The sequence below is a fragment of the Vibrio natriegens NBRC 15636 = ATCC 14048 = DSM 759 genome, from assembly GCF_035621455.1.
Lineage (GTDB): Bacteria > Pseudomonadota > Gammaproteobacteria > Enterobacterales > Vibrionaceae > Vibrio > Vibrio natriegens.
Genome location: NZ_CP141822.1, coordinates 57672 through 173014, shown reverse-complemented (window position 1 = coordinate 173014; position 115343 = coordinate 57672). Strand labels below are relative to the sequence as shown.

Below are 115343 nucleotides of genomic sequence, written 5' to 3'. Positions count from 1 at the left end.
GCTGACGAAACTGGCAGAAAGTAAAGAGCTACCGTCAACTCAAGAGCTAGAAGCATTCTGGCACACTATTCTTCAACAAGTTGTCGTATCTGGTGATACATCTACAACACAAGCAACCGTTGTTTACGGTGAAGGTAAAGAAGCCGTTCGCGACGTAACACTAGTAGGTGAGTTCAACGCAATTGCAGATGGCAAATACGTTATTTACGTACCTCAAACTGGCAAGTTTGAAGAACTATCACGTCAGCCAAGCAAAAACATCACAAGCCAAGTGGCTGGTTTCGAATCAGCAGAAGGCACATATGAGCCGCTGTTCCTTGACCCGTCTCGTGGCGTAATCCTATCGCTATTGGTACAGAGCCCGACCGTTCAGGAACGTATTGACCAAGGTGGTATCGTTGGTTACGTCATCCTGGCAATGGGTGCTGTCGGTGTCATCATTGCACTGTTCTGCTTCCTACGCCTTCAGGTTATCGGTGGCAAGATGCGTAAACAGGCGAAATCTGACACGGTTATCCCTGGCAACCCACTGGGTGAAGTTATCCAAGCTTACCAAGAGCACAAAGGCGACAACCTTGAAGATCTTGAAGCGAAACTGGACGAAATCATCTTACGCAATGCGCCAAGCATCGAACGCTTTGTTAGCTCAATCAAACTGTTTGCTTCAGTTGCACCGCTACTAGGTCTATTGGGTACAGTAATGGGTATGATCGGTACCTTCCAGGCAATCACGCTATTTGGTACAGGCGATCCGAAACTAATGGCAGGCGGTATTTCTGAAGCATTGGTAACCACCATGCTAGGTCTGGTTGTCGCAATTCCTCTACTGTTCCTTTACACCATCGTACACAGTAAAGGTCGTCGTTTGGTTCAAACTCTTGAAGAACAGAGTGCAGGTTTCATCGCTCGCTATCAGGAAAAACTACATAAAGCCGAAAGCTAAGGAGGCGTTATGTGGTGGTTAGTTGGAGAACTTGAATCAATTAGGCGCTTCTTGGGAATGGGTGGCGATGTACTCGTCGCCATCTTCATCCTCAGCTTCATGTTGTGGGCAGTGCTGCTAGAACGCTGGTTCTACTTTGCCGCCGTCGCTCCGAGAGCCGCGAAAAAAGCCGTGACTCTTTGGAGTGAGCGTTCAGAACATCAAAGCTGGAACGCAAAGATGATCCGACAAGAAATCGTTTCTCGTCAGGATATTGAGAATAAAAAGGGTCTGCCAATCGTGAAAGTATTGATTGCGCTTTGTCCCCTACTCGGTCTGCTCGGCACCGTTGTCGGCATGATCCAGGTATTCGACATCTTAGCGGTAACAGGAACAGGAAGCCCTCGAGCAATGGCCTCGGGGATCTCAAAGGCAACAATCCCAACGTTAGCCGGGATGGTGGCTTCTCTGTCAGGACTGTTCTTTAGTTCACGTCTTGATCATTTAGCCAAAGTCACAACGCAAAAGCTGGAAGATAAGCTTAAGCATATTGCCTGAGTAAATGGAATTAGAGGTATAGGTCATGAAAAGACGCTATAGCAGTGATAGCAGTGATGAAACCGCTATCGATATGACACCGATGCTCGACATCGTATTCATCATGTTGATCTTCTTTATCGTAACAACATCGTTCGTTAAAGAAGCTGGTATTGAAGTAAACCGCCCAACGGCAAGCTCAGCACAAACCGTGAAGAAAGGTAACATCATGGTTGCCGTTGGTGCAGCTGGTGATGTTTGGGTTGATAAACGACGCATTGAAGTCGACGCCGTTCGCGCCAACATCGAGCGTCTTCGCGCAGAAAGCCCTGATGGTGCAGTTGTTATCCAGGCGGATACAGAAGCCAACGCAGGCGTAGTCGTGAAGGTTATGGACCAGATCAAGATGGCAGGTGTAGAAAGCATCTCCATTGCCGCAACCGGTAAGGATTAAGCTTATGCGGTATCTGGCCTCAATTGCACTGGCGCTCATTGTCTCCCTCGGACTGTTCTGGGGGATGGACAAGCTGGTAAACAAAGAGCGCCACGAGCTAGTGTCGAATGATGATCAGCGTATGGTCGATTTCATTCGCATTAAACCAGACGAAAAAGTACAGGAGAAAAAACGCGAACTCCCGAAACCACCACCACCTAAGCGTCCGCCGCCACCACCAGAAATGAAGGTGACGTCGACGGTGAAACCGGTGATGGATCAAGTTCCAATGAACATGCCTAATCTAGACCTTCCAGTTAACGTAACGGGTGGTTCAGTACTGGGTCACTACACACAAGGTGGTGGTGCTCAGGTCATTGGCGGCGGAGGCCCGGTTCCTCTGGCCACGTTCCAACCGCAGATGCCTCGTAAAGCGGCACGCTCGGGACTTGAGAAAGGTATCGTACTTGTAGAGTTTACCGTTAACGAACGCGGTGGCGTCGAAGATGTAAAAGTCTTAAAAGAAACACCACGTAAGTTAGGCTTGGGTAAAGCAGCGAAAACAACCGTAGCTAAATGGACCTTCAAACCTAAGATGGTCGATGGTAAAGCCGTGAGTTCTCGTCTTTCTCAAGAAATCGAGTTCTCTACCAACTAAGGAGTCGCAATCATGAAATCATACACAAAATTGTTGGCTTCTCTGGTGTTCATTGCAGGCGCGTACGGCGCGCCTGCTTTCTCCAGCACTCCTGAGTTGTCTGACAGAACATTCAGAACCGTCAATAAAGTTCAGGAACTGATCGCAACGGAAAAGTATTCGGAAGCGATTTCGAAACTGAACTCAGCGTTAAGTAGCAGCAAACGTGAATACGACCGCGCCGTGTTATTGCAACAAATGGGCTTCTTGTACTCGTTGCAAGATAACTATCCCAAAGCGGTCAAATACTTTGCTGATGCATTGAGTTTGAACGCGCTGCCTGTCCCTGTTGCTCAACAGGTTCGCTACAGCGTGGCTCAGCTTTATCTTGCTGAAGGTCAGTTTAAAAAGTCCGTCTCTACTATGAAAGAGTGGTTCAAAATTGCCGAGACAACGGAAGAAAAACCGCAAGCTCATGCCTACATCACGCTAGCGAGTGCTTATATTCAGCTAGAAGATTACAAAAATGCGATTCCGCCGACTAAACAGGCCATCGCAATGAGTAAAGACCCTAGCGAATCCTGGTACCAGCTGCTGATGTCTGCGCATTATGAACTCAAACAGTTCAAGAGCGTGGCCGGTGTTCTGAAGATTTTAACCACCAAGTACCCGAAAAATAAGCGTTACTGGACGCAATTGTCTGGTATCTACATGGAGTTAAACCAAGAGCGTAATGCCCTTTCTACTCTGGAGATGGCCTATAAATTAGGTCTTCTGGAAGATGAAAAAGAGTACCTGCGCTTAGTGAACTTCCAGGCTTATCAAGGCGTACCATTCCGAGCAGCAAAAACGCTTCAAACGGCCTTTGACGAAGGTCATGTAGAGCGTAACGCGGAGAATCTAGAAAAGCAGGGGGCATTCTGGCAGCAAGCGCAAGAGCTTGGACGTGCAATAGACGTCTACCAACAAGCTTATAACTTGGCTCCAAAGGCAAAAACTCAAATCAAAATCGCTCGTCTGATGATTTTAGACAAGCAATATTCAGAAGCGACGAAGTTTACTCAAAACGCCGCTCCTGATGCCAAGCGCGATCAAAAAGGCGAATTAGCCTACATTCGTGGCATGGCATATTTTGAGCTGAACCAGCCAGACAGTGCTCTTAAAGCAATGCAAAGTGCCGCTCAGTCTCCTGACTTGAAAGCCGTTGCGAACCCTTGGATCACTTTCTTAGAAAGCCAGGGCTAAGCTCAGACAAGTCAATAAACTTAAAAATTAAGTGTGAGTCAGTCGCACGCCTGGGGAAGTGAAAGCTTCCCCTTTTTTCCGTCTATTTAGAACCCGAGTCCGAATAAGTCACATCAGCATAAATTGCTCTTTTATTAACAGTGAGTACAGATAGAAAGATCAACTGGCAACAATATAGAGATCATGATACTCTTCGCCTCCATTTTTCTGGCGGGATTATCACCAATATCCATCCCTTTGGTGGTTAATTCAACAACGCCAGTGCTATCGTTATAAGACTGTCGCGACTTTCCGTCGGCACTCAATCAATCCAATCAATAGTGGAACAGTACAATGGGCAAAGGTACTCTCTATATCGTATCTGCACCTAGCGGCGCAGGTAAATCTAGCTTGATCTCAGCAATGTTGGAGCGCAATCCGACATACGCAATGAAAGTGTCTGTGTCTCACACCACTCGCGACATGCGCCCTGGTGAAGAAAACGGTATCCACTACCACTTCGTCGCAAAAGAAGAGTTTGAAGCTCTCATTGCGAAAGGTGACTTTTTGGAATACGCCGAAGTATTCGGTAACTACTATGGCACTTCCCGCGTCTGGATTGAAGAAACGCTAAACAAAGGTATCGACGTATTTTTGGATATCGACTGGCAGGGTGCACGACAAATTCGTGAGCAAATGCCTGAAGCAAAAAGCATCTTCATTCTTCCACCATCAAATGGTGAGCTAGAGCGTCGCCTGAACACTCGAGGCCAAGACAGCGATGAAGTCATTGCCAAGCGCATGGCAGAAGCCAAGTCAGAAATCTCGCATTACAACGAGTACGATTACGTGATTGTAAACGACGATTTCGATACAGCGCTGATGGACTTTAAAGCGATTCTTCGAGCTGAAAGATTGAAGGAAGAAAAGCAAGCTGCTAAATATAAAGGTATGCTTGACGCGTTGTTAGCAGAGTAACTTCAATATAAAGTCACGCTGTAAAACATAAAGAATTCTTGCTTCTTTGCTCTTAATTTTCCGTAGCAAAGAGCAGACAATAAAACACCGGAGAAAGTCCGCTTACAGTGGCACGTCTAATCGCTAGTAAATAAAGCAGTTAGACTGTATACTTTCTCGTCATTCTAATATTTTAGTTAACTATTTGGAGTCCTCATGGCACGCGTAACTGTTCAAGACGCTGTTGAAAAAGTTGGCAACCGTTTCGACCTAGTACTGATTGCGGCTCGCCGCGCTCGTCAAATGCAAACTGGCGGTAAAGATGCACTAGTGCCAGAAGAGAACGATAAGCCAACGGTTATCGCACTTCGCGAAATCGAAGAAGGTTTAATCACGAAAGAAGTTCTGGACGCTCGTGAACGTCAAGAACAACAAGAGCAAGAAGCGGCAGAGCTAGCGGCAGTAAGCAGCATCGCTCACAACCGTTAATTCTGACTCGAGAATTCAACAACCTCCCGGGCCTATAATTTGTATCTATTCGATAGCCTCAAAGACGTTGCCCAAGAATACCTAACAGAGCCTCAGATTGAGGCTCTGCGTCAATCTTATGTGGTAGCGCGAGATGCCCATGAAGGGCAAACCCGTTCTAGCGGTGAACCATACATCATCCACCCTGTCGCTGTGTCTCGAATCCTGGCAGAAATGCGTCTGGATATCGAAACCCTCCAAGCTGCTCTATTGCATGACGTCATTGAAGATTGTGATGTCAGTAAAGAAGATCTCGAAGAGCAATTCGGTAATACCGTAGCTGAGCTGGTTGATGGTGTATCTAAACTGGACAAACTCAAATTCCGTGACAGGAAAGAGGCTCAGGCTGAGAACTTTCGTAAGATGGTTCTGGCTATGGTGCAAGACATCCGCGTAATTCTGATCAAACTGGCTGACCGAACGCACAACATGCGCACGCTTGGCGCACTTCGACCAGACAAAAAACGCCGTATCGCTCGTGAAACTCTAGAGATTTATGCGCCACTCGCCCACCGTCTTGGTATTCACAATATCAAAACCGAGCTGGAAGAGTTGGGCTTTGAAGCGCTTTACCCAAACCGTTATCGCGTTCTAAAAGAAGTCGTGAAAACGGCACGTGGTAATCGTAAAGAGATGATCCAACGTATCCACAGCGAGATCGAAGGCCGCCTGCAAGATGTTGGTCTGAGTTCACGCGTTGTTGGTCGTGAGAAGAATCTGTTCTCTATCTATAACAAGATGAAAACCAAAGAACAGCGCTTTCACACCATCATGGACATCTATGCATTCCGAGTGGTTGTTGATACTGCAGATACGTGTTATCGCGTTCTGGGCCAGGTGCACAGCTTATACAAGCCACGCCCGGGCCGCATGAAAGATTACATCGCGGTTCCAAAAGCCAACGGCTACCAATCGCTGCATACTTCGATGGTCGGCCCTCATGGTGTTCCGGTAGAAGTACAGATCCGTACTGAAGATATGGATCAAATGGCGGATAAAGGTGTTGCTGCGCATTGGTCTTACAAAGACAAAGGCGATACCTCTGGCACAACAGCGCAAGTGAAAGCTCAACGCTGGATGCAAAGCCTGCTTGAACTGCAGCAAAGCGCGGGTAACTCGTTCGAATTCATTGAAAACGTAAAATCGGATCTGTTCCCAGACGAAATTTACGTCTTCACACCAAAAGGTCGAATCGTCGAATTGCCACTTGGCGCGACAGCGGTCGACTTCGCCTACGCGGTGCATACTGATGTCGGCAACTCTTGTGTTGGTGCCCGTGTTGATCGTAACCCTTACCCACTGAGTAAGGCACTGAAAAACGGTCAAACGGTCGAGATCATCAGCGCACCAGGCGCTCGTCCAAACGCGGCATGGCTGAATTATGTCGTGACTTCACGTGCACGCACCAAGATTCGCCAGGTACTGAAAACCATGCGTCGTGAAGAGTCAATCACACTTGGTCGCCGCTTGCTGAATCACGCACTTGGTCGCCACTCTATTGACTCTATTTACCCAGATAACGTCCAGGAAGTCCTGACTGACCTTCGTTTGGAAAGTACCGATGACCTGTTGGCTGCAATTGGTTTGGGTGAGTTAATGAGTATCGTCATTGCGCGTCGTCTGCTAGGTGATACCGAAGAGCTGACCACAACCAGTTCGATTCCTGGCGATTCGAAGAAGAAGCTGCCAATTCGTGGCGCGGAAGGTTTACTGCTGACGTTTGCAAACTGTTGTCACCCAATTCCGGATGATCACATTATTGCGCACGTATCACCGGGCCGTGGATTAGTTGTTCACCGCGAAACCTGTCCAAACGTACGTGGTTACCAGAAAGAACCGGATCGCTACATGGCGGTTGCCTGGTCTGACGATTACGATAAAGAGTTCATCGCTGAACTTAAAGTCGACATGCTCAACCATCAGGGTGCGCTCGCTGAGCTAACCAACGTAATTTCGAAGACAGGCTCGAACATCCATGGCTTGTCAACGGAAGAACGTGATGGTCGCCTGTATACCGTCACCGTTCTGCTGACCACCAAAGATCGTGTTCACCTTGCTGGCATCATGAGAAAAATCAAAGCGATGCCACACGCGACTCGAGTCCGACGCAGAAGAAGATAATAACAATCATCGCCACCTACTCCGCTAGGTGGCGATTTTTTATATCCCTATTTATTTACTATGAACCTAGAACGCTACCACCGTATCCACCAAGTCCTGAAAGCACGCCAGACCGACCTAACGTTATGCCTTGAAGAAGTTCACAAGCCGAATAACGTCTCAGCGGTTATCCGCACAGCCGATGCAACTGGCTTACACAAAGTCCACGCCATTTGGCCAAATAAAATGCGTACCCTGAGCCACACATCAGCGGGCGCACGCAACTGGGTAGAAGTGGACACTCACGATTCAATCGAAGACGCCGTGACCGAGTTAAAAGCGCAAGGCATGCAGGTGCTGGTGACTAACCTATCGGAAACAGCTGTCGACTTTCGAGACATCGACTACACAAAACCAACCGCCATCATTTTAGGCAGTGAGAAAACAGGCGCTTCAGAACAAGCCAAACAGCTCGCTGATCAAGACATCATCATCCCGATGATTGGTATGGTGCAGTCGCTCAATGTTTCTGTCGCAAGTGCGGTGATTTTGTATGAAGCCCAGCGTCAACGTGAAGCCGCTGGTATGTACGAGCGTGAAGAAAGCGCTCTGCCGAAAGAGACGATTAACCGAATCCTGTTTGAACGTGGTCACCCGGTTTTGGCTAAAGTTGCGAAACGTAAAGGTCTCGCTTATCCGCCACTCGACGATGAGGGTCAAATCATCGCCGACGAGGCGTGGTGGAAAGAGATGCAGCAGAAATAATAGCGAGACTAGGATCCTAGTTCCTGGTCGCTCCTCTTATTTTTTCCTGTACAAAAACACAGCTCCATGGTTAACATATTGCAATGTTAACTATTTTTTTGAGCCTTCTATGTCTGCCCAACTGCTATCTGCTGTTCCATTAACTTCCCTTTCAGGGGTTGGCGCGAAAGTCGCAGAAAAACTAGCCAAAGTTGGCTTACATTCGGTTCAGGATTTACTGTTTCACCTGCCACTTCGTTACGAAGATCGTACCCGTATTTATCCTATTGCTAAGCTCCATGCAGGGCTGTGGGCGGCGGTACAAGGCAAGGTGATGGCCGTGGATACCATTTTCGGTAAACGCAAAATGCTCACGGTAAAAATCAGTGATGGTAACGGCACCATTACGCTGCGTTTTTTCAATTTTACCGCGGCGATGAAGAACAACTTTTCTCAAGGTAAGTTAGTACACGCTTACGGGGAAATAAAACGTGGTGGAATGGGTTTGGAAATCGTCCACCCAGATTACAAGTTCTATATCAGCGAACAAAAGCCAGATGTAGAACAAAGCCTGACGCCCGTTTATCCAACCACAGATGGCCTAAGACAAATCACCCTGCGTAACCTGACCGAGCAGGCGCTAGCGTTATTGGATAAAGCCGCCGTACAAGAGTTACTGCCAGCGGGTTTATACGATCACCAAATCACCATGTCTCAGGCGCTGCACACCATTCACCGACCGCCCCCAACGATCAACTTAGATGAGTTTGATGAAGGTAAACATCCGGCACAAATCCGTCTGATCATGGAAGAGCTGTTGGCTCAGAACCTCTCTATGTTGGCGGTGCGCAGTAAAGGACAACAAGATATTGCCCTGCCACTTGCTCCTTGTGAAAAACTGAAGAACCAACTGCTGGCGCAACTGCCGTTCTCACCAACCAACGCTCAGGCACGAGTGGTAAAAGAGATTGAAGCCGATCTGGAGAAGCCTCACCCGATGATGCGCCTTGTTCAGGGCGATGTTGGGTCAGGCAAAACATTAGTGGCAGCACTGGCCGCTGTTCGTGCGATTGAGCACGGTTATCAGGTTGCACTAATGGCACCAACTGAGCTGCTAGCCGAACAGCATGCCATCAACTTTGCCAACTGGTTTGAATCTATGGGAATCCAAGTAGGCTGGCTGGCAGGTAAGTTAAAGGGTAAAGCTAAAGAAGCAGAACTCGCACGCATTGCCAGCGGTGAAGCACAAATGGTAGTGGGTACTCACGCCTTGTTTCAGGAACATGTTGAATTCCATCATCTGGCGCTGGTTATTATTGATGAACAGCACCGCTTTGGCGTCCACCAGCGATTAGAATTACGTGAGAAAGGAGCCAAGCAAGGCGCTTACCCACATCAGCTCATCATGACCGCAACCCCTATCCCACGTACCTTAGCGATGACTGCTTACGCCGATTTGGAAACCTCAGTAATTGACGAATTACCGCCGGGCCGAACTCCGATTCAAACCGTCGCGATTCCCGATACAAAACGCAACGACATCGTGGAACGAGTTCGCCATGCCTGTCTCAACGAAGGTAAGCAAGCCTACTGGGTGTGTACACTGATTGATGAGTCTGAGGTATTGGAGGCACAAGCTGCCGCTGATACTGCAGAGGACCTGCAGCGCAAGCTGCCTGATGTGAAAATTGGCTTAGTTCATGGCCGCATGAAGCCGGCGGAAAAACAAGCCGTGATGCAGGATTTCAAAGACAACAAGCTGCATCTGCTCGTCGCCACAACCGTGATAGAAGTCGGCGTAGACGTACCAAATTCAAGCCTGATGATCATCGAAAACCCGGAGCGACTCGGTTTAGCGCAGTTACACCAGCTGAGAGGCCGTGTTGGACGAGGATCTGTCGCCAGTCATTGTGTTCTACTTTATCACTCACCACTATCAAAAACCGCACAAAAGCGCCTCGGCGTTCTGCGTGAAAGCAACGACGGCTTTGTCATTGCGCAGAAAGATTTGGAGATCCGTGGTCCTGGTGAGTTATTAGGTACCAAGCAAACCGGTCTGGCAGATTTTAAAATTGCGGACTTGGTTCGTGATCAGCGCTTAATACCCGAAGTTCAACGCATAGCTCGCCATATTCACGACAATTATCCTATTAATGCCACGGCGATTATCGATCGTTGGCTAGGCGAACGGGATATTTACTCCAAAGCTTAAGCTTAAAATAGTCCGAATAATTGATTATCAACGCCTCATGGCAATCGTTTGCTTTTTAAATAAATCACTCTATAATCGCGCACAAAATTAGGGTATTTACCCCAACCAATCTGAGTTGACACTGATTAACAGCAATCACAGATCAAAACGTCAGCTCCTCCCAGTACTCCCATTCAGCGAGCGCTGGGTAATAAATATTGCGACAAGCGAGACAAACCATGACAACTTCAAACCGATCTTCGGAACTGGTCTATCAATTAAACGATCGCCCACCACTGCCACAAACGATTTTCGCCGCCATTCAGCACTTGTTAGCGATGTTCGTTGCGGTGATTACCCCTTCGTTGATCATTTGCCAATCCTTAGGCGTACCAGCCGATCAGACAAACACGATTATCAGCATGTCTCTATTTGCTTCTGGTGTGTCGTCATTTATTCAGATTCGTACCTTTGGCCCGATAGGCTCTGGCCTGTTATCAGTGCAAGGCACCAGCTTTAACTTTTTAGGCCCAATCATTGGTGCCGGCTTGTCATTGAAAGCGGGCGGTGCTGACATTAGCACAATGATGGCCGCGATTTTCGGCACGATTCTGGTCGCTTCATTCGCGGAAATTCTACTGTCTCGAGTGCTTGAGCACGCTCGCCGCATCATCACTCCGCTGGTTTCAGGTATTGTGGTAACTCTGATTGGTCTGACATTGATTCAAGTTGGATTAGTTTCGATGGGCGGTGGCTATGCTGCGATGGGTGACGGCACGTTCGGTAGCCTGGACAAGTTGGCACTGGCTGGCACTGTACTGGGTCTGATCGTTATTTTGAACCGCTCAAACAACCCTTACATTCGCGTAGCTTCGATTGTCATTGCAATGCTGGTTGGCTATATCATGGCCTACTTTATGGGTATGGTTGACACTTCACAGCTAAGCGAGACCAACCTGGTTGCGCTGCCAATCCCGATGCAATACGGCCTAGCGTTTGACTGGTCGCTATTTATTCCTCTAGTACTGATTTTCTTTATTACTGCGCTAGAAGCCATCGGCGATATTACCGCAACTTCTGAAGTGTCCGGTGAGCCAGTAAAAGGTCCGGTTTACATGAAGCGCATCAAAGGTGGCGTGTTGGCTGACGGTTTAAACTCAGCGATCGCTGCAGTCTTTAACAGCTTCCCGAACTCTACGTTCAGCCAAAACAACGGCATTATCATGCTGACTGGTGTCGCAAGCCGTTACGTAGGTTACTTCATCTCCGCTATGCTGGTTTTACTTGGTTTATTCCCTGGTGTGGCGAGCTTCGTTCAGCTGATTCCTGAACCTGTGCTTGGCGGCGCAACCATCGTGATGTTTGGTACGATTGCCGCGGCAGGTGTGCGTATTATCTCTCGTGTTGATCTCGACCGTCGTGCGATTCTGATCATGGCGCTGTCATTCTCGATGGGCCTTGGTATTGCTCAGAAACCTGAAATTCTGCAATTCATGCCAGAGTTTATTAAGAGCATCTTCTCGACGGGTGTTGCTGCGGGCGGTATTACTGCAATCATCTTGAACCTGTTATTGCCAGAAAAACTGGAAGATGAAGAGTCTCAAACTGAAGAGATTAAAGAATCCTAAACTGATCAATAGGATAATAAAAAAGCCCAACTTAGGTTCTAAGCTGGGCTTTTATTTTGCTCGTCGATGATGCTTTAGCTGTTGGGTTACTTAGTCGGGAAGCTGATTTGGGCGATTAAGCCACCTTCACTACGATTACGCATCACAACCGAGCCTGAATGCTGGCTGACAATGCGCTTAACGATCGCCAGACCAAGTCCGGTACCTTCACTGCCTCGTGCCGTATCTCCACGCGTAAACGGTTCAAACAACTTACCGACCTGATCAGGTTCAATACCGGGGCCGTTGTCTTCCACTGTGACCCAAACCAGTTGGTTATCTGCGGTCATACCCGTCGACACTTTGACCCAGCCATTGCCATAGCGAACCGCATTGACCACTAAGTTAGTCACTGCGCGTTTAATCGCAATCGAATTACCCAGAGCGGGTTTGATAGACCCTTCAATTTTGGTCTCAATTTCCCGCTCATCACTGCCTTCTGAGCTCGCGACATCACATACTATGTCGTTCAGAGACACCGCCTCAAACGTCTGGTTATTCACCGGCTTAAGGTAATCCATAAACTGGCTGATGATTTCATTACACTCTTCCGTATCGCTGATGATGCCTTCAGCGAGATAGCTTTCCTCTGGTGACATCATTTCTGTCGCGAGACGAATTCGGGTTAACGGTGTTCGTAAATCGTGACTGATCCCCGCCATCAACAAGGCGCGGTCTTCTTCCAGCTCCTGAATACCTTTCGACATCTGATTAAAAGCACGGGTCACCGCGCGAATTTCTAACGCGCCTTTCTCTGGTATCGGCGGCGGTATCTCACCACGACCAACCCCCTTGGCTGCTTTTTCTAACGCCAGTAACGGGCGGTTTTGAAAACGAATAAAGAGCCAGCCACCAGCGATAATCAGCAGTGCCATGATCAGGCTGTTACGAAATAGCGGCGCAAAATCCTCTTCTTGCAGCTCTGAAAGCGGGATACGAATAAGCGAGTTGGGTAGCTTGTCGATGTGCATCCACAAGATGTAACTCTCCTCGCCCAACATCAAACGTACTTCAGTCGGAGAATCCAGTTCTTGAGTCATTTCTTCCGACATCAATTCAATCGACATCGCGTGATTAAACTCGTCCGCTCTTTCACTATCAATACTGTGAACCGTTACGCCCAGCCTTTCTAATAACTGACGCCTTATTGGTGCCTCATACTGAAGCTCTCCGTCGGCATCAAGCACTAGGTTGAGCTCATGAGCGAGAATTTTATTGAACTGCTGCAGGCTCGGCATCAACGCATAGTTGAAAACGGCGTAATAAGAGAAGACTTGGCTAGCGAGAAGCAAAGAAATGAACAGCAGAATAGATTGAGTGAGAGAGCTTCGGATTCGCATGGACAGTTCCTGGTGATCCTAACAGAGTGTTGCTAAAAGAATGTGCCTAATCGCGATTTTCCGCCCTCATACAGGAGATGCAAGAGGACGGAATGTACAGACAAATATCGGAGTGCAGTTACGCGAATTAGACTTCTTTGCCGTCTGGGACAAATACGTAGCCCAAGCCCCATACCGTCTGAATGTAACGTGGTTTGCTCGGGTCATCTTCCAACATGCGACGAAGACGAGAAATTTGTACGTCAATAGAACGTTCCATTGCCGAATATTCACGGCCACGGGCCATATTCATCAGTTTGTCTCGCGACATTGGCTCACGTGCGTTGGTGACTAAGGCTTTTAGTACGGCAAACTCACCAGATGTTAACGGCATCGATTCTTCGCCACGGAACATTTCACGCGTTCCAAGGTTTAAACGGAACTCGCCAAATTCCACCACTTTTTCTTCCGTGCTTGGTGCGCCCGGCAGTTCGATGGTTTGACGGCGTAATACCGCTTTAATGCGAGCCAACAACTCACGCGGGTTAAACGGTTTTGGCAGGTAATCGTCTGCCCCGACTTCTAAGCCAACAATACGATCAACTTCGTCCCCTTTTGCGGTCAGCATCAGGATAGGTAACATGTTGTTCGCGTTACGTAAGCGGCGACAGATAGATAAACCGTCTTCACCTGGCAACATCAAATCGAGCACCATTAAGTGAAAGTTTTCACGCGTCAGTAAGCGATCCATTTGTTCGCCATTGGCAACGCTACGAACCTGAAAACCTTGCTCAGAAAGGTAACGCTCCAATAGAGCACGTAAACGAGCATCGTCATCAACCACTAAAATTTTATGATTTTCCTGCATTGAAACATCCTTTCAGAAGCATGTATTGTCGAAAATGTATCACTGTTTTTTCAAACGTGCTTGTGCAAATTGTTACTCTTTTTATCTTAGCCGCTCTTTTGACACATTATTTCGAAGATACAGCGCTAATATTGAGCGAAGTGATTGCTCAGATTAGCAAAAATATCGCCTATCAACCGGAGGTTACTGGCTCAGTTCCCACTCTGTTTCGCTGCTGGCTTGCAACTTTTCCTTTTGAGTACTTTTTTCAATTTCTGCATGTAATTTCTGGCGTTGCTCCTCTCGAATACACTCACTTTGTACCGAAGCTAACGCACGTTCGAGCCCTTCAATATGCTGCTCTTTACCTTGCACTTTGGCGTATTCAAGCTGCTGCTCGACAGCAAACTCTTTTGCATCACACCCTTTTAGTTCTTCTTGGGAAAACGCAGAAAATGAACATCCTACGGTTAATACGGTGCCACTAATCACTGCTCTCATCATTTATGTGCTCCTATAAAAGCGCTCAATGCCTTTTCTTCTCAGGATGAAGAGGATGTCGGTTAAACATGGTCGGAACATTCACTCACCGACCAGTCACCCTAGCTAGGGTTTGTCGCATCTGGGCTGGATAGGTTGTACTCAATCGAGTTAATGAACCATTCTTTATCGCCATCGGGCGTCCTAACCGTAAACTCTTCATCGACTTGTTTTTTAAGCATCGCGCGTGCCATGGGTGAGTCGATAGAGATATAGCCTTTCGCATCGCCATAGATCTCTTCCGGCCCGACAATACGAAACTTCTTCACGTCACCCGCTTCATTTTCGATCTCGACCCAAGCTCCGAAGAAGACCTTACCTTCTTGCTGAGGTGAGTAATCCACGATGGTCACTTCAGGTAAAAACTTTCTGAGAAAACGAACGCGACGATCGATTTGACGCAATAATCGTTTATTGAAGGTGTAATCTGCATTTTCAGAGCGATCGCCCAGACTGGCGGCCCAGGTGACTATCTTGGTGATCTCAGGTCGCTTTTCGTTCCAGAGGTAATCGTGCTCTTGTTTGAGTTTGTTATAGCCTTCACGCGTAATCAGCTTAGTTTTCAATTTTTCTCCTTGGGAGACGGGTGATTTTCGTTTGGTTTATGCCCCGGCTCTAATTCTGAGATTATACCAATCACAGTACGTAAAACACGGGGCGAAGTTGGCGTTCAGCCTACAAATTGACTGAGTTTTTACTTTTTGACATCCGATTTTTTCGTCACGATGTAATTGGTATCACTCGACACCACCACACCATGCTTCAAAAAGTTTTTACCCAAAATCATGCTGTACTTAAAACGCTCTCTGTCCTGAAGGTTGACCTCTATTTTCTTCTCCAGATCGCCCAGTTTCACGTGCATTTTAACCACCGGCCTGACGTTGGTTTTCTCGCCCTTCTTCGCGGTAATGTGCATCACATTGACCACTTCACGAGTCAGCTGTTTTTTCACGCCATAATCGTTTTCATAAGTGAAGCTCACCATGTCTTTGCCGTCTTTCTGAAATTGCTTGATATCAGTAGCGCTGATTGAGCTGACGTCAGCCCCCGTATCCAGTTTCACCGGGAACAACATGCCTTCCACTTCAGCCACTTCAATATGACCAGCCCGGAATAACGGTTTGGCATCCAAGAGGTGATCCGCACGCGTATTCAGCAGCACACCACCTTTTGCCATATCATGGCCAAACACGAAAAACGGTTGAGTTTCTTCGTTCTCCAACACATCAATGGCAAATTCGATGCTCTTCTCTGTGTTCCCAATCACAAAATCCCCTTCAACCACGGGGCGCACCATATCGCCCACTCTTAGCTTTTTCACAACGGGTTTGGTGATTTTTTCCTCTTTGCCCTGTTCATTGGTTAAGTAATAGGTCGCCACTTCATCTTTGCCTTTTTCGCTGAGCTCAAAGCCATGCACGCGAAGAAGCGGAGTTTTGACAGTAAACGTTGGGTAGGCTGGTACGGAGTAGCCATCAATATTGAGAGTCTCCTCAGGAGAAATCACCAGAGGTTTGGCTTTCAGAGCACTCTTAAAGGTCTTTTCAACACCACCAAGCAGGTTTTCTTTATCGGTATCGACCACAAAGTGCTGGCTAACCACATCATTGCCTAAGCGCAGCTGTGAGCTAAAATTGCTGCGATCACGCAAATACACCAACCAGTGCTGAGTTTCGCTTTCCGACACTTTCACAGGTAAATATACCAGTGGTCGCTCACCTTTCGTCGTTTTAAGCATACGAATCAGCGGCAGTGTCATCGGGTGTCGCTTACCGTTTTCGCCCTCTAAGGTGAAGGACACTTGCTTGGCCTTCTTATCTACTTTGATGTCCAGAGCATGCGCATTGGTGTAGCGACTGCTGGTCGAAATACTCACCTTGTAAGGAACGCCTTCTACAGAGACAAGCTCTTGCTTACCAATCATTTTGGCCTTGGGCTGCTGCTGCAGGTAGTCATATCCGGCAAACACCCACGCGTTATCTTTCAGATAGGTTTTTCCAATCAGAATTGGTGCAGAAAACTGCTTACGTGCGGTTAAGTTCACAACGGTATCAACGGTATGACCCGCTATCGTCATCGGCATTTTTACGTTTGGACGCAATATCGGTTTTGTACTGGTACGGCTGCGAATCGCACTGATACGTTCCAGATCATCGGTGACTGTGATCTGTTTGCCCGTGTAAGGGTGCTGAATGGTAAAGCTCACTTTGACTTGATACGGCTCGAAAGTCCCATCATCCCACTTGGCTTTTGTACCACCCAAATCATCGATGATCGCCCAAAGTAACTCGTTATCTTTCAGGTTAGAGAACTCTGGGTTCGAGCTGGTGACGTGAATATTCTCGGCATGCATCGAGGTGGTATCGGCACCTGTATCAATCTTACCCATGAACGGCACGTCACTTAGCTCTGGAATCTCGCTGTAATAGACATTTTCAACCCGGCCTAACACCAGTTTGTCATCGAGTTGGTAAATTGGATCTTGAGTGGTTGCGGAAAGAGATTGCGCCCAGCTAAATGGCGCAACAAGTAAGGCACTGGTAAGCGCCAAAGCCAAAGACATTTTTTTCATCATGATTATCCCTATGAGCTAAGGTATGTACTTTAGTTGATAATCGAGGATATAAGTTCTCAATTTAATTAAAGTTTTGACACAAACCTGACTGATGTCCACCAGCGCCCGGTAAATTTTTGCACTGCTCGCGGAAAACATTGCAAATTCATCGAATGACCCCAATGTTTATACCTAACGAAACTCAACTGAATAAAAAGAGAATACACGGATGAGCCAAGCTATCTGTCGCATGATTGCTCAAGAGCTGAATGTTCGCCCAGAGCAAGTCAACGCTGCTGTCACCCTGATTGATGACGGTAACACCGTTCCTTTTATCGCACGTTACCGTAAAGAGGTGACGGGTGGCCTTGATGACACCCAACTGCGTACGCTGGACAGTCGCCTGTCTTACCTTCGTGAACTGGACGACCGTCGTCAAACCATTCTGAAGTCTATTCAGGAGCAAGGTAAGCTGACGCCTGAACTGGAAACAGAAATCACTCAGGCAGACAGTAAAACTCGTCTGGAAGATCTTTACCTGCCTTACAAACCAAAGCGTCGTACTAAAGGCCAAATCGCAATTGAAGCAGGTTTAGAGCCACTCGCTGACGCCCTGTGGAATCATCCGCAAACTGAACCAGAAAGCGAAGCAAGTAAGTACCTTGACGCAGACAAAGGTATCGCGGATACCAAAGCGGCACTGGATGGCGCGCGTGCCATCATCATGGAGCGCATCGCCGAAGACGCCAACTTACTAGAAAAGATTCGTACGCATCTGAACCGCAATGCAGAGTTCGTTGCCCGTGTTGTCGAAGGCAAAGAGAACGAAGGCGAGAAATTTAAAGATTACTTCAGCCACAATGAGCCACTCAGCAAAGTGCCATCTCACCGTGCCCTTGCGATGCTCCGTGGCCGTAACGAGGGTTTCCTAACCTTGGCGATGAATGCCGACCCAGAACAGGAAGAAGGCGTTCGTCAGTCTTACTGTGAAACCATCATTGCAGACCATTATGGCGTGACACTTAGCAATGCACCCGCAGATACGTGGCGTAAACAGGTAATCAGCTGGGCATGGCGCATCAAAGTGTCAATGCACATGGAAACCGAGCTAATGGGTGCGATGAAAGAGCGCGCAGAAATCGAAGCGATTGATGTGTTCGCCACCAACCTGAAAGATTTGTTGATGGCGGCTCCAGCTGGCCCTCGTGCCACGCTGGGCCTCGATCCTGGTCTGCGTACTGGTTCAAAAATCGCAGTAGTCGACTCCACAGGTAAAGTACTGACGACCGAGACCATCTACCCTCACCCGCCGCAAAAACAATACGATAAATCGGCTCAGATTGTGGACCAACTGGTACGCAAGTTTAACGTTGACTTGATCGCCATTGGTAACGGTACGGCTTCTCGTGAGACAGACAGTTTTGTTGCTGACGTCATTAAGCGCGGCAACCTGAAAGTACAAAAAATCATGGTCAGTGAAGCCGGAGCTTCGGTTTACTCAGCATCAGAGCTGGCAGCGAAAGAGTTCCCGAATATGGACGTTTCGCTGCGTGGCGCTGTTTCTATTGCCCGTCGTTTGCAAGATCCTCTGGCGGAGCTGGTGAAAATCGATCCTAAATCGATCGGTGTGGGTCAATACCAGCATGATGTCAGCCAATCGATGCTGGCAAAACGTCTAGACGCAGTGGTAGAAGACTGTGTAAACGCCGTAGGTGTGGACGTTAACACTGCATCTGCCGCACTGCTGACTCGCGTGGCTGGCCTCTCCAGTACCATCGCGCAAAACATCGTTGACTTCCGTGATGAAAACGGCCGCTTTGATGCGCGTACGACACTGAAAAAAGTGCCTCGCTTAGGGCCAAAAGCCTTTGAACAGTGTGCCGGTTTCCTGCGGATCATGGATGGAAAAAACCCGCTGGACGCCTCTTCGGTTCACCCGGAAGCCTACCCAGTGGTCAAAAGTATCGCAGCGAAAAACAGCAAAGACGTTAAAGCACTCATCGGCGATACCACTTTCCTGAAAAGCTTGCATGCTGTGGATTACACTGACGACAACTTTGGTGTTCCAACAGTGACTGACATCATCAAAGAGCTGGATAAACCGGGCCGAGACCCTCGTCCTGAGTTTAAAACCGCAACCTTTGCTGACGGCGTAAATACCGTGGCAGACCTTGAACCCGGCATGATTCTGGAAGGTGTGGTATCGAACGTCGCAAACTTTGGTGCATTCGTTGATATCGGTGTCCATCAAGATGGTCTCGTACACATCTCAGCACTGACGGATCGCTTTGTCTCTGACCCGCGTGAAGTGGTCAAAGCGGGTGACATCGTCAAAGTCAAAGTGATGGAAGTGGATGTTCAGCGTAAACGTATCGCTCTGTCGATGCGTCTGAACGATGAACCGGGCCAAGACAATCGCAGCCAGCGTTCTGATGCGCCACGTCGAAATGATCAGCAACGTCGTCAACCACGTCGTGATAATTCCTCATCAAATAATGCATTAGGAAATAACGCAATGGGTGGCGCTTTTGCCGCAGCTTTTGCCAAGGCGAAAAAGTAAATTCCGTTAAAAACAAAAAAGAAAACGCTCCAGTCAGTTAGCTCTGACTGGAGCGTTTTTATTTGAGTAGAGTGTTGAGTTATTACAATACTGCTATCACGTCTGACGGCGTATGAGGCGCGACCGAATGACCATAATGAAACTTGATCACTTTCCTGCGCCTTTCCATCAATCCTTGATAGATCGCAGCATCCAGAATGCGTTTAGGTAAGCGAAAGCGTATCGTATAGCCTTTCCCCTGTTCTTCACTGTACGACTTGAGTGCGAGTAATCCGAAAAGCCGTTCTAACGTATCGGCTGGTTCTTCAGAGTAACGAGCGTCAACTTCAGGCTCCCTTTCATAACTGGGATGCTCAGAAGGATCCCAAGCAGACTGGCGTCGCCGCTTGTCATCTCCTTTTACTTTGCGCTCTGCACTAGTTTTAACCAATGCTGTCGTTGGCGTCACAGGCTCTCGGACTTTGTTATCACGAGCCGCTTGCTCCGTTTGCACATTCACGGACGGGGCGATCAATGGCACACTTACGTTGGTCGGTGACACAATCATTGCGAACCCTCCTCGGAGTCGCCACTCGTCTATGCCGCTAGCAAATACAGCCTAGCTCAAACCTTTATCGACCACTTTTTAAACAACTTGAGTTTTTTGCGCCGCGAACCGTTAGCGAACAGCAAATTCTCGAACTTGCGCACAAAACGCGTCATGTTCAGTCATAAACGGCGCATGGGAAGACTGGCTAAAGATGCCATGCTCAGTGTGTGGCAGCTGCTCATTGAGATCGCTGGCGACCTTAATCGGTACCAGTCCGTCTAGTCGTCCATACAAACGTAACATCGGCATGGTCAGCGACGTAAGCGCATCGCGCAGATCAACGTCCGCTAAGATATTTAAACCCACCAGCAGTGAGTCTGGATTCGGCTGAGGGCGAGAGAGCACCGCTTGCTTAAGCAGTTTTACGTCTTTACGCGCTGATGGGCTGCCCATTGCTTGCAGCGCCATAAAACGCTCGATTGTGAGTGAAAAATCTTCCAGCAACTGCTCGGTAAAAGCACTCAAAACCTTAGGCTGAATGCCACGCCATGTTTTCTCTGCCGCAAATTTAGGAGAGCTCGCCACAGTGATGAGTTTATTCACGCGCTCTGGTGCGTTAAGCGCAATATGAGTCGCCACCAAACCGCCTAATGACCAGCCCAGCCAAACCGCTTTTTCTGGCGCGTCTTCAAGCACCATCTGAGCAATATGAGCTAAATCTTCGCCATGATGTTCAGCGCTGTGGCCGTATCCTGGAAGATCAACCACGTGCACCCGAAAACTGCACTGAAGGGACTCGATGGTTTGTTGCCAAACCGCGCCATTCATTCCCCAGCCATGCAGTAACACCAAATCTGGTCCCTGACCAAACGACTGCCAGTGTAAATTCGTGCTCATGCTCTCAATCTCTCCCACTTAACTTATTCCTTACGCTTACATCCCGGCGTTAGTCTGTGCAAAACCTCTACCTGAATAAGTTGTATGTTATCTCATCACTGGCAAAACATCATGCGTCGCGTGCTCGGTAGTCAATGTGGTTTGTGCAGGCTGCCACTGAAAACAGCACAATCACCGAACGCTCTTCGTTGGTGTAGCCATTGTTTTCAGTATCTTAATCCGATTAGAAGGTGCCAACATTGTGGTTTGGCTATGCAGGAAACAGAAAGGAGCGACACGGTGTGTGGCGAGTGCTTGGCCGAACCACCGCCCTGGCAGCGACTCATCACTCTCGGAGACTATGCGTTTCCTCTGTCACGCGAGGTTCAACGCTTTAAAGATCATGGCGAGAGTTGGCACGTAGAAGCATTAACGCAATTGCTCGCGGCACGTATTTCTTCTCCAGCGACACTGATTACCAGCGTTCCACTGCACTGGCGACGCTATTTATCGCGTGGATTCAATCAAAGTGATGTACTTGCCAGACACTTGGCAGCCCATCTGCATCGCCATTTTGACCCTAAAGTATTTCGTCGTATCCAATACGCAAACTCTCAGAGAGGCCATACTAAAACCCAACGAGAGCAAAACTTGCAAGGTGCGTTTACCCTCAATAAAAAGCCGATTTATAAACACGTGGCGATTGTCGATGATGTCGTCACAACGGGCAGTACGGTACGACAATTATGCCAATTACTACTTGAAGTTGGTGTAGAAAGCATCGATATTTACTGCATCTGCAGAACACCTGCTCCTACTTCGCTCTAGACCGATTCACTATGCCTTATCAGCAAAAAAGCTAGACCCATACGTCAACAAGAGTAGAATAGCAGCAGTAACCTACAAATTTACTCGGGTATTGTCGTGTCAAATATTACTATTACAGAAACTGCGCAAACGCATTTCGCTAATCTTCTCGGTCAACAGCCAGAAGGGACTAACATTCGTATTTTCGTTGTAAACCCAGGTACACAAAACGCTGAATGTGGTGTGTCTTACTGCCCACCTGAAGCGGTGGAAGGAACTGACACAGTGCTCCCATACAGCGGCTTTTCAGCATACGTTGATGAGTTGAGCCTGCCATTCCTTGAAGACGCTGAAATCGACTTCGTTACAGACAAAATGGGTTCTCAACTAACGCTAAAAGCGCCAAACGCTAAAATGCGTAAAGTGTCGGATGATGCACCGCTTGTTGAGCGTGTTGAATACGCTATCCAAACTCAGGTGAACCCACAGCTTGCTGGCCACGGCGGTCACGTAAGTCTGGTTGAAATCACTGATGAAGGTGTTGCTATCGTTGCATTTGGTGGCGGCTGTAACGGCTGTTCAATGGTCGACGTAACACTGAAAGAAGGCATCGAAAAAGAACTACTAAACCAGTTCTCTGGTGAACTAACTGCGGTTCGCGATGCTACAGAACACGATCGTGGTGACCACTCTTACTACTAAGGTAAGTACTGTCATTGAAAATGGGAGACTCAGGTCTCCCGTTTTTGTATCTAGCATTCGCCAGAGCGATAAATTCCAGCTAGCAACTCAGGCAGACTTTTCATATATTAAGAATCTTACGCACCTCGTAAAAACCCAACGACACCAAGGAGCCAGCGCTATGTCGAAAAGGACCCCACCAGAGATTCTCTCTTGCCAGACGGTCGCAAAGTCTAAGCTGTTTGCAGTGGAAGCCCTCGACCTTCGCTTTTCTAATGGCGAACATCGCACTTACGAGCGTATGAAACCTAGTGGCCGAGATGCCGTTATGGTTGTTCCTGTTACCGAACAGGGCGATCTCCTGTTGGTACGCGAGTACGCGGCTGGTACAGAACGGTATGAGTTGGGTTTTCCCAAAGGTCTAATTGATGCGGGAGAAACGCCACATGAGGCGGCAGACCGCGAGCTGAAAGAAGAAATCGGTTTTGGCTGTAATCAATTAACCGCTTTAAAACAAGTTATCCTCGCACCCTCTTACTTTTCGAGCAAAATGACCCTGTTTTTAGGTCAGGCGTTGTATCCGGAAAAACAAGAAGGCGACGAACCTGAGCCATTAGAAATTGTGCGCTGGCCACTGGCACAGGCTGAAGAGCTCATCACGCACATGGATTTCTGTGAAGCACGCAGCATCACCGCATTGATGTTAGCACTGAAACATTTACGCAATACCACTCGCAACAGTAACCAATAACAACAACAGAGCCAATTCATCGTTGTGAGTAAGGACAATCACCTATGCCAATGACAAAAGATCTATCTCACCTGCTCCCTCAAGTTATTGAGATCGCCCGCAGCGCCGGGCAATTGATCCTCGATATCTATCAAAAAAAGCAATACGAAGAATACACCAAAAGTGATGAAACTCCGGTGACCAGCGCTGATATCGCTGCACACAAGTTCATCATTGAACGCCTGAGCGAACTGACTCCGGATATTCCTGTATTGTCTGAAGAAGACGCAGACATCAGCCTGTCAAAACGTGCTCAATGGCAACGCTATTGGCTGGTAGACCCTCTCGATGGTACTCAGGAATTCATTGCACGCAGTGGCGACTTCGCGACGATTATCGCCTTAGTCGACAATAACAAGCCGACGCTCGGTGTTGTTTATGGCCCGGTATCCGGTGTCACTTATTATGCCTACAGCGGGAAAGGGGCATGGAAAATTCCCGACATGTCGGAGAGCGTGAGAATCCACACTCATAAACATGAGCATCCCGGTCAAAATATTGCGATTGCCATCAGCCGTCGTCAGGACATCAACCGCATCACCAACCGCATGAGCAGCGCCTGGAATTATGAACTGATCCCACTTGGCTCTGCTGCGTTAAAAGCGTGTTTAGTTGCTGAAGGTGCGGTGGACTGTTACCTGCGCTTAGGACCAACTGGCGAATGGGACACGGCCGCAACTCAATGCATTGTTGAAGAGGCTGGAGGTCGTATCCTGAGCACTCAATTGGAACCTCTGTCTTACAATGAGCGCGAAACGTTGGAAAACCCTAACTTCATCGTATTAGGTGATGAATCATTACCTTGGAATGATATTCTTCAGCGAAAAGATTAACTTTCTCTCCTCCAGCAGAGCGAACTTCTATAAGGCCACGAATCTAATTCGTGGCCTTTCTTTTTATTGCTGTACAGCGATCAGGGCATTTGGCCTACTATGTTCCAAAAGCTTTACAAGCTGCACACAAACTCAAAGATAACTTTAAAATCAATTGGTTATTTCATTTTGTTTGGATGAGGCATTTTCTCGTACAGCAATTGGAGGGTTTGGCCTACCATGATCCAAAAACAAAAAGAGCTTCACATTGGCAGCTCTTTTCTTTGTCTGTTTTAGGCTTTTATTTAAAAGCGCCCTTTGTAATCAAACTCATATTGACCTTGTGCGTTTGGCTTACCGAGCCATTGCAGCTGATCTCCCATCGCAGAAGGGAATTCAGCGCCCGGTTTAAACCATGCTGTCGTCGAGTAACGCTGATTCGGCATTAACTCCGCTGAAAACGCCGCAGAGACTTGCGGGCTATTTTGTTCACCGGATGCGGTCAGCACGCTGTCTTTACAGTTCAAATTGGCTACGACCGGACCGAGATCTAAGCGCCCTAATGGACTTTGTATGCCACTCGCACTCCAAACCAGCGTGCCATCCCCTTCACTACACCAAGGAGAAGCATACGTTGCATGGTGGATATTGAGCTCCAACTGTCCATCGACACCAACCGGAACTGGCAAGCGCGCCTGCTCAACGACTTTTATCGCCGGGACAGAGGCGACTAAGTCTTTTGCGTAGGCATCACCAAACAAACCATAGCCCACTAGGCCACGTCCTCGCACATCCATATCGCTGCCACGACCAAATCGTACGGCAAATTCTGCTTTACCAGTAAACAAAGCAGACCATTGGAAATCCCAGTTTACTTCACCTAGGTTTTGTCGTTGCCAACGAACATTAGACGCCTGACCTTGCCATATGGTGCCCTGAACGCCCTGAATATCGAGCCCACTTACCTTTGGACTTTGTTTAACAATCCAGGAAACCGGCAGGCCCATTAATAAACTCACAGAAAAGCAGACAATAAAGATGCCTGCATAAAGTACAACTCGCTTCAATTTATCCTCGCTTAAACTGCAGGCGATTCACCTCGATCATGCCCGCCTGTTCGGTTCGATCAATATCTAAGAACTCCACCTCGATACCTTGCTGCTCTTTCAAATAACGTAACCAATCTACCAACTGGTTAAAGGCTAAAGGTTTGATCCACACCTGAACACTCTCGTTGCGGGGTTGTACACGGATCAGCTCAACCTTATAACGGCGAGCTGAAGAAGACACCAACTGATTAAGAGGCTGATTCGAGTAGGTTACACCACCGCTCTTACGCAGTGCCGTGATGTCGTCTGCTTTTTCTTGCACCCAGGCAAGAAGCTGTCTTTCACTCTGTATTCTTGACTGTGCCAATTCTGCTCGCTGACTCATCGGCTGTAATATGCCCCAGTAAACGAGACCGACAATTACGAGAACCCCACAACCCATCATCATACGCTGTTCACGTTGTGAGATGCCGCTCCACCAAGTTTGAACTTGAGAGATTAAATTCTTCATCATCACCTCACAAACGTTTCAATACAAAACTGCCCATCACAACTTTGTCGTTGCGATTAAGCTGGCCTTGCTCGACATTAAACTTTTCAGCAAGTTTTACTCGAGCTTGTTCGAAAGGCTGAAAGTCAGAGCTGCGAGCGTGAATTCTTACTTCTCCACGCTGACCATCATATTTGAAGCTGGTAATTTCCAAATCCTCAACCTGACTCAGCGCAGAAGGAAGCGCGGCCAGCCAAACCAACATCGCTTCGTCACCAGAACCACCAGACAAGCGACGCTCTTCATCGGTCATTTGGCGTTTAAGGTAACTGACGGTCGGAATGCGATTTTTACCCGGGAAAACCTGGCGGAAAATGCGTTCACTTTCTTCGCGGTACGTCTGAGCCTGAGCTTCATACTTATGTACCATTAGCAACTGTTGGGCGACCAAGACCACGAGCAAAACACCCGCAGCGATAGCGGTTTTTTGCCAAATTTTCCAGTATTTACCCCAAGACGATTTCGGCTTAAATGCTCCGGTGAGTAAGTTGGTTTTGCTTTCAGCCACACCTTTGGCTAACAACGCCATTGTCATTTCTTCTGGCTGAGGTACCCATACTTCACTGACGGCAGACTCCGGAACCGAGCTGTAACAGTCTAGTTTCCAACCTTCATGGTTTTGTAGATAAGATGAGAGATAAAGGTCTAACCATGAAACATCCACCACCGCGCCTTCGGTTTGTGAGTGACGAATCAGCCACTGATCACCCATAAGTGCTGCGCTGCTGTTCTCATTCACTGGTAATGCCAAAACATCTGGCAAAACACGTTTAATTGTCATTCCCTGGCTCAAGAAGCGCTGCAATACGGTTTCGAGCCACACTCGCTCAACCGCACACACGTGCGCTTTCCCAGATTGCTTGCTCAATACCGTGAAGTGAAGACTGTCGACATCTTGTGCCACTTCGTCTTCCACCAAGTACGGCAGCATGGTGTCGAACTGACGTTCTGCGCCTGCGGGGATATCCACTTGAGTGAGCACGACATCGTTACTTGCCAGTAAAGCAAACACCGGACGCTGGTTAGCGTAAGACACTAACTCATCCAAATGTTCCCATCCGGCGATTTCGCCGCTGGCAATCACTTCCTGCTGCTCTGTCGACCACACCACCCAAGGAATGGTACTTTGTTGTTCGCTACTCAGCCGAACGGTCAGAAACTCGCTCACTGATCCCTCCAAAACGACGGCGTACTACCGTCACTGTGTCTCTGTTTGTACTTTGCAAAAGGCTGCGGATACGCACGCGTGAATCATCCACCAGCACCTGTGCATCTAATTCGAAGAAAGCGCTATCGACGCCTAAATAAGCTTTGGCTTCCTTCGTGATATTTTCATTTAAGCCAGCTAATTCTGACTCGGCTAAAAACGCTTCAATATTGTCCCAGCCATCGAATGGGCGCTTTTCTATCAGCTGTACCGCATCACTGTTGCTCAAACCGGGTGAGAACATCGCGACTAAAATTGGCGCTTGTTCAGCTTCGATAGTGTTCACATTCAGACGCCAGTCATCGCTTGGTAAAGCGCAGACTAACGGCGCTATTTTTTGATAGAAGTCGCCACTCACCTGATAGACTGAACGTAACTCCGTTTTGTCCGCCATCCAGCTGTTCGGCGGCAAATAAGCCGGGTTCATCGCTTCATAAGTACTGTCTTCGACCCCGGTCGTCGAACGAACCACAGAGTCGCTGTCTACGTACTCCCAAGTCGAATCTGCAATCACTTCAGCTTGATAAGGGTCCACTTCCGACTCTTCCAGTAAGCGTTGCAGGACCTGCACCAAGTAAGGTCTGACCGTTTGCTGACTGGTTGACTGTACACGGCTCAACACGTTGAGGTTAAAGCACGCTTGTTTATCTACAATCCGTCCGGTCGCCTGACCGTAATCAAGTGGATAAACCTGATCTTTTATCGCCCACGGCTGGCTCAGGTTAATGGTGTCGGTATCCTCATAGCTTTGTTCAATACCCACTTTTGCCAGAGCTTCGACGCCTAAACTATACCAATAAGCCTGTTGGAAATTGATTTGGTTACCACCACGCTGAAACTGAGCAAATAGACGCTCAGACATGCTTGCTGCTACCGTCGTCATTATCGCCAGCAACATCAGGACAATGAGTAGAGCGACACCACGCTGACTTTTAGCCATTGTCACTCCCCTCTGACTCACCCAGTTTGCCATCTGGCGTAAGATAAGTGCGCGTGATTTTGCCATAGTCCTTCAGCGTCAGAACCACCGATACGGCTTTAGGCAATGAGTCACTGCTGTCCCAATCACTTTTCCACTGATTACCATCATAAAAGCGAATGTCGAATGCTTCGACTTGCGTCAGTAGAGGCGTCACAATCCCTTCCTGTCCAACAGGTGTATCCGGATAGCGCCACCAGATGCGCTGCAGCGTCTCGCCCTTAATTCGATAACCCACTTTCGTTACCTCACCGCGAGGAAACTGCTGTTGCGGATTGTGCCAACCCAAGCGAGCAAACATCACGCCTTTGGCATCCGAGTCCAGCAAGTAGTCTGACCAAAAGATGAGCTGGCTTGCCACCTCCTCTCCATCGGTACGAGTGCGACGCAAGGCCATCTGACGAAAGTCATTGTCCATCATTACCATCGTGCGCTGCAGCTCATTCAAACGCGCCGTGCGTTCCTGAGAAAGCAGGTTGCTGCGCTGTATCTGCGACACCACCTGATAGGCTGCAACACTTAAGCTGGCAAAGATCGCAATCGACACCAACACTTCGATAAGTGTAAAACCTTTTTGCTTGTGGTGCTTAGCCACGTTGTGCCCTCTACTGCGCCACATAGCTTCGTACCGTCACAACTGGGCTTGCGTCTTTTGCTGTCGCGACGCTTACATCAAATGCTTTCAGCAATGGCTGCGTGGTAGCCATTGGCGAAACTTTCCAGTACCACGTGCGTCCAGCGAGATCCTCAGTGCCATTTTTCGCTTTGAGTTCACCGGTGTCTAACATCACATTAGCCATTTGATTATCCACGACCATTGCTGCAAACATTTTTTCTTCTAAGTAGCTGACCGTATTAATGTGTTGGCTTACTGAGCGAATCACACTAATGGCCGCTGTCGCAAAAATCGCCAGAGCAACCAGCACTTCCAACAAGGTCATGCCTCTGGTTCGGCGACCCGTTAAGCTCAGGTGAGTTCGCTTAAAATTGCGCATTCTCATCCTCTTCTGCTTCTTCACCCGGTGCTAATAACAAAATCTGACCGGACTCTTTACCTACCACACGCCAGCCATCATTCAATGCGTCGCCATTTTTAGGAAAGAAAGACAACGTAAACGGCGTCAATTCAGCACTGGAAAACACAAACACTTGTGGCGGCTTGCTCTTTACCTTTTTCTCCTGCTCGGCAAACATATCTTCATCAAACAGGGAACCGGGTTCAAACAAGCGATCATCGTCATCCCAAGCGCCACCGCCTAAGTCCAGTTGCAACGTGATGTCTTCATCCAGCGTGGTTTCACTTGGTATCTGGCGCATGTCTAATGGTTGCCAGCCCTCTTCGCCAAGGCTCAGTAATGCATAGGTCGATTTTACGTCGTCAACTCGAACACCAAAATCTTTGCCGCTCAATACTGCCTCTTCATTGAGTAGTAGTAAGCGCTGAAAAAAGCTTTGGGCGTATTGTTTTGAAAGGTCTTTCTGACTGGTAGGCAATGTCGTAACTACCGCTAAAGCGGTCAGAGATAATAAAACCAGCACCAATAGAATTTCTATTAATGTAAACGCTTGATGTTTTCGCATTTGCTTCCTTGGCGCTGGTTTAACGATCACGGTTATTGGAAATCTTGCATATTCCAGTTGCCGATATCTGCAGCTGGACCTTCACCACCTTCTTGACCATCCGCACCCAAGGTAAAGATATCAATCGTGCCATTGTCACCAGGGCTCAAGTATTGGTATTCATAGCCCCAAGGGTCATTTGGAAGACGCTTAATGTAGCCACCATCACGGTAGTTACGTGGCTCAGGGTTTGACGGTTTGTTTACCAATGCATCCAAACCTTGATCGGTCGTTGGGTAAACGTTGTTATCTAACTTATACATATCCAAGGCATTTTCTAATGCCACAATATCTGTGATCGCTTTTTGTTGGTCTGCCTTTTCTTTGTTACCAAGTAGGTTTGGTACAACAAAACTTGCTAAAATACCTAGAATTACAACCACCACCATTACTTCTAACAGTGTGAAGCCACGTTGTTTACTGCGCTTAAAGTTCATTTTTTTCTCCGAAAGTTAGATCAAAGGAACGACCTTAGTAGACATCCCTTAACCCGAATATTATCCGCTCATTAAGTTATTCATTTCTAGCATTGGCATCAAGGTCGCCATCACTATGAACAGTACAAGGCCAGCCATTAAGGCAATCAATACCGGGGTGAAGATACCCAATGCGATATTAACGGTTGATTCAAAGTTCTGGTCTTGGTTGTCTGCGGCACGAGTGAGCATGCTTTCCAGCTCGCCACTCTGCTCACCACTGGCGATCATGTGCAACATCATTGGCGGGAACAGGCGAGTCTGATCAAGAGCACGACGCAAGCTTGACCCTTCACGCACATTGTCCGCAGCTACCAACACCTGTTGCTTCACGTAGCGGTTCGACATGACGTCCACCGCGACACGCATCCCATCTAGAATAGGGATGGCGCTGGAAGTACAAATCGAAAGTGTACGAGCGAATCTCGCTGTGTTGATACCTTTAGAAATCTTACCTAACAGCGGCAAGTTAAGAATTTTTCTATCCCAGGCAAGGCGGAAATCCGGCTTTTGCAATGCCAGCTTTAGACCATAGAAAAACACCACTAAGACAACAAAGATAATCAACCCCCACTCCTGAACAAACTCACTGGCTGCCAGAAGAACTTGGGTTGATTGAGGCAGTTCTTGTCCCATCTGAATAATAGGATCGATGATTTTCGGCACGACTGTCGCCAGCAAGAAAGAGACGATAGCAACCGCAAAGACGACCAAAACCACGGGATAAATCATGGCTTGCAGCAATTTAGAACGCATTTTTTGACGATTTTCTACGTAATCCGCCAAACGCTCCAATACCGCATCTAAATGTCCTGATTTTTCCCCCGCCGCAACCATCGAGCGAAACAGCTCATCAAACACGTGAGGGTAGTCTGCCAGGCTATCAGCCAGAGCATAACCTTCTGTCACTTTAGAACGCACCGCTGCCATCATGGTGCGAATGCGAGGTTTGTCTGCTTGCTCAGAAACCGCGCGCAAACATTCTTCAAGAGGCATGCCTGACTGAACGAGGGTGGAAAGCTGGCGTGTAATCAACGCTAATTCTGCGGTCTTAATACCACGCTTAAAACTGACTGAGCCTGAAGATTTGGCCGCTTTTGCTTTCGCTTCCATCACTTCAATTGGGATCATGCCCTGCTCTTTCAGGCGTTGGCGTACCTGACGTCCATTATCGCCTTCGATGGTGCCTTTCTTTTGTTTCCCTTTGGCATCCAGCGCTTTGTACTCAAATGCCGCCATTACGCTTCCTTCGTCACTCGCATCACTTCTTCAAGTGACGTAATACCACGACGTACTTTGCTCAGCCCATCACTGCGGATACAAGGTGTATGCGCACGTACCGATTTCTCGATTTCCAGTTCACCGGCTTCTTTATGAATCAGTTCTTGCACTTCCTCGTCAACCAGTACTAACTCATGAATACCAGTACGACCACGGTAGCCTTTCTGATTACATAGCTCGCAACCCTTAGCACGATGAAGAACCAACGATTCAGATTCACTCATCCCAAACAGTTTTTTCTGCTCACTGTCTGCTTCATAAGGCTGTTTACAATCCGGGCATAGCGTACGTACAAGGCGCTGAGCCAATACGCCTAGCAGCGAAGAAGAAATCAGAAACGGTTCAATACCCATATCACGCAGACGAGTAATCGCACCCACCGCGGTGTTGGTGTGAAGCGTCGACATCACCAAGTGACCGGTTAAAGACGCTTGCACGGCAATTTGTGCGGTCTCTAAGTCACGGATCTCACCGACCATCACCACATCCGGGTCCTGACGCAAAATTGCGCGTAGGCCGCGGGCAAAGGTCATGTCCACTTTAGTATTGACCTGTGTCTGACCAATGCCATCGATATCAAATTCGATCGGGTCTTCTACCGTCAGAATGTTACGTTCGTTGCTGTTGATTTCTTGCAAACCAGCGTACAAAGTGGTCGATTTACCAGAGCCCGTCGGACCGGTAACCAAGATAATGCCATGAGGGCGCTGGATGAGATGACGAAAATTGTCATGCACCGAGGTCGTCATACCCAAACTGTGCAGGTCAAGACGCGTGGCGTTTTTGTCCAATAGACGCATCACCACACGCTCACCATGTGATGACGGCATGGTCGAAACACGCACATCAACAGCACGACCACCGATACGCAAGGAAATACGTCCATCCTGAGGAACACGTTTTTCTGCAATATCCAGTTTGGCCATGACTTTGACACGGGAAACCAGCAAGGGTGATAGCTTGCGACTTGGCGTGAGAACTTCACGCAGTACACCGTCAACGCGGAAACGAATCGAGAGTTTTTTCTCGAACGTTTCGATGTGAATATCTGAGGCACCTTCTTTGATAGCCTCACCGAGCATCGCGTTGATTAGCTTGATGATCGGCGCATCGTCTTCAGACTCTAACAAGTCTTCATCATGCGGCAACTCTTCTGCAAGAGAGAAGAAGTCGTCACTGTCTGCACCGATGTCTTCCATCAGCTGACGCGCTTCAGAAGAGTCTCGCTGGTACGCTTCGGTCAGCTTCTTATCGAACGTTTCCTGATCTATAGGCTGAGGCACAAAGCTCTGCTTAATCACGCGACGGACTTCAACCAGAGCCGCTGGGTTAAGCGGCTCGACGTAAAACAGAATTGGTGGGCGCTCAGGATGTTCAGTCTCCAGCACCAGTTTAAAGCGATTGGCAAAACTGAATGGCAGACGACGCATGCTTGGCGCAGTGTCTAACATATCTACCATTAGTTCATACTCATCTGATCAAGAAACGCTTGGATCTCAGCTGGATGCTCACGGTCCTTACCAAACTCAGGCATCAGTGGGATCTTATCATCCGACATCAGCTTCAAACCTTGCTCTGCTTTGTAAAGCTGTTCAGCACGAATAAAGTTGTACTTACGCTGAGTGATGCCATCCGCCGTCATTCCATCACGGATAATCGTTGGTTTGATAAATACCATCAGATTGCGTTTTTGCGTTTCTGTAGTGGTTGATTTGAACAAGTAACCTAAAACGGGAATATCACCCAATAGAGGTACTTTGGCTTCACTTTCCAGTGCTCGCTCATCAACCAAGCCACCCAGCACTAGCATCTGACCATCTTGAACCATAACAGACGTATTTAACTGACGCTTGGCAAAGCGAACGTCCACCGCACCATTAGCACCTAAAACGTTCGATACTTCTTGTTCGATATTCAGTTGAACAGAATCACCTTCGTTAATTTGTGGCACCACTTTCAGTTTGATACCCACTTCTTTACGGTCAACAGTCTGGAATGGGTTGTCGTTGTTTGAGCCAGCAGTCGAGCCAGTAATAACCGGCACTTCTTCACCAACAATAAATGACGCTTCACCGTTATCCATCACCGTAATGCTTGGAGATGACAGGATGTTAGAGTTTGAATCCGTTGCCACTGCGTTAATCAGTGCTGTCCAGTCACCCATCACGATGCTCATAGCCGCGCCGTTTACACCACTTAATGCAGATGCCAATGTTGAGTAATCACCTTCTTCGGTGTACTCACGGGTCTGCCAGCTACTTGAATCGCTATCCCAGTAGCTTTCTGTCTGCGTAGTGTTTTTCGCTTCTTCCAGACCGACCATGACTTCGCCGATTTGCGCGCCAGAACCGTACTGAATAACTGCGCCAGTCTCTAGCGAGCCCCATTGAACGCCAAGGTTAATACCATCACCTTCCGACATTTCAACAATCAGCGCTTCAATCAATACCTGTGCTCGGCGGATATCAAGCTGGGCGATAACATCTTGCAAAGCCATCATGATATCTGGCGGCGCAGTCAATACGAGTGCATTGGTTGCCGGGTGAGCTGCAATAACTACTTCGCCACGCTGCGCGCTTGCTCTTTGGCCTTGACCTGCTTGTTTTTCTGCTTGTAGATTGTCAGAGACACCTTTCAGTACTTCGACTAAATCTTCCGCTTTAGCGTTTTTAAGGTAAACCACTCGGTTATTGCCTTTCGTTGCCATCTCTACATCAAGCTGACGGATTAAGCGTTTAAGACGAGCACGTACTTTAGGGTCACCCGAGATAAGAATCGCATTGGTGCGATCATCAGCCACGATTTTAGGCTCTAAGAATTCTGGCGTGCTTTTCTGGTTAGTGCTTTTATTTAAAGCTTCCACAATACGCACCATCTCTGCTGCAGACGCGTTACGCAGTTCTACCAGCTCAATTTCTTTGTCACCTGCCTGGTCAACACGTTTAATGATTTCTGCCAAACGATTGACCACCGCCGCACGACCTGTAATCAGAATGATGTTGGCTGGATCATAGTGAACGACGTTACCAGCACCGGCATTGTCGATAAGCTGACGCAGCAATGGAGATAATTCACGTACCGATACATTACGTACAGCTACGACTCGGGTGATAACGCTGTCGCCTTGCGCGCTACTATCACCTAAAACGGGAATTGCAGAAGTCTTCGAGTCTTTCGCTTTAATAACTTTCAGTACGCCATTGTCCATTTCTACAACTGCGTAGCCGTACACTTCAAGTACGTTGAGGAAAAAGCTGTAGTATTGCTCTTCATTCAGCACGTCATAACTACGGACGTCGATTTTTCCGCGTACCGATGGATCCACAATGATGGTCTTCTCTAAATTACGACCAACGATGTTAATGAATTCCTGAATATCAGTGCCTTTAAAGCTGGCACTAAATTCATTTGCTATCGCACCAGGGGCACAGAGTAGGCTCCCTGCCAATAACCAAGCACTTTTGCTTAACCAATGTTTCACGTATTTCTCCCTGCACTTACGCTGATAGCCTAAGTATTACAATTGGATATAGATTTCGTACTGCTGGCCTTCACGCTCAACAGTCAGATTCAGCTCTTGCGGATCGTTCATGATTCGCATCAATTCAGCTGAAGAAGAAGGATCACTCAAGTCGATCCCATTAAGTTGTACTGCAATATCACCAGACTCTAAGCCCACATCATTAAATAATGCAGCGTCCCGACCCGGAGCAACTCGGTAACCCACAATGTCATCACCATTCTTAACCGGTGAAATGCTGATGTATTTGAAAACACTTTTCGGATCTTGAGCAATTTCCTCTCGGATTTGCTCCAATTTGTCACCCGCTACAGACTCTGGTTGTGCTGCCTGAGCACGTCTTAATTGAGGCGATTCAGATAACTTGTTGTATTCAATCCCCTGCATCATCAGGGTTTCGTCACGGCCTTGGTTTTCGATGATCACACGGTCCACCAATACGGCTTTCAGTGTCGCACGTGTGCCTTCGATTTCTTCACCGATACCATACGTTGACTGTTTACCTTTATTAGCAATCACCGCTAAGCTGGTTTGCACCTGATTACTGGCCACTGCCCCCACGAGAGTTAAGTTTAGACGAGTTTTAGGCGCATCTTTGACAACTGGTTGTTCGATGATGACAGGTTTTTGTTCAGAGTATTGACCGAATAAGTGAGCATTTTGAAGGGCATTGAAATCAATCGCGTCTTTGTTATTGCCAGCAATAACGTTACCTGCTGAAGGCCGCCATGGGCTGATATCAGCCGTTTGTGGGATCGCTAACCACACTATCTTTCCGAGCAGCCACCCGGCTAGCGCGATAAATAAACAAGTAAACAGCAAACTAAGCTTGGTTTGAATCGCGTAGTTATTGGATTTCATCTGAGCCAGTAGCGGGCTACCAGATAATCCAGCACTCAGCTCTATTCGCTTCACTAAATTGATTCCTTTCTTTCGATGTAGGTCGAACTGGCTATTAAAAAAACATCGACTCTATCTTTCTAAAATGACAGTAAAATTACTAATAAACAAATAGCAGTGAACTATATCACAACAGATATGGCATACCTTTTTCTTCTTCAGTTTTTGCCAACTCCCTTGAAAAAATTAGACCTTGGCTCCATCTGTAGGTGAATAATCCATCACTCACTGCAGTTAATGGCAGTGGTTAGATAGCGTAGTGTTCTATGAGTTCCGTTAATGAAGCCGTTAGGCTAGATAAATGGCTTTGGGCCGCCAGATTTTATAAAACCCGCTCCATCGCTCGTAACATGGTCGATGGCGGTAAAGTCCACTATAATGGCCAACGAAGCAAACCGAGTAAAATCGTTGAAGTGGGCGCCGAAATTAAACTTCGTCAAGGCAATGAAGAGAAAACGGTGATCATTGAGATAATCTCCGATCAGCGTAAGGGCGCACCAATCGCACAGACTCTGTATCGCGAAACTAATGAAAGTATAGCGAAACGTGAGGAACACGCGACACAACGTAAACTTAATGCCCACAACCCAAGTCCGGAACGCCGCCCAGATAAGAAGCAGCGCCGAGACATCATTAAGTTCAAACACCAGTAAAAAGCCGGAATACCAACGAGGAAATCACTCCATGGCAAATAATGTTTTAAACCGCTACCTATTTGAAGACCTTTCAGTTCGTGGCGAGTTGGTACAATTGGACGAAGCGTACCAGCGTATTATCTCCAGCAAGGAATATCCGGCGGCAGTACAAAAACTGTTAGGCGAGCTACTCGTATCAACCACACTTTTAACCGCGACGCTTAAGTTCGAAGGCTCAATCACTATTCAGATTCAAGGCGACGGCCCGGTTTCTCTTGCTGTGATCAATGGTGACCACAAACAAAGAATTCGTGGTGTTGCGCGCTGGGAAGGCGATATTGCCGATGAGGCGAGCCTTCACGATATGATGGGTAAAGGTCATATGGTGATCACCATCGAACCTAAAGTAGGCGAGCGCTACCAAGGTGTTGTTGGCTTAGAAGGTGACAATCTTGCAGAAGTTCTGGAAGGCTACTTCGCTAACTCTGAGCAGCTAAAAACGCGTCTTTGGATCCGTACTGGTGAATTCGAAGGTCAACCGCATGCTGCGGGTATGCTGATTCAGGTAATGCCGGATGGTACTGGCTCTCCTGATGACTTTGAACATTTGGAGCAACTGACTGACACAGTAAAAGAGGAAGAGCTGTTCGGTTTAGAAGCCAATGAACTACTTTACCGTCTTTACAACCAGGACAAAGTACGTCTTTACGAACCTCAACCAGTTTCATTCCAGTGCGGCTGTTCTCGTGAACGCAGTGGTGCTGCGATCGTCACTGTTGAGAAAGCGGAAATTTATGACATTTTAGCCGAGGTTGGATCAGTTTCGTTACATTGTGATTACTGTGGCACAACTTATAGCTTCGATGAAGCTGAGGTTACTGCGCTCTACGAACAAGCTTCAACGGACAAAAAAACGCTGCATTAATTTTCATAGCTTACCAAGCACGTAATTCCCCCTTCAAAAGGCCAGCTCAATGCTGGCCTTTTTGTGACCTAAGCCCCGTAAACCCTAGCTTTTACCGTAATAAAATAACCGCTTAATTTTAAGTAATTAATAATCGTTTTGCCCTAGCGTAAAGGATTGCGCCCACGATAAACTATTCCAACCAATATGTGACGGGTCACCTAAAACCCCAGCAAAATCATGGATAAATTTTGAACTACATCCCTGTTTTCTCCCAGTCCCGTTGCTAGCATGGTGAGCAGATAAAAATTAAAACATTCTTACAAAATCCCTACAAAATCCTTATAAGGAGCACCTATGACCGTTATGGAACATACAAAGGCTGCAACACTTGATCTAACCAGACATGGACTGCACAACGTAAAAGAGGTTCTGCGCAACCCAAGCTACGAAGTGCTGTTTGAAGAAGAAACGCGTGAAGAACTGACCGGTTATGAACGCGGTGTGGTTACTGAATTGGGTGCTGTTGCTGTTGACACAGGCATCTTTACTGGTCGCTCACCAAAAGATAAATACATCGTTAAAGATGCGACGACAGAAGAAAACATGTGGTGGACTTCTGACGCAGTCAAAAATGACAACAAACCAATCAACCAAGAAGTTTGGAATGAGCTAAAAGAATTAGTGACAAACCAACTTTCTGGCAAGCGCCTGTTTGTGATTGACGGTTACTGTGGTGCGAACCCTGATACACGCTTGAGCATTCGTGTTATCACCGAAGTTGCATGGCAAGCGCACTTCGTGAAGAACATGTTCATCCGCCCAACAGAAGAAGAGCTGGCAACATTTGAACCAGACTTCGTTGTTATGAACGGCGCGAAATGCACTAACCCGAAATGGGAAGAGCAAGGCCTGAACTCTGAAAACTTCACTGTCTTCAACTTGACTGAACGTACTCAGCTTATCGGCGGTACATGGTACGGTGGTGAGATGAAGAAAGGCATGTTCGCAATGATGAACTACTTCCTTCCTCTGAAAGACATCGCATCGATGCACTGTAGTGCGAACATGGGCGAAGATGGCGATGTTGCAGTCTTCTTCGGCCTATCTGGTACCGGTAAAACAACACTTTCAACAGACCCTAAACGTGCGCTAATTGGTGATGATGAGCACGGTTGGGATGACGACGGCGTATTTAACTTCGAAGGTGGCTGTTACGCGAAGACCATCAAACTATCGAAAGAAGCCGAGCCTGATATCTACAACGCTATCCGCCGCGATGCGCTGCTAGAAAACGTAACGGTACGTAACGATGGTTCTATCGACTTTGATGATGGTTCTAAGACAGAGAACACTCGTGTTTCTTACCCGCTTTACCACATTGAAAACATCGTTAAGCCAGTATCGAAAGGCGGTCATGCGAATAAAGTGATCTTCCTGTCTGCTGACGCGTTTGGTGTGCTTCCTCCAGTATCGAAACTGACACCAGAGCAAACCAAGTACCACTTCCTGTCTGGCTTTACTGCCAAACTAGCAGGTACAGAGCGCGGTATCACTGAGCCGACGCCAACTTTCTCTGCGTGTTTTGGCGCTGCGTTCCTAACGCTTCACCCAACTAAGTACGCAGAAGTACTGGTTAAACGTATGGAAGCAGCAGGTGCAGAAGCTTACCTGGTTAACACTGGCTGGAATGGTAGCGGTAAACGTATCTCAATTCAGGATACACGCGGCATCATTGATGCGATCCTAGATGGCTCAATTGAAGATGCACCAACTAAGCATATCCCAATCTTCAACCTTGAAGTTCCTACTTCACTACCAGGTGTTGATCCAAGCATTCTTGATCCACGTGATACTTACGTTGATCCACTGCAATGGGAAAGCAAAGCGAAAGATCTAGCAGAACGCTTTATCAATAACTTTGATAAATACACAGACAACGCAGAAGGTAAATCTCTGGTTGCTGCTGGTCCACAGCTTGACTAATGTTGTGCGAAAACCCGGTCGAGAGTGACTTGGTTACCAAAATATTCTACAAGCCCCTCTTTTGAGGGGCTTTTTATTGAATCCCACCCAAGATTGATACAAGCTAAAGCAGACTTCCATACTTTACGTAGGTTCTGGCAAGGATGAAAACAGCGCTTCGAATTCTAATTCTGTTACTTGTATTACTGATTGCTATCCCTGCAACCGTTATTGCGCTGCTTACCACTTCCTACGCTAACCAAACCTGGGCCTTTATTTCAGAGCACCTGAACTTGCCTATTCAGGCAGAAAAGGTGCACTACGACTTTCCTTATCACCTCACCGTGCAAGGCATTCGAACGAATAGCGAAGATATATCCAGCATTGAGCAAGTCGATGTATGGCTAAACCCAGATGTGCGCCGCGATGGTAAGTGGATTGTCGATAGCTTACTTATCAATGGCGTGAGCTTAAAACAAGGACTGCCGGATTTCGCCAATCTAGAATCTGTCCAGTTCCACCAAGTGGCGGTTAAAAATCTCGATTACGCGAACAAACAGTTAGTGATCAATGGGCTGAATGTACAAATCCAATCACCAGACTGGCAAAACAACTCGTATGTACTGCCTTATGGCGAGATTCAGTTGTCTGCTGCGCAAATCTACTGGAATGGCGAAGCTTTCGATAATGTGTTGCTTGATATGGATTATCGACCAGAAAACAGCACTCTCTATGGTACGTCGTTTAAATGGAGAGACAGTCTGATCTCTGGTCAGGGTGAGCAATACCCTCAAGGCTGGTCTTTGGTCAATGTCACCGTCGATAAGCTGAAAATGAACAATGCCCAGCTGCAATCGCTGCTCGCTAAGCCATGGAATGCCATACCTTTCAAAATTAACCACATTAATAGTCTCGACCTGTTAAACGCTGACATTGAATGGGGCGACTGGCATTGGCAAAACCTGGAACTTTCGCTCGAGGATGCTTCACTTCCGCTATCACTTTGGCAGACACAAGCTCAGATCTCTTTGCAAGCAGACAGCGTTAGCTTTCAGGAACAAACTGCAATAGAGCCACGTTTAAGCGCGGTAATGACGCCTAGTCAGATTGAACTGAAAGAACTCTACCTGGACTGGCAACAAGGCCGTGTTCAAATTTCAGGACAGTTCCAACCAACCCAATGGCAAATAGACAATGCCTCAATTTATGGCTTGAAATGGGCAATGAAGCCTGACGAAAGTTCAGACTGGTGGCAAGCGGCAACAAAAGCACTAAACGAAGTGACGATAAATCAGCTCGACATTGAACACAGCCAAATCATACAAATATCACGACAGCCATATTGGCAGGTTTCGGGCCTGAATTTGGAAGGTCGTCAACTTGACCTCAAACGCCTAGGGACGCACTGGTCGGTGTGGAATGGGAACCTGGACGTTAGCGTCGTCAACGCTAGCTATGATCAGGTGATTGCCTCTCACGCTGCGCTTTCAACTCAAAGTGACAATGGCCTTTGGCAGTTGACTCGTTTATTTGCGCCATTAGAGCAAGGCTATATCGAAGGTTACGGGCAGATTGATGTCAGCACCACCAGCCAACCATGGACGCTGAACATCAATGCAGATGGCATTCCTCTGCGCCTCTTTCACTCATACCTACCTAAAGTATTAACCGTAGAAGGCTTGTCCGATCTGAATCTTGATCTCCAAGGCCTGGCTGGCGATCATAATATGCTGGCGTACAGCTTAACCGGAGATATCGAAGCCAACTTCCGTGACACGATGTTGCTCTCTCAAGCCGATCAGTCACTGAAGTCGATCACATTCTCTCCTGTCCGTCTGCAAGCGCGACGTGGTGAGGTTTCAATCCAACCCATCACCATTTCGGGAAGCGACATTAAAGGCAAAATCAGTGGTGCGTTTGATCTGGCTAACAACCCATTAAGTGGGCTTGAGTATCAGCTAGAAGAGCAGTGTGGCGTCATTAGCGGCGATATTTTCAGCCATGAGCCGACGAAAAATGACTGTATCAAGCCCGCTGAGATCGAAGGACAGGAGTCAACAAAAGAGACTCAACAACCAGAGTTAACAGCAGGAGAAGCGCAACCTACAGCTCCTATCGCGGAAATCAATATGGAGCTGCAGGAAGAAGAGTTGGTTGAAGAGATAGTGGAAGAAGATGAACTAACAATAAATGCTGTTGCCGACGAAGCACTAACAGCTGAGTAATTGCGAATAATTAGGGATTAGCATGTAAGTCCCGACAAAATCGACAGCTGGCGTGTCACCACTATAAATCACCACATGAATCACGATTCGCGCTTTACGACCCGATTTCAGCCGATCCAAGTCACCACTGATGCCATCAAGTGATGTGCTGGCGACAGGGTTTTGCTCAACGGGTTGGCGATAACGAATGGAACTGTCCGCGAGAACAATATCACCGTGCAAGCCACGCTCTTTAAGTAGTAACCAGGTCATTCCCCACCCAGTCAATGTCGCCAAGGTAAAAGCAGAGCCAGCAAACATGGTATTGTGAGGGTTAAGGTTAGGGTTAAGCTGGGCGCAGCATTCAAATTGATAACCCGTGTATTGATTAATCTTAATCCCCATTTTGTCACTGATCGGGATTTGCTCTTCCCATCGCTTCTGGAGCTCCGTACACCACTCAGGGCGGCGAAGAACATTAGCCATCGGGTCTAAGGGCTTAACCATTTGTTGGTGGCGGACCGGGCCACGCTCATCAGTCAGCTCACCACGGCGCTCAAAACCACTTTTCTCATAGAACGCAATCGCGTCTTCACGGGCATTACATACCAAGCGTTTCGCACCTTCCTGGCGCGCAAGTGACTCCAGTGCCACCAACACTAATGAACCCATGCCTTTGCCACGACGATTACTTTTTACCGCCATGTAACGAATCTGACCGTCATTGTCTGGCGTAATATAAAGACGTCCAATCGCCATCGGGCGGCCACGACCATCCACAATCATCCGGTGGTGACTCATACCATCGTATTCATCACGTTCCGACCCGATCGGCATTCGCCACGGCTCACGTAACATCTGCCAGCGGAACTGATAATACTTGTTAAGCTGGTTTTCGGTTTTTGGAGTAATGAGTTTGAACATATCAATCCTTTGAAAGTACAAAACAAATAAATGTCAAAGAAACAAGGCTAAGCTATTTCCCTGCACTTGGAGTTAAAGCTTAGCCTATGAAGATTGCGTTACCAGATTAGACCTGTAACCAGAAAGTCACTGGGCCGTCATTAATTAATGACACTTTCATATCGGCAGCGAAACGGCCACGCTGGGTAGGTAGCACCTGTTCGCATAAGTCAGAAAAGTAATCATACAGACGTTCTGCATCGGCAGGGTGAGCACCGCGCGAAAAGCCGGCGCGAGTCCCTTTTTTAGTATCGGCTGGCAGAGTAAATTGAGAAACGACTAACACCTTGCCTTCCACCTGCTTGACGTTGAGGTTCATTTTACCATCCTCATCTTCAAACACACGGTAAGTGGTCACACGCTCCATCAAACGCTTGGCTTTAGCTTCATCGTCGTCCTTCTCTACACCAAGCAGAACAAGAAGACCCTGATCGATTTCACCAACTACTTCGCCGTCAACCCGGACGGCAGCTTCACTGACCCGTTGAATTAGAGCTATCACTACGCTCGTTTCCTTTATTTGCTAACTGAGATTCTGCGACCGAGTGTATCATGTCTAGGTCTTCACTCCAGTGCTCTCGTTCACCCATCGCCGCCGTCACTTCCGCTCCTAACAGCACAATCATCCAGCACAAGTACACCCAAACAAACAAGATAGGAATCGCGGCCAGAGCGCCATAGATAAGCTGGTACGACGGGAACTGAGTAATATACAAAGCGAAGCCTTTTTTACTCAATTCAAATAATACCGCAGCCAGAGCGGCACCCACAGCCCCATGGCTCAGGTATACTTTTTTATTCGGCACTAAGATGTACAGGCCTAAAAAAGCAAAGAAAGACAATAACAAAGGCAACCAACGCAAAAACAGGTTAAACGCACCCGATAAGGTTTCGTGCTCCAGGATCTGAAGTGATGTCACATAAGACGTGGCGGCAATACTGGCGCCGACCATAATTGGCCCGAGCGTTAATACCATCCAGTACATTGAGAAGGAAAACACAAAGCGACGTTTATCTTTTACTCGCCATATGTAGTTGAGGTTCTTATCAATATTAGAGATCAGCATCAGTGCCGCGACAAATAAAAATCCACCGCCAACCGCACTCATTTTTCCGGTATTAGACACAAACTCTTGCAGAGCCGTATTTACCGCCTCTCCAGACGCGGGCACAAAATTCTCGATGAGATACCCTTGCAACACCTCACCAACATTCGCAAACACCGGAAATTTCGATAAGATTGACAACAATACCGTTAGCATCGGCACGATGGACAACAGGGTGATATAGGCAAGGTAGCCAGCGTTCACATTCATGCGATCGTGCGTCAAACGCTTAAGAAGATACTTAAAGAAAGCGACGCAACTTGGCAATAGATTACTCAATCTCGCCTTGTAACTCTCTGATAACTGGTTCATAGTTCATCTCATAATTAGCATCTGGGACATAAAAAATGCCTTATTTATTAGCAATTGTACTATCAATTTTTACTTTAACAGGGTGTCAGTCTGCATATTATTCAGCAATGGAACAAGTGGGATACCATAAACGCGACATCATGGTCGATCGTGTTGAAGACGCCAAAGAATCTCAACAAGACGCTCAAGAAGAGTTCACCAGTGCGCTTGAGGCTCTATCCGCTCTGACCAACTTTGATGGTGGTGAGCTGGAAGACGTTTACAACAACATAAACGACAAATATGAAGACAGTGAGAAAGCAGCGCAAGATGTCCGCGATCGTATCGCTGCTATCGAAGATGTATCAGATGCACTCTTTGACGAATGGCAGGACGAACTCGACCTGTACACCAGTGCAAAACTTCGTCGTTCAAGTGAACAGAAATTGCGTGATACCAAAGCGTCTTACAAAACCATGCTCAGCGCGATGAAGCGAGCTGAACAAAAGATGACGCCAGTTCTTAATACATTACGCGACAACACCTTGTATTTAAAACATAACTTAAATGCGAGCGCAATTGGCTCTCTACGAGGTGAATTCTCGAACCTAGAGCAAGACATTCAATATGCCATCAAACAGATGAATGCAGCGATAGCAGAATCAGACAAGTTCCTGCAAAAGCTAAACCAAAAATAACCTACCCGAATGTAACACCTCTCTACGTGGAGAGGTGTTCTCTTTCTTCCTGGCTGACTAAACCGGCCACCCTTTGAACAAACCTTACCCTCTCCTCTACCGTTCCCCATGGCACTTCCACCACCTGATAACCAAGTTCAGCGTAGGTAGCAACTAGGATTTGATGGATTGCCAGTGCCTCTTCAAAACTGTGGGGACGCACTTCATCCTGCACATAAATCGAGGCTTCAGGTCGACAAGTCAGCACCTGCCTATGGTACCCAGCACTTTCTGTCACAAAGTCTAAGTCTACATCACAATCGCCAACTCGCAGGTAAGCAATGATGTCTGGAATCGCGCGATCAACAAATGCCACTTCGTGACTCTGCGCCTGCTGTTTCTGCTCGCTCATGAGCTCAAGGCACAATCTGGCAAACTCAGGTAAGTTGTTCCAAGGTAAGATACCGCCTTCCAACTGGCTTTGTTGCTCTATTATGGTGCGAGAGCTTTCGGCGAAAGTTGCAAAGCCCTGCTCACCCAAAGCGTGCAATAACGTCGTTTTGCCGGCGCCTGGACCACCCGTAATCACAATCGGTTTCATCAAAGTCTTTCCTTTCCCTGAATACAAAAAGCCCCGAGCATAACTCGGGGCTTCTTATTAACTTAAAACGTTACAGCAGATTATTTCGCTGAACGTGAAGCACGCTTACGATCGCTTTCCGTTAGGAACTTCTTACGGATACGGATGCTTTCAGGCGTTACTTCTACTAGTTCGTCATCATCGATGAATTCTAGTGCTTGCTCAAGAGTCATCTTGATTGGCGGAGTAAGAACCTGTGCGTCATCAGTACCAGAAGCACGAACGTTAGTTAGCTGCTTACCTTTCAGTGCGTTTACTGTAAGGTCATTGTCGCGGCTGTGAATACCGATAACCATGCCTTCGTAAACTTCTACACCGTGACCGATGAATAGGCGACCACGCTCTTGAAGGTTAAACAGTGCGTTTGTTAGCGCTTTACCCATCGCGTTCGCGATTAGTACACCATTCACACGTTGACCAATGTTACCGCCTTTGTGAGGGCCGTAGTGATCAAACGTATGGTAAAGAAGACCAGAACCTGAAGTCAGCGTCATGAACTCAGTTTGGAAACCGATCAGACCACGAGATGGCATAACGAAGTCCATACGTACACGGCCTTTACCATCTGGAGACATGTCTTTCAGCTCACCTTTACGTAGGCCGATGTTCTCCATGATGCCGCCTTGGTGCTCTTCCATTACGTCGATAGTTACCGTTTCGAACGGTTCCATCAACTGACCATCTTCTTCTTTGATGATTACTTCTGGACGAGATACCGCTAGCTCAAAGCCTTCACGACGCATGTTTTCGATCAGGATAGACAGGTGAAGTTCACCACGGCCTGATACGCGGAATTTATCTGGATCGTCAGTTTGCTCTACGCGTAGTGCAACGTTGTGTACCAGTTCCTTCTCTAGACGCTCAAGGATGTTACGTGAAGTTACGAACTTACCTTCTTTACCCGCGAATGGAGACGTGTTTACCTGGAACGTCATCGTTACTGTTGGTTCATCAACAGAAAGTGCAGGTAGCGCTTCTACCGCGTTTTGCGCACAGATAGTGTCAGAGATTTTTAGCTCGCCAAGACCAGTGATTGCGATGATATCACCCGCGTTAGCTTGCTCAATGTCGTGACGCTCTAGGCCAAGGTAGCCCATTACAGTGCCAACTTTACCGTTGCGAGTTTTACCGTCTGCACCGATAACTGTTACTTGTTGGTTTGGCTTAACGCTACCACGAGTTACACGAGCAACACCGATAACACCAACGTAAGAGCTGTAGTCTAGCTGAGAAACTTGCATCTGTAGTGGACCGTCTAGGTCAACATTTGGCGCGTCAACAACATCAACGATAGTTTGGAATAGTGGTTCCATGTTCTCGCCAGTTTCGCCTTCTTCTAGAGAAGCCCAACCGTTAAGTGCTGATGCGTAAACCACTTTAAAGTCTAGCTGGTCATCAGTTGCGCCTAGGTTGTCGAATAGGTCGAACACTTGGTCCATAACCCAGTCAGGACGCGCACCAGGACGGTCGATCTTGTTGATTACAACGATTGGCTTAAGACCATGAGCAAACGCTTTTTGCGTTACGAAACGAGTTTGCGGCATTGGACCGTCAACTGCGTCAACGATAAGTAGTACAGAGTCTACCATCGACATGATACGTTCTACTTCACCACCGAAGTCCGCGTGTCCCGGAGTATCTACGATGTTGATACGGTAATCGTTCCAGTTAATTGCTGTGTTTTTAGCAAGAATGGTAATACCGCGCTCTTTCTCGATGTCGTTCGAGTCCATGACTCGCTCTTCAGCTTCACCGCGAGACTCAAGCGTGCCTGATTGTTGTAGCAGCTTGTCAACCAGCGTTGTTTTACCGTGGTCAACGTGCGCGATAATCGCGATATTTCTTAATTTATCAATCTGTGGAGTAGCCATGGATATTGATTCACTTAGATAGATGAAATGCCACCACGCTAAGAACGGGTGCTCTCTGGCGACATTTGCTGATTAAAAAAACGGCCATAATGTACCAGATTTTAGCAAAAAGCCTAGAAATATGTGATCTACTCCCGAGCATTTCTGCGATTTATACGCTTAATGCACGCTTTCGTCTTCTAAGCGGTGCCGTGAAGTGAACTTTCTTTACTTCAACGTTCAATACAAATTGACTATTGCTTAAAAAATGGGCTGAATAAGCGATGTGGCTGTCACATCGTGGTGCAATAAAAATAAATTGCACCACCAAGGTGCAGTTAAGGATCATTATGGTGCAATGATTTGCACCAAACTAGTATACGAAAACACAATCCATTGAAATTAATGGAATATTTTTTTTGGCACGGTTCTAGCTTTAGAAAAAACAGCATCGGTTAATGAAAGTTTAGTTTGATTAATCAATGCCGAATTTCACATTTAAAGAATAGTTCCTAAATCGAGCTTTTACCGCTTATTTAACACTGGAGGTTATCCAAGATGTCAGTAGAAAACGTTCTATCGCTGATCCAAGAAAACGAAGTTAAGTTTGTTGACCTACGCTTCACAGATACAAAAGGTAAAGAGCAGCACATTTCGATTCCTGCTCACCAAATCGACGCAGACTTCTTCGAAGAAGGTAAAATGTTCGATGGTTCATCAGTTGCTGGCTGGAAAGGTATCAACGAGTCAGACATGGTAATGATGCCAGACGCTGCCTCTGCAGTTCTTGACCCATTTACTGAAGATGCAACGCTAAACATTCGTTGTGACATCCTAGAGCCTGCAACTATGCAAGGTTACGACCGTGACCCACGCTCTATCGCAAAACGCGCTGAAGATTACATGCGTGCAACTGGTATCGCAGACACAGTTCTTGTTGGTCCAGAGCCAGAGTTCTTCCTATTTGACGACGTTAAATACTCTAACGACATGTCAGGTTCTTTCTTCAAGATTGACGACGTAGAAGCAGCGTGGAACACAGGTTCTGAAATCGAAGGCGGTAACAAAGGTCACCGTCCTGGCGTTAAAGGCGGTTACTTCCCAGTAGCTCCAGTTGACTCATCTCAAGACATCCGTTCTGCAATGTGTCTAATCATGGAAGAAATGGGTCTAGTTGTTGAAGCGCACCACCACGAAGTTGCAACTGCTGGTCAGAACGAAATCGCGACTCGTTTCAACACGCTAACAACTAAAGCTGACGAGATCCAAATCTACAAGTACGTTGTTCACAACGTTGCTCACGCATTTGGCAAAACAGCGACATTCATGCCTAAACCACTAGTTGGTGACAACGGTTCTGGTATGCACGTTCACCAATCTCTAGCGAAAGACGGTGTAAACCTATTCGCTGGTGACAAGTACGGCGGCCTATCTGAAACTGCACTTTACTACATCGGCGGTATCATCAAGCACGCTCGCGCAATCAACGCATTTGCTAACCCATCAACTAACTCGTACAAGCGTCTTGTACCAGGCTTCGAAGCACCAGTTATGCTTGCTTACTCTGCACGTAACCGTTCTGCTTCTATCCGTATCCCAGTGGTACCAAGCCCGAAAGCGCGTCGTATCGAAGCTCGCTTCCCAGATCCAGCAGCGAACCCATACCTAGCGTTTGCTTCTCTACTAATGGCTGGTCTTGACGGTATCAAGAACAAGATCCACCCAGGCGAAGCGATGGATAAAGACCTTTACGATCTTCCAGCAGAAGAAGCGGCTGAGATTCCAAAAGTTGCTGAGTCTCTAGAAGTAGCGCTTAATGCACTAAACGAAGATCGTGAGTTCCTAACAGCTGGCGGCGTATTCTCTGATGACTTTATCGATTCTTACATCGCACTTAAGTCAAAAGACGTTGAGCGCATCAACATGGCGACTCACCCACTTGAATTCGAACTTTACTACTCTGTATAAGGTTCAGGTTCAGACTGTGTAACATGTAAACACAGTAGCAAAATATTAGGCTCGCCTCGCAGGCGGGCCTTTTTTGTATTCGTCAGTCAAGAATCGCCGTTTAACATGAGGAAATAATTACAATACGCAGAGACTCTTATTATGTGAAACAAGGGGCTCCGTAACCTAAACGTGAAAATATCAGTCAAAAGAAGGTGAGCCATGAAAGTTCAGCTTATTACACTCTTATGCGCTTTCAGCGGTGCATGGAATACCCCCGTAATTGCACAAGTTGCTTATACCTGGGTTGATAAAGATGGTGTGATTCACTTCAGTGACACGCCTCGTCAGGGTGCAAAGGCCATCGCTCTGCCTAACTTGGAAGCCTCACCTCCAGCTCCTGAAGTCGAAAGTACCGAATCGCTTGCACCACAAGTGAATAAAACGCCAGACGAATCACAGGACGCGCCTCAGGCTCAACCTGAAAAACCCCAACCTTTACAGCTCACCATGCTCAGCCCGACACATGATGCAACATTACGCAGCAATCGTGGACTTATTGATATTCAGCTTGAAGCAAACCGTAAGCTCGGCATTGGTGAACAGCTACAACTTCTGCTCGATGGTAACCCTTATGGGGCACCCCAAACGCACCTAAATTGGCAGTTAAGTGATATTGACCGAGGGACTCACACTCTTTCAGTTCATGCGAAGCGAAGCGGCAAGCTTATTGCATCATCTAGCCCTATAACGGTGCATTTACACAGAGCAAGTATCAAGCCGACCGTAAACGGGGCAAAGTAGAATTTTTGGTGAAAATTTAGCATCACAATGAAGCTTTTCACTTTTTCTTCTTAGTTTTATTGGCCATACTCAATGTTCTATTGCACCATTATTGTGCGTCGCACGATCTTAACGCAAACAAGGACATAATGTGGATACCAATCTTCCAAGTGCCATTCTCAACAATATGGTTACAGCAACGCTGATTCTCGATGATGGGTTGGCGATCCGTTATGCCAACCCAGCAGCGGAGCTGTTGTTTTCACAAAGTGCTAAACGCATCATCGAGCAGTCGTTGTCTCAGCTTATCCAACATGCCTCGATGGATTTGGCGCTGCTCACTCAGCCTCTGCAGAGTGGCCAAAGTATCACCGACAGCGATGTCACGTTCATTGTCGACGGAAAGCCTTTGATGCTGGAAGTGACGGTGAGCCCGATAACCTGGGAAAAGCAGCTTATGCTTTTGGTCGAAATGCGAAAGATCGACCAGCAACGACGACTCACTCAGGAGCTCAACCAACACGCGCAACAACAAGCAGCCAAGCTTCTTGTGCGTGGTCTGGCGCATGAAATTAAAAATCCGTTAGGTGGGTTGCGGGGGGCAGCACAGCTACTGGAAAAAATGTTGCCAGATCCATCCTTAACGGAATACACCCATATTATTATCGAACAAGCCGATCGATTGAGGGCCTTAGTCGATCGCCTGCTTGGCCCTCAAAAGCCAGGTAAAAAGACACAAGAAAATCTCCATCAGGTTCTGGAAAAAGTCCGCCAATTGGTCGAACTGGAGTCGCAAAACTCTATCACTATCGAGCGAGATTATGACCCAAGCCTGCCTGAGATTTTGATGGATGCAGACCAAATAGAGCAAGCAATGCTGAACATCGTCAGCAACGCAGCACAAATTCTGGCGTCTCAAGAGCACGGCAAGATCACCATTCGCACCAGAACAGTGCACCAAGCAAATATTCATGGTAAGCGCTGTAAATTAGCCGCGCGGATTGAGATCACCGATAACGGACCGGGCATTCAACCTGAATTACAAGATACGCTGTTTTACCCAATGGTCAGTGGCCGAGAGGGCGGTACCGGACTCGGACTGTCTATTTCACAGAATTTGATCGACCAGCACAACGGAAAAATCGATGTTGAGAGCTGGCCTGGCCACACCAATTTCACAATTTATTTGCCGATCTGACCAAGTTTAGCTTTGGGTCAGTTTTACGGTTTTGCTGCAAGGACTAGTAGATGAGTAAAGGATATGTTTGGGTCGTTGATGACGACAGTTCAATTCGCTGGGTGATGGAAAAAACCCTTTCTTCAGCCAATATTAAGTGCGAAACCTACGCTGATGGGGAAAGCGTATTAATGGCACTAGAACGCGAAGTTCCTGACGTTCTGGTTTCAGATATACGTATGCCGGGCATCGATGGCCTTGAGCTTCTCAAACAAGTTCAGCGCGACTACCCGGACTTGCCCGTCATCATTATGACCGCTCACTCCGATCTGGACGCGGCAGTTAATGCGTATCAAAAAGGCGCATTTGAATACCTGCCAAAACCGTTTGATATCGATGAAACCCTGACTTTAGTCGAGCGCGCTATCGCTCACAGTCATGAAAATAAACGAGTGCAGATATCACCAGAAGACATCCCTGCCGAAACACCAGAAATCATCGGTGAAGCACCGGCGATGCAGGAAGTGTTTCGCGCGATTGGCCGCCTTTCCCGCTCTTCAATTTCAGTATTGATCAATGGTGAGTCTGGTACCGGTAAGGAGCTTGTGGCTCACGCGCTGCATCGACATAGCCCTCGAGCCAGCAAACCTTTCATTGCACTTAACATGGCAGCAATCCCGAAAGACCTGATCGAATCCGAATTGTTTGGCCATGAAAAGGGCGCGTTTACCGGCGCGAACAATGTTCGCCAAGGCCGATTCGAACAAGCGAATGGCGGTACGTTATTTTTGGATGAAATCGGTGATATGCCGCTGGATATCCAGACTCGCTTGCTACGCGTTCTCGCTGATGGTCAGTTCTATCGTGTCGGTGGCCATTCGCCAATCAGTGTCGATGTCCGTATCGTTGCCGCAACTCACCAAAACCTGGAGAGACTGGTACATGAGGGTGACTTCCGTGAGGACTTGTTCCACCGCTTGAACGTTATTCGGGTACAAATTCCAGCACTTCGTGAACGTAAGCAAGACATAGAGAAACTAACTCAGCACTTCCTGCTGCGCGCTGCGGACGAGCTTGGCGTAGAAACTAAAACACTGCATCCTTCTACCGTAGAAATTCTCAACCGATTGGACTGGCCGGGCAACGTGCGTCAGTTGGAGAACATTTGTCGTTGGTTGACCGTTATGGCTAGCGGTAGTGAAGTATTACCCAACGACCTGCCTTCAGAACTGCTGCAAGAAAAGAAAACTATCTCAGACTCTACGCAAGGCAGCTGGCAAGAACAATTGGCGGACTGGGCACGTCAATCATTAGCAGCAGGCGATAAAGAACTGCTTTCTTACGCATTACCAGAATTTGAACGCATTTTATTGGAAGCCGCGTTAGAACACACTAAAGGTCACAAGCAAGATGCCGCTAAAGTACTAGGCTGGGGACGTAATACGCTCACCAGAAAATTAAAGGAGTTGTACTGACACTTTGATTAATAATACAGCATAGCTGTCATCTAGTATTAATAAACGTATCAGTACAATATGGCGCACCACCCTTTTGTGATTAGACAATGTCTACTGCTACGACTCAAATTACACTACGTACCGCTGTACTCATCCCATTTGTGATGATTTTCTTATTGGCTATCAGTGTAATGGTCTACGTCCAAAAGCAGAACTACGAAACGGTGGTGACCGATATCAGTGATAAGCAACTGTCGGTTTTGACCGAGAGTGTCCACGAGCATCTTAACTGCTTTCTAAATGAGCCTCTGGCTGCCGTGACAACACTCGCCCATAGTGTGAATCATCACAACCTCTTCCACCCTATCGATTCCCATGAGATCCAAACCTACTTACTGAGCACGTTCGAGACCCTTTCTGAATCTATCCCACAGCTGGATGTGATAGCCTTTGGCTCTGAAAGTGGCGACTTTACCGGTTTTCGTCTGGAGCCTTCTGGCAACTACACTTTAATGCTTCAAAGCCAACAAACCGGTGGTGATCTGGTAATCTACGAAACCAGTCTGGTCAGTGACGATATTCGTTCAGTCATTACTTCTTATGACCCGCGCAACCGCCCTTGGTACCAACCGGTAGCCACAAACCAAAGACCAATGTGGTCAGAAATTTACAGTAACTCCGATGAACGCCAAGAGATTACTTTGTCAGCGATGGCACCGGTGTATCTTAAACAAGAGTTAGCGGGAGTATTGGTCGCCGATGTCCGGCTGAATACTTTTAACAAGTTTCTACGCGAAATAGCACAAAAGACAAAAGCCTCTGTCTTTATCATGGATCAGGAGCATCGCTTGGTCGCGCACTCCGAATCCGGCAGTGTCATATCGTGGGGCACTCGCTTCTCCGATAAAGGACAGCGCTTATTGGCCTCTGAGAGCACCAACCCAATCATTCAATCCAGCGCCACTCGTGTCCGCTCATTCGATCTTTTCCACACCACGCAAACTTTTACCTTTGTCTTTGACCACAACGGACAACGTATCTTCAGCCGACTCACACCCTATGAAGACCCCAACGGGATTAAATGGTTTATCGGTACCTCTATATCTGAGGCAGAATTGCTCGGTGTGCTGCCAAACAGTCAGGAAAAAAGCTGGCTTGTGGGCATCATTGTCAGCTTAATCGGCATTGCGATCTGCTGGGTCATTTTCAATCGCATCACAAAGCCAATTAATACCACTGCAGCTGCAGCACTCCAGTTGGCTAAGGGCGATTGGAACAGCAGCCTCCCCAAGCCGGGCTATGTGTATGAGACCACGGTACTTGTTCAGGCATTTAATGAAATGACCGCAAATTTAAAAGCATCATTTACCGCTTTACGAGAGCAGTTGGTTTATGACTCACTTACACGTTTATACAGCCGCCAAGGGTTAGTAGAAATGTGTACTCAGCAACGCTGCCAGTGCCAAGGAACGCTATTTTTGCTCGGCATCAACCGATTTAGGGACATAAATGACAGTGTCGGCCACCATAATGGCGATCAACTACTGATAGACATAGCGGAAAGGCTGAAACAACAATTTCAAGATGATACTTTGCTGGCCAGGATCGGTGGAGACGAGTTCGCCATTTTTGTATCCAATGTACACAACAGCAATGACGTTCGGCTCATAGAGCGTCGTTTACAGCAACTCTTTGCGACTCCGTTCATCACGCAAGAAGAAGCCGTCATCATGAAAATCTCGCTTGGTATTGTGCAAAGTAAGCAAGGCGAAGATATGTCTTTATGGTTGCGTAATGCCAGCATTGCACTGAGTTACGCCAAACAAGATTCTCTCACAAATGTTTGCCATTACAGCCCTGAACTCGCCAGTGCTTCTAAATTCCGTACTCAGATGCTAACTAAGATTCAAACCGGAGTGGAAAACCGAGAGTTCATTCCGCATTATCAGCCGATTATCGACTTGGCAACTGGCAATACCTGTGGTGCCGAAGCTCTGGCGCGCTGGCAGAGTGAGTCAGGCATGGTTTCACCGTTGGATTTTATTCCCATCGCAGAAGAGAGCGGGATGATCAAAGCGATTGGTCAACAGATTCTGTTACAAGCCTGTCGCGATACCTACAACGCCATAGAAAATAAGCAGTGGCCATCAGACTTCCAACTGCATGTAAATATCTCGGTTAACCAAATTTCCTGTCCGGACTTTGTCGATAGCGTCACGCGTGTGCTAACAATAACTAAACTCCCAGCCAGTAACCTGACTCTGGAGATCACTGAATCGCGCATCATCGATAGCGGGCCGACAACGCTAGACAACATGAAAAAACTCCGCGATATGGGCATAGGCATCGCGATAGACGATTTCGGTACAGGCTATTCGTCTCTGGGCTATCTGCATACCCTGCCCTTTACATGTCTGAAAATCGATCGCACGTTCGTCAACCAATTGAGCCAAGAGAATCTAGAGCGATCTGTGGTTGCAGCCGTGCTTAATATAACGGCTGGACTTAAAACCAGCGTCGTCGCTGAAGGGGTAGAAAACGCCTCTCAAGCCCAACTGCTTCGTTCAATAGGATGCCATCAGGTGCAGGGATTTTATTACAGCCGCCCTATGCCACTGGAAGAATGGCCAACACATTTAGTTAACATGGAGTAGAAAAGAGCGAGAATCGTTGATTTCCTGGTCACGCTCTACTGACAATCAACCAAACTGTTAATTATACTTAATTGCAAATCTTCCCAATGTATTGTCACAGATGATGTTTGGGCCTTGTTCCAGTTCATAACTATCCGGATCAACACAATGATAACTAAGAACCTTCCTCTTACTGATTTGCACCGCCACCTTGACGGCAACATCCGTACCCAGACCATCCTAGATCTTGGCCAAAAATTTGGGATGACACTGCCTGCGTACGACGTTGAATCTCTCACGCCACACGTTCAGATTGTTGAAGCAGAGCCTTCTCTCGTTGCTTTCCTCTCAAAGCTTGATTGGGGCGTAGCGGTACTGGGTGATCTAGACGCGTGTCGTCGTGTTGCGTACGAAAACGTGGAAGATGCGCTTGACGCTCAAATTGATTACGCGGAATTACGTTTCTCGCCTTACTACATGGCAATGAAGCACAACCTGCCAGTAGCCGGTGTCGTTGAAGCAGTCGTCGATGGTGTTCAGGCTGGTATGCGTGATTTCGGTGTAAAAGCTAATCTGATTGGCATCATGAGCCGTACATTCGGTATCGATGCTTGCCAACAGGAATTAGACGGTATCCTTAGTCAGAAAGACCACATTGTGGCAGTTGACCTTGCAGGTGACGAACTAGGTCAACCGGGTGATCGTTTTGTTTCTCACTTTAAACAAGTGCGAGACGCGGGTCTTCACGTGACTGTTCACGCTGGCGAGGCTGCTGGTGCAGAAAGTATGTGGCAAGCAATCAACACGTTAGGTGCAACGCGTATCGGTCACGGTGTGAAAGCGATTGAAGATCCAAAATTGATGGATTACCTAGCAGAAAACCGCATTGGTATTGAATCTTGCCTGACATCGAACATTCAGACCAGCACCGTTGCTTCTCTTGCGAATCACCCGCTAAAACAGTTCCTTGAACATGGTGTTCTTGCGTGTCTAAACACCGACGACCCAGCGGTTGAAGGTATTGAACTGCCTTACGAATACGAAGTTGCAGCACCAGCTGCAGGTTTAAGCCAAGAACAGATTCGCCAAGCGCAAATCAATGGCCTGGAGTTGGCATTCTTGTCAGACTCTGAAAAAACAGAGCTGAAAGAAAAAGTTAAACATCGCGTTTAATTCCGCGAAAAATCATAAAAAATGCCAGCATCTGCTGGCATTTTTTGTATTCGGAATCTCTCTAATTCTAAATCACTCGAGAGAACTGCTGCTGACGAGCCTTCGCACGGAGGTACTTATCGAAACTCATACAGATGTTACGGATAAGCAGGCGACCGCGTAAAGTGACACGAATTTCGTTGTCATCCACTTCGACCAGCTCATCATTAATGAAGGTTTGTAACAGCTCCAAGTCTTCTTTGAAGTACTGATTAAACTTAACCTTAAACTCCGACTCAATGGCTTTTTTATCCAGTTTAAAGTTACAGATCAGTTGCTTAATCACTTCGCGGCGTAGTAAGTCATCCGCATCCAGCGAGACGCCTTTCCAAAGCGCATGACGCAGGTCATTCACCTGAGCGTAGTATTTCTTCAACTCTTTTTGGTTCTGCGCATAAGCGTCACCAATCATCGAGATAGCCGAAACACCAAAGCCGACTAAGTCACACTCACCTTGTGTGGTATAACCCTGGAAGTTGCGATGCAACACACCTTCTCGCTGAGCAACCGCAAGTTCATCATCGGGCTTAGCAAAGTGATCCATACCGATAAACTGGTAACCGGCATCGGTTAACGTTGCGATGGTATCTTGCAAAATCGCCATCTTTTCTTCGGCTTGAGGCAGGTCTTCATCTTTAATCTTACGCTGAGCGGCAAACAGCTGCGGCATGTGGGCGTAGTTAAATACCGACAGACGACCCGGCGACATTTCAAGCACTTGCTCCAGTGTCTTAGCAAAAGACTCTTTGGTCTGCTTCGGTAAGCCGTAGATTAAATCCAGGTTTGTCGAGCGGAAGCCCAAGTCTTTCGCTCGTGCCACCATATCAAAAATGAACGTTTCATCCTGCTCACGGTTAACCAGTTTCTGCACTTCTTTGTTAAAGTCCTGAACGCCGATACTTAAGCGGTTAAAACCTTCGCTGCGCAGGTGATCCAGCATAGTGAGTTCAATTTCTCGCGGGTCAACTTCAATGCTGATTTCGGCATCATCACTGAAGAAAAATTCCTGGCGAAGCAGGTTCATCACACGTGTGATCTGTTTTTCAGATAGGAACGTTGGTGTACCACCACCAAAATGCAGTTGCGTTACGGTTCTGCCCACCAGCAAAGACGCGCGTTGACGAATTTCGTGCTCTAGAACATCGAGGTACTCATCGGCTTTATGCGAGTGACGAGTAATCACCTTATTACAACCACAGTAGTAACAAAGCTTGTGACAGAACGGAATATGGATGTATAACGATAACGGCCGATCAGGGTACTGAGCACATGCCATATCATAATCAGAGATAGTAAATGCTTCGTGAAACTCCAATGCTGTCGGGTACGACGTATAGCGAGGACCGGAATAGTTGTACTTATCCAATACTGCTTGATCCCAAACGATTTGTTGTTTCGATTCAGTGTGTTGATTCGACATGGTGGTACTTTCCGTTAAATGTTAGGGCAACGAAAGCCGTCACCCAATATTCAGAGCTGCTTATTTTGCCACACGACAAAGATAACCGCGGTAATACCTTTTGGCTTTTTAATTATAAAACCAAAGAAGTGCTAGCGTGATCACGATAACCCCAGCTGCCACAAGAGCATAACTGGGGTGAAATTACTGACTCAAGCAATCAAGTAACGTTCTGGTGACTAGATCATCTGAATATTAATTTGATTATTCAGTGGCTGGACGTTTTTCTTCAACAATTCGAGCTCTTTAACGATCGACTCGGTTAAGCGACTTTCCGCTTTCTGACGAGTCAGATTCTGCTGCATACGCTCTTTTTTGGCTAGTTGCTGGCGATCTTCACCGCGCGCCATATCTTTCACAATATGGTAAAGCTCAGAAATTGCAGGATACGTTTTGTCGAAATCAATGCGGTCTTCACCCTGAACATAATCCATGATGCAGTAGACACGAATACTGATTTCCGACAAATCGCACTGGCCTTGAATGCCTGCCTGACACAAGGTATGCACGTTCTCAAAAATGTTGGCGTTACGTTTATCAATCGCCAGTTTTTGATGCTTCAGCTGCAATTCCTTTTGCTTTTTCAATTGAAGCAGAAGGTAACCTGCATAAGAAGCCAGAGCGATAATGATCACCGCCCCTGCAATTGCTAATAAGGTTACGTTCATCGCTTAATTATCCTTTGTAGTCGTCAAAGTTGATATCATCAAAATCCGCAAGAAGATCATCGTCATTACGAGAACCTTTCGCAGCAGGAGCAGTAAAGTCCTCCTCTTCTTCAGGTTCTAACAGACCAAGTTGGTCCATCAACTTCTCGATGCGATCCAGCTTCTCGTCTACGTATTTTTGTAGACCAGTACCCAGATTCTCACCTGCTTCGATACGATCCAACAACACATTCAATTGTGCATCGTTTTCCAGCATCTCCAGCTCTTGTACCGCAGACAGACGACGTTCTTGCTTGGTCATCTTCTTCGCTGGCTCAACAATCAGAGGGATCTTCTTCTTGCTGCCTAAACGTGGGTCACGATTTTGTGCAGCGGCGCGTTGCTTCTGCTCATTCGCGTCTGAATTACGGTTACCCGTTTTCAAACCTTTGCGCTTTTTCGCACGCTTACGTAAACGGCCTTCCACGTCTGATTCAGTACGGTTACGAGTGACAATAATATCAGGTGCGCCTGCGGCACCCGGCTTTCTAGATTTTTTACTACGGCTCATTACTGGGTCTTCCTCAGTAAAATTACATCATTACCAATAAATTCAAGTTCGAGCTTATCCCGCTCAGCTAGGAACTGGAACGTCTCACGGCTAAAAAACACCACATGCGTTGGGTCGTTCTTATAATGCCACGATTTGAAAGCCTCTGCGTCGATGACCATTTTTGTCATCAGGCCAATCCAGCCCCCTGGCTTAACTAAATTCAACCATTGCTTCCACACCATATCTGGGTGGTAGAGGTGTTCAATCACCTCTGTTGCTGTCATGAAGTCATACTGCTTTTCTAGCACCGATGTATCAGGGTGGTAATAAAGGTCATATAACGCCATGCTGTGGCCCGTTTCTTCTAACATCAGAGAAAGTGTCGGGCCCGGACCACAACCAAAGTCGATTCCGTTCGATTGTGGAGAAATTCGCTCTGTCATTGGATCAGCTATTCGCGACAAAAAGCGTCTGTATCCCATATCTTCGGGATTGTTCTCATGCAAATCATAGTGAGCTTTTTCGGTATCTGCATCCAAACGTTGGTCTGGATTTACAAACACCAAACGGCACTGTTCACATTGAAGATACTCGCGACGCTTATCTTCAAAATAATGGTGAGTGTGCTGATTGTGGCATAAAGGACAGGTATGCATGCTGACTTCCTCAAACAGGGATGCGAAACATACCAGAAACTGAACTCAGATTGGAGTGTTACTGAGCATTTTTTCAGCAGTTTTTACTAAAAAACTCTGATTCTGATGCGACATCATCTCCTGAGAGAATTTCGACGTCGAATTTATTGTGAAAGAAATAAAAAAAGCGGCAGTTAAACTGCCGCTTCCTAATGCCATCTTATGTGGCGAAACTGTGTTGCACGCATTGAGTGCACCAATAATCCTTTTGTTTTTCGAGCTTTCCTTGCCAAAAAGTGTTGTTTTCCATCTTCCTGATGAATTTTGGCTATCCATTAACTTCCTGTCTTCTGGGCTACTTCCTGTGCCTGATCCTTTTCACTGTCTTAACCGTCAGACGAGATGACCATCCTTATCCGGCAGGCTCCCTGCCTACCCAAGTCCTTTTGCAGCAACCAAGCATCCCTAGCTTGAATCCCTGAGACCGAAACCTTGGTCTAAATTTCCCTTTGTTCACCCCCCTGTGAACAGCTTCTACTTTACGCCGATCAAACCTTGCGACAAGGCGAGCACAGAAAAAAACTACAGCATTTTTCCTGTTACAGACAAAAGATATTACTAATCATAATGTTAAGGTTAACCGAAGAGAAAAAGGCAACAACAAGTATGGCAAATGTCTTACAAGCTACCGAGCTAGATATCTATTTAGCCACTTACCTCTGGTGTGAGCTAAGTCACCAACAAAAATGCCCCGACGAATTCGCCGGGGCATTTTTGAATAACATTGCTCGAACTATGTAGGGTTATCAGTTATCAGTGCAGACCGCCAACATATTGCGACAGAACTTCAATATCTTCATCTGTCATCTTCTTCGCGATATCACGCATCATGGCATTCATATCGTTACCACGGCTACCATCACGGAATTTAGTAAGCTGAGCTTTGATGTAGTCAGCATGCTGACCAGAAATTTTAGGGAAACCTGAAAGCTCAGTACCGTTACCACGAGCACCGTGACATGCAATACATGCCGTTAGACCACGCTCAGCATCACCAGCGGTGTAGAGCACTTTGCCTTTCTCAACAACGTTTTCAGGTGTTGAGTTCTCTGACGTTGGCAGAGACGCAAAGTATGCGGATAGATCTGCGATGTCTTCATCACTTAGCGGCATTGCCATACCACTCATGACTGGATCGTAACGACCTTGCTTACCACCGCTTGTCATACCTAACTTAAGATCTTGCAACTGTTTTTCAAGATACTTAGCGTGTTGACCAGCGAGTTTAGGGTACATTGCGATTGCACTGTTGCCATCTGCACCATGACAGGCGACACAGGTTTGTGATTTTGCTTTACCAGCCTCAATACTACCTTGGGCCCATACTGAGCAGCTGGCTAAAACACTCAAAATTAGCGCTAATTTCTTCATGACATTCCATTATAATTATCAAGCTTCCAGTACCACGGAATGTGAACATACCGTGTACACTCATGGTACAATAGGCGACCTCATGCCGAGCACGGTTATTTTACACAATTTCACAAAAAAGTAATCAATCGACTACACAAAGTCGAGATGGAGTTAACAGTGAGCGTAAAAATTCATTACCAAAATACGCATTTCATCACCAGCGCACCCGATATTCGCCACTTGCCGGAGGACGAAGGTGTCGAGATTGCGTTTGCAGGACGCTCAAACGCTGGTAAATCGAGTGCACTTAACCGTCTGACTAACCAAAAAAGCTTAGCCAAGACATCAAAGACACCGGGTCGTACCCAGTTGATTAACCTTTTCAAGGTAGAAGAAGGTTGTCATATCGTCGATCTACCGGGATACGGCTTTGCTCAAGTCCCAGTTGAGATGAAGAACAAATGGCAGAAATCTTTGGGCGAATACCTTCAGAAACGCGAGTGTCTAAAAGGCTTAGTGGTTTTGATGGACATCCGTCACCCAATGAAAGATCTCGACCAGCAAATGATTTTTTGGGCTATCGACAGCCGTATTCCAGTGCAAGTGCTGCTGACCAAAGCAGACAAACTGAAAAGCGGTGCCCGTAAACAGACACTACTGAAAATTCGTAAGCAAGTTGAAACTTTCGGTGGTGATGTAGACGTGGACGTATTTTCGTCTCTGAAAGGTTTAGGTGTTGATCAGCTGCGTGCCAAACTGGACACCTGGTTTGCGCCTGCACTGGCACATCTGATTGAAGAAGACGAATTAGAAACGCCAGAGAGCAATGAAGAATAATTAACAATTCTTGTTAAATTTTTGCGATAGCCCTGCCAACCCGTTGGTGGGGCTTTTGTTTATCTAACGAATAAGAAAGGAAATGACAGAAATAAAAATCCCCACCTTCCTGGCAGGGATAACGGGAGAGAAAACTTGGTAGTTGTTATTATGCTGTAAAGCATTACTGAACTATCAAATGATTTCAATAGCATAAAAAGCCTTCAAATTTCCCCACTATAGTCTCCCCGCCATATTCAATCACAATAAAAATGATAAAATTCAAAACCTTAAAATAAATACAACTGTGATTATTAACGACTTAGTTTCTGTGGAGAAAAAATCAGAATGTGACTGGCGTAAATTTACAGGACGTAGAGAACGGCTAAATGCAGAAAAAAGTGAGGTTTTGTAAGGAGTTAAAGAAAGGGGGAGGTTGATGAAAAGCCAAAAAACTATATGTGATTGTTCTTTAACATATTTTTCTTTGACCCAATAAAAAACGCCCCAGTCAAAAACTGACTGGGGCGGCTGAATCAGCCTAATCCAATAACGTGAAACAAAAGGTCTGAAAGATAGAACATCTTACCTCTGTACCCTACGAGTATTAATGTACAACAATTGGTCAGAATTGCAAAGAATTTTTGTAGTTTTTTTTCATTAAAGTTTTATTAAATGACAGCAAATCTAAGACTGCCATGTCTTTTTTAATCGCAAAAAAAAGCCAGCGTTTGTGCGCTGGCTCATAATAAATTAGACAAATCGATTTAAAAATGACTAGTGAGCCTGATCCCAGTTGTCACCATGACCAGCTTCAGCAACCAGAGGCACTTTCAGCTCTGCTGCAGATTCCATCAATTTCTGTACTTTACTTTCAATTTCGGACAATGATGACTCTTCAACCTCAAATACCAGTTCATCGTGTACTTGCATCAAAAGTTTCACTCGACCGTCACCTTCAGCCTGAATCCATTGGTCAACAAGTAACATCGCTTTCTTGATGATGTCTGCCGCTGTACCTTGCATTGGCGCATTGATCGCCGCACGTTCTGCTGCTTTACGACGCATCCCGTTACGAGATTTAATCTCTGGTAGGTGTAAACGACGACCAAAGATGGTTTCAACATAACCTTGATCGGCTGCAGCACTGCGCGTGTCTTCCATATACTGCATCACACCTGGGTAACGCTCGAAGTACTTATCCATGTAGGTTTGTGCTTCTCCACGTGGGATGCCTAACTGTTTCGCTAAGCCGAACGCACTCATACCATAGATAAGACCGAAGTTAACCGCTTTCGCTCGGCGACGCTGTTCACTAGAGACTTGATCAATGCCCACGCCCATGATTTCAGCGGCAGTGGCTGCGTGAATGTCTTTACCATCGCGGAATGCATCAAGCAGAGCCTGGTCGCCAGAAAGGTGAGCCATAATGCGCAGTTCGATTTGTGAATAGTCGACCGCCAGGATTTTGTAACCCGTCGGTGCAACAAATGCCTGGCGAATACGGCGTCCTTCTTCATTACGAATTGGAATATTTTGCAGGTTTGGATCGGTTGATGACAAACGACCAGTCGCCGTTACCGCTTGATGGTAAGAGGTATGTACGCGTCCTGTGGTTGGATTAATCATCTTCGGCAGCTTATCGGTGTAAGTCGATTTAAGCTTTGCCAGACCACGGTATTCAAGAATCAGTTTTGGTAATGGGTAGTCTAGAGCCAATTCTTGCAGGACTTCTTCGTTGGTCGAAGGCGTGCCAGATGGTGTCTTTTTCACTACCGGTAAACCCATTTTCTCAAACAGGATAGCTTGTAACTGCTTTGGTGAGTTCATGTTGAACTCTTGCTCTGCAATTTCGTAAGCTTTTTTCTCAAGCTCTTCAAGGCGAGCGGCGATTTCTACCGACTGAGCGCTCAGCTTCATGTCATCAATCAATACCCCAGTGCGCTCGATACGAGAAAGCACAGGAACAAGCGGCATTTCGATATCTTCGTACACCGATTTCAGCTTTTCGTCTTGTTCAATATTGGCAAACAGACGATTGTGCAGACGAAGAGTGACATCTGCATCTTCTGCTGCGTATGGGGACGCTTGATCGAGTTCAATTTGATTAAAAGTAAGCTGCTTTTTACCTTTACCTGCAACTTGCTCAAAGGAGATGCAGCTATGCTGAAGGAAACGTAGCGCTAAGCTGTCCATATCATGTTTGCCGCCTACGCTGTTGTATACGTAAGAAGCCAGCATGGTATCGTGCTTAATACCTTTCATCTCAATGCCGTAGCGAGCTAAAACAGATGCATCATATTTCAGGTTCTGGCCGACTTTCGCTTGCGACTCATCTTCTAAGATAGGTTTTAACTGCTCTAACACCCAGTCGCGGTCTAGCTGCTGCGGTGCATCAAGGTAGTCATGAGCAACAGGGACATAAGCTGCGATGCCTTCGTCTACCGCAAACGAGAGACCAACCAGATTCGCTACCATGTAGTCGAGGCTGTCCGTTTCCGTATCGAAAGCAAACAATTCAGAGGCTTTTAGTTTTTCTAACCAAGCATTAAAAGACGCTTCGTCTAAAATGGTTTCGTACTGACTGCGATCAATCGTCACTGCTGACGTTTCCATCTCAGCATGAGAAGAAGCTGATGATGCACGTGCAGACCCAGCCATTTCGACCGCTTCTACAGCGCCTGAGCCGCCTTCTAACAGCTCATTGAGCCAAGACTTAAACGTCAGTTGACCATATAACTTGATCAGCTCGTCTTTGCTTGGTTCTGCTTTGAGCAGTGATTCCGGCGTTTCTTCCAGTTCAACATCGAGCTTAATAGTGGCGAGTTCGTACGACAACATTGCATTTTCTTTGTTGTCGACGAGCTTCTTCGCCATGGTTTTTGAACCACGGAAACCCAGTGGAGCAATATCATCTAAGTTTTCGTAAAGCTTCGTCAGGCCGCCGATACCTTGCAACAACGCAGTTGCAGTTTTATCACCCACGCCCGGTACACCCGGAATGTTGTCGACTTTATCGCCCATTAACGCCAGGTAATCGATGATCAACTCCGGTGGAATACCGAACTTTTCAATCACACCTTCACGATCCATCACAACATTGGTCATGGTGTTGATCAGGGTGATATTGTCATCCACCAACTGCGCCATGTCTTTATCACCAGTACTGATCAATACTGGCATGCCTTTTTGTGATGCCTGATAAGCCAAAGTACCAATGACGTCATCCGCTTCTACGCCAGGAACACAAATTAATGGCAAGCCCATCGCGCGAATCACATTATGTAACGGCTCGATTTGGCAACGAAGATCATCCGGCATTGGCGGACGATTCGCTTTGTATTCTGGATACATATCGTCACGGAAGGTTTTACCCTTCGCGTCAAAAACCACTGCAATACGATCAGACGCAAACTGACGCATCATACTGCGTAGCATGTTTACGACACCGTAGACGGCATTAGTTGGTATTTCACCATTACTCATTGTGCCTGGGTAGGCGTGAAAAGCGCGATATAGATAAGAAGAACCGTCGATAAGAATCAGCGGATTTTCAGGAATACTTGCCATAATTGTCTGTATCCAAGTCAGTACTTAATAGATCTGCTTAGGATGCCATGACTACTGATCCGAATCTATCTTGTTCGCTCGATCCAGATCGCGTAAATATTTCGAGCTGATACACTAAAACTCAACCCCTCCTGTGGATAACTCTGTTTATATTATTTATCCACTGGTTATACAAGATTACAAAACAAAGAAAATAACCAAGTTAAGTTACTAATAATATTAAATAATTTTATTTTAAGATGAAAAGATCAACGATCTGAAAATGATCATCAAATGTGGAAAAGTTATGAATCGTGGCGTCAAATGAAATCGTAGAAAAGAAAAAAGCGACCCAATTGGGTCGCCTAGCAGAAGTGGTAAAGCAATTTTTTATCAAGCTGCTTAACCAAGAAGCTATAAATTACACTGGAAGCAATGTGAGCAATGTCGTGTCAAAAAGAGTTCGTGCAAGTTCTTGGAAACTGTTTCATCACCTTCTCAACACCAGTTAATCAACTTCTGTTAATCAACAACTATTAATAAGTAAATCAACGTCCTTGTGAACCATTCCTCATTCCCTAAGACAGGATTAATAATAATGATTCTCATTTAACTGTCAAGAATTAAATGAGAAAAAATCTCATTTAATTTCATATTGCTTTAATGAAGTGTACTCTAGATTCGCGAAGATTAACGTTTTCATCAAACTTTTCAATGAGATAACCATTTCTCAATAACAATCTAAGCATAGCTGGGAATTGGTTACGAGACTTCACTTTAAGGGTTTTATAACCTTGCTCAGCCACCCACTCTTCTTGGGCCTCTAACAGCATTTGTGCAACCCCTTCATTACGAGCCTGAGGAGCTACACCACCAAACCAGCTGTAAAAAGTATCATCATCCAATTCATAACCAATTTTGAAGCCTAAAATCGAACCGTTCTTCTCAGCCACTAGAATTAAGCTGTTTTTATCGCCGAGACGCTGTGCCATAGACTCCATTGTTTCTCCATTGGCAAACTCTTTTACGTGAGTTACCACCTGAAGTGCCTCTTCCAACGTGCCTTCACGAATCAGCATTGTCATTGTTCTCTCCCCAGAAATTTAATACCCAAGCACCTTGGACTGCTGCTATGTAAATAAGCCATATTTGATCCGCCAGAGGTTACTTGGGTATATACAGACGAACAACTATTGTCGGTCTGGTTTTTCTCACTAAGCGATAATTACTCTTCTGTCGCTTCCTGAGACATATTTAGATATTGAGCCGCTTGAGCGTTTTCTTCCGCTAACCACTCCGCCACATCTTTGGCAAAGTAAGTCAGGATGCCATCAGCGCCCGCACGTTTGAAACATAGCAATGATTCCATCACCGTTTCACGCTCTTTTAACCAACCGTTTAGAATCGCCGCTTTATGCATCGAGTACTCACCCGACACTTGGTAAGCAAATGTCGGCACCTGCAACTCAGTCTTCACACGGCGTACCACATCCAGATAAGGCATCCCCGGCTTAACCATTACAGAATCGGCACCTTCATTGATATCCAGCGCGACTTCGTGAATCGCCTCATCAATATTCGCCGGATCCATTTGGTAGTTTTTCTTATTGCCACCTTTAAGGTTAGACGAAGAACCGACCGCATCACGGAATGGCCCGTAGTAGTTCGAAGCGTATTTCGCAGAGTAAGCCATGATTTGCGTATGAATATGTCCTGCTTCTTCCAGCGCTTCACGGATTTTACCAATACGTCCATCCATCATGTCTGATGGCGCAACAATATCAGCACCCGCTTCTGCGTGAGACAACGCCTGTTTAACCAATACTTCAGTCGTTTCATCATTCATTACATAGCCGTCTTCATCAATGATGCCGTCTTGGCCATGCGTGGTAAATGGATCCAGCGCAACGTCGGTAATAACACCGATTTGAGGGATATGCTCTTTAAGAGAACGCACTGCACGCTGAACTAAACCTTCTGGGTTGTAGGCTTCAGTCGCACATAAGCTTTTCGCATCCTGGTTTACGACAGGGAAAAGTGCGATTGCAGGTACACCTAGATTTGCAAGGTATTGCGCTTCTTCTAGCATTAAATCAATAGACAAACGCTCTACACCCGGCATGGACTCTACGCTTTCACGACGATCTTTGCCCATCAGAATGAACATTGGGTAAATCAAATCATTAACAGAAAGTTGGTTCTCAGCCACTAGACGACGGCTAAAGTCATGCTTACGTAAGCGACGCATACGGCGTGCAGGGAATGGACCTTGAATTGATACAGACACCATTTTCTCCTTGTCTGGACGGTTATGATGATCAAATCATCTGGTGGATAAAATCATATCACTCTTGATGCACTTTGCGGGTGACAATCTGGAAAAAGGCGCGGAAAAAAACTGAAAATGACCCCGCCCTCACACTCAAGTATACTTCTCACAAGACCTAAAAAACGAAGCACAGAGACGAACCATGATCGATACCCACGCGCACATATACGCCAGCGAATTTGATAATGACCGCGACGAAGTTGTAGAACGCGCACGAGAACAAGGCATTAATAAGATTTTGCTGCCAAACATCGATCTGGAGTCGATTGAGCCGATGCTGCAAACCGAACAGGCTTATCCTGAAGTATGCCATTCGATGATGGGCCTTCACCCATGCTATGTGGATGATAATGTTGAACAAACTCTGGAAATCATTCGCGGTTGGTTTGAGAAACACAATTTCATCGCTGTGGGAGAAATTGGTATCGATCTGTACTGGGATAAAACCTACCGAGCTGAGCAGGAAATGGCATTTATTACCCAACTTAACTGGGCAAAAGAGATGGACTTACCTGTTGTGATCCACACTCGTGATTCCATCGAAGAAACATTAACTCTGCTACGCCAGGAGCAAGATGGCCGCTTGCGTGGCGTATTTCATTGTTTTGGTGGCAGTTTAGAAGAAGCAAAAGCGATTAACGAGTTGGGCTTCCACCTCGGCTTAGGTGGCGTATCAACTTTTAAAAATGGTGGGATGGATAAAGTTATCCCTCACCTCGATATGCAGTGGGTCATACTGGAAACTGACTGCCCTTACTTAGCGCCAGTCCCACATCGCGGGAAACGCAACGAGCCAGCCTACACTTCTCTCGTTGCCCAGCGTATTGCTGAACTGAGAGACTTAACCATTGAAGAAGTAGACACAGTGACGACAGCGAATGCCGAATCCCTGTTTAATTTACCTTCAACTCAATAAGTTACTCAGCAACAAACTAAAAACTTTGCGATAGCTATTGCTACACTGATACCAAAGTTGTTCAAAAATCAGCATGACGTACAAGGAAGTACTTATGGATTTGGAGCGTATCTATTTTGTTATCAGCATTCTCGCTGGAATTGTGTTCTTATATACCCTGATAGCAAAGCGCATCGAAAACTCCGCAATATCTGGACCGATAGTTTATGTCGCTCTGGGATTGCTGCTAGGTGAATATGGTCTGGGGATAATCGGATTATCAGCAGAAGCCAATGACTTAAGACTGCTAGCCGACCTGACGCTGGCTTTAATTCTTTTCTCAGATGCCGCTCACTCCAATCTCACCGTATTAAAACAAAAAGCCGTTTATCCAGTCCGGATGCTCATGTTTGGACTGCCGGGCGCGATTATCTTGGGAACATTCGTCGCAGTTATTCTGTTTGACGTCTTATCGATTATAGAAGCTGCCATCCTCGCTACTATGCTCGCGGCAACCGACGCGGCACTGGGCAAAGCCGTCATATCAAACCCGAAGGTACCAACTCCCGTAAGCGAAGGACTCAATGTAGAGAGCGGACTTAATGATGGTCTGTGCGTCCCAATCCTGTTGCTTCTCATCGCCGTGGAAACCAGTACTACCCATGCTGATATCAGTACGCGTCATGCTTTGATGGTGTTTGCTGAAGAGCTGGGTATAGGCACACTGGTTGGATTGTCGCTAGCCTACATTGGCGCCAAGCTACTCTACTGGAGCGCGAAGAAAAAATGGCTCAGTGAAATTTGGGTTCAGCTGACAGTGGGCGCTATTGCCCTGACCAGCTTTGGTTTAGCGCAAACTCTACACGGCAGTGGTTACATTGCGGCATTCACAGGTGGGCTTCTGTTTGGTCATCTTGCTTCTCGCCATACTCACAAACTGGTATTGACCACTGAGAGCCTCGCCGAGCTATTAGCCATGCTGACTTGGATTCTTTTTGGGGCGGCTGTTGTGGGGCAAGTTCTCGGGCTTTTCTCCATCAACATGATGGTATACGCCCTCATCAGTTTAACGCTGATTCGAATGATCCCTATCTATCTCTCTTTTATCGGCACTTCCGTACCCGCCCGTCACCGCTGGTTCATGGGCTGGTTTGGTCCGAGAGGTTTAGCGAGTATTGTATTTACCATCATCGTCTTAGATGCGGAGTTACCAGGGGGACGCTTTATTGCATTAACCGTAGCTTGCACTGTAATACTAAGCCTTGTTTTACATGGCATCACGGCAAGGGCACTGTCAGAGCGTATTGGAACCGATTGATTTTGCTTTAAAAATAGCCTCTTACTGAGTATTTCATAAAACAAGCAAGCCCTATTTAACAATCACCATCACACAACATCGTTTCAAACCCATTAACCCCTTAATTTTGGAACCAACTTCACATAATATATTTGTTAAAAATCATAACAAAAATAGGAATTTTTATGTGTCAGCATGGTATTTACTTACAACGTCAGCGCCGAACCTTCTTTCAAAAGCTCATAGGAATCAAAGAAATATATGTATGTTCGAACTGTGGCTACGTACTAAAAGTCAAGTAATGACGCTTTAGTACTCACGATCAAAAAGCGGCTCTGGAGAGCCGCTTTTTTACTGATAGTTTTACGAGCCTGAGACTACTCTTCTGTTTCGTCTTCCTCATCTTTGCGTGTGTAGAAACGCGCAAACAGCAAACCAACTTCAAACAGCAAACACATTGGAATAGCCAGCAGAGTCTGGGAAATCATATCCGGTGGCGTCAACACCATACCAACAACAAACGCTGCAACGATGATGTATGGGCGTTTTTGCTTTAAATCCTGTGGTGTTGTTGCACCCGTCCAGCACAGTAGAATGATCGCGACCGGTACTTCAAAAGCAATGCCAAACGCCATAAACAGCGCCAGTACAAAATCCAGATAGCTGGAAATGTCAGTGGCAAACTCTACACCACCAAGCGAAATCGCGGTGAAGAAGCCAAACACGAGCGGAAATACAACAAAATACGCAAACGCTACACCGCAGTAGAACAGCAAAGAGCTGGAAAACAGCAACGGCATGATCAAACGACGTTCGTGCTTGTATAAGCCTGGTGCCACAAATGCCCACACCTGATACAAAATAAATGGCACGGCAACAAATACCGACGCAATCAGAGTCAGTTTAAGTGGCGTAAAAAATGGTGACGCAACATCAGTTGCAATCATCGTCGCCCCTTCAGGCAGACGTTCTACCAAAGGTGCTGAGATAAACTCGTAAATATGGTTAGAGAAATAAACTAGCCCGACAAACACCACCAACACTGCTAATATTGAACGCAGTAGTCGGTTGCGAAGCTCCAACAAGTGACTAATTAAAGGTTGTGTCTGCTCGACGGTAGACATGGCAAACCTCTTTGTAAAAACCAGATCAAAAAGGAGCTACTTATCCTAGCAGCTCCTCCTAATGAGACTATTCGGCTTTTTTATCTGCCGCTGTAACCTTGATATCTTCCGCTTTCTCTACCGACTCAACGACAGGCTCTGCTTTCACAGGCTTAGTATCGGACTCAGTTTTTTCCGCGTAAGGGCGGTTTACAGATTGCGCAGCTTGTTTAAGTTCTTCCACAGAAGACTTCAATTCAGGGGATAAATCTTTCATCCCCATTTGCTCAGCTTTGCGCAAGTTCTCTTGCAGCTCTTGGACTTTCAGCTCGTGTGACAATTCGTCTTTGACGCTATTTGCCATACTCTTAGCGGCACCGACAAAGCGGGACACGCTGCGAATAGCATGAGGCAAACGCTCCGGTCCAAGAACGACCAGACCAACAACAGATATTAATACCAGTTCCCAAAAACCGATATCAAACACGTTTTACGCCTGCTCTTTGTCTTTTTTCGTTTCAGGTGCAGCTTCTTTTTGTTGCTGCGTCTCTAAACTTTTTGGCTCGAAGTCTGCGTCTTTAGCGTCTTTAGCGTCTTTAGCATTTTTCGCAGCATCTTCGTCATCGCTCATTGCTTTTTTGAAGCCCTTAACGGCACCGCCTAGATCACCACCGATACCACGTAGCTTCTTGGTTCCGAATAGTAATACAACAATTACAGCAATGATTAGAAGTTGCCAAACACTGATACCACCCATTCTTTTTACCTCGGGTCTTTAAACAAAATGTATTTCAAGAGTTTACCGTCTATCGACGATAAGCTCGCCAACTAAACAGCCAGAATGTGACACCTGCAATCCCACAGGCGAACGATAGCTGCTCATAAGCGTTATCCACCAATATTGCCGAGCATACGACTAAAGTGGCGCCAACACCAAATAAAAACTTACCTGTCGCCTGCTGTCGCTTACTTTGACGGTAGCCCTGATAAAGCTGATCCATACGTTGGTTCATCGCCTTACCTTGTTTGAGACTATCATAAAGCAGCTCTGGCAATTCCGGTAACTTCTCCGCCCAAAATGGTGCGCGATCTTTAATGGCATTCACTAAAGCTTGCGGACCGACTTGATTCATCATCCATTCTTCAAGGAATGGTTTTGCGGTTTCCCACAAATCAAGCTGCGGATAAAGTTGTCTGCCAAGCCCTTCCACGTACAGCAAGGTTTTTTGCAGCAATACCAGTTGAGGTTGAACCTCCATATTGAAACGACGTGCAGTATTGAACAGATTCAATAGCACGTGACCAAAGGAGATTTCACACAGTGGCTTAGCGAAAATTGGCTCACAAACAATGCGAATCGCAAACTCAAATTCGTCAACATTGGTATCTGCCGGCACCCAACCTGAGTCCACGTGCAATTCCGCCACTCGACGATAATCACGATTGAAGAACGCAAGGAAGTTTTCCGCCAGATAACGTTTGTCTTCACTATTAAGTGTACCAACGATCCCACAATCTAACCCAATCCACGTTGGGTTTTCTGGGTGATCAGGTTTAACGAACACATTACCGGGATGCATATCGGCATGAAAGAAGCTGTCTCTGAACACCTGAGTGAAGAACACACTCACGCCGCGTTCAGCCAGCAGTTTCATATTGGTGCCATTTGCTATCAAGCCTTCTATATCAGAAACTTGAAAGCCATATATTCGCTCAGAAACCATGACAGTTTCATTACTGAAGTCAGGAAAAACTTCAGGAACGTATAATTCTTCGCTATCTTCGAAATTTCGACGCAATTGAATCGCGTTAGCCGCCTCACGACGCAGGTCGAGTTCATCGAGAAGCGTTTTCTCGTATTCACGAACAACTTCGACCGGTTTTAAACGACGTGCTTCAGGCATTGCCCCCGCGACTATACGTGCCATTCGGTGCATCAGTTTTAGATCGGAATCAATAACTGGGCGAATATCTGGGCGAATGACCTTTAATACCACTTCTTGGCTAGTGTCTTTGAGTCGTGCAGTGTGCACCTGAGCAATAGACGCAGAGGCCAGTGGTTTAATATCAAACTCGGTAAACCAGTTTTCGAGCGGACCACCTAACGCCTTTTCCATTTGTTGTTTCGCTAGTTCACCATCAAATGGGGCAACCTGGTCCTGAAGCAACGCAAGGGGATCGGCGATATGAGGCGGGAATAAGTCACGGCGGGTCGACATCATCTGACCGAACTTGATCCAAACCGGACCCAGCTCTTGTAACGCTAAACGAAGGCGATCACCTAATGGCTTCTCGGGGTGTTTATTTTTAATCCAGAACAGGCTTTTGCGCATCCAAAGCGGCGCTTTCGTCAGTTGATGCTCCGGCAACAACTCATCCAGCCCATATTCCAGTTGTACTTTAACGATGTGATATAAGCGCTTTATTTCTGCTGGAGTCATGGTTTCTCCAACCCAGGCTTATCCGCATCTAACTTATCAAGCAGAGCATTCAGACGAGCTTCCACTCGTGATGCCTGACTGCGTACTTCGTCCACTTGATCGCAAAAATGTGCGACTTCGAGCGGCGCTGGCGCGAATTTCCACTCTTCTGTCATCACCTGCGCTAGATGTCGCTGGTGTTTTTCTGCTTGAGAAACGAAAAAGTTACCGACGTTTTTTGAACCCTGCACGACCGTATGGGCTACAACATCTCCAGTCACTCGCGACAGCCATTCTTCAATGTCTGGTTTGCAATCTACCATCAGCTGAGAGAATTTTTGTGCCAGTTGAATATCGCCTTCCAACTCAAGCTTATCTTGCTTGATAAGACGGGTGATGTTGGCTTGATCTCGCAATTCCGGCAACACACTCAGGTTGAGAGACAAATAACAGTCAGGATGACCTTCATAGTTACCCAAAACATCAATCTGCTGACTAAAAACAAAGGTCAGCGTCTTATTGATTTCTTTCAGGTGGACTTGAATAACCTGGCCTTTCAGACGTGCTAAACGACGACCTAGAGCAGGATCGTCTTTAATCAGTGTGTTCAGCGACGTTTCAATGACGGCAGTAATAAGAGGTTCAAATGGCATGCCGTTAACCCTTAGAATTTGTAGCCGCGGTGCAGCGCCACAATACCACCCGTTAGGTTGTAGTATTTGGTGTTTTCGAAGCCCGCTTCTTGCATCATGCCTTCCAGAGTGTCTTGATCTGGGTGCATGCGGATAGATTCTGCTAGGTAACGGTAACTTTCTGCATCGTTCGCGACCAATTCGCCCATTTTTGGCAACAGATGGAACGAGTATGCGTCATAAATTTTCGATAATGGTTCGATGACTGGTTTCGAAAATTCCAGTACCAATAGACGGCCACCCGGCTTAAGAACGCGGAACATCGAACGCAGCGCTTTGTCTTTATCCGTTACGTTACGCAGACAGAAGCTGATAGTAATCACATCAAAATAATCATCTGGGAACGGCAGTTCTTCTGCGTTCGCCTGAACGTAATGCACATTGCCCACAATACCATTATCGCGCAGCTTATCGCGGCCGACATTCAGCATTGAGTTGTTGATATCCGCCAGAATCACATGGCCCTGATCGCCGACGATTCGCGAGAATTTTGCTGTCAGGTCACCAGTACCACCGCCAAGATCCAGAATGCGCTGCCCCGGGCGAGCACCACTACAATCGATAGTGAAACGCTTCCACAGACGGTGAACGCCTCCCGACATCAGGTCATTCATGATGTCGTACTTTGCTGCCACGGAGTGAAAAACTTCGGCAACTTTAGTTACTTTTTCTTCTTTCGCCACGGTAGTGAAACCAAAGTGGGTGGTTTCGTTCTCTAATGCATTATTGGATTGCAAGCTTGTGTCCGTCATTCTAATTCCTCTTAGGCAGCACGTTTCACTGCTGGGCGGTTGCTGACAAATAGAGTCGCCCAATGTACTGCGGGCGATTAGTTTACTTTATCCTCAGCCGGATGTCTTTCAACTAACGATTCATTTTCGGAAAATGCTTCACTCTGTGCCAGTTGTGCAAGATCAGAGGAAATTGGGCGCTTAATCTCGACACCAAGTTGCTTGAAGCTTTCTGCCTGTCGAATCACATTACCGCGACCTGTGGCAAGTTTGTTCATCGCGCCTTGATACGTTTGATTGGCTTTATCCAGCGCCCCGCCCAAACCTTCCATATCATCAATAAACAAACGTAGTTTGTCGTAAAGTTTGGTCGCTCGCTCTGCAATCAGTTTCGCGTTTTCATTCTGACGTTCATTTCGCCATAAATTATCAATGGTACGCAGCGCCACCAGCAAGGTAGTCGGGCTAACCAAAATGATGTTCTGCTCCATCGCGTCTTTAACCAAACTCGGATCAGCCTGAATAGCGACCTGAAAAGCGGGTTCCACCGGAATAAACATCAAAACGTAGTCGAGGCTTTGGATGCCTTTGAGTTTGTGATAATCCTTCATGCTTAAGCCCTTGATGTGCGCACGCAGCGCAATAAGATGGGCATTCAACGCTTGATCTCGCTGTGCATCGGTTTCCGCGTTGAAGTAACGCTCATACGCCACCAAAGCCATTTTCGAGTCGACTACAACTTGCTTATTTTGCGGAAGGTGAACAATCACATCAGGTTGATAACGCTTACCTGCTTCATTTTGCAAATTCACTTGCGTCTCGTATTCGTGCCCTTCTCGCAAACCAGATTCTGCCAGCACACGGGCAAGAACCACTTCGCCCCAGTTGCCTTGCTGCTTGTTGTCGCCTTTCAAAGCTTGGGTCAGGTTCACCGCTTCACGCGTCATTTGCTCGTTTAAACGTTGCAGATTTTTTAGCTCATGCACCAGTGTATGACGCTCTTTGGCTTCCTGACTAAAGCTGTCATTGACTTGTTTTTTGAAGCCATCCAATTGCTCTCTTAGCGGAGAAAGCAAGCCTTCTAAGCTCTGACGATTTTGCAGATCCACCTTCGCGGTTTTCTCTTCAAACAGCTGGTTGGCAAGGTGCTCAAATTGCTGCTTCAGGCGTACTTCTGCTTGTTCCAGTATTTGCAGCTTTTCTGCATTCGACTGATTCACTTGCTCATGGCGCGCTTGCTGCTCTCGTAATTGGGTTTCCAAACGCGATTTTTGCTCACGCATTTTCCCGAGCTCATCGAAATACTGCTGACGCTCTTGTTTGACGGCTTCGAAATAACGAAGCTTCTCCATTGCTGCCATCAACTTGCCGTGTGACTGACGCACTTCAAATGCCGCTTTATCGCGCTCGTCATCCAGTTCATCCAGCTCTTGTTGCGCTTCAGCCAGACGCTGACCCACTTGCTCAAGCTGTTGTTGGTGAAGCTGTTTTTCAGCAGACAGTTGCTGCTCAAGAAGCTGAGTTTGAGTGATAAAGCGCTGTTTTACCCACCAACCGACCGCCGCTCCGCTGACTGCAGCGGCACATAGAGAAGAGAGAATGAGAGATTGATGCTCAAGAATCCATTGCATAATAGCGAGTTAGCCTGTGTTTTATATCTATAACAATGGTATTTAGACACTGGATAAATGTCCAGTTTGTTGGATGAAAAATCCTCGCATACACTACCTGCTCAAAATAATATCCTTTGGCTCGCTCAAAATCTTATCGCCGAGCCTTTGAACACGATACAGAGGCATCATGAATGAGCGTCGCGCCCTAGGATTTGGGCTCTCAGCAGTATTACTTTGGTCGACAGTGGCGACCGCATTTAAACTCACATTAGCCGAGTTCACTCCGATTCAGATGCTGTGTATTGCCAGCATCGTTTCTGCTATTGCTCTTGTCATCGTATGTGGTGTTCAAGGCAAGTTGAATCAGCTCAGCGATACCTTTCTGTCGAATCCTTGGTATTACCTGCTACTTGGCCTGATTAACCCATTAGCCTACTACCTGATCCTGTTTAAGGCTTATGACTTGCTCCCGGCCTCTCAGGCCCAGGCCATCAACTACAGCTGGGCCATCACGCTGACGCTCATGGCAGCGGTATTTCTCGGGCAGAAAATTCGTAGCAAAGACTGGATTGCTTGCGCGTTTAGTTACCTAGGTGTGATTGTGATTGCCACTCAGGGCAACGTGTTAGGTATGGATTTTGAGAGCCCGCTTGGCGTTGGTTTAGCTCTGCTCTCTACATTGCTATGGGCAGGATATTGGATTCTCAACACCAAAAACAAAGCGGATCCGGTCGTGGGCGTGTTACTTGGTTTTCTGGTTGCGATTCCTTTTACTGTTGCGTTAAGCATCTATGAAGGACAAAGCTGGAATACCATCTCGGCCCAAGGCTGGGCTGCGGTGACCTATGTGGGTCTGTTTGAGATGGGGATTACGTTCGTCCTTTGGCTAAGCGCGCTCAAGTCAACACAGAATACGGCTCGCATCAGTAACCTGATTTTCGCTTCCCCATTCATCTCCCTGATGTTACTGGCGACGATTATTGGTGAAGACATTCATCCCTCTACGCTGATCGGGCTGGTATTGATCATCAGTGGTCTGGTGATTCAGCAAGTCAAGTTTGGCAAAAAAGAGAAAACCGCCAATGCCTCTCACTAACAGACGTTATCAATTCGTATTTTTATGAACTGAAGCGTCTTCTACCGCTTGGAATTATTTTATGGTCGGATACGATACAGCCAAAGCCCAATAGCCATCTCAGCTATATTTTTATAAACACATCGTTGGGCGATTCAGGATACCGTACTAATTATGTTTCGCTTTGATATTCCATCTTCTTCATTAGCAGACTGGCAAGATGCCCTGCAACAGTGCTGTAATGCCAACCATGCACAGGGACAAGTCTACGCCTTCAATGACAACGAACAGTGGCAACACAGCGCGTTGTCGACCGCAGAGCAGAACCATGATGCGATTGTTGCCGAGATTGAGCAGATCACCGCTCAATTTACCCCTTTTCAGTTAGAAACCGTCAACACAGCTTATGAGCAGCAGATCCTCAGCATCTGTCCGGTGTGGCTACCTAACGGTGATTTGTTTGCCGCGATTACGCTGACTTACACAAACGCACAAAGCCATCACGTGCCAGCGTGGCTGAGCGCACTTGCTGGTCGGTTTAGTTTTGATGTGAGCCGACATTACCAACAAGAACAACAACGCCATCTGCGGTATCAGCAAGATCAAAGTCAAATCCCAACATTACAAGAGTTTATCGACTGCCTTGAAGACCATATCTGGATCAAAGGCACCGATGGCCTGTATGCAATGACTAACCGAAGCGTCGAGCAAGCCTGGCAAAAAACCAATCAGGAAATCATTGGTAAAAATGATTTTGACCTTTTCAGCGAACAGCGCGCTGAAAAATTCATTCAAGCTGATATTACAGTGGTTGAAACTGGCAATCAGAATATTGTTGAAGAGTGCCGACAAATCGACTCGAACAATAATCCAACCTGGCTCGAAACCATTAAGTCACCTGTACGCAATCAAGCAGGTGAGCTGATTGGTGTCATGGGCATGACGCGAAACATCACACGTAGAAAAACCATAGAAACCCAACTAACGTTGGCGTCGAAGATCTTCAATAACTCGCAAGAAGGGATGATCATCACCGATCGTGATGCAAACATTATCGATATCAATCCTGCCTTTACGAACATCACAGGGTACAGTGCAGAAGAAGTGATTGGTCATACACCGAAAATCCTTCACTCTGGACACCACGATAGCAGCTTCTATCTAAATTTATGGTCTGAGCTACAAGTTAAAGGACAGTGGAAAGGCGAGTTCATCAACCGCAAGAAAGATGGCAGCTTTTACCCTCAACTGGCCACCATCAGCGCGGTAATGGACGACAAAGATCAGCTGATCAACTATATCTGTGTGTTTGAAGACATTTCGGTGCGCAAAGCACATGAAGAAAAGCTGCAGCGAATGGCGTTTTATGACCCGTTGACCAATTTGCCAAATCGTACTCATTTACTTGGATTGCTCGAGCAACACATCGAAACTGGTCAAAAGAGCCAGCAAAGCTTTGCGACCCTTTTCCTGGATATCGATCACTTTAAGCACATCAACGACAGTATGGGGCATTTTTGCGGTGACCAATTGCTGACCAAACTGGCAATACGTCTGCAAGACACCTTGCATCTCAATGCCCATGTCGCACGAATCAGCGGCGACGAATTTGTGATTATTCTTCCAGAGACGCAAAGTGATGTCGCGCTGTCCGAAACGGTGGACAGCATCTTAGGTGTATTCCATCAACCGTTTAAGCTGACCAGTCACGAATCATTGCGTGTCTCAGCAAGTATCGGTATTGCCCTGTATCCAACCGATGGTCAAGACAGTGAAACACTGCTGAAAAATGCAGATACTGCCATGTACTTAGCGAAAAAAAATGGCCGTAACGGCTACGCTTTTTATTCACCGGATCTGACTCACAAGTCCATTTCCCACGTGCGAATTCAATCAGCGCTGCACGAGGCAATAGAGAAACAGCAACTGCGTTTGGAGTATCAACCCCAATACAACCTGGAGCAGAACTCTATTGTTGGCGTGGAGGCCCTGTTGCGCTGGCAGCACCCTGAATTTGGCTTAGTGTCCCCTGCTGATTTTATTCCAATTGCAGAAAAAACTGGGCTAATTCAAAGCATCGGCGATTGGGTTATCAGGCAGGCTTGTATTCAGGGCCACGCTTGGCGGGAGTCTGGAATTAATTTCGGCAAAATAGCCGTCAATGTATCCGCACTCCAACTGCAGCAATCGAACTTTATCGACCGGCTTCAGGTGATACTTCAAGAGACTGGTTTTTCTGCGCAGCATTTGGATATCGAAATCACCGAAAGCTTTTTGTTGATCGATCCACAACAGGCCATTGCGTCGTTAAATCAACTGCGAGAACTCGGTATCGAAATATCTTTGGATGATTTTGGTACTGGCTATTCCTCGCTTTCTTACCTGAAAGGTCTGCCAATCAACAAATTGAAGATCGACCGTTCATTTGTGAAAGATGTACCGAGTCACAGCGACAGCAATGCCATCGTTAATGCGATCATCGCTATGGGCAAAACCTTATCGCTTAAAGTCGTTGCAGAAGGGATTGAGACTCAAGAACAGGCACAATACCTATCAGACAAAGGCTGCATTTACGGTCAGGGATTTTTGTTTAGCCCACCCGTTACTCCCAACAAGCTATTTCTATAGCGGACAGCCATTAACAGCAAATGCCGAGTAAGAAATACTCGGCTTTATAACTGCGTCAGAAATTAAAAATCCAGCGAAAAAGAATATATTTGATAGCGATAGGTAATGGATACATGATTTTCCACATACCGATAGTCATCACCAGATAGCGCATTGGTAATGAGATCCCCATTAAATACGATGTGATGCCTTTTATATTTAGCCTCAGCATAAATACCAGTTGATAAACCCAGTTTCGAGTGATTAATTTTTCTCACCTTTCCGTAATTGGGGTGCACTCGATTGGTGATTAAAAACTCGCCGTTATGATCCTGGTATCCCAACCCAGCCCCAACACCGACTCTATATTGCCAGCCCTCAGGTTTTTCTCGCCTAAATTGGTAGTAGATGATGGGAGTAAAATACAGAGATAAACCCTCTATTTTGGTGCCTTTGTTTTGAATAACGCGGTTATAACCGCCACCATCTCCCACAACTTGCTTATCAAATTTAGAAGTAAAAAAGTCAGCCGAAAACGTATAAGACCAGTTTCGGTCTTGCCATATATATTTAGGCTCGGTTCTGAGAGAAATGCTTGGTGAGACATTCAAGCCATCAGTCTGAAATTCAGCCACTTCCATAACACTTTCTCTTTCGCTGATTTCAATGGTTCGGTAACCAAGTGACGCGCCCACAAGAACTTCTAAAGAGGTACCAGAATCACGTTCATGCGCACTTAATGTTCCGCAAAAACACAATGATAGGATGAAGAACATAGACCGCATGATGATTCCGCTATTGGCTAAACCTGAACTTGGGAAACAAACTAAAGCAGGAGATTCCAAAAGACGAGGCCATGCATAGCTGATTAGCCGTCAACGAGTGACTTATCTATTTATCTGCGAGGCAAATAACATCTTCCGTTTGAAAATTGAGGAGCAGGACGACTGGTGGGGATATAAATACAAAGGGTAAAATGCTTCGGCGGCTTGCCAGTTAACGCTTTACGCTCGAGCTAAAATCCAAAACAAGAAGAAAATTGCTCAATGCTCATCCTTTGTCAGTAATCTATAATGCCGGATAACTCCGGCATGTTTATGTGCTTTTAGTCACTGAGGGGAGTAAGTTGACCATCTTTCATCAGCCTGCGTTCACAGTGCGGATTTAGCCCCTGTGGCTGGTGCGCGACTTCAACCACTAACTTGTCTTGCCAATCTTGGCGAAGACGCTGACGAATAACGATCTCGGTCTGTTTATCTAACGCACTGAATGCTTCATCCAACAAATAAACGGGCGTATCGCGCAACCAGGCTCTCGCCAACGCTATCCGCTGCGCTTCTCCACCGCTGAGACGAGTACCATTAAGCCCCAACTCAGTATCTAGCCCATCGGATAATGCAAAGAACATTGGCTCCAAGCAGACTAGCCGTAGTGCTTGCATCAGTTTTTCATCACTATAGTGACCACCTAGAGATAAGTTGTAGCGCAAAGACGCGGGAAAAATCACACTCTGTTGAGGTATATAACTGATTTTCAGCCAAGCTGATTCACGATTCAAACAGGTAATCGCTTCGCCTGTGAACCGCAACGGAGTCGTCTCGGAAAGATGAATACCAGCCAAGTAGCGCAGCAATGATGTCTTGCCACTTCCACTTTGCCCATGGATGACCAAATGCGTTCCCGCAGGCAGCGACAGCGATAAGTTTTCAAACAGCCAGTCAGCATCAGGGCTATAACGATGGCTTAAACCTGTGACACTGAGCAGAGCCTCAGAATCAGATCTGGCGTGAGCTTTAGTATCGTCGCTAAGTGCTGCTGACGGCTGCGCTTCCAATATAGTCAGAACTCGGTGACAAGCAGGAAACGTCTGAGGCAAGTCCTCAAAAGTCCTCGTCAGCGCTAGCACCGGACCGAAAGCGCCCGCATATAAACATAGCGCCGTTAACGATAGCGGATCTCCCTGCCACCAAGCCCAGACAATCATGGCAATAAAGCCACTACCAATGATTAAATCTGTCAGCGCATCCTTAACACCATTGCGGACAGCTAAGGTGTTATGTAAGCGTTGAAGCGCTTGTCCTTGTTTGGTTACTTTGCGCTGAAAAAACGCCATCGCTGACCAATTCTGTATTTCATTGAAACCAGAGACTACATCGGTCAGCAAGGTATTCAACAGACCAAATTGATCGCGAATATTCTGCCCTAGCTTCGCGCTGCGATTGAGATGCCACGCAGGTAATACACCACCAATAACCAGCAGAAGTAGACCCAATACGATTGCCGCTGGACCAACTAACCAATACCCGTAAGCAGTCACCAATAGCGACACCACCAGTGCAGAGAGTACTGGAACAATGGTGTGAGCATAGAAGACTTCGATGCGCTCTATGTCCGATACTACCCGTGCGGTGAGGTCACCGGTCGAAAGGTCGTGAATATTGTCCGGCGCTTGCTGTTCTAGCCGCCAATACACTTGATTGCGTAAGTCTTCTTGGATACGAAATGCAGCGTTATGCCCTGAAAGTTGCTCGATATAACGACAGATTGCTTTGCCGATACCAATCCAAAGTAACGGCCAAAGCAGTTGTGGCCAAATCGATACGGGTTGTTGGCCAAGAAACAATTCTTGCGCGTATTGCCCCGCGACAACGAGGATTGCAATGGTGCCTAACTGATTTAATATCCGACAAAGCAACGATAAACCAAGCGGAGCTAAGTGCGGTTTAGCTAGATTTAATAACTGATTGATCATGCCCAGGCCTCCGAGCTTGTTACTTTAGTTACATCGCGCCAACGGCTGACATCTACGACTCGATCAGCCTGAGCAATTAGTCGTGGTGAGTGACTGATCACCAATACGCCGGCCTGCTGCTTGAGCTGATGCAGCGCATCAATCACTTTTTGTTCGGTCAATTCATCCAACTGACGGGTCGGTTCATCGATTAACATCAGCGCATGATCGGATAAAAATGCTCGAGATAAACCAAGCCGAGCCGCCTGCCCGCCAGAGATATGCTTTCCGCCTTCACCCGGATGCAATGACAGTGTGTCTGAGTGCTCTAGCCATTCATCCAGCGCACTCTGTTTTAGCGCATCACGCACCTCATCTTGTGTAGCACTGGATGCCGCCATACGACAGTTATCTTCCAGTGTCTGATGAAACACATACGGCATCTGCTGTAAGTAACCAATCGGCTGATGGGTAATCACACCTGCATCGGGCATCAACTGACCACGGATCAGTTTGAACAAGGTGGATTTGCCGCAACCGCTTGGCCCCTGCAGCACCACCAGTTCACCTTTGTATACGCTTAAATCGACACCCTGAAATAGTTTTTCTTGCTGAGGATAACCATAAGTCAAACCGCGAACATCAAGAACAACGGCATGATTTTGCTGTGTAAGATGGTGGGATTCATTTTCGTCTAAAGACAAGATGTGTTGTACGTCAGCCTGCACTTCTCGGCCCAGCGCACCGGCAAAGAAGAACGCTCCCATTAAAGACAATGGACGTATCAGCTCGACACTGGCCAAAATAATAAAAGCTGCCGATGCTGCGTCTAGAATACCCAATTGATAACGCGTAATCGCCAACAATGACGCAGCGACTATCGTGCCCAGAGAAAACAACAGGTCAACCAATAAGATCACCAGTTGATTGGTTTTGAGGAGCGACATGGTAGAGCGTCGTAATGCCTCACCATGCTGTTCAATTTCCGCTCCCCAAATTTTGGAATATTGGTACAGCTTTAGCACGGGAAGGCCGTGCAAGCTCTGAGTAAACAACTCCGTCAGCAGAGCCAAGTTGTGCTTATAGGTCGCACTGACACTGGCAAAACGTTTAAACACCAACATTAAAATGGCTGGAATTAGAGGGATCATTAACAGCAAGATAAAGCCAGAAAATGGGTCTATGAATGCAATAAATAGACACACTAGCAAAGGGCCAAGCAGACCGATAAAAAACTGAGGGACAAACAGCCCCCAATATAGGTCCAGTACTTCCACGCCTTCACCAAGCAGGTAATTGAGTTTCCCACGCAGCTCTGGTGTCATTTGGGCTGGCTTTAAAGCGGCCAATTTATCAAGCAGCTGCTTACGTATTGACTGCTTCACTTGCTGCGCCGTTTTTGCCCCCAAGTAACGATGGAAAATAATCACACCAAAGCGTAACGCTAATAAAGTCACACTCGCCAATAGCACCTGTAGAACAATCGGTTCAAAGTTGTCACTGAACACTCGGCTCACCAGCCAATATTGACCGACCAAACCAAGAATAACCAACACGCCACTGCTTACGGAACCCAAAAGCCAAGGTTTTGCGGATTGAGGAATCTTACCTATCATTTATTTTCCTCAACTGGATAAACGCGCGTCTTGTAGCGCAAAATAATGTAGGTTTCGATAAGCGCAATCACCAGCAATGTAATTTGTGCAGACGGTCGTTCACCGAGCAACCAAACGACGGTCGCCAGTATCGAGCACCACACCACTATCAGTACTCGCACCTTTTCTTTTATGGTTAGGCCACGATTTTCTTTAATGTTTCTAAGCGTTGGACCGAGCAAACGGCTGGCGAGCAACCACGACTGAAAACGAGGCGAACTGACACTAAAGCAATAGAGCGCAAGTAACGCAAAAGGAACGGTAGGCAGTAACGGAATAAACACACCAACCATACCCAGCCCTGTCGCACTGACCCCTATAGTTAAAAAGGCATATCTTTTAATCATGTTCCAATTCATTCTGTAGATTATCTGTAGTAATGAAGGGCTGAATTTCACTGCGCTTTGGCCAGTACGGCTTTACGCTATTGTTATCGAAAAAATGCGAGGTTGCCCTCGCAATAATTAAGCGGGTTGTAGCTGCTTCTCTTCCTCGGTATGGCCTTCCGTCTGATGCACTGCGTGTTGAAGGCTCTCATCCAGACGAAACGCCTGACCAAATCCTTTTACGTAGTTACCTGAGCGTGGTGTAAAACGGTAGAAACTAAAATCTTTCATGCCACACAACTGCTCGACGATCTCGCCGTACTTTTGCTGCATTTGTTGCTTAAGCGGTGAGGCTTCCTCGCTGTGCTTATCAATACAAACGACATCGCAGTCTATGACCAGTCGCTCACGAGCAAACAAGTGACGCGCCTTATCTTCTGATTCAACTAACATCAGCGACGCTCTCGGCGTTTGTTGCAGATTACGAGCATGCTTCGAGACGGTACTCAATAACATGACGAAGTCGTTGCCTTGACGAACAAACGGAGCGTAACTCGCCAATGGTATGCCTTGTGAATCTACGGTTCCCAGCTGGGCGGTTGAGAATTGCTGAATAAACCCCTGAATTTTTTCAGGTAAACGTTCTAGCTGCTCTTTTCGGTACGACATACAGTTCCTTTCATAATGGTAGTTATTCCACCAATTCAATTTTGTTCAGTGTGGTGGCCACTTGTTGTAATACATTGCGAATAGTGCGGTTGGTCGCTTGATAATAAGCACCCGGGCTGGCACAGGATTTCATCGACGGTGAGCGGTTGTTGAAATCCACCGCGATGATTTCTATTCCTTTTCGCTTCATCTCTCGACATAACATCACTTGTTTTCGATCGCGTACTTCTCGATCAATCAAGTGGTCACCATCAGTAAACAGCACCATGACTTTCTTATTACTTTTCAAACCGTAATCTCGTGGCAGTTCACCCTTGGTTTTATCCCAATCACCACGCCATTCTGGAGACAGTAATCGCCATGCCCACATCACACCTTCAGCGTTATTTGTGTTCATTTCCGGATACAGCGTTTCTAAACCATGCACAAACTCACGATAATTGGACATGTATGACTGAACACTGCTGACACCACAGTCAAGTGTGTCAAACAGCGCATGCATGTGCTTCCACTCTGGGTTATACGGTGAGTTCTTAGTTGGAATATAGGAATGCAACGGCATGCCATTTTTGTAAGTCGCGCCTAGTGGTGGCTTCTTGTGAGTTTCCAGATAGAAGCGAATGTTTTGCTGCTTAGGGCCGAGCTCCAAACTGCGTATCCAGCTTGGATTTAACATTCCTGGGCTGGTTAAATCCGACTGAATCTCTGGCAACTGCATGCACATCGCTTCACGCCAACGCCCCGGCACCGATGGACTTAGCAGGTTTTTCCAACCCTGCTCTTTTGCCAAAGTGCGTAATGAGCGGGGAATTGCTATCGCACCAGGTTTAAGAAAATTAGGACGCCAACCGACATTAACCAATCCAGTTGCCGGTACTATGCTGATGGTTTTACTCAGATTTCGTCTTTCTTCGGCGTATAAGATGTCAGCAAAATCCCGTAATCCGTCCATCGCCTGAGTCATTGGTGCCCCCTCCATCGAACCAGAAACATCCAACATGATGACAATTTCTAGTGTCATCTGGTGTAATCGGGAGGTAGCCTGGTGACGAATAATCAAGTCTTCTGTCACTAACTCTTCATTGAGCACTAACTCACTCGCCTTAACTTTTCCGGTTACTGTCGCTGTGGTGAAGTCATCACGCTTATCTAACCTCGATTGAGGTGCCGACAATCCCGTTGCATCGTCGCTAACGTTAGCGTTCAACAGTTGGTTGGCATCTTGATCTGCGCTTACGCTGTCAGACGAAGAGTACAGCACGGCATCCGCCAGCATAGATAACCGGCTGTCTGTGGTACTGGTGACGACCACTAACAACACAAAACTAAAGAAAGTCAGCATACCGGCTAGAAATATCGCCGCCGACACCGACACCACGCCAACCTGATGGCGACGAGACACAGAATATGTAGATAGCGCCATCATCAGTTCGTCTCCCTGATCATATGAGAGTGGAAGCGACCATTTGGCCATAGTTTCCAGATTGCGTTACTACTAACACTGTCGTCAGGCTGGAAGCAGATCGCGACTTCTACCAAGCTACCGACGTCAAAATCAGGCCATTTACCACTCAACATACAAGCAGAACTCACCATCACTGGCGTGGTTTCCTTAGTCGCTGCATTGTGCATTGCGATAGACAAACTCACGTTGCCTTTGGCAATGTTCGAGAGTTGCTGCTCGGCAAAACCACTAAAATATGGGAGCTGGGCAATATTATTTTCAATCGTCAACGTCCGGCGATTGCCCACCATTTCAAGAATGTTGTAGTTAAGGTTCACCAAGCGTTGCTCCACACGGAGGATGGTCAGAATTTCTGACGCCGCAACAATCACGGTCAGCAACATCGGCAAGATCAGAGCAACTTCCAGACTGACACTGCCTTGTAAACGACGTTTACGCGCGGAAAAAATCGGGTATCGAAACATAGTTAATCGAACAACAAGTCCTGTGAAGCAATCAAAGTGCTAGTAAACACCAAGGGTTCTGGATATAGCGTGGCTAAAGGGCTGATTTCCATTTGTGTCGAGAGCGTCGCGGTCACCTGAAAAACTGGGTCTCTCGGGCGAAAGAACGCGCTGGCCTCTACTTCTTCCTGCTCTTTCCCCACTCGAAGCATCTCTTCCAACGAGTCATAACGAATGATGCTGACCTCGACCTGGTCGATAAAACCGTAGCTGTTGTCATCGAGCATTTGTTTGATAACAGAGGGATTCAACGGTTTAACGCGCCAGTCTTCTGCTAACAGCACCCGCAATGAGCTACGCATCGCGTGTTCCAATAATCCGTATTGCAAATGAACACGGGTAATATCAAAAAAGGCTAACAACACCGCTAAGACCGCAGGAAATAGCAGTGCGGTTTCTAAACTGATGACACCTCGCTGACGAGAACGACACCGACTCATTGGGCATTCCGCATCGCCGTCAAACGCGCGTTGAGGATAGCTAGATCGCGCTCAACTTCGCTCGCGGGTAAATGACGAGTAAGTAACGCTCGCGCTTGGTCTTCATTACCTTCTGCCAGTAACAACAGCGCGAAATTCAGCTCTACCTGCGGAGGTAACTGCTGATACGCCAAGAGCGGAGAAAATGTTGTTCGAGCTCTCTCGACCTGATTGTCATGCAGATAGCTGATCGCCAAGTTAGAACGAAAATGAGGGTTATCTGGTGAAAGGATCATCGCTTGTTGTAACGCCGCTCGTGCTTGTAAGGCATCACTGCCCAACAATGCGATACCAAGGCCGTTATGCAGCTGCGCTTCAACCTGTGGACCGTCCGCTTTCGGTAGCCCTAACTTATATACCTCGATAGCTTCGGTCACACGACTGTTGCTAAGCAAGTAACGGCCAAGATACATACACGCCTGCGCAGAGACAGGCTCCGGATTCGCGCACACATAACGCAGTTTCGCCATCGCGGTTTCTTTCTTGTCCTGACGGTACTGACTACGAGCCAACATCATTTGGTAAGTGAGATTTTCTGGTGAGAGCTCGAGCAACTTAAGATACTGCTGCTCCGCTTTACCATACTGACCATAATTGAATGCTGCTTCGGCTAGTGCTTGAGTATTATTTTCAGTCTGCTTTTTCACTTTGCTCGCCGTCGCGCAGCCTAATAGCAGAGGGCTTAGACAGACCAACAACAGCCATTTGGTCGGGTTTGTCGTCATCATTTTAAACTCTCCAATAACAAGTTCATGGTCGGTGCGACGATCAGCACCATCAGTGGCAACATAATGAAAGCCATTTGAATCAGCGTAATGCGTCCCGGCAACTTACCAGCTTGCTCCTGCAACGCCATTTTGCGTAGTTGTCTGGCATCAGCGCTGATGGTGCGCATGGTTTCCGCTAAAGGAGAGCCATATCGCTCGGCCATCGCTAGCGTACTGGCGAGACGTTCTATCTCTTTCAGCCCCGTGCGCCACGCCAGCTTTTTCAGACACTGTGCAGACTCTCCCCGCACCTGAATCTCTGCGTGAGTGCGCAATAACTGTCGCGCCAACATCGGCTCAACATCGAGTAAATACAGACCGACTTTCTCCAATGCACGCTCCAGCGACAGCCCGGCTTCCACACTGATCACCATCAAGTCGATGGCGTCAGGCACGACTTGCTGCTGCTTCTGTTGAGCCTGATTGGCTTGGCGGCGCAACCAGTATTCCGGTAAGTTTGACCCCAACACATAACCGATTAACGTCATCATTAGGGTGTATGCATCGAGCAGTTCTCCAGATACCGCCTGCCAAATCAGAGCGGCACTCGCACTAAACAAACCGAGCACAAGCTTGGCGCCGCGCACCGAATTTAAGGCAGTCGAAGACGCAATACCGGCATGCTCCAGCATTTGCTGCAGGCGCTGTTTCTCTTTGTCAGAAGTGGGATACAACACACCTAACCCGGCGAGAAATGACGATGACGAAGTCTCAATCACAGCATTATCATTACCAGGGTTTAAGTAACGCTTACACTGCGCCTGCCAACAACTTTGAGACTGCTGTGATAAGAACAACCACAGCAACACAGACATCAACACCACACCCGCTACCAACAGAGCGGCAAGCGAGGTTGACGAAACGAACCATTGCCCCATGAATTATCCCTTTAGCTGAGTCATACGGCGGATCAGGTACAATCCACCCAAAATGCTGCCCACGACATAGGCCATGACGATTTGCCCACCATTCGAGGTCATCAGAAAATCAAAATGCTCGCGTCCAGTGGTAAACAGCACCAGACACACCAAAACTGGCAGTGCAGCGAGGACTTTGGCAGAGTTGCGCGACTCGGACGTAATGCTTTGAATACTGGCATTGAGCTCCGCGCGCGATCTCAATGTAAGCCCTAGTCGCTCCAGCACTCCGGTTAAACGGCCACCCGTTTCCTGCTGTAGGCTAAGAACGATGGTCAGAAAACGAAACTCAGCAATCGGCATACGACGCGCGGCATTTTTCATTACTTCGTCCAGCGTCTGGCCGACCTTCAACTCATCATGCATGTTGTCAAACAAGCGAGCAGTCACGCCCTGATGTTGCTGGGCCATCTCATGAAACACATCCGCCATCGGTGCACCAACGCGCAGCGCGCGGATTAAGCCATCAATGACATCCGGTAATTCATCGCGAAACTGGTCTTTGGCTTTCTGCTGCAATTGTTGATAGGCGAACCACACCACCAGTAATGCCGTACTCAGGCTGAGCGGCAGTGACACGTACCAGTCCATACCGTTAAAACAAAGTACTGTCGGTGCTAGCAAAATGGACGCAACCAAACCAAGCTGCCACTGCTTTAATTTGGCTGGGCTGATAAAAGTTTGCAGGTTTTGATACCAGATCCAGTGACACCAGAATGGTTGGCGCTGGTCGGCGTCAGTATCCAGGTTTAACAAGGTGTAGCGCTTAAGCTGACCTTGCCAATGTTCCTGACGTTGGATGGTGAGCCAGACCAGCCTGCCTGCAACCAACCAGAAAACAATCAAGACAATCAGTAGGTTCACGAAGACTTCTCCACGCACTGACGCAATGCATCTTCCTTGGCAAAATGAGCCGCTTTTTCAAGCAAAGCAGAGGAAACGGACTGAGCGCTAAATCGACCATAGATATGCTGTTGTTCAGCACGAATGAGCTCAAAACGGAACACTGGACTGAGTTCGATTTGTTCACCGTTTATTCCAACCACTTCGCTGATGGCGGTGATCCGGCGACGCCCGTCGCGCATACGTTCAAGTTGCACGACCAGGTCAATCGCACTGACAATCTGGCTACGAATAATATGGTCGGACAAACGTTCTCCGCCCATTTGCAGCATATTGGTTAAGCGCACAATCGCATCTTGTGGATTGTTGGCATGCAAAGTACACAGCGAGCCGTCGTGACCGGTATTCATCGCTTGCAACATATCGAATGCTTCTGCGCCACGAACTTCACCCAGTACAATTCTATCCGGACGCATACGTAGGGCGTTTTTCACCAGATCGCGTACCGTCACTTCGCCGTTACCTTCAGTGCTGGCATTACGGGTTTCAAGCGGCACCCAATGGGGCTGCGCCAAAGACAACTCAGCAGCGTCTTCGATGGTCAGAATACGTTCGTCTTCGCTTATGTGCCGACTCAGCGCATTCAACAAGGTCGTTTTACCCGAACCCGTACCGCCGGAAATCAAGATGTTACAGCGGCAATAGGTCGCCAACGCGAGAAACTCCGCCATTTGCTCGGACAGGCTGTCGTTGTCGACCAGATTCGACAGCATCAACTTACTCGCAGGGAACTTACGGATCGAGATGCAGGTCCCATGTAACGCTAAAGGTGGCGCGATGACGTTGACCCGACTGCCGTCTTTTAGTCGCGCATCCACCATCGGATTGGATTCATCTACCCGACGGCCGATCGCGTTTACAATCCGCTGAGCAACGTTGAGTACATGTTTGGCATCACGGAAGCGAATATCGGTTTTTTCTAACTTGCCACGTCGTTCGACGTAAATTGTTTCAGGTCCATTAACCAAGATATCGGAGACTTCTGGGTCTTCGAGCAAAGGTTGAATGGGTCCAATGCCAACCATTTCATCGACCAGTTGCAAACCTAAGACCGCCAATTCCTGACGGTTATAGGGCAACATTTTCCGCCCTGAAATGACGTTGAGTGCGTCTTTGACACGCGGCAGCAGCTCATCACGGGATAAGCTCGCGGCGATCGATGGGTCGACCAGTTCGTAAAATGCGCTTTTGGCGTCATCCGTCATCGAAAGCAGTTCGTGGCTGCGGGTCTTGTGGGTTAACACATCTTGCTTAAACATCGACTTACCCTTTCTGCTCCGCCGAAGCGGCACCCAGCACTTGCCCTAATTGATGGATTTTTTTGCTGAACTTCGAACGCTCAGCCAACAGCGGTTTGCCTTCTCTTTCCGCTTTATCAAACGCCTTGGCGTCAAACGGCAGTTCAACGCTCAATTCCAGTCCCAGAGCCTTGGTGATTTCCTGCTTGGGTACTCGGCCTTTGGCATGACGGCACAAGTTGCCGACCAAGATTTGTCGCTGGTGTTTCAGCGGTGTATTGGCGCGCAGCTTTGCCAGATAACGGAAGCTATTCAGGCTGTAGTCGGTGACGAAAATGCAGTTATCTGCCTGTTCTACAATTGCAGGCATCGCTGGGTGGTTAAGATTCGGCACATCCACAATCACCGTTGCGTAGTGCTCAGCCAGCGCTTGGATTGTCTCTGCCGGTTGCTGTACGTCGTCGTGCGGCAGCTGGCTGTCCTGACCGTAAAACAGATGCAGATGCTTTGTCAGTTGCTGGCTACTGTGCGCCAGCAAGGTTTCGTCGATACGATCTGCATCAGCAATGATGTGCTCCAAATGTGGGTCATAATCAGCGCCCAATAGGATCGGGTGTTGGCTGTGGAACAGGTCAAAATCCACCAAGGCAACAAACTGATGTTGTTTCTCAGCTAAGAAGTAACCCAGGTTGGCTGCGATGGTGCTTGCGCCGCACCCACCAGTGCTTCCCAACACACAAATAACGCGCCCATGACGCAATGGCTTAGTCACTTGGTGCCCTTGAAGGTGCAGTAAGCTCAGTCGGATCGCGTCGGCATTTAGCGGTGTAGTATGGTAATCGTTCACACCCGCGAACATTAGGCTTCGGTATAATGAAACTTCTTGTTTTTTACCTAATACGATCAGCTTCATCTGCGGTGGACAATACTCCGCCAGCTTACGCAGCGCAGCTTCCAATCCCAGACAGTCACCACCATCAACGATAAGTAAATCAGGCGCTCCCTGTTTGACGCACCAAAGTCTTGCGGCTTCGATATCGCCTTTTTTCACCTGAATATCTTGCGTAGTTAAATCGCTTTTTAGGCTCTCAAGGACTAGTTGACTCTGGCTATCGAGAACAAACGCGACAACATTAAATACTCTTTCAGTCACGATTTACTCTCCTGTCACCGGCTGTCTTTCTGCCGATTTAAGTTGGTTATTAAACAAACGTTGTACCGCCCCTGTTGTCAGAGCACTGTTGTGCTCCTGATACTCTTCTCCATGGTGCCAGGTCGATTTGTTAACCACACTCAGGTAATGATTACGTAGCTGCTGGCAGGCGTACGCTGAAATAGGTAGAGACTGACGGTTGTATCGACACGTGTTTGGCTTTAACACCACTTCAAGCTCAGCAACAATCTGACTCTGCTTGTCCGAGTGGTAAGTCATCTCCACTGGTAATTGCAGATAGGTCATCAACTGATTACGCAGATTTTTCTGGGATTGCAGATCCAAATCACCGCCTTGTAACACGAGACGAATCTGTCCCTTTTCTTCACGCTTGTTCACCTGGCTAAGAATGTTTTTCAGGTCTAGCTCAATGTTGGCAGTGGTTGTCGTAAAAGAGGTTTTGTCCTGAAAGGTTGCATGCGTTTCTGTTTGATACGGACGCTGACAACCGACCACCAGAAAAAGGGTCAATGTGGTCAAAGCTAATTTCGCGAATTTCATCATCATCCTTAATAGTTGTATCCATAGTTACCAAACAAACGCTGGCTATCATCGTGGTCATCACCCATGTCGCGTAAGAACAAACGTTCAAATCGATTCGCAGGACGGAAGCGATCTAATGGCGTGGTCAATTCACTTGGGTCGCTGGTTGGCTCGACTAAATGTGCTGTCGCGATAATCACTAACTCGCTTTCCGAGTTTTTAAAGCTGTTGCTGCTGAAAAGCGGTGCAAGGAAAGGAATTTCTCCAAGAAACGGCAGCGCCTCGATTTTGTGGTCTTGATAGGTTCTCACCAGACCTGCCAGCGCAAAGCTCTGACCGTCTGCCAATTCAATCGTTGTGGTGGCACGGCGGCTTTCAATACCTGGAACTTCGACACCCGCAATAGAAACGCTGTGCTCGCGGCTCAAAGTAGAAACTTCGGGAGCAACCGTGAGACTGATCTGTTTATTACTCAAGACTGTAGGCGTCAGCTCTAATGAAATACCAAAGCGTTTAAACTCAATACTCACACCGTCATCACTGTTGTCGACGGGAAAAGGAAACTCACCACCAGACATAAAGGTCGCCGCCTCGCCAGACTTAGCCGTCAGATTCGGCTCAGCGAGAACGTTTACTAAACTGTCTTCAACTAATGCATCGATGATGACATTAAGACCGTGCTGACCAGGGCCTGATGGCAGATTATTGGTTGGGAATTTATTACCAGGCGTTACACCCAGTGCCGTCTGTAACGTGTCCCATGTACCCCAGCGCATATTACCGATAGAGCTCCAACGCAAACCAAGTTGTTCGCTGGTCGAGCGTTCCATTTCAACAATACGCACGGAAATATTCACTTGAGCGCTACCCGCGGTTTTAAGCTGGTTAACAACCAAAGGGTAGACGCCCATGCCACCACCCGGTTTTGCCATACCTTCACCGCGACCAGAGCTACTGCTACTTTCGCTTGTTGGCGCAGCTAAGGTTTGTTCGTCTACCTCTTGTAGCCCTTTGGCAAACCCAGATGCCATGCTCAGGATCTCATGTGCCTGAAGTGCATTGGCCACTTCACCCATAGCAACGATCGCTCCCTTACTATGAACAAACGTCACTTGAACATCGGGAAACGCGTGTTGTACGGCTCGTTCCAGTTGAGACAGATCAGCAGCAACCACAACCTTGTAATGCGCGAGTGTGCGAGCATTGTCCCCAAGTACCAGAATGTCGGTTTCTCCTAACGCTTTACCAGAGACCATCACGTGACGGTTGGAAGGTGCGTGAACCACGACTAAGTTCGGGTCAGAAACAAAAATATCTTTCACATCATCATTCACCGTAATCAAACGGTTTTGATTGATAGTAAGGTTCAAGGTATGACTTGCTGCTACCGCCCACGGAGAGATAGACAAAACCAGCGATACGCAAAGTATAAAATTTCGAAGCAAGGACATGATTTATCTCGTTGTGCTCTTTTCTTGAGTGCGGATATCTTCACCACTGAAAATGCGAATGGTGTGCTCAGGTTTACGATCCGGATGATGGTTATCCGACAACTGCTCATCCCAGAGCGTAGCTATGGTTGTTGTTGTCATAGACTGTTCGTCCTGTTGATAACCACGCAGGATAAGAGATAAATCCCCCAACGTTTTTGCTAGCAGTAAACGTTGCGCCCCTTCTGGAGTAACCTCAAAGGTAATCGGTAAGGTGTCACCACCAGCCATCGACATGTCACTTTCATTTTGATGTTTTGGGCCGCTCACAATATCTGTCAGAGTGTTATTGATCGCGAGCAGGCGCGTATTTTCTAGAATCACGCTGGTTGCACGCTTGGTGATTTCCCCAAAGCCCTTTTCTGAGGTGTGCTCGTTCTCACTAGTTAAGACGACATCAACGTAATTACCCGGTCTTAGTAGGTCATAATTCATTCCTGCTAAGCTCATCTCCAGAGTAACCGCTCGCATGCCTGGCGAGAGCATCGCGGACATATATTGGTTCTGCTCTGGGCGAATAATGTCTGATACCGCAAGTGGTTGATTCGCAGTCAAACGGCGGGTTAATAAGCTGCCTTTCAACACATCAGGTTTGATAAAACCTTCAAGAAACACGTCGTTAAGTTGCGTGTTGCTATCAGATGGCATTGGCGCCCAGCGAAAATCTTCCGCTCTCAACAAAGCACCTGCTTGAATACCGTATTTCGCGACTAAGATTCTTGGTACGACGGCCTTTTCTTCTAACGCCACTTCGACTGGCTTATCTGGTTGGGTTGGAGTTGTACTCAACCATGCCACCACCAGCATTGCGACCAAGGTCGCTCCTCCGAGTAGCACAAAAATTAACTTTTTCATGATGGGTATAAACTACATATAGTGAATAGTGGTGGTTGCAGCGATACATATAGCGACCGCATAAGGCACGGTAGTTCGCGGCTTAGCCGCAATTACTCCCCTTATTGCGAAGTGGTTAAACAACAAATACGCGACACTTAACACTCCACCTAACAAAGCCGTTTTTAATAGCAACCAGTACCACTGTTCCAAAGAGGCGTAGGCGCATATTGCTAACAACTTACTGTCACCAGCCCCAAGCCAACGGTAGTGGAAAGCCACTAATCCAAAGACCACTATCGCGATCCCGGCCAAAAACGAGTGAAGATAAAAAGGCGTAACCGTAACGCCAACGAATAACAACAAAAGCAAACATATATTGGGAACCTTGCGCTGAAAAACATCGTTCAATGCAATAACAAGCAACAAGAACACCGTAATAATTTGCAACAATAAAAAAGAGTTACTCGCCACCAGATCCCATGTTCATACCATCAATGATTGTTTGAAACTTATCTTTTAAGGCACTGATAAATAAGCCATCAGAACCAAAAATTGCCAATATTCCAGCAGCTAACCCTGCGGCCAAAATACCGTATTCTATTGCGGTTGCTCCTTCCTCATCATGCATGTAACGCTTAACTAGCGACATAAAACCATTCATACAATCAATTCCTTCATAAAAAACATTCACATTTCTTTTGATGTGAGAATTATTATCAATACTGTTGTAAAAATCAATCTCATTTATATAATAAATGCCAGTTTATTGATCATATTTAGATCCATTGATCGTATAAATGTATTTTTTTAGCATTAACCTCTTTTACTAAGCGAAATAACGAAGGATTTCACAGTCCAACCAATAAGCACCACATTGCGTATATGCGTTATTTCTTGTTTGCTTTGATTTTCGTATAAAGGAATATTCATGCTCTTTAGACAGCTTGTTTTGTCTGCAACAATCGTGCTAGCGATCAGCGGTTGTAGTGACCAACCACAGGGATCAGCGCCAGCCCCCTCTAATGTAGATAATGGTTCTGGCAGCAGTAATCCCTCAGATTCAGATGCCGATTCGGGTACGTCGACCCAGTCAGGCACCGGCGGTACTATCACACCGCCAACGCTACCCAACGGTCGGTCAACTATGACTATTTCCGGCCCTGTATCAGGCAGCCATGAAAACGATGTATACGCATTTAAAGTTTGTTCTGGCCAGGTTTGTGAGCAGTGGCAAAGCACGATGGCTGAAGGGGGATTCGAATACACATTTCAGTTATCGCAATGGCCACTAGACAAAATTGTGACCATAGAAAGCAGCAAATTGGCGCAAGTAGACGCGAATGCGAGCGTTGACGTTCAAGCTGCATCGTACTTTCAAGCGGAACTGGATACGCTGACCAACATTTTGAAAATGGACAGCAACGACGATGGCTATATCGATGAAAAAGAACTACCAACAATCTCACTAGACCCAGTGACAATTGCATTCAATACCGTCGCCAAACACCTGCTGCAAGGTGAGCTCAGTCATTATGGCAACCTACCATATGCGGAAAAAAATGAAGCGGTTCGCCGTTACTTGTCAGACAGTAGCAGGACGACATTAGTTGAGCTCAATGATGAGCAAAAAAGCGCAATAAAGAGCCATATTTCTGATCAATCAACAGAGTGGTCCCCGCGCTTTTTTGGCACCTTTACGTTAGCGCTGACAGATGAACAATGGGCTGGAATCAATGGACCGTTGAGTACGCCACAAGAGCAGCGTGTTGTCGTGCTCAATACTGCCCAACTTCGTACTTTATTCATCCAGGATGGTAATCGTGTCGCGACAAACAATCAGTTCAACCTGAGTGTTGAGCAAGCTTTCGCCGTGCATGGAAAACTTGTTTACAACCAACGTTTGGTGCTTGAGTTGGCTGCGCTATACCAGATGCTTAGCGAACAAAGCGATATAGCGCTACCCATCAGCGGCGCACAAAAACAGGCGCTTGATGAGCAAATCGCATTACTTAATCCCGACCAACAAGAAGCCACAAGATTTGAAGGCAGCTACAGCATCGACGTCGAATCTGACACTCTCGATGAGTTAGGTGTTTTTGACCACCCTAACGGTGAAAAAGCCGTATTGACCTTTAGTGCAGAACAGATGCGTCGCGCGTATCAAGCTTATCAATTAGAGCTAGAAACCAATGATTATCCCAACTACGTCTTTGCGGTTGCGCCAATGCAATGGTCACGGGCTGAACTTTCATTAGAGGAAATAGGTACAAAAATTCTAGAGAAAGCTAAAACCGCTCCTTCTTATACGTTATGGCAGCATTATGAAAACGAAATACTGTCAGCGGATGAGCAACCTGGCATATACAAAGAGCTCACAAAATCCATCCCTGCACAACTGCAAAAGTCTTATCGCTATCAATGGCGGGTGAATGAGTTGGTGATGGCGAATCACAACCATCCACTGAAGCACTCAATTTTGGCGATAGCGCCAGAACGTCAGCTTCAAATCAGTGGCCGTTTTCCGAAAGAGTTGGAGCAAGTATCACTGAGTATAATTCTAGGTAGCCGCCACTCTCCGGGTAAAGATTCTGTTTTATACGACGATTCCGGTCGTTACCCTCTTCGCCACCAGCCGGTGAGCTTGATCAGCAGTACTGGACAGCGTCACCACAGCTTAGACTTAAGCGCTGAAAGTAGCTTTGTTACCACCATTGCCTTGCGCGATATCGATAATAACTATGCACGCTGTGCCCCAGGAAAGTTAGACGAGTTTGGCTATGAGTACACTGCCGATGAAATGCAAGACACTCTGACTATTCATCTTCGTGATGAGAAAACGAGTGTGGAACTGCGTTCTGTACTAGGCTCCTTCTGTGAAATTGCCAATCTGGATACACAACAAGGTAACAGTAACGGTGTGCTTGAACACGATGAGTTTCAGCGCCTTAATGTCGGGTATATCAGCACTGCGCAATCCGCAATGCTATTAAAGTCTGGAATATCCTCCGCGGGGAGTCTGGCCTACCTTGTTCCTCAAACCAATGAACAAGTCATTGAAAAATATAATCAAATGCCACGCCAGCAAGTTGAGCTTTTAGCTTCATTTTTAGCGCTGCAGGCCAAAGGCGAACTGTTTAGTTCACTGGTTAATTTATCTGAACGGGCAAATCTATACGAAGATTTACTTGCACTCCTCAATATTGACCTAAGTAAATACCGCGTCAGTGACAGCAATGCCTATCCCACAATAGAAACGCTGTTAAACCGTATTGCTTCAAACTACGCTATCGGCCAGGTTCTGATTGAGAATATCGACGTCAATATTTCTCATATAGTTCAAGCAATGACCTCTCTGCTAGGGGATTCAGAACCGGATCAATATTATTTTCCAAGTGGGGTTCGACCAGGTAACTGGGTAACGGTGTATCCAGTCAATAGTTTAGATGCCAGTTGCCAATCGCTAGTCGACGAGAATCAACTACTGGGGTTACGAATTGAAGGAAGAGGAGAAGATGCGTCAGGTTCTTGGGTGACGATTGGCTGGGATTCTCAACCGGGCGCGTCAAGCTATACATTAGCTTGGGGAGAAGACAGCTTTACTCAGCTTGCTTACGCTCAGAATACTCTACCAACTGAAAAACAACGTGCCACTATATCTGGCCTGGATTTAAACACACAATATTACCTCCGTGTGCAAAGTAACATTGGTAGCCCTAGTGCACAGATGACTTACTCTCCTCGCCGAATCCACACCGCTGATTCAAGAGCAACAAAAGGCTTAGTTGGAGACGATAGTTCACGTGGTCGAGACAATAGTTTTGCTTGTGACCCACTCACGGGAAAAGATGAGAATAGCAACAAGGATGGTTTACTTGGTGCGCGTTACGTCAAGCTCGATCAACAAGGAAAACCTCTTGCTCGTCAGGATTTGAGTTACAACACTCAGCCTTTTGCCTGTGTTTTGGATGCTCACACCGGACTTGTTTGGGAAACAAAACATCGCCGTAAAGAAGAAGATCCGTACTCAGTATACGACAGCGACAACCAGTTCATCATCCAGCCTGTAGAAGAGGCAACCGAATTCAGCGCCACATGCACGGAGCACGGAAGTAACGAAGTTTCTACCAACCCTCATCAGTGTACAGTAGCCAATCAAATCCAGTGGTTCGATAAAGAGAAACGTTGTGGATTAAGTAACTGGCGCTTACCTACTTTGCAGGAGTCCGTCTCCATACTCAATTTCGGTAATCCACGTAAGTTTGGCAAGAATTTACCGGCTAACGTCGACACCCAATACTTTCCAAACATGCAAACCATGTGGCTGGATGCAGAAAACTTAAATAGCACCGAAAACCTAGTATTAAACACCGTCAATTTCGGTACTTATCACAAAAGTATTGGACTTTCTAACTCGCTAATTCTGGTCAGTGATGGCTTTTATCTCGAACAGTAACAAGGACTATAGTGTGAAATATTTAAGTTTAAGCCTAACGTTTTTCGTCGCGTCTGCATTCGCCGCTGAGCCAGAACTACAATGTGGGGCCGACACTGATCTCAACCCAAATAATCGCTTTTCCCACGACGTCTTAGCAACAGATATTGGTGACTATAAGGTAATTAACGACGCAACAACGGGATTGCAATGGAGCTACTGTTTCGTCGGTCAAACATTCGATAGCCAACAAGATGTGTGTTTAGGCGTTCCTACCGTACCTTATGAGCTAAGCGATAGTAATTATAACTCGAACATCCGACAAGCGAGCATGGACGCCGTTGAGAGTGAAAACCAACAGCTAGGTACACTCGAGCATCCTTGGCGACTGCCAAATATCAAAGAGTTAATAGGGATTTACAACGAGCAGTGCGTACCAGCAAACTATCCAGCGTTCAGTTACGCAATCAACGTATCTCAAAGTGAAATTGAGGATTTAGGCAATACGCCCTATTCAACAGATGAAACGATAATAGGATATCACACAGCAATTTCAGCCAGACAAAAGAGTGCGGTATACCAGAATATGACAATCACGTCGGATACCGTTTTATTGGACCGCGACTATTTACACTACTATACGGTCGACTTCAGCGGATGGGGTTCCTTACTAAACCAATTACGCAGAACAAGCGGTATGTTGAGATTGGTACGAGAAATACCGAAAGAATAATTCAGCGCAGTTAACACCGCCAAATGATTGAGAAACGAATATTGTGACATGCTCAGCCAGCGCGGCTGAGCATTTTTTGTATTGAGACTACACCCACTGCCCGGCAACGAAACCTGAGCTCCAACACCATTGGAAGTTATAGCCGCCTAACCAACCTGTCACATCCATCACTTCGCCGATAAAGTACAAACCTTGGATGTTTTTGCACTCCATGGTTTTCGACGAGAGATGGTCGGTATCCACACCGCCTAGTGTGACTTCCGCAGTTCGGTAACCCTCTGTGCCGTTAGGCGCAACATTCCAGTTTTCTAAACGCGCGACAATGTCAGCCAGCTCTTTCGGGTTAAATTGCTTCAGTGGCTTGTCGGTTAACTCTTTACGTTCGATCAACACTTCCACCAAGCGCTTTGGCAGGACTTTCGCCAGTGTATTTTTCAGTGATTGATTTGGATGTTTCTCACGGCTGCGCTCCAGCAGTACGGCAATATCATCATTCGGTACCAGATTGATAGAAACCTTTTGCCCAGCTCGCCAGAATGACGAGATTTGTAAAACAGAAGGGCCAGACAAGCCTCGGTGAGTGAAAAGCAGCGCTTCTTTGAACATAGTGCCGTCTTCAGCCGTGATTTCTGCTGGCACAGCAATCCCAGACAGGTCTGCGAAATCTTCTTTGTCTTCTTTATGCAGCGTAAATGGCACCAAGCCTGCCGTGGTTGAAATGACAGGAAGTCCGAACTGCTCCGCGACTTTATAACCAAATGGCGTCGCGCCCAGTTTTGGCATCGATAGACCACCGGTGGCGATAACCAATGATTCACACTCAACCACTTCTGTGCCTGCATGCAGTCGGAATCCAGCGTCCAGTTTTTCGATAGAGTGAACATCGCACTGATAGCGCTGCTGAATATTTGGCATATCGCATTCTGCGAGTAACATTTTTACAATGTCTTTGGCTGTGAATGCATCCACACAGAACAGCTGCCCATGGTCACGTTCTTCAAACTCGATTCCGTGCTTGCTGACCATAGCGATGAAATCCCAATTGGTGTATTGAGACAATGCCGATTTTACAAAATGAGGGTTTTGGCATAGGTAGTTATTGGCCGACACGTCATAGTTAGTGAAGTTACAACGGCCACCGCCAGAAATAAGAATTTTACGCCCAGGCTTTTTCGCGTGGTCGAGCACTAATACGCTGCGGCCTCGCTTACCGGCTTCTGCAGCACACATCAAACCCGCAGCGCCTGCGCCAATTACTACTACATCAAATTTCTTACTCATCGGTAACTCTTAGGCTCTATCCAAAATCCAAAACAATAAAAAAGGATGTGCTCAATGCACATCCTTGCTTTGTTCGGGCGACATTCTACCGAGAAATGTTTACCGGGAAAAGCGCTTAAATTCCAAGCACCGAACGAAGGCCTTTTCTTATCCAATTTAAAGGATAAAAGCCGCGAGCAGCGTAACGCCAAGTAATGCAGTTGAAAGGACAAACAGCTCTCTCACACGCTCACACTTGCTCGTGAATACCTCGTCATGGTGATGATGGTACTCTTTGCTTTTGATGTAGTGGAACAAACGCACTTGTTTAGTGACATTTCCATGGGTCGTAAAAAACCCATTACCATCCACTTGCTGGTACAACAACGGATGGGCTTCACGCATGATGTGAATTAAAGAACGAAGAGTGGTCAGATACCGGACCATATTAACTCCGGTTACTACCATTAGCGCAAATAAGATTGTGTCTCCACTGATCATCTTTTCCTCCCTACATCTTCAACAATGCTCAAGAGAAAAAGACGATCACTGCTTTGTCTTTTAACCGCTACTTATCGCGCTGGGGAACGCTTTATGCAGCTGGAGCATCCATGATTGAAGATGAACCTTCTTTCGCCATTTGTGCTAGATCTTTATCGATGAAGAACAACGCTTTACCATCTTCACCAACGAGTTCGATCTTATCTAAGATCCCTTTAAACAACTTCTCTTCTTCGTGCTGTTCAGCTACGTACCACTGTAGGAAGTTAAATGTTGAGTAGTCTTGGCTTGTAAATGCTACATGCGCCAACTTATTGATTTGTTCTGTGATCATTTGTTCATGTTCATAAGTCTCACGGAACACATCACCCAAGCTTGCAAAATCATGCTTTGGTGCATCAATCGCGCCTAGAATTGGCATTGAGCCGGTTTCACTTACATAGGTGAATAGGCGTTGCATGTGCTCCATCTCTTCTACCGCATGCTTGCGTAGAAATTCAGCAGCGCCCTCAAAACCTTTATCTTCACACCAAGCACTCATTTGTAAGTATAGATTGGATGAGAAAAATTCTAGATTAATTTGCTCATTCAATTGTTCGACCATAGTTTGAGACAGCATGTTAGCTCCTGTTTATATTCCTGCATTTCATACAACTATAACATGATTAACACATTAAGACTTTCTACCTAGAATATTGATATGAGATCACTTTAGCAAAATTTATTGGGGGTTAGTGCTAATCTGAAACTATACCCAAGTGACTTCAAGATACATTAAGTCAGAGCCTTAGCCCTGGGGTCAGTTCGAGGTTACTTGGGTATATGACCTTACAAGGAGATAGCAATATGAGTTACAAACACATACTTGTGGCAGTAGACCTGTCAGACGACAGTAAAGTGTTGATTAAGAAAGCCGTATCTCTGGCTAAACCTCTGGATGCGAAAGTCTCTTTCATTCACATCGATGTGAACTATGCCGAGCTCTACACCGGGCTTATCGATATCAACATGGCAGAAGCACAGCACCAAGCCATGGAAGCCTCGCGTACTCAATTAGCCAATTTTGCGGAATACGCTGAATACCCGATCACCCATACTTTAGTCGGTAGTGGTGATTTAAGTAATGAGCTTTGCGATACCATTCAGGACTTCAACATTGATTTGGTAGTTTGTGGTCATCATCAGGATTTCTGGAGCAAGATTCTTTCTGCGACACGCCAGCTAATTAATCGCTCACCCGTCGATATGCTGGTCATACCGCTAAAAGACTGATTGGCGCGTTAAGAAAACTTGGTTAGACTGCGGACATATTTGTTATTGATAAAAGTTCTCATCCATGGCTTATCTATCTGCAGTCACCCTGCTTTGGGCATTTTCATTTAGCCTGATCGGCGTATATCTCGCCGGTCAGGTTGATTCTTGGTTTTCGGTATTTATGCGTGTGGCGCTCGCCAGCATCGTATTTATTCCATTTCTGAAATTCCGTGGCGTACCTAAATCGCTGATCGCCAAATTGATGATTGTCGGCGGCTTTCAGCTCGGTTTGATGTACTGCTTCTACTATCAGTCTTTCTTGCTCCTTTCGGTACCAGAAGTCCTGCTGTTCACGGTTTTCACCCCTATTTACGTCACGCTGATTTATGATTTTCTCAAAGGTCGTTTTTCGCCTTGGTATTTAGTCACGGCATTGATTGCGGTTGTCGGTGCGGCATGGATTAAGTTTGCAGGCATCAACGAAAACTTCCTGCTCGGCTTTTTGGTCGTCCAGGGCGCGAACCTCTGCTTTGCCATCGGTCAGGTGGGTTACAAATACATCATGGAAAGTGAGCCAGTCGACCTGCCTCAGCATACCGTATTTGGTTACTTCTACTTGGGCGCATTGTGCGTGGCAACGGTCGCATTTGCATTGATGGGGAACGTAGACAAGCTGCCAACCACCGCTACTCAGTGGGGCATACTGACCTACCTTGGTTTGATCGCATCAGGCTTTGGTTACTTCGCATGGAACAAAGGCGCCACCTTAGTCAACGCTGGCGCGCTTGCAGTCATGAATAATGCGCTCGTCCCAGCAGGCCTGATTGTCAACATCGTGATTTGGAACCGAGATGTCGACATTGTGCGGCTGGCCATCGGCGGAGCCATCATTATGTTTTCGCTTTGGGTTAATGAGACCTGGGTGAAAAAACGCGTTGAGATGAGTTACGCAAATAAGTAACAAACCACAGACAATAAAAAAACGCTCTCCAAATGGAGAGCGTTTTTTTTTCATTCGATTAATGCACTTTAGCTTGCTGGCTTTCACTCATCACAGCCGTTAATGGCGTGGGCAACATCACTTCCAATTTGGCATTGCGTGCCTCTAACTTGCGCTGGCGTTTAAGCAGTTTTTGCTGCTTTTTGGCCAATTTAAGCAACTTCTTCTGTTGCTTGTAATGCTTCTTCAGCGTCTTCTTGGCTTTCTTGAGTGATTTTTTGTCGGCTAAGTCGAATAGGTCTGGCGCTTTGAGAGCGACAGGCGGTGTCACTTGAGCAGCCAGTTTTTTCTCTTTTACTCTTTCGACCACTCGTTTAACGATCGCTGCTTTTTCTGCGCTTTGCTTTGGCGTCACTGCAATAGGCTCTGCTGGAAGTGCTTCAGCCAACAGCCCACAAGCTTGCTGCTCGTGAAGTGGCTTATCTTGGCAAGCTTGCGGCGGAATAGCAGCGGGCTTGCACAAGGTATTTTTAGAAGCAGAAGAACGCGCGCACGAGCGACAGACAAATTTTGGCGCGACCACCAAGCGGTGGATATCACCCAGATTGGTTGCGATCTGTTTGCGATTCATTTTACATAAGCGTTTAGCCATACGACGACTCCAAATAGCTAATCATTATTTCATCGACGTGTGAAATAATAATAATTCTTACTTAGATATACCGTCAGTATGCCGAATTAGCAAGTGGAAAATGTCGTTCGTTGTCACGAAAGAAAAGCGGGATCACAGCGCGAAATTTCGCGCTATGGAGTGAAAGAGTTAGGAGTCAAAAAGTTACGCCATTGAGGCTTTAACATAAACGTCGAAGCGGTTCTTTTTTGTTTCTATCGCCATACTTGGTTTTTCGTCATGCAACCAGTTGGCGTAATCCGGACGCTTAACCACTACGCGCTTGGTAGCCAGTGCCATTGCGGGCTCTAGCAAGTCATCCGCATCTAAATCAGCGCCAACCAAAGACTGGAATACGCGCATCTCTTTTTTCACTAATGCGGATTTCTTTTTATTCTCCGGATGCGGGTACATAGGGTCGAGGTACACAACATCTGGCTTTACAAAATCACTGTCCTGCGCCAGTTTTTCTAGCGCATCATGGCTTGAAGCGTGAATCAACGACATTCGCTCCGAAACCCAAGCTCCAATTTCTGGGTCTTGTTTTGCGCGAGCCAAACCATCATCCAACAGCGCGGCAACCACAGGATGACGCTCTACCATCTGTACCTTGCAGCCCAGAGAAGCCAGTACGAATGCATCTCGGCCTAAGCCAGCCGTTCCATCCAGAACCGTTGGCGTTGCGCCTTTATTTAAGCCAGCCGCTTTTGCGATTGCCTGACCTTTGCCGCCACCGAATTTACGACGATGCCCGACCGCTCCACCAATCAAATCGACAAAAATCGCGCCCAACTTAGGCTCATCCACTTTACGCAGCTCTAAACGTTCATCAGTCAGTACTAAAGCAAAGTCACTGTCGTCAGAATGGGTCAACTGCCAGCGAGCAGCAAGCTCATCAAGATGGGACTGTTGAGACGGGTCTTCACAAATCAATTGCAGTTGCAAAAGGAGGCTCCAATAAAAAATCGCGATAACTGGCGCTGAGTTTACCTCACTACTGGCTTTCTTGCAGTAAATGCGAAGCTGGTTAAAATAAACCCATAACAAAAACCATGGAACGAATCGTATGAATACGAGCATGCCGAAACTCGATGACCTCGATCGCGCAATTTTAAAAACCCTGATGGCCGATGCCAGAACGCCTTATGCGGAAATGGCCAAGCAGTTCGATGTCAGCCCAGCCACGATTCACGTGCGGATTGAGAAAATGAAATCGGCGGAGATCATCGAGGGAACCGAAGTCATCGTTAATACCAAGAAGCTTGGCTACGATGTGTGTTGTTTTATCGGTATCAACCTTAATGCAGCTCGTGACTATCACTCAGCACTAGAGAAGCTCAACGCACTCGATGAGGTGGTTGAAGCTTACTACACCACAGGGGCGTACAATATTTTCGTTAAACTGATGTGTAAGTCGATTGAAGAGCTGCAATTTGTCCTGATTGATAAGTTGCAGGCGATTGATGAAGTTCAATCCACCGAGACGTTAATCTCGTTACAAAACCCTATCAACCGCAACGTAAATCCTTAAAGGATACCCACTACTCAGAGACATAAAAAAGGCCAACCGGATGGTTGGCCTTTTTGTTAGTTTTTGCGTTTATGCAGCAATGCCTGAATGGCGCAGAAGCGCATCAATTTGTGGTTCACGACCACGGAAGCGTTTGAACAGCTCCATCGGCTCTTCACTGCCGCCCATCTCAAGGATGTTATTCAGGAAGCTTTGGCCTGTGTCTTTGTTAAAGATGCCTTCTTCTTCAAAGCGTGAGAAAGCATCTGAAGACAACACTTCTGCCCACAAGTAGCTGTAGTAGCCTGCGCTGTAACCACCAGCAAAAATATGCGCGAAACTGTGCGAGAAACGCGCCCACTCTACCGCAGGAACAACCGCCACTTTCTGTTTCACTTCCGCTAGGGTTTCCAGCACGCGCGCGCCCACTTCTGGGTCGTATTCCGTGTGCAGCGTGAAGTCGAATAAGCCGAACTCAAGTTGGCGTAGAATACCCATCGCCGACTGGAAGTTCTTCGCCGCCAGCATCTTGTCCAGCATTGCTTTTGGTAAAGGCTCACCCGTTTCGTAATGACCAGAAATAAACGCCAGCGCTTCTTCTTCCCAACACCAGTTTTCCAGGAACTGGCTAGGCAACTCAACCGCATCCCAAGGCACACCGTTGATGCCCGATACCGCACCAGTGTCCACTTGCGTCAGCATGTGGTGAATACCATGGCCGAACTCGTGGAATAACGTCACCACTTCATTGTGAGTGAACAGTGCAGGCTTATCGCCAACTGGGCGGTTGAAGTTACAAGTCAGGTAAGCGACAGGCGTTTGCAGTTCGCCAGACAGCGTAATGCGACGACCACGGCAATCATCCATCCAAGCGCCGCCACGTTTGTGTTCACGCGCGTAAAGGTCCAGGTAGAAGCTGCCGCGCAGTGTGCCTTGTGCATCGAAGATATCGAAGAATCGAACTGACTCGTGCCAGGTATCCACACCTTCACGCTCTTCGACTTTCATACCAAACACACGGTTTAGGACTTCAAACAGACCACTTACGACCTTAGATTCTGGGAAGTAAGGACGCAGCTCTTCATCTGAGATTTGGAACAGGTGCTGTTTTTGCTTCTCGCTGTAGTATGCGATATCCCACACGTTTAGTTCTTCAACGCCAAACTCGCTCTTCGTGAATTGACGCAGTTCTTCCACCTCACGCTCACCTTGAGGCTTAGCGCGAGTAGCCAAATCGTTCAGGAAGCCTAGCACCTGCTCTGGCGTTTCTGCCATTTTGGTTGCCAGCGACTTCTCACTAAAGGTGTTGAAGCCCAACATACGCGCAATTTCATGGCGTAGCTTCAGCTGTTCGATAATGATTTCAGTGTTATCCCACTGGCCTGCATTTGGACCACGATCCGACGCGCGAGTCACGTACGCTTCGTACACTTCTCTGCGCAGTTCCTGATTGTCACAGTACGTCATCACTGGCAGGTAAGATGGGATATCCAGTGTGATCAGGTAGCCTTCCAGCTCTTTCGCTTCCGCCGCTGCTTTGGCTGCTGCCAGCGCAGACTCCGGCATACCTGCTAATTCTTTTTCATCAGTAATATGTTTGGTCCAGCCCATTGTCGCATCTAACACGTTGTTAGAGAATTTTGAGCTCAACTCCGACATACGCTTGCTGATTTCACCGTAGCGATGCTGTTCGTCAGATGGCAGACCGATACCTGACAACTCAAAATCACGCAGTGCATCAGTAATGGTTTTTTGCTGGGCACGAGTCAGCGTTGCAAATTCGTCGCTGGCTTTGATCGATTTGTACGCTTCGTACAGACCTTTGTGTTGACCCACCCACGTACCGTATTCCGATAAGATTGGCAGACAACTTTCGTACGCTTCACGCAGTGCTTCGCTGTTTACCACTGAATTCATGTGGCCGACAGGTGACCAGATACGGCTTAAGCGGTCATCCGTTTCTTCCATCGGTGCAATGATGCTTTCCCAAGTTGGATGCGTGCTTTCTTTTAACACCGCTTCAACTTTGGCGCGGCAATCCGCTATCGCCTGCTCCACCGCAGGTTTAATGTGTTCTGGTTTAATTTGCGAAAACGGAGGCAGGTCCGTAAACGTCAGAAGTGGATTAGACATGAATAATTCCTTTTGTGTTTTGGCTGTGTGACTACCTATAAAATAGGTTCACTCAAGGTACAGGAATGCCAACAACATGGATGGAGAGATATCCGTTCCCTTTCTCTATGCAGCGATGACCACTGTGATCAGCGAGAGCAACTCTGTCCTTGAGTTTCGTTATGCCTAAATGAGGCTAACTCTATTGGAGTACTGGCATTCACTTAGGTTCAATATGTTTACTAAGTATGGGTGACTTAAAGATATTTCAATAGTGATGAGTTCATTAGTTATGCAAAGCCGAAAGCATAGTCTGCATATTGGCTTTAGTTGGGTATATAATGCGCTTAATTATTTTATCTGACATCACAGACCACACTCAGTTACAGAGTGTTTCGAGAGTTTAATTTGTTAAGTTACCGCCACAGCTTCCACGCAGGCAACCATGCTGACGTGGTCAAACACATCGTTCAAAGCCTCATTCTTGATGCGCTGAAACAAAAAGATAAGCCATTCGTTTATCACGATACCCACTCGGGTGTGGGCCGTTACGATCTGACTCACGAGTGGTCTGAAAAAACGGGTGAATACAAACAAGGCATCGCTCGCATTTGGGATAACCCGAACATTCCTGAAGACATCAAAAGCTACATCGACTCTATCAAAGCACTGAACAATGGTGAGAACCTGCGTTACTACCCAGGTTCACCTCGAGTAGCTCGTGCCCAAATCCGCCCACAAGACCGCATGGTACTGACGGAACTTCACCCTGCCGACCATCCGCTATTGGAGCAAGAGTTCCATCGCGATCGTCAGGTGAGCATCTACAAAGAGGATGGCTTTCAGCGCCTAAAAGCGAGCCTACCGCCGCAAGAACGTCGTGGCTTGGTGCTGATTGACCCACCATACGAGCTAGCAAAAGAGTATCGTGATGTAGTACGCGCTATTCACCAGAGTCACAAGCGTTGGGCAACAGGCATCTACGCTATCTGGTATCCGGTGGTTAACCGCATCGACATTGATGACATGATCGAAGGATTGGAAGCGCTAGGGATTCGTAAGATTCTGCAAATTGAACTTGGCGTCTCTCCTGACACCAACGAGCGCGGCATGACCGCATCAGGCATGATTGTGATTAACCCGCCATGGAAACTGGAAAGCCAGATGAAAGAGATTCTGCCGTTCCTGCAAGAGGCGATTGCACCTGCGACTGGTCACTGGAAAGTCGACTGGATCGTACCAGAATAAGACGTTCTGCATAGAAACCTCGAAGCGCAATGACGACCTCGTTGCGCTTTTCTTTTGCTCCTCGCAATCCATAAATCCTCATTTTTGTGCCTCTCATCGCTATTTGTCATAAGCATTGTCACTTTTTCCCATTTAGGTATTGGTCAGATTCGATTTATCATAGGCAGACTTCTTAACAAAATGTTGCGGCGATATTGAGTTAACATCTCATCACCCCAATGTATTTGTTAACCAGAAATTCATACGCTCTTGGAGAAAGTAATGGCGACTCATTTTGACTATATCTGTATCGGTGGCGGCAGTGGCGGCATCGCATCTGCAAACCGTGCAGCCATGTACGGCGCGAAAGTAGCGCTGATTGAAGCACAAGACCTTGGTGGCACCTGTGTAAACGTAGGTTGTGTACCAAAGAAAGTGATGTGGCATGGCGCGCAAATCGCAGAAGCAATGAACCTGTACGCGGAAGATTATGGGTTTGATGTCGACGTGAAAGGTTTCGACTGGAGCAAGCTGGTAGAGAGTCGTCAGGCGTACATTGGTCGTATTCACCAATCTTACGACCGTGTTCTAGGCAACAACAAAGTAAATGTTATCAAAGGCTTTGCTAAGTTTGTTGACGAAAAAACCGTTGAAGTAAACGGTGAACACTACACGGCCGATCATATCCTGATCGCTGTTGGTGGCCGTCCAACTATTCCAAACATCCCGGGCGCAGAATACGGCATCGATTCAAACGGCTTCTTCGACCTGGCTGAGCAACCAAAACGCGTAGCGGTTGTTGGTGCAGGCTACATCGCAGTTGAAATCGCGGGCGTGCTACACGCACTAGGTACAGAAACACACCTGTTCGTACGTAAAGAATCGCCACTGCGTAGCTTCGATCCAATGATCATCGAAACGTTGGTTGAAGTGATGGACGCTGAAGGTCCAAAACTGCACACCCATTCTGTACCAAAAGAAATCATTAAAGAAGCAGATGGCACTCTGACTCTGCACCTGGAAAATGGTGAAAGCCAAAACGTTGACCAGCTAATCTGGGCAATCGGCCGTCACCCAACAACAGACGCTATCAACCTAGCATCAACTGGCGTTGCAACCAACGACAAAGGCTACATCAAGGTAGACGAATACCAAGAAACCAACGTGAAAGGCATCTACTGTGTAGGTGACATCATGGAAGGTGGTATCGAGCTAACACCTGTAGCAGTGAAAGCAGGTCGTCAGCTTTCTGAGCGTTTGTTCAACAACAAGCCAAACGCGAAGATGGATTACGACCTCGTTCCGACTGTCGTATTCAGCCACCCACCAATTGGTACCATCGGTCTGACTGAGCCAGAAGCGATTGCGAAGTACGGCGAAGACAACGTGAAAGTGTACACCTCTGGCTTCACTGCAATGTACACCGCGGTCACTAAGCACCGTCAACCATGTAAGATGAAGCTGGTATGTGCTGGTGAAGAAGAAACGGTAGTCGGCCTGCACGGCATCGGTTTCACGGTAGACGAAATGATTCAGGGCTTTGGCGTAGCAATGAAGATGGGTGCAACTAAAGCAGACTTCGACTCTGTTGTAGCAATTCACCCAACGGGCTCGGAAGAGTTCGTTACTATGAGATAGTGTAAAAGCCTTTTACAACATCTCTGCCTAACATAATTATCCCCGAGCTTGCTCGGGGATAATTGTTTAGAACGTTAGCGCATAAAAGAGGCTCAGCTTAATTATTAATTTGTCCGTTTGTAAATGTGACACTCTTCCAGTCGTTGACGACAAATTCGTCAATTTATCACTATTCATTAGATAACTTGCTGTTATAAGGCAGCAAACTCCTTTTTTAGCTGCGTAAACGCTTCTACCTGATTCGGGAAAAGTTGACGCTTTTTATCTCTTCCTAAGTACACTTTAAAAACACAATTACCTTCCGCATCAAAAAAACCAATATAGTGACTTTCCAAGCCACGGAATGATTTACTAACTAATGCGATATGTTCCATTAGATCCAAACGTAAATGACCATGCAGTTCGCCCTCTCTGCCCATCAAGTTATAGTAACCGTGTGCTTGTTTACCTTTAGGGAAATTAGCTTTGGTTTCAAATATTGAACCGAAGGAGTGAACAATCGTAGTAACGCTCCCCCATTCCGGTAACTGTTCTAAAATGACTTGGGCATGTTCTCCAGCAACGCGTGTGACCATCTCTTCAGGTAGTGCAAACGTAATCGCTCCCTCATTCAAGCCCAATTGCTCAGACATACTTGATACTGGGATTGTTGCATCTTCTAACAATGCGGCGGCAACTTTTTGTTTTACTTCTGCTTCAGAACAAGTGGTGTACATGTTTATTCCTAATTACTTCTCTATATTCAATAACACTCAAAGGAACAATGAATGCTCAATTGATAAAATTTCGATACAAAACCACTCAGGATGATAACCACCAAAAATATAAACACAAATAACATTCAGTATCATTATATTTCAATTTTAGAGCAATGAAGAGGTTGATTAATTGGAGAAAGGGAGTGGTATCTTTGCGGATACAGTTAACGTAATGACAGCCGACAATGACGGAGAAAAAGAGTTTTTGAGAGAAAGATCTTGTCGAGGAGAGGTTTGATAAAAAGGGCCACTCAAGGCCCTTTCGCATTACCGATACACAGTAAAGAGTGATAGAACGAAGCTCGCTTATGAATTAACCGCGCGAACCAATTCAGCCAAGCCTTCCCAGTCGCCATCATCCATCAGTTTCGTTGGTACCATCCAGGTACCGCCACATGCGATAACCGACTTAAGTGCAAGGTAATCTTCTACGTTAGCAGGGCTAACGCCACCCGTTGGCATAAAGTTTACCGGGTAAACCGCAGTCAGTGCTTTTAGCATGTTCACGCCACCCGATGGTTCTGCCGGGAAAAACTTCAGTGTACGCAGGCCCATTTCCATCGCTTGCTCAACCAAGCTTGGGTTGTTCACACCCGGTACAATCGCGATATTACGCTGCTGACAGTATTTCACTGTCGTTGGGTTAAAGCCCGGGCTAACGATAAAGTCCGCACCCGCATCAATAGCAAGATCAACCTGCTCGGTCGTCAGTACTGTGCCTGCACCAATTAGCAGGTCTGGATACGCTTCGCGCATAATACGAATTGATTCTGCCGCCGCTTCGGTACGGAAAGTCACTTCGGCACATGGCAGGCCGTTTTCTACTAACACTTTCGCCAGTGGCAGTGCGTGAGCGACATCGTTAATAGCGATAACTGGGACGATTTTGATTTCTTTTAATCGTTGTTCAAGAGTTGTCATGGGTAACCTCTAAAGAATAAAGCTTAATGTTGCGACGATAATAAACGCGATACCGCCAAGTAACGTTTCCATTACCGTCCAAGTTTTTAATGTGGTTTTTTCATCCATCTCCAGCAAGCGAGAAACCAACCAGAAACCAGAGTCGTTGAAGTGTGAAAGCACTGTTGCACCACCAGCAATCGCAATCACGATAAAGCATAGATCAAGCTCGCTCAAACCAGTGGACGCAGCCACAACAGGCGAAATAAGAGCGGCAGTTGTCGTCAGTGCCACGGTTGCAGAGCCTTGGGCAACGCGCAGACAGGTTGAGATAACAAATGCCGCAACAATAACAGGCATACCAGTATTGGTTAATACACCAGCAAGTGCATCACCAATCCCACTTGAACGCAATACACCGCCGAACATGCCGCCTGCGCCTGTCACCAGAATAACACCACAAATCGGTGCCAGTGACTCACCACACAGTTTTTCTAGCTTCGCCATACCGTAGTCTTTAGCAAATACAACAAGACAAACCGTCAGCGTGATCAGTAGCGCTACCGGGGTTTTACCCAGCATACGCAGGAACGAAACCAGTGATGAATCGCCATCAATAACTCCAGCAACCGCAAGCGTGTTAAGAACCGTGTCTAAACAGATGAGCAAAACTGGCAGGATAAGCAGCGTCATTACCGTCGCAAATTTTGGCGCTTTGCTTTCATCTGCGAACGCATCACGGTCAAAGAATGCTGTGGAAAGTGGAATCTCAAACTTCTTACCAGCATAAAGGCCAAATAAGTAAGCACCAAGATACCAAGTCGGAATCGCGACTAAAATACCGACCACTAACAGCAGGCCAATGTTGGCACCAAGAAAGTCTGCTGCGGCAACCGGACCTGGGTGCGGAGGAACAAATGCATGCATCACGGCAAACGCACCTGCGGCCGGTAAAGCGTATTTAAGTGGTGAGCCACCGAATCGAGCCGCGACGCTCAGGATGATTGGCATCATCACAACTAAACCCGCATCGAAAAAGATTGGGAAGCCAAACATCAACGACGCCACACCGAGTGCAAGTGGTGCACGCTTTTCACCAAAGCGGCCAATCAAAGTGTCTGCCAGTACTTTCGCACCACCAGTCACTTCTAAAATTTTACCAATCATCGCACCAAGACCAACCAGCAAAGCAACCGAAGCTAACGTGCCTCCGAAGCCACTCATCATGGTGGGTACGACCTTATCAGTCGATACGCCCGTGGCGATTGCCGTCCCCAAACTCACCATAGTCAGGGATGCAAAAGCATGGACTTTTAATTTAATGATTAGAACGAGTAACGCTGCAATAGCAAGGCCTGCAATCGTTAGTAAGTATGTAGGATCTGGGGCTTGGGCTAGCTGCTCCATAGGTTCACCTTTAAGAATTATAGTTTGTGTTTTGGTTCACATTTATTTAAGTTACCGGTAACATGTTACCGATAACATGAATAAGATAAACCCATATTTTCAAGTGAATTCAAAAATTGAGATCACGCGCAACTTTAGTTATGAGGATAAGTTATGGCTGGTAGTAGTGTCATCGTTATGGGCGTTTGTGCGAGTGGAAAAAGTACAATC

At 46.9% G+C, this 115343-nt stretch carries 108 protein-coding genes (2 of these 108 cut by a window edge); 40 read left to right on the top strand and 68 right to left on the bottom strand.

Features of this window, described 5'->3' with window-relative positions:
• The 11 genes from VER99_RS00790 to VER99_RS00740 all read left to right on the top strand — a co-directional run.
• Window positions 1–943, top strand: partial view of a MotA/TolQ/ExbB proton channel family protein gene (locus VER99_RS00790; RefSeq protein ID WP_020335707.1) — the 3' portion only. It extends 419 nt beyond the left edge of the window; only the last 943 of its 1362 coding nucleotides appear in the window; its start codon lies beyond the left edge, outside the window; its stop codon occupies window positions 941–943.
• Between the two features lie 9 nt (window positions 944–952).
• Window positions 953–1480 carry a MotA/TolQ/ExbB proton channel family protein gene (locus VER99_RS00785; protein ID WP_005458945.1) on the top strand — a complete coding sequence of 176 codons (528 nt, stop codon included), beginning with the start codon at window positions 953–955 and terminating at the stop codon, window positions 1478–1480.
• Window positions 1481–1505: 25 nt separating this feature from the next.
• Window positions 1506–1913 carry an ExbD/TolR family protein gene (locus tag VER99_RS00780; protein WP_014230564.1) on the top strand — a complete coding sequence of 136 codons (408 nt, stop codon included), beginning with the start codon at window positions 1506–1508 and terminating at the stop codon, window positions 1911–1913.
• A gap of 4 nt (window positions 1914–1917) precedes the next feature.
• Window positions 1918–2550 (top strand): energy transducer TonB, encoded by a 633-nt coding sequence (locus VER99_RS00775; RefSeq protein ID WP_014230563.1) that lies wholly within the window; start codon window positions 1918–1920, stop codon window positions 2548–2550.
• A 12-nt stretch (window positions 2551–2562) separates the two neighbouring features.
• Window positions 2563–3774: a tetratricopeptide repeat protein gene (locus VER99_RS00770; RefSeq protein WP_014230562.1), complete on the top strand. Its 1212-nt coding sequence runs from the start codon at window positions 2563–2565 to the stop codon at window positions 3772–3774.
• Between the two features lie 333 nt (window positions 3775–4107).
• Entirely contained in the window at window positions 4108–4731 is a 624-nt protein-coding gene (gene gmk, locus VER99_RS00765; protein WP_014230561.1) for a guanylate kinase, read from the top strand.
• A 195-nt stretch (window positions 4732–4926) separates the two neighbouring features.
• The gene (rpoZ, locus tag VER99_RS00760; protein ID WP_005379346.1) at window positions 4927–5199 is read left to right on the top strand and encodes a DNA-directed RNA polymerase subunit omega; all 273 of its coding nucleotides are present in this window, start codon (window positions 4927–4929) and stop codon (window positions 5197–5199) included.
• Between the two features lie 39 nt (window positions 5200–5238).
• Window positions 5239–7359 (top strand): bifunctional GTP diphosphokinase/guanosine-3',5'-bis pyrophosphate 3'-pyrophosphohydrolase, encoded by a 2121-nt coding sequence (gene spoT, locus VER99_RS00755; RefSeq protein ID WP_014230559.1) that lies wholly within the window; start codon window positions 5239–5241, stop codon window positions 7357–7359.
• Window positions 7360–7419: 60 nt separating this feature from the next.
• Window positions 7420–8103 carry a tRNA (guanosine(18)-2'-O)-methyltransferase TrmH gene (gene trmH / locus VER99_RS00750; RefSeq protein ID WP_020335705.1) on the top strand — a complete coding sequence of 228 codons (684 nt, stop codon included), beginning with the start codon at window positions 7420–7422 and terminating at the stop codon, window positions 8101–8103.
• A gap of 109 nt (window positions 8104–8212) precedes the next feature.
• Window positions 8213–10294, top strand: a complete 2082-nt coding sequence (gene recG, locus VER99_RS00745; RefSeq protein ID WP_020335704.1) for an ATP-dependent DNA helicase RecG — start codon at window positions 8213–8215, stop codon at window positions 10292–10294.
• A 218-nt stretch (window positions 10295–10512) separates the two neighbouring features.
• Window positions 10513–11901, top strand: a complete 1389-nt coding sequence (locus VER99_RS00740) for a uracil-xanthine permease family protein (RefSeq protein ID WP_014230556.1) — start codon at window positions 10513–10515, stop codon at window positions 11899–11901.
• A gap of 86 nt (window positions 11902–11987) precedes the next feature.
• On the opposite strand, the gene envZ is transcribed toward VER99_RS00740, so the two are convergent.
• From envZ to VER99_RS00715, 5 genes are all read right to left on the bottom strand, one after another.
• Window positions 11988–13280: a two-component system sensor histidine kinase EnvZ gene (gene envZ / locus VER99_RS00735; protein WP_020335703.1), complete on the bottom strand. Its 1293-nt coding sequence runs from the start codon at window positions 13278–13280 to the stop codon at window positions 11988–11990.
• A gap of 127 nt (window positions 13281–13407) precedes the next feature.
• Window positions 13408–14127 (bottom strand): osmolarity response regulator transcription factor OmpR, encoded by a 720-nt coding sequence (gene ompR, locus VER99_RS00730; RefSeq protein ID WP_014230554.1) that lies wholly within the window; start codon window positions 14125–14127, stop codon window positions 13408–13410.
• A 183-nt stretch (window positions 14128–14310) separates the two neighbouring features.
• On the bottom strand, window positions 14311–14610 hold the full coding sequence (locus VER99_RS00725) for a DUF1090 family protein (protein ID WP_014230553.1): 300 nt from the start codon (window positions 14608–14610) through the stop codon (window positions 14311–14313).
• Window positions 14611–14708: 98 nt separating this feature from the next.
• Window positions 14709–15212, bottom strand: coding sequence for a transcription elongation factor GreB (greB, locus tag VER99_RS00720; RefSeq protein WP_014230552.1), 504 nt, complete (start codon window positions 15210–15212; stop codon window positions 14709–14711).
• Window positions 15213–15340: 128 nt separating this feature from the next.
• Entirely contained in the window at window positions 15341–17221 is a 1881-nt protein-coding gene (locus VER99_RS00715; RefSeq protein WP_024372768.1) for a putative ATP-dependent zinc protease, read from the bottom strand.
• A gap of 208 nt (window positions 17222–17429) precedes the next feature.
• On the opposite strand from VER99_RS00715, the gene VER99_RS00710 reads away from it, so the two are divergent.
• Window positions 17430–19760 carry a Tex family protein gene (locus VER99_RS00710; RefSeq protein ID WP_020335701.1) on the top strand — a complete coding sequence of 777 codons (2331 nt, stop codon included), beginning with the start codon at window positions 17430–17432 and terminating at the stop codon, window positions 19758–19760.
• A gap of 82 nt (window positions 19761–19842) precedes the next feature.
• On the opposite strand, the gene VER99_RS00705 is transcribed toward VER99_RS00710, so the two are convergent.
• Both VER99_RS00705 and bioH read right to left on the bottom strand, forming a co-directional pair.
• Window positions 19843–20307: a hypothetical protein gene (locus tag VER99_RS00705; RefSeq protein ID WP_020335700.1), complete on the bottom strand. Its 465-nt coding sequence runs from the start codon at window positions 20305–20307 to the stop codon at window positions 19843–19845.
• Window positions 20308–20418: 111 nt separating this feature from the next.
• On the bottom strand, window positions 20419–21186 hold the full coding sequence (gene bioH, locus VER99_RS00700; protein ID WP_024372767.1) for a pimeloyl-ACP methyl ester esterase BioH: 768 nt from the start codon (window positions 21184–21186) through the stop codon (window positions 20419–20421).
• A gap of 84 nt (window positions 21187–21270) precedes the next feature.
• Between bioH and VER99_RS00695 the strand changes: the two genes are divergently transcribed.
• The 4 genes from VER99_RS00695 (at window position 21271) to cysQ (ending at window position 24276) form a co-directional block, all read left to right on the top strand.
• Window positions 21271–21993, top strand: a complete 723-nt coding sequence (locus tag VER99_RS00695) for a ComF family protein (RefSeq protein WP_024372766.1) — start codon at window positions 21271–21273, stop codon at window positions 21991–21993.
• Window positions 21994–22089: 96 nt separating this feature from the next.
• Entirely contained in the window at window positions 22090–22674 is a 585-nt protein-coding gene (gene nfuA / locus VER99_RS00690) for a Fe-S biogenesis protein NfuA (RefSeq protein WP_014230546.1), read from the top strand.
• A 160-nt stretch (window positions 22675–22834) separates the two neighbouring features.
• Window positions 22835–23404 (top strand): ADP compounds hydrolase NudE, encoded by a 570-nt coding sequence (nudE, locus tag VER99_RS00685; protein ID WP_020335697.1) that lies wholly within the window; start codon window positions 22835–22837, stop codon window positions 23402–23404.
• 44 nt (window positions 23405–23448) lie between these two features.
• Window positions 23449–24276, top strand: coding sequence for a 3'(2'),5'-bisphosphate nucleotidase CysQ (cysQ, locus tag VER99_RS00680; RefSeq protein ID WP_020335696.1), 828 nt, complete (start codon window positions 23449–23451; stop codon window positions 24274–24276).
• A gap of 284 nt (window positions 24277–24560) precedes the next feature.
• On the opposite strand, the gene VER99_RS00675 is transcribed toward cysQ, so the two are convergent.
• Genes VER99_RS00675 through gspC form a run of 12 tightly spaced genes read right to left on the bottom strand, consistent with a single transcriptional unit; the run spans window position 24561 to window position 35852 of the window.
• The gene (locus tag VER99_RS00675) at window positions 24561–25322 is read right to left on the bottom strand and encodes a type II secretion system protein N (RefSeq protein ID WP_024372765.1); all 762 of its coding nucleotides are present in this window, start codon (window positions 25320–25322) and stop codon (window positions 24561–24563) included.
• Between the two features lies 1 nt (window position 25323).
• A complete protein-coding gene (locus VER99_RS00670) occupies window positions 25324–25815 on the bottom strand; it encodes a type II secretion system protein M (protein WP_020335694.1) in 492 nt (163 codons plus the stop codon).
• A gap of 7 nt (window positions 25816–25822) precedes the next feature.
• Window positions 25823–27022, bottom strand: coding sequence for a type II secretion system protein GspL (gspL, locus tag VER99_RS00665; RefSeq protein ID WP_020335693.1), 1200 nt, complete (start codon window positions 27020–27022; stop codon window positions 25823–25825).
• Window positions 26991–28001: a type II secretion system minor pseudopilin GspK gene (gene gspK, locus VER99_RS00660; RefSeq protein ID WP_020335691.1), complete on the bottom strand. Its 1011-nt coding sequence runs from the start codon at window positions 27999–28001 to the stop codon at window positions 26991–26993. Before gspK ends, gspL begins: the two co-directional genes overlap by 32 nt.
• Window positions 27994–28659, bottom strand: coding sequence for a type II secretion system minor pseudopilin GspJ (gene gspJ, locus VER99_RS00655; protein ID WP_020335689.1), 666 nt, complete (start codon window positions 28657–28659; stop codon window positions 27994–27996). The genes gspK and gspJ overlap by 8 nt, the downstream gene beginning before the upstream one ends.
• The gene (gene gspI, locus VER99_RS00650; protein ID WP_020335687.1) at window positions 28646–29035 is read right to left on the bottom strand and encodes a type II secretion system minor pseudopilin GspI; all 390 of its coding nucleotides are present in this window, start codon (window positions 29033–29035) and stop codon (window positions 28646–28648) included. The genes gspJ and gspI overlap by 14 nt, the downstream gene beginning before the upstream one ends.
• A complete protein-coding gene (locus VER99_RS00645) occupies window positions 29022–29621 on the bottom strand; it encodes a prepilin-type N-terminal cleavage/methylation domain-containing protein (RefSeq protein WP_014230537.1) in 600 nt (199 codons plus the stop codon). Before VER99_RS00645 ends, gspI begins: the two co-directional genes overlap by 14 nt.
• A 32-nt stretch (window positions 29622–29653) precedes the next feature.
• Window positions 29654–30097, bottom strand: coding sequence for a type II secretion system major pseudopilin GspG (gene gspG / locus VER99_RS00640; RefSeq protein WP_014230536.1), 444 nt, complete (start codon window positions 30095–30097; stop codon window positions 29654–29656).
• A 60-nt stretch (window positions 30098–30157) separates the two neighbouring features.
• Window positions 30158–31375 carry a type II secretion system inner membrane protein GspF gene (gspF, locus tag VER99_RS00635; protein WP_020335686.1) on the bottom strand — a complete coding sequence of 406 codons (1218 nt, stop codon included), beginning with the start codon at window positions 31373–31375 and terminating at the stop codon, window positions 30158–30160.
• The gene (gene gspE, locus VER99_RS00630) at window positions 31375–32877 is read right to left on the bottom strand and encodes a type II secretion system ATPase GspE (RefSeq protein ID WP_014230534.1); all 1503 of its coding nucleotides are present in this window, start codon (window positions 32875–32877) and stop codon (window positions 31375–31377) included. Before gspE ends, gspF begins: the two co-directional genes overlap by 1 nt.
• Window positions 32877–34898 (bottom strand): type II secretion system secretin GspD, encoded by a 2022-nt coding sequence (gene gspD / locus VER99_RS00625; RefSeq protein ID WP_014230533.1) that lies wholly within the window; start codon window positions 34896–34898, stop codon window positions 32877–32879. The genes gspE and gspD overlap by 1 nt, the downstream gene beginning before the upstream one ends.
• A gap of 36 nt (window positions 34899–34934) precedes the next feature.
• Window positions 34935–35852, bottom strand: coding sequence for a type II secretion system protein GspC (gene gspC / locus VER99_RS00620; protein ID WP_014230532.1), 918 nt, complete (start codon window positions 35850–35852; stop codon window positions 34935–34937).
• 251 nt (window positions 35853–36103) lie between these two features.
• Here gspC and hslR point away from each other — a divergent pair, with 251 nt between their 5' ends.
• From hslR to VER99_RS00600, 4 genes are all read left to right on the top strand, one after another.
• Entirely contained in the window at window positions 36104–36490 is a 387-nt protein-coding gene (hslR, locus tag VER99_RS00615; RefSeq protein WP_014230531.1) for a ribosome-associated heat shock protein Hsp15, read from the top strand.
• Window positions 36491–36521: 31 nt separating this feature from the next.
• A complete protein-coding gene (gene hslO / locus VER99_RS00610) occupies window positions 36522–37397 on the top strand; it encodes an Hsp33 family molecular chaperone HslO (RefSeq protein ID WP_024372764.1) in 876 nt (291 codons plus the stop codon).
• 336 nt (window positions 37398–37733) lie between these two features.
• Window positions 37734–39362, top strand: coding sequence for a phosphoenolpyruvate carboxykinase (ATP) (pckA, locus tag VER99_RS00605; RefSeq protein ID WP_014230529.1), 1629 nt, complete (start codon window positions 37734–37736; stop codon window positions 39360–39362).
• A gap of 143 nt (window positions 39363–39505) precedes the next feature.
• The gene (locus VER99_RS00600; RefSeq protein ID WP_061778634.1) at window positions 39506–41566 is read left to right on the top strand and encodes an AsmA family protein; all 2061 of its coding nucleotides are present in this window, start codon (window positions 39506–39508) and stop codon (window positions 41564–41566) included.
• Here the strand turns inward: VER99_RS00600 and VER99_RS00595 are convergent.
• From VER99_RS00595 to VER99_RS00585, 3 genes are all read right to left on the bottom strand, one after another.
• A complete protein-coding gene (locus VER99_RS00595; protein WP_014230527.1) occupies window positions 41552–42469 on the bottom strand; it encodes a bifunctional GNAT family N-acetyltransferase/hotdog fold thioesterase in 918 nt (305 codons plus the stop codon). The two genes, VER99_RS00600 and VER99_RS00595, sit on opposite strands and share 15 nt — an antisense overlap.
• A 106-nt stretch (window positions 42470–42575) precedes the next feature.
• Window positions 42576–43010 (bottom strand): D-aminoacyl-tRNA deacylase, encoded by a 435-nt coding sequence (dtd, locus tag VER99_RS00590; RefSeq protein ID WP_014230526.1) that lies wholly within the window; start codon window positions 43008–43010, stop codon window positions 42576–42578.
• Window positions 42982–43926, bottom strand: coding sequence for a virulence factor BrkB family protein (locus tag VER99_RS00585; RefSeq protein WP_020336299.1), 945 nt, complete (start codon window positions 43924–43926; stop codon window positions 42982–42984). Before VER99_RS00585 ends, dtd begins: the two co-directional genes overlap by 29 nt.
• 35 nt (window positions 43927–43961) lie before the next feature.
• On the opposite strand from VER99_RS00585, the gene VER99_RS00580 reads away from it, so the two are divergent.
• Window positions 43962–44603 (top strand): DUF2959 domain-containing protein, encoded by a 642-nt coding sequence (locus tag VER99_RS00580; protein ID WP_020336297.1) that lies wholly within the window; start codon window positions 43962–43964, stop codon window positions 44601–44603.
• Between the two features lie 22 nt (window positions 44604–44625).
• Here the strand turns inward: VER99_RS00580 and VER99_RS00575 are convergent, their stop codons facing one another.
• Together VER99_RS00575 and typA are read right to left on the bottom strand one after the other, a co-directional pair.
• The gene (locus VER99_RS00575) at window positions 44626–45183 is read right to left on the bottom strand and encodes an AAA family ATPase (RefSeq protein ID WP_020336295.1); all 558 of its coding nucleotides are present in this window, start codon (window positions 45181–45183) and stop codon (window positions 44626–44628) included.
• Window positions 45184–45263: 80 nt separating this feature from the next.
• Window positions 45264–47093, bottom strand: a complete 1830-nt coding sequence (gene typA, locus VER99_RS00570; protein ID WP_020336294.1) for a translational GTPase TypA — start codon at window positions 47091–47093, stop codon at window positions 45264–45266.
• 537 nt (window positions 47094–47630) lie between these two features.
• On the opposite strand from typA, the gene glnA reads away from it, so the two are divergent.
• From glnA to add, 6 genes are all read left to right on the top strand, one after another.
• Window positions 47631–49040 carry a glutamate--ammonia ligase gene (glnA, locus tag VER99_RS00565; RefSeq protein WP_014230521.1) on the top strand — a complete coding sequence of 470 codons (1410 nt, stop codon included), beginning with the start codon at window positions 47631–47633 and terminating at the stop codon, window positions 49038–49040.
• Between the two features lie 201 nt (window positions 49041–49241).
• Window positions 49242–49823: a DUF4124 domain-containing protein gene (locus VER99_RS00560; RefSeq protein ID WP_020336293.1), complete on the top strand. Its 582-nt coding sequence runs from the start codon at window positions 49242–49244 to the stop codon at window positions 49821–49823.
• Between the two features lie 130 nt (window positions 49824–49953).
• Entirely contained in the window at window positions 49954–51000 is a 1047-nt protein-coding gene (gene glnL / locus VER99_RS00555) for a nitrogen regulation protein NR(II) (RefSeq protein WP_014230519.1), read from the top strand.
• Between the two features lie 50 nt (window positions 51001–51050).
• Complete coding sequence (gene glnG, locus VER99_RS00550; protein ID WP_014230518.1) at window positions 51051–52454, top strand: nitrogen regulation protein NR(I); 1404 nt, start codon at window positions 51051–51053, stop codon at window positions 52452–52454.
• A gap of 89 nt (window positions 52455–52543) precedes the next feature.
• On the top strand, window positions 52544–55090 hold the full coding sequence (gene gepA / locus VER99_RS00545) for a phosphodiesterase GepA (protein WP_020336292.1): 2547 nt from the start codon (window positions 52544–52546) through the stop codon (window positions 55088–55090).
• Window positions 55091–55237: 147 nt separating this feature from the next.
• The gene (gene add, locus VER99_RS00540) at window positions 55238–56242 is read left to right on the top strand and encodes an adenosine deaminase (RefSeq protein ID WP_020336291.1); all 1005 of its coding nucleotides are present in this window, start codon (window positions 55238–55240) and stop codon (window positions 56240–56242) included.
• A 67-nt stretch (window positions 56243–56309) separates the two neighbouring features.
• Here the strand turns inward: add and hemN are convergent, their stop codons facing one another.
• The 6 genes from hemN to VER99_RS00510 form a co-directional block, all read right to left on the bottom strand.
• Entirely contained in the window at window positions 56310–57701 is a 1392-nt protein-coding gene (hemN, locus tag VER99_RS00535; RefSeq protein WP_020336290.1) for an oxygen-independent coproporphyrinogen III oxidase, read from the bottom strand.
• Between the two features lie 218 nt (window positions 57702–57919).
• The gene (locus VER99_RS00530; protein WP_014230514.1) at window positions 57920–58408 is read right to left on the bottom strand and encodes a DUF2489 domain-containing protein; all 489 of its coding nucleotides are present in this window, start codon (window positions 58406–58408) and stop codon (window positions 57920–57922) included.
• Between the two features lie 7 nt (window positions 58409–58415).
• Window positions 58416–58958 carry a Der GTPase-activating protein YihI gene (gene yihI, locus VER99_RS00525; protein WP_020336289.1) on the bottom strand — a complete coding sequence of 181 codons (543 nt, stop codon included), beginning with the start codon at window positions 58956–58958 and terminating at the stop codon, window positions 58416–58418.
• Window positions 58958–59596, bottom strand: a complete 639-nt coding sequence (locus VER99_RS00520) for a class I SAM-dependent methyltransferase (RefSeq protein ID WP_014230512.1) — start codon at window positions 59594–59596, stop codon at window positions 58958–58960. Before VER99_RS00520 ends, yihI begins: the two co-directional genes overlap by 1 nt.
• 45 nt (window positions 59597–59641) lie before the next feature.
• On the bottom strand, window positions 59642–59911 hold the full coding sequence (locus VER99_RS00515) for a hypothetical protein (protein WP_020336288.1): 270 nt from the start codon (window positions 59909–59911) through the stop codon (window positions 59642–59644).
• A gap of 477 nt (window positions 59912–60388) precedes the next feature.
• Window positions 60389–61006: a c-type cytochrome gene (locus VER99_RS00510; RefSeq protein WP_014230511.1), complete on the bottom strand. Its 618-nt coding sequence runs from the start codon at window positions 61004–61006 to the stop codon at window positions 60389–60391.
• 159 nt (window positions 61007–61165) lie between these two features.
• Here VER99_RS00510 and yihA point away from each other — a divergent pair, with 159 nt between their 5' ends.
• Window positions 61166–61825 carry a ribosome biogenesis GTP-binding protein YihA/YsxC gene (gene yihA / locus VER99_RS00505; protein ID WP_014230510.1) on the top strand — a complete coding sequence of 220 codons (660 nt, stop codon included), beginning with the start codon at window positions 61166–61168 and terminating at the stop codon, window positions 61823–61825.
• A 515-nt stretch (window positions 61826–62340) separates the two neighbouring features.
• Here yihA and VER99_RS23040 read toward each other — a convergent pair.
• The 4 genes from VER99_RS23040 to hemB all read right to left on the bottom strand — a co-directional run bounded on the left by VER99_RS23040 (window position 62341) and on the right by hemB (window position 67640).
• Window positions 62341–62388, bottom strand: a complete 48-nt coding sequence (locus tag VER99_RS23040) for a hypothetical protein (RefSeq protein WP_438356636.1) — start codon at window positions 62386–62388, stop codon at window positions 62341–62343.
• 193 nt (window positions 62389–62581) lie between these two features.
• Window positions 62582–65374 (bottom strand): DNA polymerase I, encoded by a 2793-nt coding sequence (gene polA / locus VER99_RS00500; protein ID WP_020336286.1) that lies wholly within the window; start codon window positions 65372–65374, stop codon window positions 62582–62584.
• 629 nt (window positions 65375–66003) lie between these two features.
• Complete coding sequence (locus tag VER99_RS00495) at window positions 66004–66438, bottom strand: GNAT family N-acetyltransferase (protein ID WP_020336285.1); 435 nt, start codon at window positions 66436–66438, stop codon at window positions 66004–66006.
• 140 nt (window positions 66439–66578) lie between these two features.
• Complete coding sequence (hemB, locus tag VER99_RS00490) at window positions 66579–67640, bottom strand: porphobilinogen synthase (protein WP_031779279.1); 1062 nt, start codon at window positions 67638–67640, stop codon at window positions 66579–66581.
• A 184-nt stretch (window positions 67641–67824) separates the two neighbouring features.
• Between hemB and VER99_RS00485 the strand changes: the two genes are divergently transcribed.
• On the top strand, window positions 67825–68598 hold the full coding sequence (locus tag VER99_RS00485; protein ID WP_020336283.1) for a TatD family hydrolase: 774 nt from the start codon (window positions 67825–67827) through the stop codon (window positions 68596–68598).
• A gap of 94 nt (window positions 68599–68692) precedes the next feature.
• The gene (locus VER99_RS00480) at window positions 68693–69895 is read left to right on the top strand and encodes a cation:proton antiporter (RefSeq protein WP_020336281.1); all 1203 of its coding nucleotides are present in this window, start codon (window positions 68693–68695) and stop codon (window positions 69893–69895) included.
• Between the two features lie 356 nt (window positions 69896–70251).
• On the opposite strand, the gene tatC is transcribed toward VER99_RS00480, so the two are convergent.
• The 7 genes from tatC to rmuC form a co-directional block, all read right to left on the bottom strand.
• The gene (gene tatC, locus VER99_RS00475; protein WP_014230503.1) at window positions 70252–70998 is read right to left on the bottom strand and encodes a twin-arginine translocase subunit TatC; all 747 of its coding nucleotides are present in this window, start codon (window positions 70996–70998) and stop codon (window positions 70252–70254) included.
• 67 nt (window positions 70999–71065) lie between these two features.
• Window positions 71066–71464: a Sec-independent protein translocase protein TatB gene (gene tatB, locus VER99_RS00470; RefSeq protein ID WP_014230502.1), complete on the bottom strand. Its 399-nt coding sequence runs from the start codon at window positions 71462–71464 to the stop codon at window positions 71066–71068.
• 3 nt (window positions 71465–71467) lie between these two features.
• Window positions 71468–71734 (bottom strand): Sec-independent protein translocase subunit TatA, encoded by a 267-nt coding sequence (tatA, locus tag VER99_RS00465; protein ID WP_014230501.1) that lies wholly within the window; start codon window positions 71732–71734, stop codon window positions 71468–71470.
• Between the two features lie 49 nt (window positions 71735–71783).
• Window positions 71784–73418: a ubiquinone biosynthesis regulatory protein kinase UbiB gene (gene ubiB, locus VER99_RS00460; protein ID WP_020336278.1), complete on the bottom strand. Its 1635-nt coding sequence runs from the start codon at window positions 73416–73418 to the stop codon at window positions 71784–71786.
• Window positions 73415–74050, bottom strand: a complete 636-nt coding sequence (locus tag VER99_RS00455) for a ubiquinone biosynthesis accessory factor UbiJ (RefSeq protein WP_020336277.1) — start codon at window positions 74048–74050, stop codon at window positions 73415–73417. Before VER99_RS00455 ends, ubiB begins: the two co-directional genes overlap by 4 nt.
• A gap of 11 nt (window positions 74051–74061) precedes the next feature.
• Window positions 74062–74841, bottom strand: coding sequence for a bifunctional demethylmenaquinone methyltransferase/2-methoxy-6-polyprenyl-1,4-benzoquinol methylase UbiE (gene ubiE / locus VER99_RS00450; RefSeq protein ID WP_014230498.1), 780 nt, complete (start codon window positions 74839–74841; stop codon window positions 74062–74064).
• A gap of 77 nt (window positions 74842–74918) precedes the next feature.
• Window positions 74919–76451, bottom strand: a complete 1533-nt coding sequence (rmuC, locus tag VER99_RS00445; RefSeq protein WP_020336276.1) for a DNA recombination protein RmuC — start codon at window positions 76449–76451, stop codon at window positions 74919–74921.
• Window positions 76452–76620: 169 nt separating this feature from the next.
• On the opposite strand from rmuC, the gene VER99_RS00440 reads away from it, so the two are divergent.
• Complete coding sequence (locus tag VER99_RS00440) at window positions 76621–77529, top strand: DMT family transporter (RefSeq protein ID WP_020336275.1); 909 nt, start codon at window positions 76621–76623, stop codon at window positions 77527–77529.
• A 153-nt stretch (window positions 77530–77682) separates the two neighbouring features.
• Window positions 77683–80136 carry a putative bifunctional diguanylate cyclase/phosphodiesterase gene (locus VER99_RS00435; protein WP_020336274.1) on the top strand — a complete coding sequence of 818 codons (2454 nt, stop codon included), beginning with the start codon at window positions 77683–77685 and terminating at the stop codon, window positions 80134–80136.
• Window positions 80137–80198: 62 nt separating this feature from the next.
• On the opposite strand, the gene VER99_RS00430 is transcribed toward VER99_RS00435, so the two are convergent.
• The 18 genes from VER99_RS00430 to VER99_RS00345 all read right to left on the bottom strand — a co-directional run bounded on the left by VER99_RS00430 (window position 80199) and on the right by VER99_RS00345 (window position 96452).
• Window positions 80199–80960: a hypothetical protein gene (locus VER99_RS00430; RefSeq protein ID WP_236614683.1), complete on the bottom strand. Its 762-nt coding sequence runs from the start codon at window positions 80958–80960 to the stop codon at window positions 80199–80201.
• 260 nt (window positions 80961–81220) lie between these two features.
• Window positions 81221–82867, bottom strand: a complete 1647-nt coding sequence (locus tag VER99_RS00425) for an amino acid ABC transporter ATP-binding/permease protein (RefSeq protein ID WP_020336272.1) — start codon at window positions 82865–82867, stop codon at window positions 81221–81223.
• Window positions 82864–84462, bottom strand: coding sequence for an ABC transporter ATP-binding protein/permease (locus tag VER99_RS00420; RefSeq protein WP_020336271.1), 1599 nt, complete (start codon window positions 84460–84462; stop codon window positions 82864–82866). The genes VER99_RS00425 and VER99_RS00420 overlap by 4 nt, the downstream gene beginning before the upstream one ends.
• Window positions 84459–84848, bottom strand: a complete 390-nt coding sequence (locus tag VER99_RS00415) for a YbaN family protein (protein WP_020336270.1) — start codon at window positions 84846–84848, stop codon at window positions 84459–84461. Before VER99_RS00415 ends, VER99_RS00420 begins: the two co-directional genes overlap by 4 nt.
• Before the next feature lie 117 nt (window positions 84849–84965).
• The gene (locus tag VER99_RS00410; RefSeq protein ID WP_020336269.1) at window positions 84966–85496 is read right to left on the bottom strand and encodes a HugZ family pyridoxamine 5'-phosphate oxidase; all 531 of its coding nucleotides are present in this window, start codon (window positions 85494–85496) and stop codon (window positions 84966–84968) included.
• Between the two features lie 22 nt (window positions 85497–85518).
• Window positions 85519–86922 (bottom strand): vWA domain-containing protein, encoded by a 1404-nt coding sequence (locus VER99_RS00405; RefSeq protein ID WP_020336268.1) that lies wholly within the window; start codon window positions 86920–86922, stop codon window positions 85519–85521.
• Complete coding sequence (locus VER99_RS00400; RefSeq protein WP_020336267.1) at window positions 86922–87425, bottom strand: hypothetical protein; 504 nt, start codon at window positions 87423–87425, stop codon at window positions 86922–86924. The genes VER99_RS00405 and VER99_RS00400 overlap by 1 nt, the downstream gene beginning before the upstream one ends.
• A 2-nt stretch (window positions 87426–87427) precedes the next feature.
• On the bottom strand, window positions 87428–87904 hold the full coding sequence (locus tag VER99_RS00395) for a TadE/TadG family type IV pilus assembly protein (protein ID WP_014230487.1): 477 nt from the start codon (window positions 87902–87904) through the stop codon (window positions 87428–87430).
• Window positions 87901–88671 carry a tetratricopeptide repeat protein gene (locus VER99_RS00390; protein WP_020336266.1) on the bottom strand — a complete coding sequence of 257 codons (771 nt, stop codon included), beginning with the start codon at window positions 88669–88671 and terminating at the stop codon, window positions 87901–87903. The genes VER99_RS00395 and VER99_RS00390 overlap by 4 nt, the downstream gene beginning before the upstream one ends.
• Complete coding sequence (locus VER99_RS00385) at window positions 88668–89588, bottom strand: type II secretion system F family protein (RefSeq protein ID WP_020336265.1); 921 nt, start codon at window positions 89586–89588, stop codon at window positions 88668–88670. Before VER99_RS00385 ends, VER99_RS00390 begins: the two co-directional genes overlap by 4 nt.
• Before the next feature lie 3 nt (window positions 89589–89591).
• A complete protein-coding gene (locus VER99_RS00380) occupies window positions 89592–90491 on the bottom strand; it encodes a type II secretion system F family protein (protein WP_020336264.1) in 900 nt (299 codons plus the stop codon).
• Window positions 90488–91789, bottom strand: coding sequence for a CpaF family protein (locus tag VER99_RS00375; protein WP_020336263.1), 1302 nt, complete (start codon window positions 91787–91789; stop codon window positions 90488–90490). The genes VER99_RS00380 and VER99_RS00375 overlap by 4 nt, the downstream gene beginning before the upstream one ends.
• A gap of 4 nt (window positions 91790–91793) precedes the next feature.
• A complete protein-coding gene (locus VER99_RS00370; protein ID WP_020336262.1) occupies window positions 91794–92921 on the bottom strand; it encodes an AAA family ATPase in 1128 nt (375 codons plus the stop codon).
• Between the two features lie 3 nt (window positions 92922–92924).
• A complete protein-coding gene (locus VER99_RS00365; protein WP_020336261.1) occupies window positions 92925–93482 on the bottom strand; it encodes a hypothetical protein in 558 nt (185 codons plus the stop codon).
• A gap of 8 nt (window positions 93483–93490) precedes the next feature.
• On the bottom strand, window positions 93491–94915 hold the full coding sequence (locus VER99_RS00360; RefSeq protein ID WP_020336260.1) for a type II and III secretion system protein family protein: 1425 nt from the start codon (window positions 94913–94915) through the stop codon (window positions 93491–93493).
• A 3-nt stretch (window positions 94916–94918) separates the two neighbouring features.
• On the bottom strand, window positions 94919–95809 hold the full coding sequence (cpaB, locus tag VER99_RS00355) for a Flp pilus assembly protein CpaB (protein WP_076633422.1): 891 nt from the start codon (window positions 95807–95809) through the stop codon (window positions 94919–94921).
• 12 nt (window positions 95810–95821) lie between these two features.
• A complete protein-coding gene (locus VER99_RS00350) occupies window positions 95822–96223 on the bottom strand; it encodes an A24 family peptidase (RefSeq protein WP_236614684.1) in 402 nt (133 codons plus the stop codon).
• A 28-nt stretch (window positions 96224–96251) separates the two neighbouring features.
• On the bottom strand, window positions 96252–96452 hold the full coding sequence (locus tag VER99_RS00345) for a Flp family type IVb pilin (protein WP_020336259.1): 201 nt from the start codon (window positions 96450–96452) through the stop codon (window positions 96252–96254).
• Between the two features lie 267 nt (window positions 96453–96719).
• Between VER99_RS00345 and VER99_RS00340 the strand changes: the two genes are divergently transcribed.
• Entirely contained in the window at window positions 96720–100244 is a 3525-nt protein-coding gene (locus VER99_RS00340; RefSeq protein WP_020336258.1) for an Lcl C-terminal domain-containing protein, read from the top strand.
• Window positions 100245–100257: 13 nt separating this feature from the next.
• Window positions 100258–100956, top strand: a complete 699-nt coding sequence (locus tag VER99_RS00335; RefSeq protein ID WP_020336257.1) for a DUF1566 domain-containing protein — start codon at window positions 100258–100260, stop codon at window positions 100954–100956.
• Window positions 100957–101043: 87 nt separating this feature from the next.
• Here the strand turns inward: VER99_RS00335 and VER99_RS00330 are convergent, their stop codons facing one another.
• The 3 genes from VER99_RS00330 to ftnA all read right to left on the bottom strand — a co-directional run bounded on the left by VER99_RS00330 (window position 101044) and on the right by ftnA (window position 103336).
• Window positions 101044–102237, bottom strand: coding sequence for a BaiN/RdsA family NAD(P)/FAD-dependent oxidoreductase (locus VER99_RS00330; protein ID WP_020336256.1), 1194 nt, complete (start codon window positions 102235–102237; stop codon window positions 101044–101046).
• A 156-nt stretch (window positions 102238–102393) separates the two neighbouring features.
• Window positions 102394–102717, bottom strand: a complete 324-nt coding sequence (uspB, locus tag VER99_RS00325) for a universal stress protein UspB (RefSeq protein WP_014230473.1) — start codon at window positions 102715–102717, stop codon at window positions 102394–102396.
• Between the two features lie 91 nt (window positions 102718–102808).
• Complete coding sequence (ftnA, locus tag VER99_RS00320) at window positions 102809–103336, bottom strand: non-heme ferritin (RefSeq protein WP_014230472.1); 528 nt, start codon at window positions 103334–103336, stop codon at window positions 102809–102811.
• A 227-nt stretch (window positions 103337–103563) separates the two neighbouring features.
• Here ftnA and uspA point away from each other — a divergent pair, with 227 nt between their 5' ends.
• The gene (uspA, locus tag VER99_RS00315; RefSeq protein WP_014230471.1) at window positions 103564–103989 is read left to right on the top strand and encodes a universal stress protein UspA; all 426 of its coding nucleotides are present in this window, start codon (window positions 103564–103566) and stop codon (window positions 103987–103989) included.
• A 64-nt stretch (window positions 103990–104053) separates the two neighbouring features.
• Window positions 104054–104932 (top strand): carboxylate/amino acid/amine transporter, encoded by an 879-nt coding sequence (locus VER99_RS00310; protein WP_020336255.1) that lies wholly within the window; start codon window positions 104054–104056, stop codon window positions 104930–104932.
• Window positions 104933–104990: 58 nt separating this feature from the next.
• Here VER99_RS00310 and VER99_RS00305 read toward each other — a convergent pair whose 3' ends face one another.
• Both VER99_RS00305 and VER99_RS00300 read right to left on the bottom strand, forming a co-directional pair.
• Window positions 104991–105563 (bottom strand): hypothetical protein, encoded by a 573-nt coding sequence (locus tag VER99_RS00305; protein WP_020336254.1) that lies wholly within the window; start codon window positions 105561–105563, stop codon window positions 104991–104993.
• 183 nt (window positions 105564–105746) lie between these two features.
• A complete protein-coding gene (locus tag VER99_RS00300) occupies window positions 105747–106526 on the bottom strand; it encodes a class I SAM-dependent methyltransferase (protein WP_024372757.1) in 780 nt (259 codons plus the stop codon).
• Between the two features lie 121 nt (window positions 106527–106647).
• On the opposite strand from VER99_RS00300, the gene asnC reads away from it, so the two are divergent.
• Entirely contained in the window at window positions 106648–107112 is a 465-nt protein-coding gene (asnC, locus tag VER99_RS00295; protein WP_024372756.1) for a transcriptional regulator AsnC, read from the top strand.
• A 69-nt stretch (window positions 107113–107181) separates the two neighbouring features.
• Here the strand turns inward: asnC and prlC are convergent, their stop codons facing one another.
• Window positions 107182–109224 (bottom strand): oligopeptidase A, encoded by a 2043-nt coding sequence (prlC, locus tag VER99_RS00290; protein ID WP_014230466.1) that lies wholly within the window; start codon window positions 109222–109224, stop codon window positions 107182–107184.
• Between the two features lie 387 nt (window positions 109225–109611).
• On the opposite strand from prlC, the gene VER99_RS00285 reads away from it, so the two are divergent.
• Together VER99_RS00285 and gorA are read left to right on the top strand one after the other, a co-directional pair.
• Complete coding sequence (locus VER99_RS00285) at window positions 109612–110451, top strand: 23S rRNA (adenine(2030)-N(6))-methyltransferase RlmJ (RefSeq protein ID WP_020336252.1); 840 nt, start codon at window positions 109612–109614, stop codon at window positions 110449–110451.
• Window positions 110452–110712: 261 nt separating this feature from the next.
• A complete protein-coding gene (gene gorA / locus VER99_RS00280; RefSeq protein ID WP_020336250.1) occupies window positions 110713–112068 on the top strand; it encodes a glutathione-disulfide reductase in 1356 nt (451 codons plus the stop codon).
• Window positions 112069–112259: 191 nt separating this feature from the next.
• Here gorA and hutX read toward each other — a convergent pair whose 3' ends face one another.
• The 3 genes from hutX to VER99_RS00265 all read right to left on the bottom strand — a co-directional run bounded on the left by hutX (window position 112260) and on the right by VER99_RS00265 (window position 115133).
• On the bottom strand, window positions 112260–112784 hold the full coding sequence (gene hutX, locus VER99_RS00275) for a heme utilization cystosolic carrier protein HutX (protein WP_020336249.1): 525 nt from the start codon (window positions 112782–112784) through the stop codon (window positions 112260–112262).
• Window positions 112785–113132: 348 nt separating this feature from the next.
• Entirely contained in the window at window positions 113133–113747 is a 615-nt protein-coding gene (locus tag VER99_RS00270) for a bifunctional 4-hydroxy-2-oxoglutarate aldolase/2-dehydro-3-deoxy-phosphogluconate aldolase (protein ID WP_020336248.1), read from the bottom strand.
• A 9-nt stretch (window positions 113748–113756) separates the two neighbouring features.
• Complete coding sequence (locus VER99_RS00265) at window positions 113757–115133, bottom strand: GntP family permease (RefSeq protein WP_014230461.1); 1377 nt, start codon at window positions 115131–115133, stop codon at window positions 113757–113759.
• 153 nt (window positions 115134–115286) lie between these two features.
• On the opposite strand from VER99_RS00265, the gene VER99_RS00260 reads away from it, so the two are divergent.
• A protein-coding gene (locus tag VER99_RS00260; RefSeq protein WP_014230460.1) for a gluconokinase crosses the window boundary here: on the top strand, window positions 115287–115343 show its start. Its footprint extends 471 nt past the window's final position; 57 of the gene's 528 nt are visible here — the first part of the coding sequence; the start codon lies at window positions 115287–115289; the stop codon falls past the right edge of the window.

What these genes read in the sequence shown, in the direction of transcription:
- trmH (WP_020335705.1), top strand. Translation starts at nt 7,420, where the DNA reads ATGAACCTAGAACGCTACCACCGTATCCACCAAGTCCTGAAAGCACGC.
- tatC (WP_014230503.1), bottom strand. Translation starts at nt 70,998, where the DNA reads ATGTCTACCGTCGAGCAGACACAACCTTTAATTAGTCACTTGTTGGAG.
- nudE (WP_020335697.1), top strand. Translation starts at nt 22,835, where the DNA reads ATGTCGAAAAGGACCCCACCAGAGATTCTCTCTTGCCAGACGGTCGCA.
- gmk (WP_014230561.1), top strand. Translation starts at nt 4,108, where the DNA reads ATGGGCAAAGGTACTCTCTATATCGTATCTGCACCTAGCGGCGCAGGT.
- cysQ (WP_020335696.1), top strand. Translation starts at nt 23,449, where the DNA reads ATGCCAATGACAAAAGATCTATCTCACCTGCTCCCTCAAGTTATTGAG.
- gspE (WP_014230534.1), bottom strand. Translation starts at nt 32,877, where the DNA reads ATGGTAGATATGTTAGACACTGCGCCAAGCATGCGTCGTCTGCCATTC.
- VER99_RS00600 (WP_061778634.1), top strand. Translation starts at nt 39,506, where the DNA reads ATGAAAACAGCGCTTCGAATTCTAATTCTGTTACTTGTATTACTGATT.
- VER99_RS00645 (WP_014230537.1), bottom strand. Translation starts at nt 29,621, where the DNA reads ATGCGAAAACATCAAGCGTTTACATTAATAGAAATTCTATTGGTGCTG.
- yihI (WP_020336289.1), bottom strand. Translation starts at nt 58,958, where the DNA reads ATGAGCCGTAGTAAAAAATCTAGAAAGCCGGGTGCCGCAGGCGCACCT.
- VER99_RS00425 (WP_020336272.1), bottom strand. Translation starts at nt 82,867, where the DNA reads ATGATCAATCAGTTATTAAATCTAGCTAAACCGCACTTAGCTCCGCTT.
- VER99_RS00495 (WP_020336285.1), bottom strand. Translation starts at nt 66,438, where the DNA reads ATGACAATGCTGATTCGTGAAGGCACGTTGGAAGAGGCACTTCAGGTG.
- VER99_RS00770 (WP_014230562.1), top strand. Translation starts at nt 2,563, where the DNA reads ATGAAATCATACACAAAATTGTTGGCTTCTCTGGTGTTCATTGCAGGC.
- VER99_RS00310 (WP_020336255.1), top strand. Translation starts at nt 104,054, where the DNA reads ATGGCTTATCTATCTGCAGTCACCCTGCTTTGGGCATTTTCATTTAGC.
- polA (WP_020336286.1), bottom strand. Translation starts at nt 65,374, where the DNA reads ATGGCAAGTATTCCTGAAAATCCGCTGATTCTTATCGACGGTTCTTCT.
- envZ (WP_020335703.1), bottom strand. Translation starts at nt 13,280, where the DNA reads ATGCGAATCCGAAGCTCTCTCACTCAATCTATTCTGCTGTTCATTTCT.
- gspI (WP_020335687.1), bottom strand. Translation starts at nt 29,035, where the DNA reads ATGCGCAATTTTAAGCGAACTCACCTGAGCTTAACGGGTCGCCGAACC.
- VER99_RS00725 (WP_014230553.1), bottom strand. Translation starts at nt 14,610, where the DNA reads ATGATGAGAGCAGTGATTAGTGGCACCGTATTAACCGTAGGATGTTCA.
- VER99_RS00710 (WP_020335701.1), top strand. Translation starts at nt 17,430, where the DNA reads ATGAGCCAAGCTATCTGTCGCATGATTGCTCAAGAGCTGAATGTTCGC.
- hemN (WP_020336290.1), bottom strand. Translation starts at nt 57,701, where the DNA reads ATGTCGAATCAACACACTGAATCGAAACAACAAATCGTTTGGGATCAA.
- VER99_RS00415 (WP_020336270.1), bottom strand. Translation starts at nt 84,848, where the DNA reads ATGATTAAAAGATATGCCTTTTTAACTATAGGGGTCAGTGCGACAGGG.
- gspK (WP_020335691.1), bottom strand. Translation starts at nt 28,001, where the DNA reads ATGGCTAAAAGTCAGCGTGGTGTCGCTCTACTCATTGTCCTGATGTTG.
- glnG (WP_014230518.1), top strand. Translation starts at nt 51,051, where the DNA reads ATGAGTAAAGGATATGTTTGGGTCGTTGATGACGACAGTTCAATTCGC.
- VER99_RS00780 (WP_014230564.1), top strand. Translation starts at nt 1,506, where the DNA reads ATGAAAAGACGCTATAGCAGTGATAGCAGTGATGAAACCGCTATCGAT.
- VER99_RS00520 (WP_014230512.1), bottom strand. Translation starts at nt 59,596, where the DNA reads ATGCATACCTGTCCTTTATGCCACAATCAGCACACTCACCATTATTTT.
- VER99_RS00440 (WP_020336275.1), top strand. Translation starts at nt 76,621, where the DNA reads ATGAATGAGCGTCGCGCCCTAGGATTTGGGCTCTCAGCAGTATTACTT.
- VER99_RS00515 (WP_020336288.1), bottom strand. Translation starts at nt 59,911, where the DNA reads ATGGATAGCCAAAATTCATCAGGAAGATGGAAAACAACACTTTTTGGC.
- VER99_RS00360 (WP_020336260.1), bottom strand. Translation starts at nt 94,915, where the DNA reads ATGTCCTTGCTTCGAAATTTTATACTTTGCGTATCGCTGGTTTTGTCT.
- asnC (WP_024372756.1), top strand. Translation starts at nt 106,648, where the DNA reads ATGAATACGAGCATGCCGAAACTCGATGACCTCGATCGCGCAATTTTA.
- ubiB (WP_020336278.1), bottom strand. Translation starts at nt 73,418, where the DNA reads ATGACTCCAGCAGAAATAAAGCGCTTATATCACATCGTTAAAGTACAA.
- VER99_RS00785 (WP_005458945.1), top strand. Translation starts at nt 953, where the DNA reads ATGTGGTGGTTAGTTGGAGAACTTGAATCAATTAGGCGCTTCTTGGGA.
- VER99_RS00740 (WP_014230556.1), top strand. Translation starts at nt 10,513, where the DNA reads ATGACAACTTCAAACCGATCTTCGGAACTGGTCTATCAATTAAACGAT.
- VER99_RS00340 (WP_020336258.1), top strand. Translation starts at nt 96,720, where the DNA reads ATGCTCTTTAGACAGCTTGTTTTGTCTGCAACAATCGTGCTAGCGATC.
- gspJ (WP_020335689.1), bottom strand. Translation starts at nt 28,659, where the DNA reads ATGTGGCGCAGTAGAGGGCACAACGTGGCTAAGCACCACAAGCAAAAA.
- ompR (WP_014230554.1), bottom strand. Translation starts at nt 14,127, where the DNA reads ATGCAGGAAAATCATAAAATTTTAGTGGTTGATGACGATGCTCGTTTA.
- bioH (WP_024372767.1), bottom strand. Translation starts at nt 21,186, where the DNA reads ATGAGCACGAATTTACACTGGCAGTCGTTTGGTCAGGGACCAGATTTG.
- VER99_RS00410 (WP_020336269.1), bottom strand. Translation starts at nt 85,496, where the DNA reads ATGTCGTACCGAAAAGAGCAGCTAGAACGTTTACCTGAAAAAATTCAG.
- cpaB (WP_076633422.1), bottom strand. Translation starts at nt 95,809, where the DNA reads ATGAAAAAGTTAATTTTTGTGCTACTCGGAGGAGCGACCTTGGTCGCA.
- hutX (WP_020336249.1), bottom strand. Translation starts at nt 112,784, where the DNA reads ATGTACACCACTTGTTCTGAAGCAGAAGTAAAACAAAAAGTTGCCGCC.
- VER99_RS00455 (WP_020336277.1), bottom strand. Translation starts at nt 74,050, where the DNA reads ATGCCATTTGAACCTCTTATTACTGCCGTCATTGAAACGTCGCTGAAC.
- VER99_RS00480 (WP_020336281.1), top strand. Translation starts at nt 68,693, where the DNA reads ATGGATTTGGAGCGTATCTATTTTGTTATCAGCATTCTCGCTGGAATT.
- VER99_RS00305 (WP_020336254.1), bottom strand. Translation starts at nt 105,563, where the DNA reads ATGGCTAAACGCTTATGTAAAATGAATCGCAAACAGATCGCAACCAAT.
- ftnA (WP_014230472.1), bottom strand. Translation starts at nt 103,336, where the DNA reads ATGCTGTCTCAAACTATGGTCGAACAATTGAATGAGCAAATTAATCTA.
- hslR (WP_014230531.1), top strand. Translation starts at nt 36,104, where the DNA reads ATGAGTTCCGTTAATGAAGCCGTTAGGCTAGATAAATGGCTTTGGGCC.
- VER99_RS00485 (WP_020336283.1), top strand. Translation starts at nt 67,825, where the DNA reads ATGATCGATACCCACGCGCACATATACGCCAGCGAATTTGATAATGAC.
- VER99_RS00530 (WP_014230514.1), bottom strand. Translation starts at nt 58,408, where the DNA reads ATGAACGTAACCTTATTAGCAATTGCAGGGGCGGTGATCATTATCGCT.
- VER99_RS00265 (WP_014230461.1), bottom strand. Translation starts at nt 115,133, where the DNA reads ATGGAGCAGCTAGCCCAAGCCCCAGATCCTACATACTTACTAACGATT.
- rmuC (WP_020336276.1), bottom strand. Translation starts at nt 76,451, where the DNA reads ATGCAATGGATTCTTGAGCATCAATCTCTCATTCTCTCTTCTCTATGT.
- hslO (WP_024372764.1), top strand. Translation starts at nt 36,522, where the DNA reads ATGGCAAATAATGTTTTAAACCGCTACCTATTTGAAGACCTTTCAGTT.
- VER99_RS00270 (WP_020336248.1), bottom strand. Translation starts at nt 113,747, where the DNA reads ATGACAACTCTTGAACAACGATTAAAAGAAATCAAAATCGTCCCAGTT.
- VER99_RS00420 (WP_020336271.1), bottom strand. Translation starts at nt 84,462, where the DNA reads ATGATAGGTAAGATTCCTCAATCCGCAAAACCTTGGCTTTTGGGTTCC.
- VER99_RS00345 (WP_020336259.1), bottom strand. Translation starts at nt 96,452, where the DNA reads ATGAATGGTTTTATGTCGCTAGTTAAGCGTTACATGCATGATGAGGAA.
- VER99_RS00595 (WP_014230527.1), bottom strand. Translation starts at nt 42,469, where the DNA reads ATGTTCAAACTCATTACTCCAAAAACCGAAAACCAGCTTAACAAGTAT.
- glnA (WP_014230521.1), top strand. Translation starts at nt 47,631, where the DNA reads ATGTCAGTAGAAAACGTTCTATCGCTGATCCAAGAAAACGAAGTTAAG.
- VER99_RS00375 (WP_020336263.1), bottom strand. Translation starts at nt 91,789, where the DNA reads ATGTTTAAGCAAGATGTGTTAACCCACAAGACCCGCAGCCACGAACTG.
- uspA (WP_014230471.1), top strand. Translation starts at nt 103,564, where the DNA reads ATGAGTTACAAACACATACTTGTGGCAGTAGACCTGTCAGACGACAGT.
- VER99_RS00775 (WP_014230563.1), top strand. Translation starts at nt 1,918, where the DNA reads ATGCGGTATCTGGCCTCAATTGCACTGGCGCTCATTGTCTCCCTCGGA.
- VER99_RS00405 (WP_020336268.1), bottom strand. Translation starts at nt 86,922, where the DNA reads ATGATGGCGCTATCTACATATTCTGTGTCTCGTCGCCATCAGGTTGGC.
- add (WP_020336291.1), top strand. Translation starts at nt 55,238, where the DNA reads ATGATAACTAAGAACCTTCCTCTTACTGATTTGCACCGCCACCTTGAC.
- recG (WP_020335704.1), top strand. Translation starts at nt 8,213, where the DNA reads ATGTCTGCCCAACTGCTATCTGCTGTTCCATTAACTTCCCTTTCAGGG.
- gspF (WP_020335686.1), bottom strand. Translation starts at nt 31,375, where the DNA reads ATGGCGGCATTTGAGTACAAAGCGCTGGATGCCAAAGGGAAACAAAAG.
- VER99_RS00390 (WP_020336266.1), bottom strand. Translation starts at nt 88,671, where the DNA reads ATGATGACGACAAACCCGACCAAATGGCTGTTGTTGGTCTGTCTAAGC.
- VER99_RS00585 (WP_020336299.1), bottom strand. Translation starts at nt 43,926, where the DNA reads ATGAACCAGTTATCAGAGAGTTACAAGGCGAGATTGAGTAATCTATTG.
- ubiE (WP_014230498.1), bottom strand. Translation starts at nt 74,841, where the DNA reads ATGACGGACACAAGCTTGCAATCCAATAATGCATTAGAGAACGAAACC.
- rpoZ (WP_005379346.1), top strand. Translation starts at nt 4,927, where the DNA reads ATGGCACGCGTAACTGTTCAAGACGCTGTTGAAAAAGTTGGCAACCGT.
- VER99_RS00510 (WP_014230511.1), bottom strand. Translation starts at nt 61,006, where the DNA reads ATGAAGAAATTAGCGCTAATTTTGAGTGTTTTAGCCAGCTGCTCAGTA.
- gepA (WP_020336292.1), top strand. Translation starts at nt 52,544, where the DNA reads ATGTCTACTGCTACGACTCAAATTACACTACGTACCGCTGTACTCATC.
- uspB (WP_014230473.1), bottom strand. Translation starts at nt 102,717, where the DNA reads ATGATCAGTGGAGACACAATCTTATTTGCGCTAATGGTAGTAACCGGA.
- VER99_RS00670 (WP_020335694.1), bottom strand. Translation starts at nt 25,815, where the DNA reads ATGAAGAATTTAATCTCTCAAGTTCAAACTTGGTGGAGCGGCATCTCA.
- VER99_RS00400 (WP_020336267.1), bottom strand. Translation starts at nt 87,425, where the DNA reads ATGTTTCGATACCCGATTTTTTCCGCGCGTAAACGTCGTTTACAAGGC.
- VER99_RS00715 (WP_024372768.1), bottom strand. Translation starts at nt 17,221, where the DNA reads ATGATGAAAAAAATGTCTTTGGCTTTGGCGCTTACCAGTGCCTTACTT.
- VER99_RS00385 (WP_020336265.1), bottom strand. Translation starts at nt 89,588, where the DNA reads ATGGGGCAATGGTTCGTTTCGTCAACCTCGCTTGCCGCTCTGTTGGTA.
- tatA (WP_014230501.1), bottom strand. Translation starts at nt 71,734, where the DNA reads ATGGGTGGTATCAGTGTTTGGCAACTTCTAATCATTGCTGTAATTGTT.
- VER99_RS00435 (WP_020336274.1), top strand. Translation starts at nt 77,683, where the DNA reads ATGTTTCGCTTTGATATTCCATCTTCTTCATTAGCAGACTGGCAAGAT.
- VER99_RS00580 (WP_020336297.1), top strand. Translation starts at nt 43,962, where the DNA reads ATGCCTTATTTATTAGCAATTGTACTATCAATTTTTACTTTAACAGGG.
- VER99_RS00365 (WP_020336261.1), bottom strand. Translation starts at nt 93,482, where the DNA reads ATGAAATTCGCGAAATTAGCTTTGACCACATTGACCCTTTTTCTGGTG.
- gspG (WP_014230536.1), bottom strand. Translation starts at nt 30,097, where the DNA reads ATGAACTTTAAGCGCAGTAAACAACGTGGCTTCACACTGTTAGAAGTA.
- VER99_RS00695 (WP_024372766.1), top strand. Translation starts at nt 21,271, where the DNA reads ATGTTATCTCATCACTGGCAAAACATCATGCGTCGCGTGCTCGGTAGT.
- VER99_RS00705 (WP_020335700.1), bottom strand. Translation starts at nt 20,307, where the DNA reads ATGATTGTGTCACCGACCAACGTAAGTGTGCCATTGATCGCCCCGTCC.
- typA (WP_020336294.1), bottom strand. Translation starts at nt 47,093, where the DNA reads ATGGCTACTCCACAGATTGATAAATTAAGAAATATCGCGATTATCGCG.
- pckA (WP_014230529.1), top strand. Translation starts at nt 37,734, where the DNA reads ATGACCGTTATGGAACATACAAAGGCTGCAACACTTGATCTAACCAGA.
- gorA (WP_020336250.1), top strand. Translation starts at nt 110,713, where the DNA reads ATGGCGACTCATTTTGACTATATCTGTATCGGTGGCGGCAGTGGCGGC.
- VER99_RS00575 (WP_020336295.1), bottom strand. Translation starts at nt 45,183, where the DNA reads ATGAAACCGATTGTGATTACGGGTGGTCCAGGCGCCGGCAAAACGACG.
- VER99_RS00330 (WP_020336256.1), bottom strand. Translation starts at nt 102,237, where the DNA reads ATGAGTAAGAAATTTGATGTAGTAGTAATTGGCGCAGGCGCTGCGGGT.
- VER99_RS00395 (WP_014230487.1), bottom strand. Translation starts at nt 87,904, where the DNA reads ATGAGTCGGTGTCGTTCTCGTCAGCGAGGTGTCATCAGTTTAGAAACC.
- VER99_RS00560 (WP_020336293.1), top strand. Translation starts at nt 49,242, where the DNA reads ATGAAAGTTCAGCTTATTACACTCTTATGCGCTTTCAGCGGTGCATGG.
- prlC (WP_014230466.1), bottom strand. Translation starts at nt 109,224, where the DNA reads ATGTCTAATCCACTTCTGACGTTTACGGACCTGCCTCCGTTTTCGCAA.